This window comes from Synechococcus sp. FACHB-909 (assembly GCF_014698945.1).
GTDB lineage: Bacteria > Cyanobacteriota > Cyanobacteriia > PCC-6307 > Cyanobiaceae > Cyanobium.
The window spans coordinates 54,881-166,415 of record NZ_JACJTY010000004.1; the positions used below are offsets into that span (position 1 = coordinate 54,881).

Sequence of the window (111,535 nt, forward strand, 5' to 3'; positions counted from 1 at the left end):
GTCACGGCTGGCCGCGATCGCGGCTGGCTCAGAGGCGCCATCCACCTACTCCACCGAACCCCGCCCCTGCCCTGAGGGTGCCGGGATACCCAGGCTGGCGGATCTGTCACTGGAGGAGGCCATGTCGATCTTCGTTGACCCCTCCTGGCGAAGGTTCTGTGTGGTGCGCCATCCGGTTGACAGGCTGCTCAGGGGCTGGCGGGACATGACCACCGTCGAACGTCCGGCCACCGCCCCGGCCCCGGTGCCCCTCGCGGATTTCCTCCGCTGGCTGGAGCAGGACTGGCCGCGCCTGGGCCGCCAGGAGCTCTGGATGCCGCAGCTGGAGTTGAGCGGCCACGACTTCATCGGCTACGACCCTGTGCTTGAGGCTTCCGTGATCGAAAGGGATCCGGTGACCTCCCTGCTGCCCCTGTTGGTTCCCGATCCGGTCGATCCGATCGGACAGCGAATACGCCTGGAGCTGAGCCGTTACAGGCAGCACCTCCCGGCCGCACCGCAGGTCCAGCTCGGGGCGGAGGACCGGCGTGTTCTGGCCGCCTTCATTGCTGAGCATTATCAGCAGGATTTGGAGAGCTTCGGCTTCGACCTCGAGGCGGGACTCTCCCTTCTCGATGCTCCCTCTGCTGAAGCCGCATTCTCCAACCTCGGAGAGCAAGAATCACCCGAACCGCTGACGGCCGCGATCGGGCGTGGCAATGCGTTGCTGGAGGGCAACCGCTTCGCTGAGGCCCTGACGGTTTTCGAGGCGCTTCCCCTCAAGGAGGCCACCGTGCTGCAGAGGGTCTATGTCTTCACGCGCCAGCTCATCGCCCTGGTGATGATCGGTGCGTTGGCGGAGGCTCGAAGCAAGGTGGAGGCCATCCCTGATGAGCCCCTGCGGTTGTTCGCCGGGCTGCATCTGATCCCGCCGGTCCACGCTTCCGACACCGCCATGGAGTGCGAACGCCGCAGGGTCGTCGCCGATGTCCAGCGCCTGGCCCAGCTCACCGAGTCGTTGCTGCCCTCCGAGCCGGCCCTTGAGGAATTACTGGCGCATGCCTGGTGCTTCCCCGGCTTCCTGATGGCCTACCTCATGGATGATGTGAGGGAACTCCAGGAGGCCTACGGGCGGGTGCTCACCCACCTCTTCCGTGTCCGCCAGGGTGAGTTCATGGCGCCGATTCCCATACCAGGCTCGTCAGGTCCCCGACGGGTGGGCGTCGTCTCGGCCCATTTGTACCGCCATCACGGGGCCCTGTGGGTGCTGGGCTGGCTGGCGGATCTGGCCGACAGAGACGGCTACAAGATCTTCTGTTATCACACCGGATCCACCACGGACGAGGCAACCGAGGCCTTCCAACGGATCTCCACCTTTCGGCAACTGCCGGTTGGGCCAGGCAGCCTGTCGGATGCGGCCACGACCATCCGTGCTGACGGCATTGAGCTGCTGCTGTTCCCCGACATCGGGATGGAGCCAACAACCCGGATCCTCTCCCTGTTGCGCCTGGCGCAGGTGCAGGTGCAGGGCTGGGGCCACCCGGTCACCAGCGGCTCGCCCTGCATGGATGCCTTCCTCGTCGGAGAGGGGATGGAAACGCCGGAGGGGCAACGGAGCTACTGCGAGGAGTTGCACCTTCTGCCACGGACGGGACTGAACGAGACGCCCCCGGCCGAGGAAGCCATCAACGCCGATGTCGGTCGCACCCTGGGGCTGCCGGGAGATCGGCCGCTGCTGCTGTCACTGCAGAGTTCCTTCAAATACGCGCCGCGCAACGACGGTGTCCTGGTGGCGATCGCCCAGCGGTCGCGCGATGCGTTGATCCTGATGGTGGATCCACCCCTCGGGAGCACGGTGGGCAGGATGTTGCATCAGCGCCTGAGGGCCAGGTTTGCGGAGGCCGGGCTGGAGATTGACGATCACATTCGTCTGCTCCCTCGCCTGGAGTTCGGCGATGTCCTGGGCCTGTTCCGCATCGGCCATCATGCTCTCGATACGATTGACTGGAACGGGGGGAATACCTCTCTGCAGGCTCTTTCGCAGGGATGCCCGATCGTCACCCTGCCGACCACCCAGATGCGAGGAAGGCACACGATCGCCATGCTTGAGGTGCTCGACCTCCCCGAGCTGATTGCCAGGGACCAGGAGGACTACGTGGCCATCTCGCTCCGTCTGCTGCGGGACGATGCCTATCACGCCCAACTCAGAACAACGATCCTGGAGCGCCGGCACCTTCTTTTTAACGACCTGGAAGTGAGCCGTGCTTTTCGAAGCTTCGTCGACCGCTGCGTTCCCCGCAGCCCCCTTCCTCTGAGCGGTCCATGAGGGAATGGTCGCCGGAGTGCTCATCCCTGCAGGACGAAGTTCAAGGTCTGAAACTCCTGATACTCCTTCGCCTTTTCCACAGAAAATGCCTCGAGAAGAACCGGGAAGAGCTCCAGCAGTTCCAGGCAAGGTTGGCTGCGTTCATCGTAGAGCGCATTGAGCGCCATCAAGGCACCTGGAAACTCGTTCAGCCATTCTCGGATCAGAGCTTCGTTCGCATCTGCGGTTAGGCGAAACCTTTGTAGGCAGGGCTCCCACATGGCTTCGGCACAGCTCGATCTGAGGGACTTCTCTTCTACCGGCGAATACTTGCCAAGGAAGAAGCTGGCAGCTTCGACGGCAAAATGAAGATCGAAGAAAACCATGAATTGCTTCGGCAACCCAAGGCTCTGGTAAGCATTCATTCTGGCTTGTGCATTTCTTGCGCTGTCGTCCCAATGATCTGCTCTCCACAGGTAGGCGCCGCTGCCGTGACGCAGGAGAGTTCCTTGGGAAATCAGAGAAGAGGTGAACAAGAAATCAAAGAATGGGGTCACCATTGGATGCCCCTCAATGAAGTTGATCCAAGGCTGGATGAATGATCTTCTGTGCAGAGAGTAAAAGGGGAGATTCCAGCTGGAAGGCTGAAACCAGCTTCTCATTCTCGTCGTCGGGTCATCCTCCATGAAGGCCTGATTCTCGATCGAACAGTTGCCATCGAGGTGTAAGGCCAGAAGATGCCCGGCTACGGAGCTTGCGTCCGGTTGCTGCCGAATGATCGATAGGGAGGTTTCAAGGCAGTCCAGAGTCAATGTGTCGTCGTCGGCACAGAAATTAACAAACTCTGACGTCGCTGCTTGCTCCAGCAGAAAGAGGAAGTTGGCTGTGCTTCCTATATTGGAAGCATGTGGATGAGCGTCGACATTGTCATGCCTTCTGGCTAAGTCGTGCAGAAAGTCGTGTTTGGTCTGCAATTCACTGTTATCGGCAATAATGACCCGAATGTCGCTGCTCGCAAAGGAGGCCAGATGGGCCAGGGAAGCCCTCACCTGCCTGCCGTCGCGGTGGGTGGGGACTAGCAAGGAGCATTGGCTCATGAGGACCTACGGTGACGTTCTGCAAGCCCATTCCATAAGACCAGAGTCTTGTTGGAAGTTGGCTCCTTCTTGCTCTCCCAGTAAAGCAGGGACATGGTTGGAACGGCTGCACATCTCTGCTGTCCTGTTCTGTCGGTAAACAAGGCGGGGGATGGAAAGCGGTAACAGCCATGGCTAATCCTCCAGTGAGGCGTCCTCGGATGGCTTCGTAGGGATCTTCCGGAAGATGGCTCAGTCTTGCTTGCTGATCGAGGGCATCGGTGGCTTCGGGCTACGGCCGAAGAGCGACGCAAAAGCAACACCCTCCAGCTACGGACTGCCCGCAGTAGAGAGACGGGAGGACTGATGGCGGAGTCAGCAGGTGGGGAGACTCCCATCCCGGCGTCACCCCGCAGGCGTGCCCAATCGCCAGCTCCGAAGGCCTTTGGTAGCGTTCCAGTGAACGGCGGCTGCGGCGATGCCCTGGTGGTTGGATCTGGCCCTGCTGGCCCTGGCTGTTGCCCTCTGGCAGAAGGCTGGCAACACGCCCGACGACGTCTGGAGCGTCTTCCAGAAGTTCCTGGCCTTCGTGGCCGTGCTGGTGGTGCTGCTCGGCGGCCGCCAGCTGCTGCTCGAGATCCTGGCCCTGGGGCTCACCTTCTGGTTGCCGAGCGCCGCCCGCTTCGATGGCGGCCCCCTCAACAGCGAAGCCGCACGGTCCGTGGAAGCTCCTCGAGGATGGCGCCTTCCGGGCTGAGGGCCGGATAGGGGCGCCCCTCGCGGCGGCACCAGTCCGCCACCTGCGGGTAGGCCCACTCGAACAGCAGCCGGGTGTACTGCTCCGGCGCCAGCCCTTCGCCCCGGCTCGGCAGGCCGCCCTTCGCCTGCCGCTGCCGCAGCGCCTCGAACAGCAGGATCGCGGTCGCCACCGACACGTTGAGCGACTGCACCATGCCCACCATCGGAATCACGATCGCCTGGTCGATCGCCGCGGCCGTCTCCTCGCTCAGTCCCCACTTCTCCGCCCCCAGCACGAAGGCCGTGGGTCCGGTGAAGTCACAGTCGCGGTAGTCGACAGCCTGCGCCCCCAGGTGGGTGCCGTAGAGCCGGAAGCCGCCGGCCTTGAGCTGGGCGATGGCGTCGCTGCTGCTCCGGTGCCGGTGCAGCGCCACCCACTTCTGGCTGCCCAGGGCCGTGCTGTTGAAGGTGGGCGTGCGCCCCGGAAGGCTGACGGAATGGGCTTCGAGCACCCCCACCGCATCGCAGCTGCGCAGGATCGCCGAGAGGTTGTGGGGCTTGTCCACCTGCTCCAGCAGCAGCGTCAGATCCCCCATGCGGCGATCGAGCACCGCGCGCAGGCGCTCGAAGCGGCGGGGCAGCAGCGGCATCGGCGTGGCAAAACGCCATCATCGGCGTTGCCCTCCCTGTCCCCCGCGCCGCGTCCGCCATGGCCAGCCCGGTTGCCGCCGACTCCGGACGCCCCTTCGACCGTCGCGTCTATGCGATGGTGGCCCACATCCCCCCTGGCCAGCTGGCCACCTACGGCCAGGTCGCCGAGCTGATCGGGGCCTGGGGCTGCGCCCGCCAGGTGGGCTGGGCCCTGCGGCGCCTGCCCCTGCCCTCCGAGGTGCCCTGGCACCGGGTGGTGAATGCCCAGGGGCGCATCGCCATGAGTCCCGGCCGGGAGGGCAGCGACTGGATGCAGCGGGAGCTGCTGCTGGCCGAGGGGATCGCCGTGGCCCCCGACGGGCGCCTGCCCCTGGCCCGGCACCGCTGGCATCCGCCGGCCGCGCTCCTGCCGGAGGCCGGCGACGCCTGGACCCCTGAGCCCCCAGGCCCAGCCCAGCGGTCCTGTACAAAGGACTGATCCGTCCCGGGAGTCCGCCGATTCACGCCAGCGACGTCGTCCCCGGCCTGGCCTCCCGGCAGCTGGCCTGGCAGGTGCTGCAGGCGGTCGCGGCAGGGGCCTACGCCGATGCCGCCCTGGAGCGGGAGCTGGCCTCCCTGGCCCGCGCCGGCGGTGGCCTTTCGCCCGCCGACCGCGCCCTGGCCACCGAGATCGCCTACGGGGCCATCCGCCAGCGGCTGCTGCTCGACGCCTGGATCGACGCCCTCGGCAAGGTGAGCGCCCAGCGCCAGCCCCCGGCCCTGCGCTGGCTGCTGCACGTGGGGCTCTACCAGCTTCTGTTCAGCGACCGGGTGCCGGCGGCGGCGGCGGTGAGCACCACGGTGGCGCTGGCCAAGCGCGCCGGCCTGGCCAAGCTGGCGCCTGTGGTGAACGGCCTGCTGCGCTCCCTGCTGCGGCGGCGCGAGCGGCCGGCCGGCACCGGACCCCACCACGACCCCTGGGATGGGCTGGCGCTGCCGGCCGACCCTGCCGCCGCCCTGGCCGTGCGCCGCTCCCTGCCCCCCTGGCTCGCCGCCGGGCTGCTCGACTGGCTGCCGCCGGAGCGGGCCGAGGCCTTCGCCCTGGCTTGCAACGCGGTGCCGCCCCTCGACCTGCGGGTCAATGGCCTGCGCACCAGCCGGGATGCCCTGCTGCAGCGCTTCACGGACGCCGGTGTGGCCGCCCGCGCCCTGCCCGAGACCCACCACGGCCTCACCCTGCTGGAGCGGGTGGGCGATCCCCGTGAGCTGCCGGGCTACGCCGAAGGACTCTGGTGCGTGCAGGACCGCAGCGCCCAGGCCATCGCCCCCCTGCTCGACCCCCGACCCGGCCAGCGGATCCTCGATGCCTGCGCCGCCCCGGGGGGCAAGAGCACCCACCTGGCGGAGCTGATCGGCGACCGGGGTGAGGTGTGGGCGCTGGATCGCTCCGAAGCCCGGCTGCGGCGGCTGGATCGCAACGCCGAGCGGCTGGGGCTCACCACGATCCGCTCCCTGGCCGCCGACGCCACCGGCCTCGGGGAGCTGAAGCCCCACTGGCGGGGCCATTTCGAGCGGATTCTCCTGGATGCCCCCTGCTCGGGACTCGGCACCCTGGCCCGCCATCCCGACGCCCGCTGGCGGATCACCCCCGAGGCCATCGACGGCCTGGTGATCCTGCAGCGCCAGCTGCTGGAGGCGATGCTGCCGCTGCTGGCCCCCGGCGGCCGGCTCCTCTATGCCACCTGCACGGTGGAACCGCGGGAGAACGGCGCCCTGATCGCCGCACTGCTGGCGGCCCATCCGGACTGGAGCCTGCTGGAGGAGCGCCAGTGGTGGCCCACTCCCGCGGCGGCGGAGTGCGGCGGTGGCGATGGCTTCTACGCGGCGCTGCTGCGGGGGCCGGGCACCGCCTAGGGGGGTGGCGGTGGGGCGGCGACGGGGGGCGGCGGCGGCAGGGGGGCGGCGGGTTCCGGCGGTGGGGGCGGGGGTATGGCCGCGTCGCGGGAGCGGGGTGCGGCGACGGGATTGTTCGGCGGCACCGGCTGGGTCGGCTCGCTCTGGGTGGGCGGCTGTTCCGTGGAGGGCTCCCGGTCGGGGGGATCGGTGCGGCTGGGCTCCTGCACCGGCGGCTGCCAGCGGGGGCTCTCGCGGCTGCCGCTGTCCTCCGGTCGGGCGTCGCGCTCGGTGGTCTTCTTGCCCGGCACCGGCTTGAAGGTGCCGGTGAGCTTCGGCTTGGGCGGGAACTTCTGCACCGGCATCCCCTTGGTCACCGGCTCCATGAACGTCCGCCAGGCGTAGGTGGCCAGCACGCTGGTGGTGCCCGTCTCCCGGTTGTTGTCGTAGCCCAGCCAGACGCCGGTGGTGAGCTGGGGGATGGAGCCGATGAACCAGAGATCCCGCCCCCCTTCCGAGGTGCCCGTCTTGCCGGCCACCGCCCGGTCGGCCAGGGCGGCGCCGCCGCCGGTGCCGCCCTGCACCACCTGCTGCAGCATCCAGACCATCGCGTCGGCGACGTCGCTGCTCACCGCCCGGGTGCCGCGGGGGCCGTTGGCCCGCCGCGACCAGAGCAGCTCCCCTTCCGGCCCGTAGATCTCCTCGAAGGGCAGCGGCTGGATGTACACGCCGCGGTTCACCAGCGCCGCATAGGCCGCCGTCATGTCGAGCACCGTCTGCTCGTTGGCGCCGATCGCCATCGACAGGTACCGGCCCAGTTCCCGGTGGATGCCGAGGCTCTTGGCGGTGGCGATCACCGGGTCATAGCCCAGCTTCTGGAGCAGCCCCACCGCCACGATGTTGAGGGAGTTCTGCATGGCCGTGGCCAGGCTCACCCGGCCCATGTAGCGGTTGCCGAAGTTCTTGGGGCAGTAGCTGCCGAAGCACCGTGCCGAATCCAGCACCGTGTCCTCCGGCTTCATGCCCAGCTTGAGGGCTGTCAGGTAGACGAACAGCTTGAAGGTGGAGCCCGGGGAGCGCAGCGCCTGGGAGGCCCGGTTGAACTGGGTCTTCTCCCAGTCCTTGCCCCCCACCATCGCCCGCACCAGCCCCGTGCCGGGCTCCATGGCCACCAGGGCCCCCTCCATGCTGCCGGTGGCGTAGGAGTCGATCGTCTTCTGGGCCTGGGCCTGCCAGGCCGCATTCAGACCGCTGCGGATCGTGAGTCCGCCCACCTCCAGCTGCTCCTTGCTGAGCACTTTTGGCAGCTCCTGCTCCAGCCAGCTGGTGTACCAGGGGGCCGGGTTGTAGAAGAACTTCGGCTCCGCCGGTTTCAGCGCCAGGGGGGCGGCGTCGGCCCGCTGCAGCTGCTCATCGTCGATGAAGCCCGCCTCCCGCATGCGCTGCAGCACGATCGAGCGCCGCCGCAGCGCCACCTCCGGATTCACCAGGGGCGAATACACCGAAGGGGCCGGAGGCAGGCCGGCGATCAGCGCCGCCTCCGGCAGGGTGAGCTGGTCGGGACGTTTGGAGAAGTAGATCCAGGCCGCATCGGAGACGCCGTAGGCGCTGGAGCCCAGGTAGACGTAGTTGAGGTACTGCTCGAGGATCTGCGCCTTGCTCAGCTGGCGCTCGATCTTTCCGGCCAGGGCCGCTTCCTTGAGCTTCCGCATGATCGTGCGGTCCTGGCTCAGGAACACGGTGCGGGCCAGCTGCTGGGTGATCGTGCTGGCGCCCTCCTCCACGGCACCCTGCTGGACGTTGCGCATCACGGCCCGGCTGATGCCGAGCAGGTCGATGCCGTCGTGCTGGTAGAAGCGCCGGTCCTCGGCGGCCACGAAGGCGCGCTGGATCAGCAGCGGCATCTTGCCGGCGGGCAGTTTCTCGCGGGTGGCGGGCCCCTTCTTGAGCACCACCTGGCCGTCGGAGGAGAGGATCGTGATCGTCCCCGGCCGGTTGAAGCTGGTGATGCGGCCCGCATCGGGGAGCATCCCGTCGAGGGCGCGCACCAGGGTCGTCTGCCCCAGGGCCACCACTCCGCCGACGGCGGTCGCCGCCAGGGCCGGGGCGAGCAGGCGCCAGCCGGAGCGTCGCTTAGGCCGGCTGGGTGGCGGCTCACCGGGTTGCCGCGGGCCGCTGGTGGCCGTCGACAGGCCCACCCTGGTCATGGCAGCGGTGCCGTCAGCGCAGCGATGCGGGTCAGATCACTTTGGCCGATGGCCAGGGCGGTGACAAGCATCCCCAGCACCAGGAACGGCTGGGCGCTGGCCTGGTACTTCACATCGAAGGCGACGGGATCGCGCAGCAGCCAGATGTCCTGGAAGGTGATCTGGGGAATGATCAGCAGCACCAGAAGCACGGCGGCGAAGTGCTGGCCGATGGCGATCAGCACCACCACCATCGCCAGCTGGAAGATGTCGATCATGCCGGCACTGATCCAGCTGGCCCGCTGGATGCCGAACACCACCGGCAGCGATTGCAGGCCCAGGGCCCGGTCCCCTTCAACGCTCTTGAAATCGTTGACGACGGCGATGCCCAGCCCCGCCAGGCTGTACGCCAGGGTGAGCAGGGCCGTGCTCCAGGTGAGCTGGCCGAACAGGGCCTGGCCGGCCCACCAGGGCAGGGCGATGTAGCTGGCGCCCAGGGCGTAGTTGCCCAGCCAGCCGTTCTGCTTCAGCTTCAGCGGTGGCGCCGAATAGATGTAGCTCACGAACGAGCCGCCCAGGGCCAGCAGCAGCAGCACCGGCGTGCTGTGGCCGGCCCAGACATCCAGGCCCCAGGCCACGGCCAGCCCGGCCAGCAGCAGCACCACGATCTGCAGACGCACCTGGCCGAGGGGAATCGCCCCGGAGGGAATCGGCCGGTAGGGCTCGTTGATCGCGTCGATCTCGCGGTCGTAGTAGTCGTTGATCGTCTGGGTGTAGCCGGCCAGCAGCGGTCCGCTCATCAGCATGCAGGCCACGGAAGCCCCCACCTCCGGCAGGGTCCAGTGGAAGTTGCCGGAGGCCGCCGCCCCGCAGATCACCCCCCAGATCAGGGGGATCCAGGTGACGGGCTTCATCAGCTGCAGCCGGATCTTCCAGATGTTGGAGGTGCCGGTGGCGCCCTTCATCCCGAGCAGCTGCCGGGCGCCACCGGAGACGCCTTGGGAGCCGGCGCTGGGTTCGGGGCTCTGGCTCATGGGTTGGGCCGTCTCAGGCAGGGGTGATTTCGTCGTCGAAGAACCAGGTGGTGGTGCCGCCACTGAGCTCCACCACCACACCGATGCCGGTGCCGTCGGTGACACGGAAATCCTTCACCGTGCCGGTGGCATCGGCCTTGAGGGCGGCCACCAGGCCGGCCGGGATCCGATCGCGCACGCGGGTGACCCGCACCTTCGAACCGATGGTGATGCCAGCCTGGGCCATGTCCGGCGCGATTAGAAAGTCGCGCAACCCTAACAGCGAACCCGTGGTAGCCAAGCGGATCATCCCCTGTCTCGACGTGGCCGACGGCAGGGTGGTGAAGGGGGTCAATTTCGTCGGGCTGCGCGACGCCGGCGACCCGGTGGAACTGGCCTGCCGCTACAGCGCCTCCGGGGCCGACGAACTCGTCTTCCTCGACATCGCCGCCAGTCACCAGGGCCGCGCCACCCTCGTCGACATGGTGCGCCGCACCGCCGAGGCGGTGACGATCCCCTTCACGGTGGGCGGTGGCATCGTCAGCGTCGATGGCATCACCGAGCTGCTGCGGGCCGGCGCCGACAAGGTGAGCCTCAATTCCTCGGCGGTCCGCACCCCCGAGCTGGTGACGGCCGGCGCCGATCGCTTCGGCTGCCAGTGCATCGTGGTGGCCATCGACGCCCGCCGCCGCCCCAGCGGCGGCGAGGAGCCCCCGGGCTGGGACGTGTTCGTCAAGGGGGGGCGGGAGAACACCGGCCTCGATGCGGTGGCCTGGGCCCGCCGGGTGGTGGCGCTCGGGGCCGGGGAGATCCTGCTCACGTCCATGGACGGCGACGGCACCCAGGCGGGCTACGACCTCGCCCTGACCCGGGCCGTGGTGGAGGCCGTGGAGGTGCCGGTGATCGCCTCCGGAGGCGCCGGCTGCATCGACCACATCGCCGCCGCCCTCGAGGTCGCCGGTGCCTCGGCCGCCCTGCTGGCCTCCCTGCTGCATGACGGGGTCCTCACCGTCGAGGAGATCAAGACCGACCTGCTGCAGCGGGGCCTGCCGGTGCGGCCCCTGCTGACGGCCTTGGCGGCGGGATGAAGCGCTCGCCGCAGCGGCGATCGCACCGCCTCCCTCAGGCGCCGTAACATTGAGTAACGTCCGTGGCCTCCGGTGCATCGTTGAACGCCTTCCTGCTGCTGCCGACGCCCCTGTTCACGGTCATCGCGCTGGTGGTGGTGGTGGTGGTGATCGCGCTGGTGGCCTGGGCGCTCCAGCTGATGCAGGCCGCCACTGACCGCCGCGAGTTCTCCCTGATGCTCGCCGGCTGCATGGTCTGCTCGGCGGCGGTGGGCCTGGCCACGGTGATGGTGCTCACCTTCACCAGCCCGGTGCGGCTCGAGGCCCGTGGTCTGGCGGCCCCCGACCATGAGGTGACCGGCGTCAGCCTGGATGCGATCGTGCTGCCCTGGGACGACTCCCTGACCCTGCAGGGCAAGGGCTGAAGCCCGATCCCACCCCCGATCCACCCCGATTTGGCCACCGTTGATCCGCGGCAGATCAGCGATCTGTTCGACACCATCGCCCCCCGCTACGACCAGCTGAACGATCTGCTCAGCCTGGGGCTGCACCGGCTCTGGAAGCGGCAGGCCCTGCTCTGGTTGCGCCCCCGCCCCGGCCAGCGCCTGCTCGACCTCTGTTGCGGCACCGGCGACCTGGCCCTGGTGCTGGCCTCCCGCGTCCGGCCCGGCGGGCTGGTGCTGGGGCTGGATGCGGCCGCCGCCCCGCTGGCCATCGCCGAGGGCCGGGCGGCGCGCCAGCCCTGGCTGCCCCTGCAGTGGCAGCAGGGCGATGCCCTGGCCACCGGCCTGGCCGATGGCTGGGCGGATGGGGCGGTGATGGCCTACGGCCTGCGCAACCTGGCCGATCCCGCCGCCGGCCTGGTGGAGCTGCGGCGCCTGCTGCGGCCCGGCGGGCGGGCGGTGGTGCTGGATTTCAACCGGCCCGATCCGGCCTCGGCTCCGGCGGCCTTCCAGCGCTTCTACCTGCGCCGCCTGGTGGTGCCGGCCGCCCGTGCCGTGGGCCTGCCTGAGCAGTACGCCTGGCTGGAGGAGAGCCTGGCCCGCTTCCCCACCGGCCCGGCCCAGGAGGAGCTGGCCCGCTGCGCCGGCTTCACCACGGCCAGCCACCGCCCCCTGGCCGGTGGCCTGATGGGGTTGCTGGAGCTGCAGGCCTGAGGCGATCTGGCAGCATCAAGCCGACTTCCCTGCCGTCCTGGCCCGTACCCGACCGGCGCACCATGCTCTTCCAGGACATCATCGCCAGCCTCAACCGGTTCTGGGCCGACCAGGGTTGCCTGATCCTGCAGCCCTACGACACGGAGAAGGGCGCCGGCACCATGAGCCCCCACACCGTGCTGCGGGCGATCGGCCCGGAGCCCTGGGCGGTGGCCTACCCCGAGCCCTGCCGGCGCCCCACCGACGGCCGCTACGGCGATAACCCTAACCGGGCCCAGCACTACTTCCAGTACCAGGTGCTGATCAAGCCCTCTCCGGATGCCATCCAGGAGACCTACCTGGCCTCCCTCGAAACCCTCGGCATCCACGCCGCCGACCACGACATCCGCTTCGTGGAGGACAACTGGGAATCCCCCACCCTCGGCGCCTGGGGCGTGGGCTGGGAGGTGTGGCTCGACGGCATGGAGGTGACCCAGTTCACCTATTTCCAGCAGTGCGGCGGCCTCGACTGCCGGCCCGTGTCGATCGAGATCACCTACGGCCTGGAGCGGCTGGCGATGTACCTCCAGGACGTGGAGAGCATCTGGGACCTGCGCTGGAACGGCGAGCGCAGCTACGGCGACATCTGGCTGCCCTTCGAGAAGGGGCAGTGCACCTACAACTTCGAGGCCTCCAACCCCGAACGCCTGCTGCAGCTGTTCGCCCTGCATGAGGCCGAGGCCGCCGATCTGGTGGCGGCCGGGCTGCCGGCCCCGGCCCTCGACCACGTGCTCAAGTGCAGCCACACCTTCAACCTGCTGGAGGCCCGCGGCGTGATCTCGGTGACCGAGCGCACCGCCACCATCGGCCGCATCCGCCACCTGGCGCGCCAGGTGGCCGAGGCCTGGCTGGAGGAGCGCCGCGCCCTGGGCTTCCCCCTGCTGAACGAACCGCCGGCGTGAAGCGCACCCTGCTGGTGGCGGTGCTGGTGCTCGGCGCCTTCCAGGCCGGCCGCCTCACCGAACGGGCCATCTGGCCCTGCCGGCTGCGGCCCCTTGCCGCCCTGGTCGCGCCGCTGCTGGGTCAGGAGCTGCCCAGCCCCCAGCTGTGTGAGCTGATGCTCAAGCTGCCGAGTTTCTGAGGCTCAGGGCGTGCTGGCCACCGCCGTGCCCCTGGGAGCGCCGCCGAAGAAGAACTTCACGCCCACCTCGATGCCGTTCATGTTCACGGAAAAGCCGTTGGCCTGCTGGTCCCCGTTGTTCCATTTCAGGCCCATGTAGCGCCAGGAGACGTTCAGATCGGTGTTGTCGCCGATCGCATAGCCCAGGCCCACCTGGGCATTGCCGCTCAGGTCCTGCTGGCCGCCCAGGCCGAAGCCGCCGATGTCGCCGCGGGCGAAGGCCCGCAGGCGCGGCGAGAGGAAGACGGTGGCCTGGGTGCCCACCAGGGGCTGCACCCAGGTGCGCTGGAAGTTGCGGGTGGGCTCCAGCAGGGTGCGTCCGAAGGGGCCGTCGAGGGTGGCGGCCAGGTTGAGGCGGCCATCGATCAGCCGTATCCCGGCATAGGGGATCACCGAGTACGTGCCGGGCTTGCCCAGCGCCGATTCCCGCTCGCCGAACCGGTAACGCAGGGCGAAGTCGTAGATCCCCAGGGTCTGGCCCACATCGGCCGTCGTCGTGAACAGCTGCCGGGGGCCGACCAGGCGCGCCGCCGATTCGCCAAGGCTGGTGTACCAGAGGTCGGCCTGCAGGCCCACCCGGTCCTTTTCGATGCTGCCGCGGGCGGAGGCGGCGAACCGCAGGATGTCGAGGATCTCCCCCAGGTCCTGGTCCACCTCCGCCTCCTGGCCCCGGATCGTGGTGGTGCCAAGGGTGCGCAGTGGTGCGAAGCCGTACAGCTCGACGGTGCCGCTCCAGGGGGGGGCGGTCGGGGTGGCCGGGGCCGGCTCCCCGGAGGCCGGCTCCGCCTGAGCCCTCTCCTGCGCCGTCGCCTCCGCCGGGGCTGCGGGCGGCAGCCGCAGCTCCTGGCCGATCCAGGTGGCCTCCGTCGCGCGGCCCCGGGCCGGCTCGGCCAGGCCCGCCGCCGGCACCAGGGCCGGCAGCACCAGGGCCAGGCTGGCCAGGACAGGCAACGGGCGGGGCTTGCTCTCGTTCATGGGGAGGGGAGAGGAGGTCAGGACGTTCAGGCCCGGAGGCTGGTCCGGGGATGTTCGCCGAACAGGCTGTGGTAATCGCGGGCGAAGTGCCCCGCGTTCATGAATCCCCACTGAGCGGCCAGCTCGGAGATCCGCGTGGCCTGCGGATCGGCCGCCAGCAGGGCCTGTCGCATGCCGTGCAGGCGACGGATCTTGAGGTACGCCATCGGGCCCATCCCCAGGTGCTCCCGGAACCCCTGCAGCAGGCTGCGCCGACCGGCCGCGACCTGGCGGCAGAGCCCATCGAGGCTGATCGGTTCGTGGGGATGCTCCGCCATCCAGGCCTGGGCGGCCTTCACCAGCTCGATCCGGGCCGGCGGCCGCGCCAGCCGCTCCCCGTGGCCGCTGCGGTGCACCAGGGCCTCCACCAGCAGGGGCACCAGATCCCCCCCCAGCCGCCGGCGGATCGCCGGATCCTCCAACAGGGCCGGCGACCGCTCGGCCAGGCGGAAGATCCGGCGCAGGCAGGCCCTCACCCCCTGGAAGCGCAGCGGATCGATCGTCTCCCAGTTGACACCCTCCAGCTGCTCCTCCAGCCCCGGTCCGCCCAGATCCTGGGCCCATTGCAGGAAGGTGTCCCGATCCAGGCTCAGCAACGCCAGGCTGCAGCGCTCGGGGGTGGTGAGGTGGATCTCACCGCGTGCGGAGAGGCCGAAGAACGCCGTGGCCGGCAGCTCCAGGCCGTGGGAGCGCATCACGGGCCGGCCGGCGGTCTCCTCCAGGTCGAGGGCGATCAGCTGGCGGCCGCTGGGTTTGGCCCCACCCGCGTGCAGGGGGCGATCGAAGCGCAGCCGCAGCACCTGGAGCGCCCCCAGGTCGAGGGTCAGCAGCTCGCTGTGCAGGCGGCCGCCGGCGAGCTGGGTGAGCTGCACCGGCAGCAGGGGGCTGAGCACCGCCTCCAGGCGGGCGATGTCCTGGACGGACCGAGAGACGGGAACGGCGGAACCGCACTTTTTGAGTGTTCGGATCGCGCCGCTCTGTGCATCCTTTGGGGGCGTGTCCTCCGGATCCGTGGCGACCGTCACGTGACAACTGGGGGCCTTTGCCCTCTTCCTACCCCACTTCCTCACCCGCCGGGTGTTCCCCGCCATGCCCAACGGCCAGCCCAACATCCTCATCCTCTGGGGCGATGACATCGGCCAGAGCAACCTCAGCTGCTACAGCGACGGCCTGATGGGGTACCAGACCCCCAACATCGACCGGGTCGCCAGCGAGGGCGGCCGCTTCATCCACTACTACGCCGAGCAGAGCTGCACCGCCGGCCGGGCGGCCTTCATCTCCGGCCAGAGCGTGTTCCGCACCGGCCTGAGCAAGGTGGGGCTGCCGGGCGCCGAGCTGGGCTACCGCCCCGAGGATCCCACCATCGCCGAGCTGCTGCAGCCGCTGGGCTACCGCACCGGCCAGTTCGGCAAGAACCACTTCGGCGACCGCGACGAGCATCTGCCGACGATGCACGGCTTCGACGAGTTCTTCGGCAACCTCTACCACCTCAACGCCGAGGAGGAGCCCGAACTGCCCGACTATCCCAAACCGGAGGACTTCCCCGATTTCCAGAAGAACTTCGGCCCCCGGGGCGTGCTGCACTGCTGGGCCAACGGCGATGGCACCCAGCGCATCGAGAACACCGGCCCGCTCACCAAGAAGCGGATGGAGAACTGCGATGAGGAGTTCCTCGTCGAAGCCAAGCGCTTCATCCGCGATGCCGTGGCCTCCGGCGAGCCCTTCTTCGTGTGGTTCAACACCACCCACATGCACTTCCGCACCCATGCCCGTCCCCAGGACGTCGGCCAGGCGGGGCGGTGGCAGTCGGAGTACCACGACGTGATGATCTATCACGACAACTGCATCGGCGAGATGCTCGACCTGCTCGATGAGCTGGGCATCGCCGATGACACGATCGTGATGTACAGCACCGACAACGGGCCCCACATGAACAGCTGGCCCGATGCCGGCATGACCCCGTTCCGCAACGAGAAGAACTCCAACTGGGAAGGGGCCTACCGGGTGCCGGCCCTGGTGCGCTGGCCTGGGAAGATCGCCCCGGGCACCCTCTACACCGGCATCGTCAGCCATCTCGACTGGCTGCCCACCCTGCTGGCGGCGGCCGGCGAACCGCAGATCAAGGAGAAGCTCCTGGAGGGCCACACGGTGGGCTCCAAGACCTTCAAGATCCACCTGGATGGCTACAACATGCTCGACTACTGGACCGGCCAGAGCGACAAGAGCCCCCGGGTGGAATTCTTCTACTTCTCCGACGACGGCGATCTCACCGGCCTGCGCTACGACAACTGGAAGTTCGTGTTCATGGAGCAGCGCGCCACCGGCACGCTGCAGGTCTGGGCGGAGCCCTTCACGCCGCTGCGGGTGCCGAAGATCTTCAACCTGCTCACCGATCCCTATGAGCGGGCCGACATCACCTCCAACACCTACTGGGACTGGATGCTCGACCACGCCTTCGCCCTGGTGCCGGCCCAGGTGATCGCGAGTCGATTCCTGGCCACGTTCCAGGCCTATCCGCCCCGCCAGAAGGCGGCCAGCTTCTCCCTGGAGGATGTGATCGCCAAGATGACCGCCGCCGCCAGCGGCGGCCACTGAGGGGCTCGCCGCTACCGCCCCCGCCATGACCCCGGAGCGCTCCCCCTCCCCGACGCGATCCGCCCCGGCCCTCCGGCCGGGGCGCCCGCCGGCGCGGGACATGGTCTGGATTCCGGAAGGTTCCTTCCTGATGGGTTCCGACCACCACTACCCGGAGGAGGCCCCGGCCCACCGGGTGGCGGTGGGGGGCTTCTGGATCGACCGCACCCCGGTCACCAACGCCCAGTTCCAGAAGTTCGTGAAGGCCACCGGCTACGTCACCCTGGCGGAGCGGCCGGCCGATCCGGCCGACTATCCCGGAGCCCTGCCGGAGCTGCTGGCCCCGGCCTCGATCGTGTTCGTGCCGCCGCCCGGGCCCATCGGCACGGGTGATCCCTACCGCTGGTGGCAGTACCTGCCGGGGGCCTGCTGGCGCCATCCCGAGGGGCCCGGCAGCTCGATCCGGATGCGGGAGCACCATCCCGTGGTGCATGTGGCCCACGGGGATGCGGCGGCCTACGCCGCCTGGGCCGGCAAGCAGCTGCCCGGCGAGGCCGAGTGGGAGCGGGCCGCCCGCGGCGGCCTCGAGGCGGGTGAGTTCGCCTGGGGGGACGAACTGCACCCCCGCGGCCGGCCCATGGCCAACACCTTCCAGGGGGACTTCCCGCACCACAACAGCCTCCTCGACGGCTGGGAGCGCACCTCGCCGGTGGGGGCCTTCCCGGCGAACGGCTACGGCCTGCTCGACATGATCGGCAACGTCTGGGAGTGGACCGACGACTGGTACGGCGGCCACGCCGCCACGGGCGACAAACCTAAAGGGTGTTGCCGGCAGGCCAGCATCGATCCGGGCTCCCAGCACGGAAACCAGCCGCGCAAGGTGGTGAAGGGCGGGTCCTTTCTGTGCGCCCCCAGCTACTGCCGCCGCTACCGGCCCGCCGCCCGCATGGCCCAGGGGATCGACACCTCCACCTGCCACATGGGCTTCCGCTGCATCGTGAGGGGCTGATCCATGGCGGAGTTTCCCCTGGTGGAGTGGCTCGAGCGGTTCGCCGTCGGCCTGCGCTTCGTGCTCGAAGGCGTGTCGCTGGTGTGCGTGGCGCTGGGGTTCGCGGCCACCCTGCTCCAGGCCGTGCGCCAGCGGCTGGGCCCCGGCCGCCACCGCCGCGAACCCGTCAGCCGGCGCTTCAACAGCCTTCGCCTCACCTTCGGCAGCTGGCTGTCGATGGCCCTGGAGTTCCAGCTGGCCGCCGATATCGTCGCCACCACGACGGCCCCCTCCAACCAGAACCTGATCCAGCTGGGTGTCATCGCCGTGATCCGCACCTTCCTCAACGTCTTCCTCGGCCGGGAGGTGGAGCTGGAGATGAAGTTCGAGGAGGCCCAGCGCCAGCAGCGTCAGCAGAGTTCCACCCCCGAGCCCCTCTCCCCCTAGATGGCCAACCTCAACAACGAACTGGCGAAGGAGCGCAACCGGGCGGCGGCTGAGCGCACGCTGATGGCCTGGATCCGCACCTGCCTCTCGCTGATCAGCTTCGGCTTCGGCCTCGACAAGATCATCGGGGCGATCAACAGCAGCCGCTTCGATCGCAGTGCCCATGCCGGTCTGAGTGTGCGGCTGGTGTCCATGGGGTTCATTCTTGTCGGAATCCTGGCGATGGCGGCGGCCACCCGCCAGCACCTGCGCACGCTCAAGCTGATCCGGCGTGACGACTTTCTTTATACCGATCAGCGTTCGATCAGCACCCTGACGGCCATCGCACTCACAGTCATCGGTGTTGTGGCGTTTGCGCTGCTGGTGATGGGTTCCCCTCTCGGCTGATCACCATGCGCGAAGCCGCCGGCGTTCTGGTCTCGGCCACCATCGTCACCCTGATGTTCAGCCTGGGCCTGGGGCTGAAGCACTACCCGTTCCTCCTGCTAAGGGATCGCCCCGCCTTCCTCTGGCGCGTGCTGCTGGGCACCTGCGTGCTGGTGCCCCTCGCCGGGCTGGCCCTGGTGCTGATGCCCCTCCATGGCCTGTTGAGCCGGCCCGCCTGGGTGGCCATGGCCCTGATGCTGGCCTGTCCCAGCGCCCCCCTGATCCTGTTCCGGGTGCGCAGCAGCGGCGGCACGGCCGAGCTGGCCGCGCGGCTGCAGATCGGCGCGGCGCTGCTGGCGATCGTCACGGTTCCGCTGATGGAGGTGATCTTCCGCACCGGCGCCGGCCTGCGGGGCTGGGAGGTGGCCGACTGGGGGATCACCCCCGGCCAGGTGGCGGGCCAGGTGCTGAAGGTGCAGGTGCTGCCGGTGGTCGCCGGGGTGCTGCTGGGGCAGTGGCAGCCCGAGCTGGCGCGGCGCTGCAGCCGGGCCCTCGGGTCCCTGGCCACCGTGCTGCTGATGGTGATGATGGCGGCCCTGCTGCTGCTCGCCGGCCGGCAGCTGCTGCCCTTCCTGCAGCAGAACCTGGTGGCCCTGGCCGGGATGGCCGTGCTCAGCGTGCTCAGCCTGGCGATCGGTTACGGGCTGGCCGGTTCGGACCCGCTGGAACGCCGCACCGTGGCCCTGGTCTCGGGCATGCGCAACACCGGACTGGCCGCCCAGCTGGCCCTGACCTACGGCAAGGGGTTGCCGGGCCTGATCCCCGGCCTGCTCAGCTATGTGCTGATCACCGTGATCATCAGCACCCTGTTCCTGAGCTGGCAGAAGCGGCAGCTGCCGTCCGCCGGCTGAGGCATCCCACCTGATCAGCCCTGCTTCGGCACGGTGCTTCGGTTGCCGTTGCGGATGGCGTGATAGCCCGGCGAGAGGATCTCCACGTCGGCGGCGGCGAACTGATCCTGAAGAGCCGCCAGCACCTCCGAGAGGGTCTGGCGGTAGGTGTCCGGTGCGCGCACGAAGGCCGTGAGCTCGTAGCTGATGTGGAAGTCGTTGAGGGCGGTCTGGAGCACGAACGGATCGATCTCGTCGGTGATGCCAGGGACGCTTTGCGCTGCCGCCAGCATCAGCGCGTGCACCTGCCGCCAGGGAACGTCGTAGCCGATGGTGATCGTGGTGGCGATCGCCACGGGCTGGCTGATCTCCCTGCGGGAGAAGCTGTAGTTCACCACCGAGGCGCCGATCACGCTGGCATTGGGAATGCTCACCAGTTCGTTGCGCGGTGTCTGCAGGCGGGTCACCAGCAGGGCCCGGTCCTGCACCACCCCCAACACCCCGTTGATCTCCACCCGGTCGCCTTCGCGGAAGGCCCGGGTGTAGATGAGCATCAGTCCGCTGATGATGTTGCTGGCGATGGCGCTGGAGCCCAGCGCCGCCAGGGCGCCGATGAACAGACCGGCCCCCTGGAACACCTTGCTGCCGGAGCCGGGGATGTAGGGGAAGGCCGCCGCCAGACCGGCCATGCAGAGCAGGATCGCCACCAGCCGGGCCGTCGGCAGGGCCCACTCCTGGTAGAAGCCGGGAAGCCGGATCCGGCCATGGTCGACGGCGCGGAACCAGGACTGGCTGGCACGGATCGCCAGCACGGTGATGACCACGATCACCCCGATCGAGACGAGGTTGGGGATCGCCTGCACGATGCCGCCCAGGAACCCCAGCACCACCGTCTTGATCTGGCCCCGCAGACCTTCGGCGATGCCGGCGGTGGGTGGGAAGAAGCCCAGCAGCAGCGGAATCAGCAGATAGCTGATCACCAGCACCAGCGACCAGTGCACCACCTGGCGCAGCCACTGCATGATCTGTCGCACGTGGTCCGCCTCGACGAACCCGCCCAGCCCCAGACGACTCAGCTCCTGCATCATGAAACGGGGGCGTTCGGCGAAGTGTCGCTGGAGCCGCCTGTTGAGCCCCCCCTGCACCCGCAGCCACAGGATGTAGAACCCCAGCACCAAGGCCGCCAGGGCCGTTCCCCTCAACCAGGACCCAAGCGTGTGGCTGCCCCGGTAGCTGGTGATGGCCCGCCGCATGCCGTCCCGGTAGCGCAGCGCCAGTTGCTGCCGCGTCACCCCGAAGCAGGCCGCCGCGCGATCGCCCACGGCCAGTTCGGGGTTGAAGCGACCGTCCTCCTCCCTGATGCCCACCAGGGAGAAGGGGGGCTCGTCCTGCACCACGAGCTGGTGGGGCTGGACGGTGTGATCCTGCGCCACTTCCAGCAGGCGGGCATTGGCGCGGCGCACGTACTCGTCGAGCTTCTGGGCGGCCGGGGCCCGGCGGATCTCCAGGTAGCGGCGGCCATCGAGGCCGACGAACAGGGGCGTGGTCGCACAGCCCTGGGCGGCCGCCGCCGTGGTGCCGCCCTCGCCGGCCCATGCGGGCCTGGGCGGGTCAAGGCCCAGCCCCAGCCCCAGGCCAAGGCAGAGCAGCAGCGCCAGCAGGGCGATCTGCCGTCCGAGGGTCAACGGCCGCCACGTGAATCTCTGCCGCTGCATCACCGATCACCTGGATCCGCCGAGGGGATTGTCCCGTGGCGCTGCCAGGAGTGTCGATGGCGGCGGGGGCCCACGGCCGCCGGCGGGAACCCTGGAGCATGCTCCGCTCCCCCCTGCTGCCGCTGCTGCTGCTGCTCGTGGTGCTGGTCCAGGCCCAGCTGCGGCCGCTCCAGCCCGGACCGGCCGACCCGCTGCGGCTGCTCGCCGGTGGCGATGGGCCGCAGCCGGTGATCCTGCAGGGCCGTCTGCTGGGCGACCCGGTGGCCGCCGGGGCCCCCGTGGCCGGAGCGGCGGGGCAGGCGACGGGTCCGGGTCCCTGCCGGGTGCTGCTGCAGACGGCCGGGGGGCGCAGCGAGCTGGTCTTCCCCGCCTGTCCGGCGCTGCGCGAGGGCTGGGGCGTGCGGGTGAGCGGGCTGCTGCGGCGCCCCCGGCCGGCGCCCCACCCCCTGCTGGCGGGGCCGGCGGAGCGCCTGGCCCGTCAGGGCGCCTGGACCCGCCTGGCGGTGGAGCGGCTGGAGGTGCTCCGCCGGCCCGCCACCCCGATCGCCGATCTGCGCCGCGCCATCGCCGCGCGCTTCGTGGCCGCGGCGGGTCCGGAGCGGGGCGGCCTGCTGGCGGCCCTGGTGCTGGGCAGCGCCGTGGTGCCCCTGCCGGCCGAACTGCGCGCCGACTTCCGCGTCGCCGGCCTCTCCCACGCCCTGGCGGCCTCGGGGTTCCACCTCACGGTCCTGCTGGGGGCGGTGCTGGCCATCGGCCGGGGGCTCGGCCGCTGGGCGCGGCTGGGCCTGGGGGCCGGGGCCATCGTGCTGTTCCTGGTGCTGGCCGGGCCCCAGCCCTCGGTGGTGCGGGCGGTGCTGATGGGGGCCATCGCCCTGGTGCTGCTGGAGAGCGGCCGCCGTGGCCGGCCCCTGGGGATCCTGGGCCTCAGCCTGGCGGGGATGCTGCTGCTGCGGCCGGCCTGGCTGCACGACGTGGGCTTCCAGCTGAGCGCCGCCGCCACCGCCGGCCTGGTGCTGACGGCGCGGCCCCTGGAGCAGGCCCTGGCCCGGCGGCTGCCCGGTGGCCCCCCCGGGGCGGCGGGCTGGTGGCGGAGCTGGCTGGCCCCGGCCCTGGCGGTGCCGGTGGCGGCCAGCCTCTGGACCCTGCCCCTGCAGCTGCTCCACTTCGGCGTGGTGCCCCTCTACGCCGTGCCGGCCAACCTGCTGGCGGGCCCCCTGCTCACGCCGCTCACCCTCGGGGCGATGGCCCTGGCGGCCGTGGCCGTGCTGCTGCCGCCCCTGCTGGCGCCGCTGCTGGTGCCCCTGGGCTGGCTGGCCCAGCTGCTGCTGCAGCTTGCCCACGGGGTCGCCGGCCTTCCCATGGCCCAGTGGCAGAGCGGCCGGCCCCTGCCCCTGCTGGTGCTCCTGTTCAGCCTGGCCCTGCTGGCTCTGGTGCTGCCGGGGACCGGCCGGCGCCTTCGAGGCCTGGCGGCGGGCCTGGGCGTCGGGGTGCTGGCGGCCCATCTGGTGCTGCTGGGCGGCGACCAGCTGCTGCTGGTCCACCAGGGGGAGGGCGGTCCCCCCCGCGACCTGCTGCTGGCCCGGCACCAGGGCCGCGCCGCCCTGGTCAGCACCCGCGCCGACGGGTTCAGCTGCCGCCAGGCCGGCCAGCTGGCCCAGGCCCTGGGGGTGGTCCGTTTCGACTGGACCCTGTTGCTGGATCCGGTGGCCGGAGCCGATCCGGCCTGCTGGAGCCGGCAGGCCGGACGGGTGCTGGACTACGGGGGCGGGGCGGCCCCGTTGGCCGCGGGCCAACGGCTGGCGAGCCAGGGGCTCGGGGTGGAGGCCCTGGCCATGGACAGCCACGCCCTGCGCCTGCAGCTGGGCCACCACCGCTGGCTGCTGCTGCCCGACCGCCAGGCGCTGGCCACCTGGAGGCTGGACCGTCCGGCCGGCGGCGAGGGGGTGTGGCTGGGGGTCCGGCCCCGGCCTGCCGAGAAGCGGGCCCTGCTGGAGCGCGGACCGCCGCGGGTGTGGCTCAGTGGTGCCGCGCCGACGGGCGCCCCCCTGCCGCGGGGCTGGCGGGCCAGTGGGGCCAGCGGTGCGCTGACCGCTCCGTAAAGTGTGGCGATCCCCGACGCCATGGCGCCAGGGGTGTGGAGAGGTGGCTGAGTGGTCGAAAGCGAACGACTCGAAATCGTTTGAAGGGCAACCTTCCGTGGGTTCGAATCCCACCCTCTCCGTTTCTACAGGCCTGGCCTCCGCGCCGTCAGGCCTGGCCTGCGCGCGTCAGGAATGGAACAGCAGCACCAGGCCGGATTTCACCTGGTGAAATTCCCTCTCCTCCCGGCTGAGGTCGAGTCCCACCTGCAGCCCCTCCTTGAGCGCCACATCGAAGGGCGGCGCCGGCGGTGGCTTGCCATCACACCAGAGCGCCGCGATGCCCACGGAAGTGGCATGCCAGCGGAAGCAGGGGGTTGTCCCGATGGAAGGCTCCTGCAGGGCGTCTTCGAGAAGCTCGCGGATCGCCATCGTGTCCCGGCTCTCGCCATCCCAGTCGTCGCCTTAGCTTCGGCAGAGACCCCGGCCAGGGCAATCGGCTGAGAGTTTTCGTGATACTGGCGCCTACGGTGCCTGCCATGGAGGCCTTCCCCAGCCCTGTCGCCCTGGTGCACGAGTGGTTCACCCCCCGGTCGGTGGGTGGCGCCGAGCAGGTGGTCGAGGAGCTCGACCGGCTCCTGGCCGGCCGGGGCACACCCCCGGCCCTGTTCGCCCTGGTGGACGGGGAGAGTTCCCTGCCCGGCAGCTGGCTGGCCGGCCGCCGGGTCCAGACCAGTTTCATCCAGCGGCTCCCCTGGGGGGTGAGCCACGTGCAGCAGTACCTGCCGCTCCTGCCCCTGGCGATCGAGCAGCTCGACCTGTCCGGCCATCCCCTGGTGATCAGCAGCAGCCACCTGGTGGCGAAGGGGGTGATCACCGGTCCGGACCAGCTGCACGTCAGCTATGTGCACACCCCGGCCCGCTACGCCTGGGACCAGATGCACACCTACCTGGCCCGCTCGGCCCTGGCCCGCGGGCCCCTGGGCCCCCTGGTGCGGCTGCAGTTGCACCAGCTGCGCCAGTGGGACGTGGTCAGCAGCGCCCGGGTGGATGCCCTGGTGGCCAACTCCCGCTTCACCGCCCGCCGCATCCGCTGTTTCTGGCGTCGGCGCGCCCACGTGCTGCCGCCCCCCGTGGCGGTGGAGCGCTTCCGCTGGGATCAGCCCCGGGACGACGTCTACGTCAGCCTCTGCCGGTTGGTGCCCAACAAGCGGGTGGATGTGGTGGTGGAGGCCTTCAACCGCACCGGCCTGCCCCTGGTGGTGCTGGGCGACGGCCCCGAGCGGCGGCGGCTGGAGGCGATGGCGGGCCCGGCCATCCGCTTCCTCGGTCGCCTGCCGGACCGGGAGACCGCCGCCTGGCTGGAGCGGGCGCGGGCCTACGTGTACGCCGGCCTGGAGGATTTCGGGATCGCGCCGGTGGAGGCGATGGCCGCCGGCGCCCCGGTGATCGCCTTCGGACAGGGTGGGGTGCTCGACAGCGTCCGCTGCCTCAGGGACGGCGAAGCGGCCCCCACCGGTCTGCTGTTCCCGGAGCAGAACGCCGCCAGCCTGGCGGCGGCCCTGGAGCACTTCGAGGCGGGCCGGCTGTGGCGCTCCCTGCCGGCGGAGGGGCAGCGGCTCCGGGCGGAGAGCTTTGCCCCCCCCGTCTTCCGACGCCGCATGGAAACCCTGCTCGACCAGCTCTGGCAGCAGCACCGTCGCCGCCTCCGCCGTCCTGTGCCTCTGATCTGAGTGGCCCTGCGGGATGGAGTTCCGCACGGGCTGATCCTTAACTTCATCTAACGAACCCGTCCCCCATGCTCTCTTCCATCGGGACCCCCTACGCCTCTCACCAGCTTGTGACGGCTCCGGCGCAGGTGCTCACCGCGGAAGAGCTGATCGCCTTTCAGTCCAAGCGCGACCGCGTCGTCAAGCGCGCCGGTGACATCCTTTTTTCGCTCACCGTGCTCACCCTCGGGTCGCCGGTGCTGCTGACCCTGGCCCTGCTGGTGAAGGTCACCTCCCGCGGGCCGGTGTTCTACGTGCAGCAGCGGGTGGGCCGCGATTACCGCAGTTTCGGTTGCATCAAGTTCCGCACCATGCGGCGGGATGCCGATCGGCTTCTCTCCAAGCTGCTCGCCGAATCCCCGGATCTGGATGAGGAGTTCCGCAACGATTTCAAGCTCAAGAACGACCCCCGCATCACCCGCCTGGGCAAGTTCCTGCGCCGCTCCAGCCTCGATGAACTGCCCCAGTTCCTCAACGTGCTCCGCGGTGAGATGAGCGTGGTGGGCCCCCGTCCGATCGTGAAGAGCGAGCTGGAGCGCTACGGCAACCGCATGGACGAGGTGCTGGCGGTGCGGCCCGGCCTGACGGGCCTGTGGCAGGTGTCCGGCCGCAACAACCTCAGCTACCCCGAGCGGGTCCGGCTGGATGTCCGCTACGCCCGCCGCCGCACCCTGCTGATGGATCTGCGCATCATCCTGCGCACGATCGGCGTGATGCTCGACCCCCGCGACCGCGGCGCCTACTGAGGCCGGCCCCGTCGTCTCAGCCGGGCGCCCATCCGGCACCGAGGAAGGCCAGGGCCGGCACGGCCAGCACCAGCCACAGCAGTTCCAGCCGATCACCCAGGGCCAGGATCCGCTCCACCCCGGCCCGATCGGGTGGACGCCCCCCTGCCGCCAGGGTGGGCTTGATGCGCACCCCATCGGCGTAGGTGTTGGCCCCACCCAGGCGCACGCCGGCGGCGTGGGCGAAGGCCGCCTCCGAGACACCGGCATTGGGGGACGGGTCGGGGGCACCATCCCGCAGGGCCGCCCGCAGCCAGGGGAGCGTCTGCCCGGGCCGGCCCGCCGCCAGGGGCAGGCTCAGGGCCACCAGTCGGGTGGGGAGCCAGGTGAGCAGGTCGTCGAGGCGGGCGCCGGCGGTGCCCAGCCAGCGCATGCGCCCGTGGCGGTAGCCCAGCATCGAGTCCAGGGTGCTGGCGGCCTTGAAACCCCAGGCCAGGGCCAGGGGCCCCGGCAGTGGCAAGGAAGGCAGGGCCGGCCCCAGCTGCAGCAGGGCCGCCCCGGCCAGCATCCAGAACAGCGGGGCGAACAGCCCGTCGACGGCGTTTTCGGCGGCGGTCTCGGCGGCGGCCCGCAGGATCTCCGCTTCCGGCAGGTGGCTCACCTGGCGGCCCACGATCCTGGCGAGGCGGGCCCGGGCCAGGGGCAGGTCGGGCAGCGCCACCAGCACGGCCCGCACGGCCCGCCCCAGGCTGCCGCCCGCCAGGGCGCTGGCCAGGCCCAGCACCAGCAGGGGCACCCCCACCGGGGGGAAACGCCAGGCCAGGGCCTCGAGGCCCCAGCCCGCCAGGCCGCTGGCGCCGACCACCAGCAGGGTGAGCAGCAGCCCGCCCAGCCGCAAGCGCCGGGGGGCGTCGCCGGCCCAGGCCTCCACGGCCCGGCGCAGGCCGGTGATGGCCCAGCCCATCGCCTGGACGGGGTGTGGCGCCCAGAGGGGGTCCCCCAGCAGCCGGTCGAGCCCGCAGGCGAGCAGCACAAGCAGGGCCGGCAGGGCCGGGCTCAATGCCGGCGACGCTGCAGCAGCGGCAGCAGCACACCCGCCCCCAGGAAGGCCGCCAGCTGAATCGGCAGGCTGCCGCCCAGGCCGATCAGCTGGGCGACCAGCCCCATCCCGAGACTGCCGGCCAGGCCCCCCAGGGCTGAGGAGCGCTCCAGGAGGCTCCAGTTCTGCTGCAGGTCGCCGGCCGGATCGACGCCGTGGGCCAGGCGCGCATCGGCCACGGCGGCCAGCAGGCCGAAGGGCACGAACAGCAGCACGGACCCCCAGCTGCCCACGAATTGGGTCGCCACCAGCACGGCGGCCATCAGCAGGTAGGGCAGGCGCGGCGGCAGCCGCAGGCCCCAGGCTTCGGCGCCGGTCCGGCCCAGGCCGTAGGCCGTCAGCAGCAGGCCGAAATCGAAGCAGCTGCCAGCCGCCTGCTCGCGCACCCACAGGGGCAGCAGGGCGAACAGCCCGCCGAGCAGCAGCCCCTGCAGCACCCCGCCCGGCTCCAGGCGCCAGGGGGCCGGCTCCGCTGCAGCGGTGGTCGTTGCAGCGGTGGTCGCCGCTGCCGCCGTCAACGCTGCTGCCGCATCACCCTCGCGGTGCTCCACCGGGTGGTGGCCGCCGGCCCGCAGGGCCCCGACCAGTGGCGCCAGGGGCAGCAGCAGCACCAGGGCGCTGCCGAACTGGAGCAGGGCCTTGCCGACGGGAAACAGCAGGGCTGTGAGCAGGTTGCCCGCCAGGCGGCCCGCTTCGGCGCCGGCCCGCAGCTCGCCGATCGGCACCCCCCAGCGGCCATGGAGCTGGCGCTGCAGCGGGTCCTGGGCCAGGCGCAGACCCACCGCCAGCAGGGCGATGCCCAGCAGGGGGGCGAGCACGGAGCGGCCCAGCAGGCCCGCCGCCACCGCCAGCAGCAGCAGCAGGCTGAGCACCTGGAGCAGGGAGCCGAGCCGGATCCGCTGGGGCAGGGGCAGCAGCAGCGGCAGGGTGGCCAGGGCCGGCAGCACCCCGTTGACCAGCGGCGACGGGGTGAGGCCACTGAGTAGCCAGGCGGTGGCGCCGATGGCCAGGGTGCCGCTGGCCTGGCTGCTGCTCCAGGCGATCGTCAGCAGGCGCCGCTGCATGGGCTGGGGATCAGGCGGCCTTGAGCCAGCTGAACATGGAGCGCAGACCCTTGCCCACCTGCTCGATGGGATGGGCGGCATCGCGCTCGCGGGCCTTGGCCATCTCGGGCTTGCCCGCCTCGCACTCGGCCACGAAGTTGCGGGCGAAGGTGCCGTCCTGGATGTCGGCCAGGATGCGCCGCATCTCCGCCTTGGTGTCGGCGGTGATCAGCCGGGGTCCGCTGACGTAGTCGCCGTACTCGGCGGTGTTGGAGATCGAGTCGCGCATGGCGGTGAGGCCGCCCTTGACCATCAGGTCGACGATCAGCTTCACCTCGTGCAGGCACTCGAAGTAGGCCAGCTCGGGCTGGTAGCCCGCTTCCACCAGGGTCTCGAAACCGGCCTTCACCAGTTCACTCAGACCGCCGCAGAGGACGGCCTGCTCACCGAAGAGGTCGGTTTCGGTCTCCTCCTTGAAATTGGTTTCGAGGATGCCGGCGCGGGTGCCGCCGATGCCCTTGGCGTAGGCCATCGCCAGCTCGCGGGCATGGCCGGAGGCGTCCTGCTGGATGGCGAACAGGGCGGGCACGCCCTGGCCGTTCTGATACTCCCAGCGCACGGTGTGGCCGGGGCCCTTGGGCGCGATCATCACCACGTCCACATCGGCGGGGGGCTGGATCAGCCCGAAGCGGATGTTGAAGCCGTGGGCGAAGCTCAGCACCTTGCCGGCGCTGAGGTGGGGCGCGATCTCGGTGGCGTAGACGGCCTTCTGGGCCTCATCGGGCAGCAGCACCATGATCCAGTCGGCCTTGGCGCAGGCGTCAGCCACGCTCAGCACCTCGAGGCCGTCGGCGCGGGCCTTGGCGGCCGAGCGGCTGCCGTCGTAAAGGCCCACCACCACGTTGACACCGCTGTCCTTGAGGTTCAGGGCGTGGGCATGGCCCTGGGAGCCGTAGCCGATGATGGCCACCGTCTTGCCGTTCAGCAGGCTGAGGTCGGCGTCGGAGTCGTAGAAGAGCTGGGCCATTCCGGGCGGCGGGCAGGGCAAACGCAGACTTTAGGTGTGCGTCCGCACGGGCCTCAGCCGCCGGAGGCCTCCGAGGGGTGGGCGATCACCCGGTCGATCAGGCCGTACTCCTTGGCTTCGGCGGCGCTGAGGAAGTAGTCGCGGTCGGTGTCCTTGGTGACCTTCTCCAGGGACTGGCCGCACATCCCTGCCAGGGACTGGTTGAGCATGTCCTTGATGCGCAGGATCTCCCGGGCCTCGATCTCGATGTCGCTGGCCTGGCGCTGGCTGGTGCCGCCCAGGGGCTGGTGGATCATGATCCGGCTGTGGGGCAGGGCCAGCCGCTTGCCCTTGGTGCCGGCCGCCAGCAGGAAGGCGCCCATGGAGGCCGCCAGTCCGACGCAGATCGTCACCACGTCGGATTTGACGTACTGCATGGTGTCGTAGATCGCCAGGCCGGCGGTCACCGACCCGCCCGGCGAGTTGATGTACAGGTAGATCGGCTTGGAGCTGTCATCGGAGTCGAGGTACAGCATCTGGGCCACCAGGCTGTTGGCGATTCCGTCGGTGACCTCCTGGCCCAGGAACAGGATGCGCTCCACCCCGAGGCGGGTGTAGATGTCGACCCAGCGCTCGTACTGGCTGCCGGGGAGGCGGTAGGGAACGCTGGGGGTGCCGATGGGCATGGCTGGAAGGCTCCCGTTCGGAGCCGGAGAGAGGAGGTGGTGGACAGGGGCGGCCTGGGGCCGGGTGTTGGCGAGGGTCGGGGAGTGCCCTCCGGGGGATCAGCCCAGCTGGTGCGTCACGCCACTGGGGCGGCCGTCGGCAGGTCCTTGCGGCTGGTGAGCACCCGGTCGATCAGGCCGTAGGCCTTGGCCTCTTCCGCCGTGAGGTAGGTCATCCGGTCGGAGTCGCGGGAGAGCTCGTCGATGCTCTTGCCCGTGTTCTCGGAGAGGATCTCCAGCATGCTGTGCTTGTTGTGCAGCACTTCCTTCGCCCGGATCTGGATGTCGCTGGCCTGGCCGCGGGCGCCGGAGCGGGGCTGGTGCAGCACGATCGAGGCGTGGGGCAGGGCGGCCCGCTGGCCCTTGGTGCCGGCCGAGAGGATCATGGCGGCGGTGCCCATGGCCTGGCCGATGCAGATGGTGTGCACCGGCGGCTTGACGTAGCGAAGGGTGTCGCAGATGGCGAAGGCTTCTGTCTCGAAGCCGATCGCATCGCCCGAGTACCAGCTGGTGCCGGTGGAGTTGATGTAGAAGAAGATCGGCTTCTCCGGGTTGTCGAACTCCAGGTAGAGCAGCTGGGCGATGATCAGCTCGGTGACGTCGATGCCCATCTGACGCTTGGCGTCGTCGTCGGAGAAGAGGGGCAGCCCCAGATAGACGATCCGCTCCTTGAGCAGCAGGGACGGCAGATCCGGCGGCGGTGTGCGCATCACCGCGGAATCGCCGTAATAGGGGGCCGACACCGTCATCCGCGCTCACAAGCAGTCGTGAGGCAGGAGCCTAGCCGGGGCCAGGAGGCTGGTGCTCCTGCAGGGCGACGGGTTTTCCGCCCTGCTTGTCGAGACCCCGGCCGTTGCCCCGCTCGCCGGGCCGCTCGCCGCTGCGGTCGCAGCGGGCGAAGACCATGCGGCCGGTGGGGGTCTGCAGGGCGCCGGTGACGGTGACGGGCAGCCGTTCGCCGATGCGGCGCCGGGCATCCTCGACCACCACCATGGTGCCGTCCTCCAGGTAGCCGACGCCCTGGTCGGCCTCCTTGCCTTCGCGCACGATCTTGAGCTGCAGGCCATCCCCCGGCTGCACCTCGGGCCGCAGGGCGATGACCAGTTCGCTGAGGTTGAGCACCTTCAGCTCCTGGACCTGGGCCACCTGGGCCAGGTTGAAGTCGGCGGTGAGCAGGGTGCCGCCGGTGTCGGCGGTGAGCTTGAGCAGCTTGTCGTCGGCGCCGTTGCCGCTGTAGCGGGTGCTGTTGACCACCAGCCGGCGGCCGTAGTTCTCCCGCAGTTCGGTGAGCAGCTTCAGGCCCCGCCGTCCCTTGGCGCGCTTCTCGCCGTTGGAGGAGTCGGCCAGGGCCTGGAGTTCGTCGATCACGGCCTGGGCGACGATCACCTGGCCCTCCAGCAGCCCGGAGGCCAGCAGACCGCGGATGCGGCCGTCGATGATCACGCTGGTGTCGAGGATCTTGGCGGTCGCGGGCAGCAGCACGCCATCGGCCACCAGCAGGGCCTCGGTGCTGGCCGGGTTGAACAGACGCAGCAGGGTGCGTCCGTGCACTTCCGCCAGGTTGTAGCCCAGCACCCCGAAGAAGACGTTGCTGAGCACCGCCGCCAGCGGCTTCACCAGCACCACTTCCCAGGGCAGGGGCAGCAGCAGGATCGGCGCCAGCAGCAGGTTGGCCACCAGCAGGCCCAGGATCAGGCCCACCGCCCGGCTGATCAGCAGGTCGGTGGGCATGCTGCGCACCTGGGCCATCAGGCGCCGTCGCAGCTGCTGGAAGAAGATGCCGGCGATCAGCCCGAAGAAGGCGCCGAAGCCCCCCATCACGGTGCGCAGACCCTCCTGGTTGGTCACCTGCAGCAGCAGCTGTTCCGGCAGCAGGTCAACCCCGAGCCAGCCGGTGGCCGCCCCTGAGATCAGGAACAGCAGCAAGATGAGGGTGTCCACCATGCTTCGAAGTCCCGACGCCTCGGCCGCCCGGCAGGTTTGAAAGAAGCTTGGCCGATCTTCCGCCGTTTGGGTCCCAGGGATTACCGCCCGTGATGGATCCCCGATCCGCCTACGTCCACATTCCCTTCTGCCACCGGCGCTGTTTCTACTGCGATTTCCCGGTGGTGCCCCTGGGGGACCGGGCCGATGGGGCCTCCTCCGGCTCCATCGCCGCCTACCTCCCCCTGCTGCACCGGGAGATCGCCAGCTCCCCGGCCGGCCCGCCGCTGGCGACCGTCTACCTCGGCGGCGGCACCCCCTCGATGCTCACCGGCGCCCAGGTGGCCGGCATCCTGGAGGCCCTCGAGCGTCGCTACGGACTGGCCCCGGGGGCGGAGCTGAGCCTGGAGCTGGATCCGGCCAGCTTCGATGAGGCCCGCCTGGCGGACTACCTGGCCGCGGGCATCAACCGGGTCAGCCTGGGGGGCCAGAGCTTCGACGATCGGGTGCTGGCGGAGCTGGGCCGGCGCCACCGGGGGGAGGACCTGCGGCAGGCGGCCGCCTGGCTGCGCCGGGCCCGGCGCCGGGGGGAGCTGGCCAGCTGGAGCCTGGATCTGATCCAGGGGCTGCCCCGCCAGGGCCTGGCCCACTGGAACGGCCAGCTGGCCGAGGCCATCGCCCAGGAGCCCCCCCATCTGTCGGTGTACGACCTCAGCATCGAGCCCGGCACCGTCTTCGAGCGTCGCCTGGCCCTCGGGGAGCTCGCCCTGCCGCCGGAGGATCTGGCCGCCGACCTGATGGACCTGACCTGGGGCCGGCTCACCGCCGCCGGCTACGGCCACTACGAGGTGTCCAACTACGCCCTGCCCGGCCACGCGTCGCGCCACAACCGCGTCTACTGGAGCGGTGCCGGCTGGTGGGGGTTCGGCATGGGCGCCACCGGCGCCCCCCGCGGCCGCCGGCGGGCCCACCCCCGCACCCGTGCCGGCTACGCGGAGATGCTGGCGGCCCGGGTGGAGGCGCCGGCTGAGGACGGGGAGGGCATGCCCTTCGACGAGCGCCTGATGGTGGGCCTGCGCTGCCGGGAGGGGGTGAATCTGGAGCGCCTCGCCCGCCAGGAGCGCCTGGCCCCCGCGCTCCTTGACGGGCTGCGGCGGCGGCTCGGGGACTACGAGCTGCGCGGCCTGCTGCGCGTCGAGGGGCCCCGCTGGCGCCTGGCGGACCCGGAGGGGCTGGCCCTCAGCAATGGGGTGCTGCGGGAGATGCTGGCCTGGTGGCAGGAGCTGGAACGGCCCGCGCCCCAGGCGCACCCGGCCCCTGCTCCCTGACCCAGCGGCCCAGGACCTCCACCGCCAGCGCCCGGCCCTGCATCAGGGGCGGGCTGAAGGGGGGCTGGCGGGTCGTGAGCCCCAGCAGGTCGGCCGTCACCCGCACCTGGCCGTCGCAGCCGTCACCGGCGCCGATGCCGATCACCGGAATCGCCAGGGCGGCGCTCAGCTCCTCGGCCAGCTCCGCCGGCACATGCTCGAGCACCAGGGCGAAGCAGCCGGCCTCCTGCAGGGCCCCGGCCCGCCGCCGCAGCCGCTCCTGGCTGATCGGATCGCCGGCCTGGCGGCGGTAGCCCAGCTGATGCACCGACTGGGGAGTCAGCCCCAGGTGGCCCATCACCGGAATCCCGCTGCGCACCATCCGGTCGATCACGGCCAGGGTCTCGGGTTCGGCGCCCTCCAGCTTGACCGCCACGGCGGGGGTCTCCTTCAGCACCCGGCCCGCCGCCGCCACGGCCGCATCGGCGCCGCACTGGTAGCTGAGGAAGGGCAGGTCGCAGATCAGCAGCGGTGGATCCTGCGGGGCCGCCGCCGCCAGGCCCCGGCCGGCGGCGCGGCAGTGGTGGAGCATCTCCTCGAGGGTCACCGGCAGGGTGGTGGCGTGGCCGAGCACCACCATCGCCAGGGAGTCGCCCACCAGCACCGCGTCCACCCCGGCGCCGGCCACCACGGCGGCGGAGAGGGCGTCCCAGGCGGTGAGCACGGTGATCGGCAGGCCCGCCTGCTTGCGCCGTGTCAGATCAGCGGGTCGCAGGGGCACGGTACGGGGGGTCGCAGGGGGCATTGCTAGCATCGACCCGACTCGGACCCACGCGGCTCTGACGCCCAAATCTGGTCAGGACCGGAAGGGAGCAGCCACACGGGATGCTCAGGGCAGGCGTGGACTCCGGGTCACCCTCTTCCAATTGCCGTGAAGGGCTGTCGCTACGGGCCCAGATCACGGCCCGTAGCGACAGCCCACGGATCAACCTGCCGATGAGGCCCGGGCTCAGTCGACCCGGTTCTGGCGGTTGATCAGGAAGGGCGGGATCATGGCCCCCCGCTCCTCGGGCGTGTGGGTGAGGGTGTCGGCGAAGCTGGCGGCGGGGCGCTCCGGCCGGTAGTGGCCGCCGCTCTGGAAGCCAGTGGCGATCACCGTGACGTGGATCTCCCCCTCCAGGGATTCGTCCACCACCGCGCCCACGATGATGTTGGCGTCGGGATCGACCACGTCGTAGATCACTTCCGAGGCGGTGGTCATGTCCTCCAGGGTCATGTCCTTGCCGCCGCTGATGTTGATGACGCAGCCGTTGGCTCCGTCGATGCGGGCCGACTCCAGCAGCGGGCTGCTCATGGCGGCCTGGGCCGCCTCAATGGCCCGTGAGCGGCCGGAGCCCACGCCGATGCCCAGCAGGGCGGTGCCGGCGTCGGCCATCACCGAGCGGATGTCGGCGAAGTCGACGTTGACCAGGCCCGGCCTGGTGATGATGTCGGTGATGCCCTTGACGCCCATGCGCAACACATCGTCGGCGGCGCGGAAGGCCTCCTGGAGCGGCGCGCCGGCGATGGCGTCCCGCAGGCGGTCGTTGGGAATGATGATCAGGGTGTCGACATGCTCGGCCAGGCGGGCAATGCCCTCCTCCGCCTGGCGCAGCCGCTTGCGGCCCTCGAAGCCGAAGGGCTTGGTGACGATGCCCACGGTGAGGGCGCCGCACTCCTTGGCCACCTCGGCCACGATCGGCGCCGCGCCGGTGCCGGTGCCGCCGCCCATGCCGGCGGCGATGAAGACGAGGTCGGCGCCTTCCAGGGACTGCTGCAGGTCGGCCCGGGATTCCTCTGCCGCCTTCTGGCCGATCACCGGGTTGCCGCCGGCCCCCAGGCCCCGGGTGAGCTTCTGGCCCAGCTGGATGCGCTGGCCCGCGGCCGACTGCAGCAGGGCCTGGGCGTCGGTATTGAGCACCCGGTAGCCCACCCCGTTGAGGTCGGTGGCGATCATCCGGTTGACCGCGTTGCTGCCGCCTCCCCCCACGCCGATGACCTCGATCCGGGCCGACTGGCTCGGGACGATCCCGTTGCTGCTGGGCGAGATCTGGCTCATCGCGTGGGGCTCCTGCGGGGACGAAAGATCGACGTGGTATGGGCGGTCCTGATCGCGCGACATCGCGGGAGGGGGAGTGTGGCCGTTGATCTGCGGCTGCATTATGTCGGTGGCCAGCTCAGCTGAAGTTGCCGATAGATCACATTGGACCGAATCTCAGCAGGGCGCAACGGCCTGTGAGGATTGTCTGGCTGGTCGCCGGGCCCCCCCAGCGCACACAGCAGGGCTCAGCGCAGGCCTCACTGGGTGCCGGCGGGAGCGGCGGGACCGGGAGCCGCGGCGGCGGGCCCGGGGCGAGGCGGCGGCGAGGGGCTGGCCGGGGGACCGCTGCCCCCCCTGGTGCCCACGCTCAGCTCCGGCTGCTCCGGATCGGTCAGATCGATCAGCTGGGGCGGGGCCCCCTTCATCGTGGCCGGCAGGGTGCGGCTGAGGTGGGCGACCACCTCCAGCCGCCGGGGCAGCCGGGCGTCCGGGGGGCCGAGGCGCACCCGGCCGAGCTGGGTGGTGCTGAGCCAGAGGCTGCCGTCCGGCTCGAAGCGGATCTCCCGCAGGCCGGGGCCCAGCGCGTCCCGCTCCTTCAGCACCTGGGCCAGGGCCGTGCGGTGGCGGCCGTTCCAGCCGACGACCAGCAGGGACAGGTCCCCCTGGCTGCGGATGCCCATGTGCTGGCGGATGCTGATCCAGTTGCCGAGGCCGTCGACGAAGCCCATCTCCGGGCCGCGGTCGGTGCGCCGCTCCGCCCGGGCCACCGCCTCCCGGTCCTTCAGCTCCACCCGCAGCCGCGGCGGCAGCATCAGCCGGCTCACCTTCACCTGCTCCACCGGCAGGGCCCCCATCAGGTCGCTGGCCACCAGTCTGGGCTGCAGGGCCATCAGGGGCTGGGGGAAGCGCAGACCCGCCGCCGCGATCACCTGGTCGCGACTCACCACGGCGCTGCCGAGCACCTCCACCTGGTTCGGTTCCCGCAGGGTCCAGCCCTGCCGCAGCAGCAGGTAGCCCAGGCCGACGGACATGCCGCTGAAGACCAGGATCCGCCACAGCTGGCGCAGCCGCTCGCTGCGGCGTTGACGGCGCAGTTCCTTGCGGCGCAGGACACCTGGCGGCAACGGCGCTCCCGGCGACGGCGGCGCTCCCTGCGACGAGGGGACCCGCTTCACAGCTCGCAGCGGGAGCGGGCCATGAGTTCATCCATCCAGGTGCGGGCCCGGCGGGCATCGGCGAAGGGCAGCTCCGCCTGCTGGCCGCCTCCCACCAGCCGCAGACGGCAGGCCCCCTCGCTCTCCTCGGTCAGGGGGGCCTCCCCGGAGCTGAGGGAGAGCAGCTCGACCATTTCCAGCTGCTTGATGGTGAAGCCTCCCACCGGCTGGAAGCTGCCGGCCACGAACTTGCTCCAGGTCAGTTCCCCATTGACGAGCCGGGCGGCCCCGCAGCCGTCCAGCTTGGCCAGTTCGGCGCCGGTCGCCCAGTCGCGGAACTGCTGCTGGCGCCGCCGCTCGACCCAGCCGAGGGCCACCAGGAGCACGAAGGCCGCCAGCAGGGGCAGCCACAGCAGGCCATGGATCACGGCGCCGTTCCTTCCATGTTCATCGGGAGCACCGATCCTCCCGCGCCCAGCACCAATTGGTGCACCAGGTCGGGGAGCGGACATCCACTGGCCTCCCAGAGCATGGGGTACATGCTCTGGCTGGTGAAGCCCGGCAGGGTGTTGATCTCGTTCAGCCAGAGGTTGCCGGTGGCCTCGTCGTAGAAGAAGTCGACCCGGGCCAGCCCCCCGGCGTCCACCGCCCGGCAGGCGGCCAGCGCCATCGCCCGGGCCTGCTCGCTCACGGCCTCGCTCACAGGCGCGGGGATGACGGTGTGGCTGTGGCCTTCGCTGTACTTGGTCTCGTAGTCGTACCAGTCGGCGTCGAAGCGGATCTCCCCCAGCACCGAGGCGCTGAGGCCGTCGCCCGGGCCCCCGTGGCGCCGCAGCACGGCGCACTCGAGCTCCCGGGCCTTGACGCCCTGCTCCACCACCAGGCGTCGGTCCAGGCCCGCCGCCAGCTCCAGGCCCTGGAGCAGGCCGGCCCTGTCGCTGGCCTTGCTGATGCCCACCGAGGAGCCCATGTTGGCCGGCTTGACGAAGCAGGGATACCCGAGCTGGCTCTCCAGCCGCTCCAGCAGGGCCTCCTGCGCGCCGGCCAGCTCGTGGGCGGCGACGCAGGCGTAGGGCACCTGGGGCAGGCCGGCGGCGGCGAAGGCGGCCTTCATGGCCTGCTTGTCCATGCCCAGCGCCGATCCCAGCACCCCGGAGCCCACATAGGGCACCCCCATCAGGGTGAACAGTCCCTGGATCGTGCCGTCCTCACCGTTGGGGCCATGGAGCACCGGGAACCACACCTCCATCTCCAGGGCGCCGTCGGGAAAGCCCCGGAAGCCCTCCGGCTCCGCCGGTCCGGGCAGATCGCCGGGTTCGGCCGGCACGCCCCGCTCGAGCACCGCCGTGGCCATGGCGTCGGGCCACCAGCGGCCGCCGCGATCGATGTAGAAGCTGCTGACCCGGTAGCGCTCGGCATTGGCCCCGCTGCGCAGTCCCCGCAGCACGGTCTGGGCCGAGCGGATCGAGACGGCGTGTTCGCCGGAGGCTCCCCCGAACACCAGGCCGACGCGGGTGGGGGTGGGGGCCATCGGCGCAGGAAAGAGGGCCAAACGTATCAGCGAATGCCGCTCCGGCCCAGGGGCCGGCCGCTGAGGCTGAACGGCCGCACCGTCTCGATCTCCACGTCGACCAGGTCCCCGGGGGCGAAGGGGCGGCCATCGCCGGGGTCGGCGGCGAAGAAGGTCAGGCGGTTGGTGCGGGTGCGGCCCATCAGCTGAACCGGATCGCGGGGGTTGACCCCCTCGGCCAGCACCTGTTCCCGCCGCCCCAGGTAGCGGGCGCTGCGCTCCGCGGCCACCCTCTCCACCAGGGCGTTGAGCTCCTGGAGCCGTTCCACCTTCACCGCCTCCGGCAGCTGGTCGGGCCAGTCGGCCGCGGGGGTGCCGGGCCGCGGCGAGTAGGCGGCGGTGTTGACCTGGTCGAAGCCGATCGATTCGATCAGCGCCAGGGTGCGGCGGAACTGGGCGTCGGTTTCGCCGGGGAAGGCCACGATCACGTCGGCGCTGATGGCCGCGTCGGGGAGGCGCTGGCGGATGCGCTCGATGATCCGCCGGTAGCGCTCCACGGTGTAGCCCCGGGCCATGGCCCGCAGCACGTCGTCGTCACCGCTCTGGAAGGGGATGTGGAAGTGCTCGCACACCTTGGGCAGGTCGGCGCAGGCGTCGATCAGCCGGTCGGTGAAGTAGCGGGGGTGGCTGGTGGCGAAGCGGATGCGCTCGAGGCCCCGCACGTCGTGCACCGCCCGCAGCAGGTCGGTGAGGGTGTGGGCCCGCCGGCCTTCGGCGGTGATGCCGGGCAGGTCGCGGCCGTAGGCGTCGATGTTCTGGCCCAGCAGGGTGACCTCCCGGTAGCCCTGGGCCGCCAGTCCCTCCATCTCCAGGCGGATCGCCTCGGGCAGGCGTGACTGCTCCCGGCCGCGCACGGAGGGCACCACGCAGTAGGTGCAGTGCTCGTTGCAGCCGTAGATGACGTTCACCCAGGCGCAGACGGCGCTGTCCCGCCGCGCGGTGGTGATGTCCTCGAGGATATGGTGCTCGTCGGTGGCCACCACCTGCTGGCCGCTCTCCACCCGGGTGAGCAGGGCCTCGAGCCGGTTGGCGTGCTGGGGACCCATCACCAGGTCCAGCTCCGGCACCCGCCGCAGCAGGGACTCCCCCTCCTGCTGGGCCACGCAGCCGGCCACCACCAGGGTGAGGGCGGGGTTGGCCCGTTTGCGCTGGGCCTGCCGCCCCAGGTAGCTGTAGACCTTCTGCTCGGCGTTGTCCCGGATCGTGCAGGTGTTGTAGAGCACCAGATCGGCGCTGTGTTCGTCGCTGCCGGGGCTGTAGCCCATGGCTTCGAGGATGCCGGCCATGCGCTCGGAATCCGCCTTGTTCATCTGGCAGCCGAAGGTGGTGATCCAGTAGCTGCCGCGCCGTGCCGACGGCGCCTGCTCGGCCTGCGGGCCGGAAACGGTGGCTGTCATGGGATCCAGTTTCCGCTATCGCCCTGCCGGCGTCAGCGCGGCGGCTGTGGCAGCGTGAACACCCCGGCCCCTTTCTGGCATGCGCTGCCGCCTGAGCCGCTTTCCCCTCACCAAGGCGGTGCCCCTGGCCATCAGCCGCGGCACCACCGCCGCCGTCGAGCACCTGCTGCTGGAACTCGAGCACGACGGCATCACCGGCCGCGGCGAGACCGGCGGCTTCGACACCGGCCACAGGGCTTACCGCACCGACGACCTGGCCGCCGAGCTGGAGGCCGTCCTGCCGGCCCTCGAGAGCGTCGACCCGGAGCCGTTCCAGGCCCTCGACCCGCTGCTGGAGACGCTGTCGCCCCCGGCCCGCTGCGCCGTCGATCTGGCCCTGCACGACTGGTGGGGGCAGCGGCTGGGCCAGCCCCTGTGGCGGCTCTGGGGCCTCGATGACGGCGCCATCGTCCCCACCAGCGTGACCCTGGGGCTGGGCAGCGAGGCGGCGGTGCTGGAGCGGCTGGAGCGCTGGTGGCAGCAGCTGCCCGCCAGCCGCATCAAGCTCAAGCTCGGCAGTCCGGAGGGCCTCGACCACGACCGGGCCCTGGTGCAGGCGGTGGCCCAGGCGCTGGAGCGGCGCCAGCAGAGCCATGGGGTGGCCTGCGAGCTGCAGGTGGATGCCAACGGCGGCTGGAGCCTGGAGCAGGCCCGGCCGATGCTGGGCTGGCTCGATGCCCAGGGGGTGGTGCTGGTGGAACAGCCCCTGGCCCCCCTCGAGGATCCGGAGGCCGATTGCGCTGCCTTTGCCGCCCTGGAGCTCGACTGCCCCATCGCCCTGGTGGCCGACGAGAGCTGCTGGAACCTGGCCGACCTGGTGCGGCTCGCCCCCTACGTCGATGGGGTGAACATCAAGCTGCTCAAGAGCGGCGGGCTGGCGGAGGCCCTGCTGATGGCCAGGGCCGCGGGGCGCCTGGGCCTCGGGGTGATGCTCGGCTGCTACTCCGACAGCGCCCTGCTCAACGGGGCCGCCGCCCAGCTGCTGCCCCTGGTGCGCTGGCCGGACCTCGACAGCCACCTGAACCTGGTGGACGACCCCTTCAGCGGCCCCGCCCTGGAGGGGGACCGGCTGCGGCCGGGCACGGCCCCCGGCCTGGGGGTGCTCCATGCTCGGCTCTGACGTCCCGATCGTGCTGCTGCAGCACGGGGGCCTGGACAACCTCAGCGGCAAGACGGGCCTGGCGATGCTGCGCTACCGCCAGGGCCCGATCGTGGCGGTGGTGGATCCGGACCACCCCGGGGCCGACCTGCGGGCGGTCACCGGCATCGGCCGGGCCGTGCCGGTGGTGGGGTCCCTGGCGGAGGCCCTTCCCTTCGCTCCGGAGGTGGCGGTGGTGGGCCTGGCCCCCTCCGGCGGCCGGCTGCCGCCGGCCATGGGCCCCGACGTGGCGGCCGCCCTGGAGGCGGGCTTGTCGCTGGCCAGCGGTCTGCACAGCCGCCTGGCCGACGATCCGTCGCTGGCGGCCCTGGTGCGGCCGGGGCGCTGGATCTGGGATCTGCGCCGGGAGCCCCCCGGCCTGAGCGTCGGCTGCGGCCGTGCCGCGGCGCTGCCGGGCCGCCGGCTGCTGGCGGTGGGCACGGACATGTCGGTGGGCAAGATGAGCGCCTGCCTGGAGCTGCTGGCCGCCGCCCGGCGCCGCGGCCGCGATGCCCGCTTCGTCGGCACCGGCCAGGCCGGCATCCTGATCAGCGGCGGGGGGGTGCCCCTTGATGCCGTGCGCATCGATTACGCGGCCGGCGCCGTGGAGGCCGCGCTGCTGGCCGCCGCCGCGGACGCCGGCCCGGACACCCTGGTGCTGGTCGAGGGGCAGGGCTCCCTCTGCCACCCGGGCTCGAGCGCCACCCTGCCCCTGATCCGCGGCAGCCAGCCCACCGATCTGCTGCTGGTGCACCGCGCTGGTCAGCGCACGATCCAGCGGCTGGCGGACTGCCCCCTCCCCCCCCTGCCCCAGGTGATCGCCGCCGTCGAGGCGCTGGCGGCCCTGGGCCGGCCGGCGGGATCCGCTCCGCCCCCCAAGGTGGCGGCCATCGCCCTGAACACCGCCCACCTCGACGCGGCTTCGGCGGCGGCGGCGCTGGCGGCCACGGCCAGCGAGACGGGGCTGCCCTGTCTCGATCCGGTGCGGCAGGGCGGCGAGGCCCTGCTGGAGCTGCTGCTCAGCCAAGAAAGAAGCCCGACGCCGAAGCGCCGGGCCTGAAGGGCGAGCGAGGGGACTCGAACCCCCGAATGGTGGCGCCACAAGCCACTGCCTTAACCACTTGGCGACGCCCGCCGCGGTCTTTGCCAATGTATCAAGCGAGCCTGCCGGCCCCCACCTCTTGCCACCGCCGACCACCGCCACCCGCACCGTCTCCGGCCTCCTGGGCCTCACCGCCGCCGCGGGGGGGCTGATCGGCCTTGCCGTCACCAATCCCGGCCCGGCGGCCTTCGAGGAATTCGCCGCCGAGAAGCTCACCGAACTGGCCAGCGAGGAGCTGTGCCGCAACGATGGGCTGCCGCTGCTGGCCCGGTTGCTGATCCAGAACTGTCCGGAGCTGGTGCGATCCCAGCGCAAGGTGCTGGGTCGGCTGGCCCGGGAGAACTCACGCCGCTACAACTTCGGCCTGCTGAGCATCTACGGCACCCGCCTGGGCGGCGAGAAGGTCCTGCCCAACTGGAGCATTCCCCGTTACGACGCCGTCACCCTGGGGGTGGCCGGCCATTTCGTGCTGCTCAGCGCCGGCGAGAGCGCACCGGGGAGCCCGATGCCGTGAGCGGGGCGGCCCCTCCGCCCGGCCATCGGCCCCTTCCGCCCGGCCACTTGCCACCGATGCGGATCCCCAGGCTCCTGCTCGACCCCTTTGCCCCCCTGCCGGCCGCGGATGACCAGGGGCTGGTGACGGTGCGGCTGGAGCATGGCGACGGACGGATCCGGGCCATCCACGGGCTGCCTGGCTGCGGCGGCGATGGGGAGGGCGGCGCGCCGGCGCCCCTGGCGCTCACGCCGTTGGTGGAGCCCCACGCGCACCTCGACAAGGCTTTCAGCGGCGAGGCGTTCCCCAATCCCGAGGGCACCATGGCGGGCGCCATGGCGGCGAACGGCCGGGAGGCGGCCGACCGCCAGGCGGAGGCGGTGCGCCGGCGGGGGGAGCGGGCCCTGGAGCGTGCCTGGCGCTACGGCCTGCGGGCGATCCGCAGCCACATCGACAGCCTCGGCCCCTGGGCCACCCCCAGCTGGGAGGTGCTGCTGGAACTGCGCGACCACTGGCGCGGCCGGGTGGAGCTGCAACTGGTGGCCCTGGTGCCGGTGGGCCACTGGCGCACGGCCGAAGGGGAGGCGTTCGCCGCCTGGGTCGCCGCCCGCGGCGGCCTGCTGGGGGGGGTGCTCGGCGCCCCCTTCCGCTCCACCCCGGCCGACCGCGCCGGCCTGCTGGCCCTGCTGCGGCTGGCGGAGCGCCTCGGCTGCGGGGTGGATCTGCACGTCGACGAGAGCGCTGAGGAGCATGGCCGCGGCGTGGCCCTGGTGAGCGAGCTGCTGCTGCGGCACCGCATCAACGTGCCCCTCACCTGCAGCCACGCCAGCAGCATGGGCCTGCTGGCCGACCGCCCCTGCCGCCGCCTGGCGGAGGCGATGGCGGACGCGGCGGTGGGGGTGGTGGCCCTGCCCACCACCAATCTCTGGCTGCTGGGCAAGCACCACCGCCGCACCCCGTCCCTGCGGCCCCAGGCCCCGATCCGCCAGCTGCAGGAGGCCGGGGTGACCGTGGCCGTGGGGGCCGACAATGTCCAGGATCCCTGGTTCCCGGGGGGGGATTTCGATCCCATTGCCCTGCTGCGTTTCAGCCTGGCCTCCAGCCACCTGATGCCCTGGCGCCGCCTCGGGCTCAGCCCCTTCAGCACCGCTGCGGCCCACCTGCTGGGCCTGGAGTGGGACGGGGTTCTGCGGCAGGGCGCCCCGGCCGATCTCGTCGTGCTGGGGGCCACCTCCTGGACCGAGCTGCTGGCCCGCCCCCCCCGGCGGCGGGTGCTGCGGGCCGGCCGCTGGTTGGACCCGCCCCCCTGCGAGGAACCGTCCCCTCTCCTGGCCGCCTGTCATGCCTGACGCCCCTTTCCCGGGACCGCTCCCCGCCCTGGCCGATCCGGAACGGATCGGGGCGCTGGCGGCCGAGCTGGCTGCCAGCCCGCTGGGCCTGACGCCGATCCTCACCCCTGCGGAGCTGGGGCGGCTCTCGGCCGACTTCCACGACTATTCCCCCGTGCTGGAGCCGCTGCTGAAGGGCCTCCGTGCCCAGCTGGCGGTGAAGGTGGAGCGCGTGGAGCAGGTGATGGCGGTGGCCGGAGCCTGTGCCCGCCACCGGGTGCCGCTGACCGTGCGGGGCGCCGGCACCGGCAACTACGGCCAGTGCGTGCCCCTGGCCGGGGGCCTGGTGCTCGACATGGGGGGCCTCAACCGGCTGCGATCGGTGGACCCGGACAGCGGCGTGATCGAGGCGGAGTCCGGCTGCACCCTCGCCCATCTGGATGGCCAGCTGATGGCCCACGGCCGGGCCCTGCGGATGGCGCCCAGCACCTACCGCAGCGCCACCCTCGGGGGCTTCATCGCCGGGGGATCTGGCGGCCTGGGGTCCCTGCGCTGGGGCTTCCTGCGCGATCCGGGCCACCTGCTGGGGTTGGAGGTGGTGACGCTGGAGGCCGAGCCGCGGCTGCTGCGGCTCGACGCCGCCGCCAGTGGCCCCCTCAACCACGCCTACGGCACCAACGGGATCATCACCGCCCTGCGGATGGCCACCACCGAAGCGGTGGCCTGGGAGCAGGTGGTGGTGGGGTTCGACCGCTGGGAGGAGGCCCTGGAGGCTTCGCGGCTTCTACCCACCACCGCCCTGCTGCTCAACGCCCTCTGCCTGCTGGAGGCCCCGGTGGCGGCGGCCATGCCCTGGCCCGCCGGCTGCCCCGCCGCCGGTTCCGGCGAGCACCGGCTGCTGCTGCACGCCGCCCCCGACAGCCTGGAGCCCCTGCCCGGCTGGCTGGCGGCCCGGGGTGGCCGGATCCTCTGGCAGGGCCGCCGGCCCGAGCCGGGGCGGGGGCGGGGCCTGCCCCTGGGGGAACTCACCTGGAACCACACCACCCTGCACTGGCGGGCCCAGGCGCCGGGCTGGACCTACCTGCAGCTGCTGCTGCCCCGGCCGGAGGCGCCCCTGCTGGAGGCCGTGCGCGAGCGCTGGGGCACCGACGTGCTCTGGCACCTGGAGGGCGTGCGCCACATGGGGGCGCCCCGGCTGACGGCCCTGCCCCTGGTGCGCTGGCAGGGGCCCGAGGCCCTGGCCGAGCTCGTCGCCCAGTGCCGCGCGCTGGGGGCCGTGCCCTTCGATCCCCACGTGATCACCGTCGAGGATGGCGGGCTGGGGGTGGTGGATGCCGATCAGGTGGCGGCCAAGGCCGCCCACGACCCCGCCGGACTGATGAACCCCGGCAAGCTGCGCGGCTGGACGGTCTAGGGGCGCCCCGGCGGCGGCCTCAGGTGCAGTCCAGGCTCAGGCGGGTGTCGGCGCCGGTCACCGGGTTGGTGCCCCGGGCCTCCCGGCAGAGGTTGCGCTGGTCCACCCGATCGAGCAGGGCATCGGTGAAGTCCGCATCGGTGACCGTGGCGCCGGTGAAGTTGCTGCCGGAGGCGATGGCTCCGCGCAGCACCGCGCCGGTGAGGTCGGTGCCGCTCATGTCCACCTTGTCCATCAGGGCGTCGCTGAGGTCGGCGCCGTGGAAATCGGCCTCAGGAAAGGCGGCCTGGGTGAGGATCGCCCCATGCAGATCCGCGTCCCTGAAGCGGGCCTGGCGGGCCGTGGCCCCGGCGAAGGAGCTGCCGGCCAGCTGCTGGCCGCTGAAGTCCTTGCCGCTCTGGTTGGTGAGGGTGTAGTCGACCCGGTCCTGGAAGTCGGCCAGGGCGCCGGAGGGGGCCAGCAGCAGCAGACCCAGCAGCAGGACCAGCAGCGGGCCGGCCAGCCGCAGGCGCCGCCGACGGGGGCTGCCCGCGGGCCGGGGGGCATCGGATCCGATGGCCGTCGTCATGGACCGTGGCTGCCGGGGACCCCTCCAGGCTGGCCCGCCCCGGGGACTTCGTCAGCCTCGGGGGCATCGAACAGGGGCAGCACGGCCCCCAGCAGGAACAGGGAACCGGCCACCACCGGCAGCGGCCCGCCTGGCAGCAGGCTGTCCAGTCCGGCGGCCAGGCTGCCGGCCGGCTCGAGCTGATCGGCCTTCCCCGGACAGGCGGCGGCCAGCTCCTCCAGGGTCCAGCTGGCGTGCTCCGGCACCGCCACCACCGCCGCCCGATCGCCGGGCCGCAGCAGCTGCTCCAGCATCACCGCCCCCTCCTTGTGGCGCTGGATGCCCAGCAGCCAGCGGCGTGGCCGGCGCCCCTCGACATCTCCGTTTTCGCCCCCGTCGAGCCGGTCGAGCTCGCGGCGCAGGGTCGCCGCCGCCGGGGGATTGTGGGCCCCGTCGATCAGCAGCTCGCGGCCCCGCCAGCGGTGCCGCTCCAGCCGCCCGGGCCAGCGGGCCGCTTCCAGGCCGGCGCGGATCGTCGCCATGTCCAGGGGCGTCCTGGCCAGGGGACCGCCAGGGGCGGTCAGGGCCCGGGCCATGGCCACCGCCACGGCGCCGTTGTGGCGCTGCAGGTCCCCCGCCAGGCCCAGGCGGGGCCCGCCGTCGGCCACGGCCGGCAGGGGGTCGAGCCACTGCAGGCTGGCGCCGCAACGCAGCGCTTCAGCCTCCAGTACCCGGCGGGCCTCGGGCTCCTGGGCGCAGCTGAAGGCCCGGCAGCCCGCGCCCATCACGGCGGCCTTCTCGGCGGCGATGGCGGCCAGGGTGTCGCCCAGGTGCTCGCGGTGGTCGAGGCCGATGGCCCCGAAGCCGATCACCGGCCGGTGGGGGTGGACGGTGGTGGCATCCAGCCGTCCCCCCAGGCCCACCTCCAGCACCGCCAGATCCACCCGCTCGCGGGCGAAGTGCTCGAAGGCCGCGGCCGTGATCAGCTCGAAGGGGGTGAGTCGGTGCTGGCGGGCCAGGGGCTGCCAGCGGGCCAGGTCGTCCCGCAGGGTGGTGGGCGTGATCCAGGCGTCATCCACCTGGATGCGCTCGCACCAGCTCACCAGGTGGGGGGAGCGGTAGGTGCCGACGTGCACGCCGGCGGCCCGCAGGATCGCGTGCAGGAAGGTGCAGATCGAGCCCTTGCCGTTGGTGCCGGCCACCTGGGCGGCGGCGAAGCGCCGCTCCGGGTGGCCCCCGCCGGCCAGGGCGCCGGCCAGTCGCTCCAGGCCCAGGTCGACGCCCCGGCGGACAAAGGGTTCAAGCAGGTCGCCCAGGTCGACCGGGGGGGGCAGCGGGGACGGCACGGACAGGAACGGATCAGGCCAGGCTGTGGAGAGCCTTCTCCAGGCGCTTCACCGCCTTGCGCAGCTGGCGGGGCTTGACCACCAGCGGCGGCACGAACCGGACCACCCCGGGCCCGGCCGGCACCAGCAGCAGACCCTCCGCCATGGCCGCCTTGACGATCTCCGCAGCCGTGGGCCCGCCCTCGCGCAGCACCAGGCCCCGCAGCAGACCCCAGCCGCGCTCGCCGGCCAGCCGCTCGGGGTGGCGGGCCACCAGCTCCTGGAGCAGGGACTGGAGCAGGGTTCCGTTGGCGCTCACCTTCTCCAGCAGGCCCCGGCGTTCGATCTCCTCGATCACCGTGAGGCCGGCGCGGCAGGCGAAGGGGTTGCCACCGAAGGTGCTGGCGTGGTCGCCGGGGCGGAAGTGGTCGGCCGCGGCCTTCACCGCCAGGGCGCCGATGGGGATGCCGCCACCGAGGCCCTTGGCCATGGTCAGGGCATCGGGCTCGACCCCGAGCTGTTCGTAGCCCCACCAGCGGCCGCTGCGGCCGACACCGATCTGCACCTCGTCGAAGATGAGCAGGATGCGGTGGGCATCGCAGAGCTCCCGCACCCGCCGGAAGAAGGCCGGATCGCCGGGGTTGACGCCGCCCTCGCCCTGGATCGGTTCGAGCAGCACGGCCGCCACCCGGGGCCCCTCGGCTTCACAGGAGGCGAGCAGCGCTTCGAAGGCGGCCGTGTCGTTGTAAGGGAAGTAGCGGAAGCCCGACACCATGGGCTCGAAGCCCTGGTGGTACTTGGGCTGGCCCGTGGCGGTCACCGCCGCCAGGGTGCGGCCGTGGAAGCTGGCCTCGGCGGTAAGGATCAGCGGATCGGCGATGCCGCGCACCTGGTGGCCGTGCTTGCGGGCCAGCTTGATGGCGGCCTCGTTGGCCTCGGCGCCGGAATTGCAGAAGAAGACCCGGTCGGCGCAGCTGCGGGCGGTGATGGCCGCGGCCAGGGCCTCCTGCTCCGGAATCCGGTAGAGGTTGGAGACGTGCTGGAGACGGCCCAGCTGCCGGCAGAGCCGCCGCTGCAGCACCGGATCGCTGTGGCCCAGGGTGCAGACGGCGATGCCGGCCACCATGTCGAGATAGCGCCGTCCCTGGTCATCCCAGAGCCAGACGCCACGGCCCCGCGTCAGAGACAGGGGATAGCGCCCGTAGGTGTCCATCACCGGCTGGATGGGAGCGGTGGGACTCGAACCCACATGCCCGAAGGCGCTCGATTTTGAGTCGAGTCCGTCTACCAATTCCGGCACGCTCCCGAGGGGAGGACTCTAGGCGGCGGTGGTGGGCAGCCTGCGGATCGAGGCGCCGGCGGCGTTGAGCTTGCCCTCCAGATCGGCGTAGCCCCGGTCGAGGTACTCCAGGCCCCGCACGGTGGTGATGCCATCGGCGGCGAGGCCGGCGAGCACCATGGCGGCGGAGGCGCGCAGGTCGGTGCCGTGGACCGGGGCGCCGCTGAGCCGGGCCACCCCTTCGACGCAGGCGGTGTTGCCCTGCATGCGGATCGAGGCGCCCATGCGCTGCAGCTCGGCCACGTGCTGGAGACGGTTCTCGAAGATGTTCTCGACCACCATGCTGGTGCCTTCGGCGGTAGCCAGCAGGGCCATGAACGGGGCCTGCAGGTCGGTGGGGAAGCCGGGGAAGGGCTGGGTGCGCAGATCCACGGCCCGCACCTTGCTGGCCGTGAGGATCAGGCCCTGGCCGTCGGCCTCGATGCGGCAGCCAGCCTCCTCGAGCTTGGTGATCACGGCACCGAGGTGCTCAGGCAGGGCGGGGAACACCCGCAGCCGGGAGCGGGTGATGGCGCCCGCCAGCAGGAAGGTGCCCGCCTCGATGCGGTCGGGGATGACGGCGTAGTCGGCGCCGTGCAGACGGTCCACCCCGACGATGGTGATGGTGGGGGTGCCGGCGCCGCGCACCTTGGCCCCCATGGCCAGCAGCAGCCGGGCCAGGTCGATCACCTCCGGCTCCTGGGCGGCGTTGTCGATGACCGTTTCGCCGTCGGCGAGGGCGGCCGCCATCATCAGGGTCTCGGTGGCGCCGACGCTGGGGCAGTCGAGGTGGATATGGCCGCCGGTGAGGCGGCGCTGGCGGCCCGGCACCACGGCGGTGACCACACCGTGCTCGATGGTGACCTGGGCGCCGAGGGCCTTGAGCCCCTTGACGTGCTCCACCACGGGCCGGGTGCCGATCTGGCAGCCGCCGGGCAGGGGCACCTGGGCCATCCCCATGCGGGCCAGGAGGGGGCCGATGCAGAAGAAGCTGGCCCGCAGGCTGTTGACCAGCTCATAGGGCGGGGCGGCGGTGGTGATGTGGTCGCCGTGGAGGACGATCGCGTCGCCACCGCGCTGCACCCGCACCCCGAGTGCGGAGAGGATCTCCCCCATGGCCGTGATGTCGGTCAGGGGAGGCACGTTGCTGAGCCGCAGCGCGTCCTCGGTGAGCAGGCAGGCGGCCATCAGCACCAGGGCTGAATTCTTGGCGCCGCTGACCCTGATTTCCCCTTCCAGACGCCGTCCACCACTGATCTCCAGCCTGGTGCCGGCGATGGCCTTGACAGGCATGGGGGATACGGTCATGGACAGGAGTCCTGGTATCAATTTCGGGGGCATCTTGACAACGAATGATCCCGTCGTCTAGGGGGTCGCCGCTCAAACTGTCTTGCCACCCGCTTGCCGCCAGGGTCCGGAGGGGTGGGTCGCCGGTGATGATTTATGCTCCGTTCAGCGCCGCGGCTTCCGTGGCGGCTAAACGCCCGCGGATGTGGCGGAATTGGTAGACGCGCTAGTTTCAGGTACTAGTGGCAGCAATGTCGTGGGAGTTCAAGTCTCCCCATCCGCATCATTATTTTATGATTGTCCTCAAGATCACCAACGCCTCCGACGTCGTCGCCGCGAACATCGGCCGGTTTCTGGAGCGTCTGACTCCGGACGAGTACGACCAGAACAAGGTGGAGGACATCGTGATCGATCGCCTCGTGGCGAACCTCAAGGCGGAGGGCATCCGTGGTGAGGTGGCGGCCTTCAAGGGGCTCGATCTCAGCGACGACGACCTGGTCATCCACGATCACCTCAAGCTCCGGCGCCGCAAGACGATCTGACATCCCCGGGTTCCTCCCCTGATCAGCGCGGGCTGCCGCCGGGCAGCGAGCCGATCCGCAGCGTCCGCAATCCCCTCGTCCAGGCCCTGCGGCGCCTGCACCGGCCCAGCGGCCGCAAGGAGCAGGGGCTGATCCTGCTGGAGGGGACCCACCTGCTGCAGGAGGCCCTGGGGCTGGGTCTGCGGCCTCGGCAGCTGCTGGCCACCGTCGACTGGCTGGAGCGCCATGACTCGCTGCTGGAGCGGTTGCCGGATCCGGGCCGGCTGCGGATCGCCAGCCCCGAGGTTCTGGCCGCCGCCGCCACCACCGGCCACCCCGACGGGGTGCTGCTGACTCTGGAGGCCGACGACCTGCCCGCCCCGGCGGCAACGCCGCCCGATTTCCTCCTGGTCCTCGACCGGCTCCAGGATCCGGGCAACCTGGGCACCCTGCTGCGCACGGCGCTGGCGGCGGGGGTGGAGCAGGTGTGGCTGGCGGAGGGGGCCGACCCGCTGCAGCCCAAGGTGCTGCGCGCCTCCAGCGGCGCGGCCCTGGCCCTGCCGATCGAGCGGATGGCGGCCAGCGACCTGCCCGGCCGCCTGGCCGCGGCCCGGGAGCGGGGCATGCAGCTGGTGGCGGCGGTGGTGCCCGAGGCGGCCGATGCCGCCCAGCCCTACTGGGAGCTGGACTGGTGCCGCCCCACGGCCCTGCTGCTGGGCAACGAGGGGGCGGGGCTGGCCCCGGAGCTGGCCGAGCTGGCCGACCGGCGGGTGACGATCCCCCACAGCCCGGCGGTGGAGTCGCTGAATGTGGCGGCCGCGGCCGCTTTGCTGCTGCTGGAGCGCCCCCGCCAGGCCCACGGCCGGCCCGGGGCCTGACAGGGGAGAATGCCGCTACCCATGCAGCCCCGTCCGGTGATCGCAGCACCCGCCTCCCCTCCCTCCGGGTTCGATTTCGACGTGATCGTGATCGGTGCCGGTTATGGCGGTTTCGATGCGGCTAAGCACGGCGCCGACCACGGCCTGAAGGTGGCGATCGTGGAATCCCGTGACATGGGCGGCACCTGCGTCAACCGGGGCTGCGTTCCCTCCAAGGCCCTGCTGGCGGCCAGCGGCCGGGTGCGGGAGCTCGGCGACGCCGAGCACCTCAAGGGGTTCGGCATCCATGCGGCGCCGGTGCGCTTCGAGCGCCAGAAGATCGCCGACCATGCCGCCCAGCTGGTGGCCACGATCCGCACCAACCTCACCAAGACCCTGGAGCGGGCCGGCGCCACGATCCTGCGGGGCAAGGGACGCCTCGACGGGCCCCAGCGGGTGGCGGTGCGCGAGGCCAGCGGCGTGGAGCGGGTGTATGCGGCCCGGGAGGTGATCATCGCCACCGGCTCCGATCCCTTCGTGCCGCCCGGCATCGAGACCGACGGCCGCACCGTGTTCACCAGCGATGAGGCCATCAACCTGGAGTGGCTGCCCCGCTGGATCACGATCATCGGCAGCGGCTACATCGGCCTGGAGTTCGCCGACGTCTACACCGCCCTGGGCTGTGAGGTCACGATGATCGAGGCCCTCGACCGGGTGATGCCCACCTTTGATCCGGACATCGCCAAGATCGCCGCCCGCCATCTGATCGACGGCCGCGACATCGACGCCCGCTCCGGCGTGCTGGCCAGCAAGATCACCCCCGGCTGCCCCGTGAAGATCGAACTGGTGGACATGGCCACCCGCGAACCGGTGGAGACCCTGGAGGTGGATGCGGTGCTGGTGGCCACCGGCCGGGTGCCGGTGAGCAAGGACCTCAACCTGGCCAGCATGGGGGTAGAGACCAACCGGGGCTTCATCCCCGTCGACGATGGCCTGCGGGTGCTCGCGAATGGCGCGCCGGTGCCCCACCTGTGGGCCGTCGGTGATGTGACCGGAAAAATGATGCTGGCCCACACCGCCGCCGCCCAGGGCACGGTGGCGATCGAGAACATCCTCGGCCACGCCCGCCGCATCGATTACCGGTCGATCCCCGCCGCCACCTTCACCCACCCGGAGATCAGCTCGGTGGGGCTCTCGGAAGCCGACGCCAAGGAGCTGGCCGCCGCCGAGGGCTTTGAGCTGGGAGCTGTGCGCAGCTATTTCAAGGCCAACTCCAAGGCCCTGGCCGAACTGGAGAGCGACGGCCTGCTCAAGCTGCTGTTCCGCAAGGACACAGGCGAGGTGCTGGGCGCCCACATCTACGGCCTCCATGCCGCCGACCTGATCCAGGAGATCGCCAACGCGGTGGCCCGGCGCCAGGGGGTGCGGCAGCTGGCCAGCGAGGTACACACCCACCCCACGCTGAGCGAGGTGGTGGAAGTGGCCTACAAGCAGGCCGCCGCCAGCCTGGCCACGGCGGTGGGTGCCTGAGATGGAGATCCGTCGCCGGCCCCCCAACCCCTCGGTGCGGGTGGCCCACCTGGAATTCGGCACCCCCCATCCCGAGGAGAGCCCCCGCCACATCCTCGAGGAGATCGTCTGGGAAAAGGACAGGGAAGTGACGGCCGCCCGGGACCGGGTGAGCCTGGAGTCCCTCAAGCAGCAGGTGGCCGACCTGCCCCCCACCAGGGATTTTCTGGCGGCCCTGCGGGCCAGCTGCCGCAAACCGGCGGTGATTGCCGAGATCAAGAAGGCCAGCCCCAGCAAGGGGGTGATCCGGGAGGACTTCGACCCCGTCGCCATCGCCCGGGGCTACCGGGACGGCGGGGCCAGCTGCCTCTCAGTGCTCACCGACAAGCGCTTCTTCCAGGGGGGCTTCGAGGTGCTGGTGGCGGTGCGGGAGGCGGTGGAGCTTCCCCTGCTCTGCAAGGACTTCATCCTCACGCCCTACCAGCTGTTCCAGGCCAGGGCCGCCGGGGCCGATGCGGCCCTGCTGATCGCGGCGATCCTCACCGACCAGGATGTGGCCTACCTGCTCAAGGTGGCCCGGGGCCTGGGGCTGGCGGTGCTGGTGGAGGTGCACGACGCGGCCGAGATGGAGCGGGTGCTGCAGCTGGAGGGTGTGAACCTGATCGGCATCAACAACCGCGATCTGGCCAGCTTCACCGTGGATCTGGCCACCACCGAACAACTGATGGAACGCTTCGGCGAGCAGGTGCGTGCCCGCGGTGCCCTGCTGGTGAGTGAATCGGGCCTGTTCAACCGGGAGGACCTGGATCGGGCCGTCGGCGCCGGCGCCGATGCGGTGCTGGTGGGGGAAGCGCTGATGCGCCAGGACGACGTGACGGCAGCCCTGGAGACCCTGATCGGGGGCTGAGGTCCCCGGGGCCGCGGGTGACGGGGGGCGCTCACTCCTTCTCCAGGATGGCCCGGGCCGCATCCAGCTGGGCGCGGGCTTCCGGGCTCACCTCGGGATAACGCAGGTGCAGGGAATCGAGGGTTTCGATGATCGCGGCGGCCACGGCGATGCGGGTGAACCACTTGTTGTCGGCGGGCACCACATACCAGGGGGCGTGACGGCTGGCGGTGTGCCGGATGGTTTCGTTGTAGGCGTCCATGTAGTCATCCCAGAAGGCCCGTTCCTTGATGTCGTTGGCGGAGAACTTCCAGTTCTTCTCGGGGCGGTCGAGGCGCGCGAGGAAGCGCTTGCGCTGCTCCTTCCTGGAGACGTTCAGGAAGAACTTCCGGACGATGATGCCATTGTTGTTCAGGTAGGTCTCGTAGTTTCTGATGTCCTGAAAACGCTCGTCCCAGATGCTCCTGGTGATGCGCTCCGCCGGAAGCGTCTGCCGGGCCAGCATCTCCGGATGCACCCGGACCACCAGCGTTTCTTCGTAATAGCTGCGGTTGAAGATGCCGATCCGGCCCCGTTCAGGCAGGGCATTGTTGGATCGCCACAGGAAATCATGGTCCAGATCCACCGATGAAGGCGCCTTGAAGGAGGTCACCTGGCATCCCTGGGGATTGACCCCGCTCATCACATGCTTGATGGTGCCGTCCTTGCCCGCCGCATCCATCGCCTGGAAGATCAGCAGCAGGGCGTAGCGATCCTGGGCATAGAGAAGATCCTGAAAGTGTGCCAGCATCTGCACGCCCATGGAGAGTGCCTCCTGGGCGCGCGGTTTGTCTTCCTGATCCAGGTGCAACGTATCGCCGGGATCAAAGTTCTTGAGATGGAAATCCTTCCCATCCTCAATCCGGAAGGGCCTGGCGAATGTTCTGGCGCGCTCGAGGAAGTCCTGTTTCTCCATTCCCTTCTCTCCTTGCCTCGTTTCCAGTGCTAAGTCGTCTGCATGCGGTCCCGGATCCGGTCGCCATCATTCGTAAACCATTTGCGGACCATTCACATTCCAGCCGCCAACAGACAGCGATCTGCCAGGCCCGATCCTTCACCCTAGCCACGGTGTGTGGGGCCGTCAGCCGTGAAGAACAAACCTTATCCCGATGGTTTTTCAGGGTCGCTGATTACACTGAAGGCGGAGAACAGACCGGCGTTCTGACGGCCCTTCCCCTGATACTACGGTCGACCGCCCATGCCCGCTTCGCTGGTCAGTTATTCGAAGATTCTGGAGATCGTCGGCGATATTCTCCGGGTCGAGGTGCCGGCCGACGCCACCCACCGCGAAGGGGCGCCCCGGTTCAACGATCTGGCCGTGGTGCAGAACCGCAATGGCACTTCCTCCCTGGCCCAGGTGATCGCCCTGAAGCAGGATTCCGTGTCGCTGCAGGTGTTCCGCGGCACCAAGGGGGTGGCCACCGACTCGGCAGTGCATTTCCTCGGCCATCCGATGCAGGCCACCTACTCCGGCAACATCCTCGGGCGGGTGTTTCGGGGCACCGGTGAGCCGATCGATGGGGGGCCTGGCCTTGAGGAGGATCCCAAGGTCCCGATCGGAGGTCCATCCGTCAACCCGATGTGCCGGATTCTGGCCTCCAAGATGATCCGCACCAACGTGCCGATGATCGACGTGTTCAACTGTCTGGTGGAGAGCCAGAAGATTCCGATCTTTTCGGTGTCGGGGGAGCCCTTCAACGCCTTTCTGGCCCGCATCGGGATCCAGGCCGATGCCGATGTGGTCGTGTTCGGTGGCCTCGGGCTGATCTTCGACGATTACTACGCCTTCCGGAAGACCTTCGAGGATGCCGGCGTCTTCGCCCGCACGGTGATGTTCGTCAATCTGGCCTCCGATCCGATTGTTGAGCGCCTGCTGATTCCGGACATGGCCCTGGCGGTGGCCGAACGGTTCGCCGTGGAAGAGGGCAAGCGGGTGCTGGTGCTGCTCACCGACATGACCTCCTTCGCCGATGCCCTCAAGGAGATCAGCATCGCCATGGATCAGGTCCCGGCCAACCGGGGCTATCCGGGTGATCTCTATTCTCAGCTGGCCCGCCGTTACGAGAAAGCGGCCGACTATGCCAAGGGCGGATCGGTGACCCTGCTCACGGTCACCACCATGCCAGGGGACGACATCACCCACCCCGTGCCGGACAACACGGGTTACATCACCGAAGGCCAGTTCTATCTGCATGACGGCGTCCTCGATCCTTTCGGCTCCCTGTCCCGCCTCAAGCAGAACGTGATCGGCAAGGTCACCCGCGAGGACCACAACCAGATCATGAACACCTGCATCCGCCTCTACTCCGGGGCACGGGATGCGGAGCAGAAGCAGGCCATGGCGTTCGAGCTGTCCGAGTACGACCAGCGGCTGATCCGATTCGGAGGACTGTTCAAGGCCAGGTTCATGGACATCAACGTGGATATCCCCCTGGAGGAGGCCCTGGACCTGGCCTGGACCACCCTGGCCGAGTGCTTCCAGCCCAGTGAACTGTTGATGAAGCAGGACCTGCTGGACAAGTACTTCCCAGGCAACAGGCCGACGCCCCCTCCCACCGCGTAAGTCCCATGGCCAGGCTCTCGCTCACCAAGGCTTCGCTGACCAAGGAGAAGTCCCTGCTGCGGACCTTTCAGGACGTCCTGCCGTCCCTGGACATGAAGCGCCGCCAGATCGGCGCGGAACGGGAGAAGGCCCGCCGCCTGCTGGCCGAGGCCCTGGCGAAGGCGGCGGCGCTCGAGCCGGACGTGGCAGCCCGGCTGCCGATGGTCGCCAACACGGCGATCGATCTCTCCAATCTGGTGACCATCGCCGCGCTGGAGATCGGCGAAGAGAACCTGATGGGTACCCGGCTGCCGGTCCTCCAGAGCCTTTCGTTCAAGGTCAGCCCCTATGGCCTGCTCACCAAGCCGTTCTGGGTCGACGCGCTGGTGGTTGTTCTCCAGCAGGCCATGGAGCAGACGATTCGCATCCAGGTGGCCCATCGCCGCGTCGAACGTCTTGAGCGGGCCGAGCGGATCGTGACACAGCGCTATAACTTGTTTGACAAGGTGCTGATTCCAAGGGCCAAAAAGACGATTCGCAACATCTCAATTTATCTGGCGGATGCGGAACGGGCGGGTGTGGTCAATTCCAAGATTGCCAAACGCAAGAAGGAGCGTCAGACACCATGACGATCGTTGCCCTGGCCAAGGTTTCTGTCTTCGGTCTTGCGGCCCAGAAGCAGGTGGTGCTGGAAGGATTGCAGGCCCTTGGATGTCTGCATCTGATTGATCTGGGACCAACGGCGGCCCCGGCTGATTTCACCTCGTCCCAACCGGCCGTTGAGGCCCGCGAAGCCCTGCGCTACCTGATGGATGTGCGCCAGCGCCGCTACCCGTTGAAGGTGGATTCCACGTTCCGGCTCGATGCCGTGGTGGCGAAGGCACTGGAGAACCGCTCCCGCAAGCGGGCTGCCGAGGACAGAATTCTTGTCCTGCGCCACCATCTCGCCGAACTGGCCCCGTGGGGGAACTTCCGGCTGCCCGAACTGGCGGACCTCGGCGGCCAGCGGCTGTGGTTCTATCGGGTCCCCCATGGCAAGCTCGCGGCCTTCCAGCAGGCGCTCGATGGGCTGGCACTGCCGTGGCAGCGGGTCCACGCCAGCCCCCGGCACGGTTATGTCGTGCTCATCGCCGAACAGGAGCCCGACCAGAACCTCCTGCCGGTGGGGCGGGCCCATGTGGGTTCCGAGTCTCCCGAGGCGTTGAGGGCCGAACTGGACCAGGCCCATGTCGCTCTCGATGACATTGAAGCGGAGCATGTGGCCCTCAGCCGCTGGATCTTCCTGCTCTCCAGGCACCTGGTCCGGGCCGATGAACAGGTGGCCCTGGGTCAGGCCGGCCAGAAGACCGCTGATCTGGGCCATGTCTTTCAGGTGCAGGGCTGGATACCGCGCCAGGACCTTCCCCGGCTCACCTGCTTCGCCGAGGGGATGGGGCTGGCCACCTGGGCGGAAAGTCCGACCTCAGACGACTCCCCTCCCACCTTGATGACGAATCCGGATGTGCTGGCGGGCGGCGAAGATCTCGTCACGTTCTACGAAACACCGGGGTATCGCGACTGGGATCCGTCGGTGGTGGTGTTCTTCTCCTTCGCCATCTTCTTCGCCATGATCCTGGCGGATGCGGGCTATGCCCTGGTGCTGGGTGTGCTGCTTGCCGTCTTCTGGAAAGGCATGGGGTCCAGGCCATCCTCGCGTCGCTTCCGTGTTCTGGCGGCGGTCGGTCTGCTGTTCTCGTTGCTCTACGGAATGCTGGCCGGGAGTTATTTCGGAGCGGCTCCCCCGCCCGACTCTCTTCTGGCCCACCTCCATGTGCTGAACCTGGACGACTTCGACACGATGATGAAGGTCTCGCTCGTGGTGGGCGCTTTGCATCTGATCCTGGCCAATGGAATCGTGGCGGTCCGTGGTGCTTCCATCGCTGAGCGGGCCAAGCCCATCGGCTGGATCGCGATCATTCTTGCGGGCCTCAGTCTCTACCTGGGGGCGGGCACGCCTGTGGGCCGGGATCTGGGCCTGGGCCTCGGCAGCGGCGGGCTGCTCACCATTCTGTTGCTGAGCAGCGAGCGACCACTGGATTCCTTCGGTTCTCTGCTGCTGCGATTGTTTGATGGGCTGTCCTCACTGGCGGAACTCTCCAAACTTTTCGGCGACGTGATGAGTTACCTGCGGTTGTTTGCCCTAGGCTTGGCCAGTGCCTCTCTGGCCCTGACGTTCAATCAGCTGGCGGCTGAAGTTTATCGCTCCGATGTGCCCCTTGGGGTCGTCATTGCGCTGCTGATCCTGCTTCTGGGTCATGGCATCAATCTGTTGCTTGCCATCATCAGCGGCTTCGTCCACGGTCTGCGGCTCAACTTCATCGAGTTCTTCAACTGGAGCCTTGACGAGGAAGGCTACCCATTCGCACCCTTCAGTAAAAAGGAGACGGCCTTATGAACAACGACACATCCATTCTGGTCCTTGGCTGGATCGGTATCTATGCGCCGGTTGCGTTGGCGGCGATCGGTGCCTCCATCGGTTGCACCACGGCAGGGCAGGCGGCGATCGGCGCCATGATGGAGGTCAGCAGCGGCTACGGACGTTTCGTCGGTCTGTCGGCGCTGCCTTCATCGATGTCGATCTACGGCATCGTCGTGATGTTCATCCTCAACCGACCGGTGACTCCGGCCAATTCCGGTGGCCTTTTCGGCATCGGCCTGCTGTCGGGTCTGGCGTTCCTGATGGCGGCGATCTACCAGGGACTGTGCTGCGCCTCCGCCATTTCCGGGTCCAAGGCCAAGCCCGAGATCTTCGGCCTGTCCCTGGCGCCGGCCGCCATCGTGGAGGGCTTCGCCGTCTTTGCCTTCGTCTTCGCCCTGGTGGCGGCCGGGGGCATTCCCAAATAGGGCCTCTGCGGCGCCTCTCTGGCGCTGGCGGCTGGGTTCCTTTCCTTTCTCCGCTCTCCTTTCCCTTCTCCGTTCTTCCTCCCCAGCCGGGCAGTTCCCATGGCCAACCCGAAGAAGCTCCGGCACGACACACCCCTGGCGGTGGCCTCCGGCGTGGAAGACCTGATCACGCGCCTGCGGGACCAGGGCGTCGAGCAGGGCCGCACGGAGGCCGACGCCCTGTTGAAGGAGGCCCAGGCCAAGGCCGCAGCCCTGCTGGCCCAGGCGGAGGAGCAGGCCCGGCAGATCGTCGATCGGGCCAGGACCGAGGCCGCCTCCCTCCAGACCGCGGGGCAGCAGGCCCTGGAACTGGCTTTCCGCGACGCCAACCTGGCCCTCAAGGCCCAGCTCAGTGACCGTTTCACCGGTGAGGTGCGCCAGCTCGTCGGGGAGGAGCAGGAGAAGCAGGAGATCCTGGAGCGGATGATCCTGGAGATCGTCGGCACGCTCCGCCCGGAAGCCGACCAATCCCAGCAGGTGGAGGTGCTGCTGCCTCGGCGGATCGCCGGCCTGGCCGAACTCAGCCAGCATCCCGAGGAGCTGGAGCAGGGCATCCTCAGCCGCTTCGTGCGCCTTACCGCCCGGGGCCTGCTGCGGGAGGGGGTCAGCTTCGGCGTTTCGAAGGGCCCCCAGGCCGGACTGAAGCTGAAGCTGGTCGACCGGGATGTGGTGCTGGATCTGACCGATGCGGCGATCGCCCAGACCCTGCTGGCCCACCTGCAGCCCCGGTTCCGGGCCCTGCTGGAGGGGGTGGTGAAGTGAGCGCCCGATGAAGTACGTCGTCCTGATGGCCAGCCTGCCGCCCCTGGGGTCGCTGTTTGAGGCCGCGACGCCACCGATTTCCAGGCTCAAGCTGGAACACCGCCTGGGACTGCTGGAGGCCCCTGATCGCCACACCCTCGAGCAGATCGCCAATCTGATCGCCTGGTCGTCCCAGCCCCTGGAGCGCAGTGATGCGGCGTTCATCCAGGAGGCCCATGGCTTCCTGACCTCCAACCGCAACCCCACCCTGCGGAGCCTGGTGACGCAGCGCCTGGACATGCGCACGATCGTGGCGGCCCTGCGCCGCCGTCGCCACGGCGAAGCCCAGCCGCCCAGCGGTGAGATCTGGGGGTTCGGTGAATGGGTGGGAATGATCGAGCGCAACTGGAGTGCCCCGACATTCCAAATGGAGGCGATCTTTCCCTGGCTCAGGCAGGCTCACGACCTGTTGGAGAAGGACGACCTGATCGGCTTTGAGAAGTTGCAGTTCTCCGTCGTCTGGGCGATGTTGAATCGCCTTTCCGCGGGCCATGAGTTTGATTTTGAAGCCTTGATCATCTATCTGGCGCGCTGGAGTCTGGTCAGCCGTTGGTCATGCTACAAAGGAGAAGCGGCCGTCGCCCGTTTTCGTGAGCTGGTGGATGCGGGGCTCGGAAATCACAAAGAACTCTTTTCAGGTGCATCTCAATGAACAGCAGCCCTGAGAGCAACATTGAGTCTCTCCCTGACTACAACCCTGCCAGCGTTGTGGCCGTTCAGGATGATCTCGTCACGATCCAGATGGCCGAGGCCAAGCCACGGCCCCTGCTCAAGAATGAGGTGATCTATATCTGCCTGCAGAACCGTGGTGGCGAACGCCAGGAAAAGCTGAAGGCTGAGGTGCTGCGGGTGCGGGGCCGCCTAGCCGATGCCCAGGTGTTCGAGAGCACCAAGGGGGTCGGCATCGGCGATCCGGTCGAGCAGACGGGCGAGCAGCTCTCCGTCACCCTTGGCCCCGGTCTGCTGGGCCAGGTCTATGACGGGCTGCAGAATCCGCTGGCCCAGCTCGCCGCCGGCTACGGCACGTTTCTGCCCCGGGGGGCTGAGGTGTCGCCGCTCGACACCGAGAGGAAGTGGTCGTTCCAGCCGGCGGCCCGGATCGGGGACACCCTCCACGCCGGGGATGGGATCGGCACCGTCCAGGAGGGCCGGTTCACCCACAAGATCATGGTTCCCTTCGACCAGCAGGGGACCGTCACCCTCGACTGGATCCAACAGGGAAGTTTCACGATCGACACCGCCGTGGCCCGGATCACCGAGGCCTCCGGGGCGACGCGGTCGCTGACGTTGACGCAGCCGTGGCCGGTGCGCCGCCCCCTGCCCCAGGCGCTGCTGGAGGCCCACCGCTGCGAGCGGCTCTACCCCCAGGAGCCGATGATCACCACCCAGCGCATCATCGACACGTTTCTGCCCATCGCCCGGGGCGGCACCGGCTGCATTCCGGGGCCCTTCGGCGCCGGCAAGACCGTGCTCCAGAACCTGATTTCGCGCCACTCCGATGTGGACATCGTGCTGGTGGTGGCCTGCGGGGAGCGGGCCGGGGAGGTGGTGGAAACGATCACCGAATTCCCCAAGCTGTCCGACCCCAGAACCGGCGGTTCGCTGATGGATCGCACCATCATCATCTGCAACACCTCGTCGATGCCGGTGGCGGCCCGGGAGGCTTCCATCTACACCGGCCTCACCCTGGGCGAGTACTACCGCCAGATGGGCTACAACGTGCTGCTGATCGCCGACTCCACTTCCCGCTGGGCCCAGGCGATGCGCGAAACCTCCGGGCGGCTGGAGGAGATTCCCGGCGAAGAGGCCTTCCCCGCCTATCTCGATTCCTCGATCAAAAGTGTCTATGAGCGGGCCGGCATCATCCGCACCAACGACGGCTCCGTCGGCAGCCTCACCATGATCGGAACGGTGTCGCCGGCGGGGGGGAACTTCGAGGAGCCGGTCACCCAGTGCACCCTGGGGACGGTGAAGGCCTTCCTGGGGTTGAGCGCGGAGCGGGCCTACAAGCGCTTCTATCCGGCCGTCGACATCCTGCTCTCCTGGTCGCGCTATTTCCAGCAGCTCGAAGGCTGGTTCTCCCAGCATCTCTCGCCGGACTGGGTGGGGCGCGTCGCCGCGATGAACGCCCTGCTCAAGGAGGGCGACCGGGTCAGCCAGATGATCCAGGTGACGGGGGAAGAGGGGGTGAGTCTGGAGGATTTCGTCGTCTTCCAGAAGGCCCAGTTCCTCGACATGGTCTACCTGCAGCAGGATGCCTTCGATGCCGTCGACTCCACCACGCCCCTGGAGCGCCAGAAGACCTCTTTCGACCTGGTCTTCGACCTGGTCTTCGACCTGCTGCACCGTGACCGCGCCTTCACCGACAAGAAGGCTGCCCGGGATTACTACACCCAACTCACGGGTCTGTACCGCAACCTGAATTACGCCGCCACCGGATCCCCCACCTACGCCGGCTATCTCCAGCAGATCCAGGCCCTCGCCGATCACCCCGGGGAGACTGCCGCTTTGGCCCCGCCGGCCTGAGCCCTTCACCGGCGTGAAGCCTTGAGGGTCAGGGGCCAGTGGATGCGCCGCCCCAGCGCCGTCTCCCCCCAGGCGGCCGCCAGGGCCGGAGCCAGTCGCTCCAGGGGATCGTGGCCCAGGGCGGCCCGATAGCGGGCGCTGGCCGACCAGCTGGAGCAGTAGCCGAGCAACTGCTCCAGGGTCCAGGTGGCTTCCATGGCGAAGGGCGGGGTCTCCAGGCTCTCGAAGGGCAGCACCAGGTCGCGGTAGCCGCTCTCCACCAGCGCCTTCTCGGGGGGCCAGTAGGGACCGACGATGTCGGCGTAGAAGTGCTGCAGGAGCGCATCGGGCCCTTCCCCCTCCAGCTCGGGGATGCCGTAGCTCCAGACGGCCAGCACGCCGCCGGGGCGCAGCACCCGCTCCACCTCACTGAAGAACCGGGGCCGATCGAACCAGTGCGCCGCCTGGGCCACGGTGACCAGATCGAGGCTGTCCGCCTCCAGGCCGGAGTTCTCCGCCTCCGCCAGCCGGTAGTGCACACCGGGATGGGGACGGGCGGCGGCCAGCTGGGAGGCGCTGGCATCGGTGGCCACCACCTCGGTGAAGTGGGCGGCCAGGCCGATGGCGGCCTGGCCCGTTCCGGTGGCGCAGTCCCAGGCCCGCTGGCGGGCGGGGGTCATCCCGGCCAGCCAGGCGAACAGGGGCGCCGGATAGGTGGGCCGGTAGTGGGCGTAGGCCCCGGCCACCGAGCCGAAGTGATCGGTGAAGCCCCCGCTCATGCCACCCCCCGGCGATGCCGCCTCGCCAGCAGCAGGCAGCCCACCAGGGCGGTGACGGTGCTGGCCGCCAGCAGGACCAGCACCCGTCCGGATCCGACCGGCCCGGCCGCGCCGAATCCCAGCCGCACGAGGCTGCCGGCGAGTCCGGTTCCCCCCAGCGCCAGCCCTGCCCCCAGCCCGCTCCGTCCCATCGGCAGGACCGTCAGGGAGGTGGCCGTCAGGCTGGTGACCACGAGGCTGTGGAGCACCCCGAGCAGGGCGAGCTGCGGCAGGCCGGGCCCCCGGGGCAGCAGGAGGCCCACCACCAGGACCCCGGCCAGCAGCAGGATCCCCCCCGCCAGGGAGGGCAGCCGCCCCCATCGGCCCACGGCCCGGGCGGTGAGCGGCGCGCCGATTGCCGAGCACAGCAGCAGCACCGATCCCGGGCCCCAGGTTTCCGGTCCGGGCGCAGCCGATCGGGCCAGGCGGGGGAGCAGGTCGAGCAGGATCTGGCCCAGGCCACCCACCGCCAGGGCGAGGCCCAGCAGCAGGGCGGCCTGGACCAGGTCGGCGGGGCCGAGGGGGGTGGCGAGCCGTTGGCGGCCGCCGGGGCCCTGGCCGTTGCGGAAGCTCAGGGAGGCAGATGACCGGCCCGACCGCAGCACCGTCAGGCCCAGGGCCAGCACCAGAGCGCCCAACAGGAAGGTGGCAGCGGGGCCCAGCCGCAGGGCCAGGCGGGCCAGGTCGCCGGAGAAGGCACCGATCAGCCCCTGGCTCACGGTCAGAACCGCCACGGCCAGCGGCAGGGAGCGCAGCGGAACCGCTTCGTTCAGCTGGGCCAGATTGGGACTGGAGGCCCACTGCACGGCCACCACCCAGAGCACCATCAGCCACGGCAGGCCTGGGCTGAACCAGGGGGATCCCTGCTGGAGCAGGCCCGCCGTGGTGAGGAAGATCAGGCCGGCCAAGGTCACCGCCACGGTGATCGGCAGCAGCCGGCCGCGGGCCTGGTCGCCGTGGCGATCGGAGAGGGCCCCGCTGAGCGGTTCGACCACCAGGCCGAGGAAGCCGCCCAGCAGGGCGAAGACCGCCAGCAGGTCGGTGAAGCCGAAGCGCTGCAGCAGCACGGGCTGGTAGGTGCTGTAGACGATCCACCCCAGCTGCAGGCAGGCCTGCAGGGCCACCACACCCCCGACGAGGCCCCAGGGGATCGGGGGAGCCTCAGGCCGGGCCGAAGCCCCGGGCTTGAATGGCTGCACAGGTGTCAACAGCAAGGCCGTCTGCGCCCATACCTAGCGGCAGTGGAGGCAGACGGCCGCGGGCGTCAACGCCTGCCTGATGCGACGCCCTGCTTGAGGCGACGGGCGACGGACTTCAGATCCTGCATCAGGCAGGAGATTCTGGTCTTCGTTGTCAAGGCGATGGGGTCGTCATAGCCCAGGGCCTCGCGCAATCTGTGCAGCGACTGTGACTGCGTGGCTTCACGAAAGATCGCTGTGGTGAAAGGGTGGCGCTTCATGATCCTTGGCCGTTCGGCTTTGCGGCCACTGGCCCCGGAGCCCATCTCGGCGCGTGAAATCTGGATCGGATGTTCCGCCGCTTCCAGGCGGGATGCGGCGGCGTCGCCAAGTACAGAGGAACGGATCCGATCCCTTTCGCGCTGCTCATGCAGGGCGAGGGTCTCGATGTGCAGGTTGATGAGGGGGTGGCTGTGGTTGCTCCACGCCAGCCAGCTGTTGAAGTAAAAGTCTGCGTAGTCATCGAGGCGCTCAAAGGCGTTCGCCATCGAAGAGAAGGAGCGGCGCATGGCGAGCCATGTGTCGAAAGGGTCGCGATGGGTGAAAAAGCAGGTATGGGGAATCTGGCGGTCGTCAAGCATCTCCACCAGGCTTGGTGCGGCTGAGCCATCAGGGAAATGCCGGAATCTCCAGCCCTCGCCAAAGGTGTGGTCGCGGATCATCAGGACGGAAGCCTCCTGATGGGCGAGGAAGCTGTCGACGAGCAGATCAAGCCGTCGTTTGTACTCCTGGAGGGCCTCTTCCCTGGTGAACAGCTCCAGGGCGCGAACCCGATGCAAGGGATCTTCTGGGAAATAGGTTGTCGGTGAGTTGTAGGAGTAAGGGTTGGTTTCGCCGGTGAGCCAGGCGTTCTCATCCAGGGCTTTGGCGATGTAGTGAAAGAGGTAGGTGCCTGCGGAACAGGGAAGATTGGCGACCAGGACAATCCGTTTGTCCATGCTCTCTTTCTGATGGCTCGCGATCATAGGCCGCAAAAAGCCCCCGCTGGTGGGCGGGGGCTGGGAAGGGTTCGCATGGGGAAGCGGCTCAGACCTTGCGGCTGTAGAACTCCACCACCAGCAGTTCGTTGATCTCGAGGGCGACCCATTCGCGCTCGATGCGGCCGCCCACCTTGGCGGTCATCTTGGCCTTGTCGAACTCGAGGTGGGGCGGGATGTTGGCCAGGCCGGGGAAGGCCAGATTGGCTTCGGCCAGGGCCTTGCTGCACTTGCGCTCGCGGATGGCGACCACGTCGCCGGCCCTGCACTGGTAGCTGGGGATGTCCACCACACGGCCGTTCACGGTGACGTGGCCATGGTTCACCAGCTGGCGGGCACCGGGAACGGTGGGGCCGAGGCCGAGGCGGAAACAGATGTTGTCGAGTCGGTTCTCGAGCAGCTTGAGCAGGTTGGTTCCGGTGGAACCCTCTTGGGCACGGGCTTTCTTCACGTAGCGCACCAGCTGACGTTCGGAAATGCCGTAGTTGAAACGCAGTTTCTGCTTTTCTTCGAGACGGATCGCGTATTCGGAGCGCTTGCGACGGGCTTGGCCGTGCTGACCGGGGGGATAAGACCGTTTGGCGGCCTTACGGGTGAGACCGGGAAGGTCCCCCAAGCGCCGCGTGATCCTCAGGCGAGGGCCGCGGTAGCGAGACATAAGGGAAGGTGACGGAGGTGGATGGTGCGACCCGGAGGCCGGACGGCGTGGTTCACGCTTGCGGCATGCTGGGGAAACCCGGATGCCCGCGCGTGCTGCGCCAACCACCCACCCTAGGCGGCGACGGTCCCGGCCTCCTCCAGGGCGCCCTACCGGCCCCTCCGGCCGCCCCCCTCTCCGCCGCAGTGGCCGCCGTGCTTCTGGCCCTGATCGGCGCCTACCGGCGCTGGATCTCCCCCCTGCTCGGCCCCCGCTGCCGCTTCATCCCCAGCTGCAGCGCCTACGGGCTGGAGGCGATCGGCCGCCACGGGCCCTGGCGCGGCGGCTGGCTGACCGTGAAGCGCGTCTGCCGCTGCCATCCCTTCACCCCCTGCGGCTGCGACCCGGTTCCGGACTGATGCAGGAGCTGCTGTTGTTCACGCGCCAGGGTTGCTGCCTGTGCGAAGGCCTCGAGGAGAAGCTGGGGGCCCTGGATCCCCCCCAGCCCCTGCAATTGATCGACGTGGACACCGATCCGGCCCTGCAGGGGCGCTATGGGCTGGCCGTGCCGGTGCTGGCGGTGGCGGCCGCTGACGACGGCCCCCTGCGGGAGCTTCCCCGGGTGTCCCCCCGGCTGGCGGGAGCCCAGCTGCAGGCCTGGCTGATCAAGCAGGGGGTCCGCTGAGGGCCACGCTATGACAGGCGCCAGCTTCGTCCCGCCGGACGCCGCCGGCGCCGCCATGTCCCCGCTGCTTCAGCCGCTCCTGCACCAGGTGGGCCTGCCGCCGCTGCCCGACCCCACCGGCGCCCTGGCCCAGGCGGTGGTCAGCGGTGTCAGCTGCGATTCCCGCCGCGTCGGCCCCGGCACCCTGTTCGTGGGCCTGCCCGGCACATCGGTGGATGGCGGCAGCTTCTGGCCCGAGGTGCTGGCCGCCGGTGCGGTGGCGGCGGTGATCGGGCCGGCGGCGGCCAATGTCCGGCCCCCGGCCCCCGGCGATCCGGTGCTGGTGGTGGAGCCGCCCCTGGCCCTCTGGGCCGGCCGGCTGGCGGCGGAATTCTGGGGCCAGCCCAGCCGGCGTCTGGCCCTGATCGGTGTCACCGGCACGAACGGCAAGACCACCACCACCTACCTGATCGAGCATCTGGCGGCGGCGTCGGGCCACCCGTCGGCCCTGTTCGGCACCCTGCAGAACCGCTGGCCGGGGTACAGCGCCACAGCCACCCACACCACCGCCTTCGCCGATCTGCTGCAGGCCGATCTGGCCCAGGCCGCGGCGGCCGGCAGCAGCATCGCCGCCATGGAGGTGAGCTCCCACGCCCTCGATCAGCGGCGGGTGGCCGGTTGCCGCTTCGCCGGGGCGGTCTTCACCAACCTCACCCAGGACCACCTCGACTATCACCCGTCGATGGAGGCCTACTTCGAGGCCAAGGCGCAGCTGTTCGCCTCGGATCTGCTCGACGGGGGCGCCGTGGTCAACGTCGATGACCCCTGGGGGGCCCGCCTGGCCGAGCGGCTGGCAACGGCCGACCGGGGACCCGGCGCCGGCCCCTGCTGGCGCAGTTCCCTGGAGGATCCGGCGGTGGAACTGCACATCAGTGATCTGGTGATGGGCGCCGACGGGGTGAGCGGCCGCCTGCACAGCCCGCTGGGGGAGGGGACCTTCCGCTCGCCCCTGGTGGGACGCTTCAACCTGATGAACCTGCTGGAGGCGGTGGGGGCCCTGCTGCAGCAGGGTCTGGCCCTGCCGCCGCTGCTCGACGGCCTGGCCAGCTTCCGGGGTGTGCCGGGACGCATGGAGCGGGTCGGCGGGCCGGCGGGGGTGCCCCTGCCATCGGTGCTGGTGGATTACGCCCACACCCCCGACGGCCTCGCCAATGCCCTGGCGGCCTGCCGGCCCTTCAGCCAGGGGCGACTGATCTGCGTGTTCGGCTGCGGCGGTGACCGGGACCGCACCAAGCGGCCCCTGATGGCGGCGATCGCCGCCCGCCTGGCCGACGCGGTGGTGGTGACCTCGGACAACCCCCGCACCGAGGACCCCCAGCGGATTCTCGATGACGTGGTGGCGGGGATCCCAGCCGGCACCGAGCTGGTGGTGGAAGGGGACCGGGCCGCGGCGATCGCCGCCGCCATCGCCGCGGCGGCGCCGGAGGACCTGGTGCTGATCGCCGGCAAGGGGCACGAGGACTATCAGATCCTCGGCACCACCAAGGTGCATTTCGATGATCGGGAGGAGGCCGCCAGGGCGCTGCAGGAGCGGACGGGCGGCTGAGGCCGCTGTGCCAGGTGATGAACATATCCACCGGCAATGGGGCGCCTCGGGTGTAGTTTCCCGATCCACCCCATCCGTATTCATGTCTGCTTCCATTCCCATGCCGAAGAAGTTCCTGGCGGAGCTGATCGGCACCTTCTGGCTGGTGCTCGGGGGCTGCGGCAGCGCCGTCCTGGCGGCCGTTTTCCCCTACGACAACGCCGCCGCCAACCCGCTGGGTCTGGGTTTCCTGGGCGTGTCGCTGGCCTTCGGCCTCACCCTGCTCACGGCGGTCTACGCCATCGGCCACGTCTCCGGCTGCCACATCAACCCGGCGGTCAGCTTCGGCCTCTGGGCCGGCGGTAAGTTCCCCGGTTCCGGTCTGCTGCCCTACATCGTCGCCCAGGTGCTGGGGGCCGTGATCGCCGGCGGCGTGATCAAGCTGGTGGCCAGCGGCCGACCCGGCTTTGAACTCACCGGCTCCAACCCCCTGGCCACCAATGGCTTCGGCGCCCACTCCCCCGGCGGCTACGGCCTGCTTGCGGCCCTGGTGATCGAGGTGATCCTCACCTTCATCTTCCTTCTGGTGATCCTGGGAGCCACCCACAAACAGGAACTCGGCGCCATCGCCGGCGTGCCCATCGGCCTCTCCCTCACCCTGATTCACCTGATCAGCATCCCCGTCACCAACACCTCGGTGAACCCCGCCCGCAGCACCGGCGTGGCCCTCTGGGTGGGTGGTGAGGCCATCGGCCAGCTGTGGCTGTTCTGGCTGGCGCCCATCGTCGGTGCCCTGTTGGCCGGCTGGTTCTACAAGGCCGCCTTTCAGCCCACCGAAAGCTGAGTCAGCTGGGCCAGCAGCCGCTCCACCTCGTCAGCGGTGCTGACCAGGTGGGTGCAGGCCCGCACGCAGCGGGGGGATTCCAGGGTTCGCAGCCAGGTACCCCGATCCCCCAGCCGCTTCACGACGGCGGCCGGATCCAGGGGTTCTCCCCCGGGTTCGGCCATCGTGAAGCTCACCAGCCCCGCCGGCGGGGGCACCGTCAGCAGGGTCTGGACCCCGCCAATCCGCTGCAGGCCTTCCCACAGCTGGCGGCTGCGCTCCCGGATTGCACCCAGTCGCACGTCGGCATCGCCTTCGGCCTCAAGCAGCTTCAACGAGCTGTCCAGCCCGGCGAACAGGGGGGTGCAGGAGGTGGCCACCTCGAAGCGGCGGGCGTCCCGGTGGTAGCCGCCGGCGCCGGGGCCGTCATGCTCCAGGGTGCGCCAGCCGATGAGGGTGGGGCTGCTCGCCTCCAGCAGCCGCTCGGAGACCGCCACCGCACCCAGCCCTTCCGGGCCGCAGCACCACTTGTGGCCGGTGCAGGCATAAATGTCGGCGGCGGCCGCCGCCTCGGCCACCGGCAGGCTGCCCAGGGACTGGGCCGCATCCACCAGCAGCCAGGGATGGCGGGGATGGCCGGCCAGCTGGGACGCCACCGCTGCGATCGGCATCGTCTGGCCGGTGTTCCAGAGCAGGTGGGAGAGCACCACCAGCCGCGTGCGGGGGGTGAGGGCCGCCTCCAGCCGCTCGCCCACCGCCGCGGCTGTGGCGGCGGCGTCACCGGTGAGATCGGCCACCGCCAGGGAGGTGATCCGCAGCTGGTGGCGCCGGGCCAGCTCCTCGAGGGCGGCCACCACGCCGTAGTGCTCGGCATCGCTGACGAGCAGCTCATCCCCCGGCTCCCAGGGCAGGCCCCAGAGGGGCAGCACGCAACCCGACGTGACGTTCTCGGTGAAGGCCACCCGCTCCGGCACCACGCCGAACCAGGACGCCAGCCGCTGCCGCAGCCCTGAGACCGTGCGGTTCACGTAGGGCCAGACGTTGTCGCTGAAGGGGCCCAGCTCCTGGATGGTGGCGAAGGCTTCGCTGATCGCCGCCAGCGACGGGGTGGGCAGGGGCCCCTGGCCGCCGTAGTTGAAGTAGGTCTTGTTGGCCAGTGCGGGCATCAGGGCCCGCAGGGGCATGGCGGTCTCGGCGGGCAAGGGCAGGGGTGGAGGCGCCGGTGAAGCATGGCAGTGGACGCTTCACGCTGGAAGCTCCAGCGAACCCACCGGAGGCTCACCCTTGGGCTGCTTGTCGGCCTTCCAACGCCCGGCGATCGACTTCTCAACGTTGAAAAATTCAACGCTGAATTGATATACGCAGAAAGGTTAAACGCTGACAGCTCCAGAGGAAACAATCAGCGGAACGATTCAGCCCGGAGAGACTTCCGTTCTTCGTCTCAGTTGCTGGAGATCACCTGGCCCACCACCACGGCCGCCACGGCCGAGAACAGGGTGATGCCAAGGGCCGTCAGGGGGCTCTGGCCCTGGGCCACCGCCAGGGTGGTGATCACGCCGGCCCCGAGGCTGGCCACGGCGAGTTGGGAGGTGAGTTCGCTGCCGGAGCGGGGGCTGGGGCTCGGGGTCACGGCGGCTTCGTCACGATTGATGGCCTGACGCTACGGGCGATGAATCGTTCGTCACCGTCGACGCCGCCAAGCTGTTACGAGGCGTGGTTGTTCTTCATGAAGCCGTTACATCGGGCCGCTTCGATGCAGGGATCGATGCATTGAATGTCTTCCACTTTCGTGCCGATTCGCCTCAGGAAGCCCTCCCGGCTCCCGAGGCCGGCCGGGCCCGGCCGCTGCTGGCCCAGCTGCGCAGGGCCTCCAGCTGCTCCCGGGCCGTCCGCGAAAGAGGCACCACCTGGCTGGCCGCCGCGATCAGGTCGGCCTCGCCGAGCTCGCGGCCCTCGCCGAAGGCCAGGTGCATGGCCTCGATCACGGTCTGCTCCAGTTCGGCACCGGAGAAATCGGCGGTGCGGTCCACCAGCACTTCCAGGGGGATGGCATGGCGGGGCCGTCGCCGCCGCAGCTGCAGATCCAGGATCGCCCGGCGTTCCTCCGCATCGGGCAGCTCCAGCAGGAAGATCTCGTCGAAGCGGCCCTTGCGCAGCAGCTCCGCCGGCAGCCGCTCCACGGCGTTGGCGGTGGCCACCACGAACACGGCGCTGCTCTTCTCCGCCATCCAGGTGAGCAGGCTGGCCAGCACCCGCTGGCTGGTGCCGCCGTCGCTGCGGCCGTCGCCACCGCCGAAGCCCTTGTCGATCTCGTCGATCCAGAGCACGCAGGGGGCCATGGCTTCGGCCCGCTGGATCATCTCCCGCGTGCGCGCCTCGCTGGCCCCCACCAGGCCCGCGAACAGGCGCCCCACATCGAGGCGCAGCAAGGGCATGGCCCAGCTGTGGGCGATCGCCTTGGCAGTGAGGGACTTGCCGGTGCCCTGGGGGCCGATCAGCAGCACGCCCCGGGGCAGGGGCAGGCCGTAGCGCTGGGCCTCCTCGCTGAAGGCCCGGTGGCGCTGCTCCAGCCAGTGCTTCAGGGTTTCCAGTCCGCCGATGTCGGCCGGGGTGGCTTCGGTGGGGCAGTACTCCAGCAGTTCGCTGCGGGCGATGGCCTGGCGCTTCTCCTCCAGCACCTCCGCCAGGTCCTCGATGCCCAGCTGCCCCCGCCGGGCCAGGGCCCGGGCCGCCAGCTGGCGCACCCGCTGCTCGCTCAGCCCGTGGCAGGCGGCGGTGAGCTGCTCGAGCACCCCAGGCTCCAGGGGCTGACCGCTGGCCTCGGCGATGGCCCGCAGCAGGCGGCCGATCTCCCCGGCCTCGGGCAGGGGCAGCTCCAGCAGGGTGACGCTGTCCTCCAGCTCCCGCGGCAGCTGCCACTCCGGGGCGCTGATCACCAGGGTGTGGGGCACCTGGCGCAGGCCCGCGGCCAGGTTGCGCAGGCGCCGGCAGACGCCGGGGTCGTCGGCGTAGCGGTGGAAGTCCTTCAGCAGCAGGATCGCCCCCTGCTCGGCCGGCAGCCCGTCGAGGGCGCCGAGGGCCGCCATCGGCTGACGCACTGCCTGCCCCTCCAGGCCCGGGGAACCGCTCAGCCCGCCGATGAAGTCCCAGCGCAGCAGGGTGCGGCCCCCCAGGCGCTGGGCGGCCCGCTCCAGCAGGCCCTCCACCCGCTCCTCCTCCAGGCTGCGGATCCAGAGGATCGGCGTGCGGGAGCGGATCAGAAGATCCAGCTGATCGCCCAGGTCGTGGACCATGGCTCAGCGCAGGGAGCGGAGTGCCGCCCAGCGGGGGTCACCGTCCCCATCGCCGCTGGCGTCGTCGGTGGGCAGCGGCGGGCCGGGGCAGTCGGGGCCGCAGCGGTTCACCAGGGGCAGCTGCAGGCTGAGCTGCTCGAACAGCCAGCGCTCCGGATCGAAGCTGCCCCCTGGATCGAGGCACTCCACCGGATCCTCGGCCGCGAACACCACCTCCTCCTCTTCGGGGCCGGCCACGGCGATCTCCAGCAGCTCCCGGGCCGTGGCGGCCAGGGCGTGGTTGTAGGTCTGCAGGCAGCGGTCGCAGCAGAGGGTGATGATCGTCTCGGCCGTGCCCTCCACCTCCAGCACCGTGCCGTGGTGAAGGGCCCGCACCCGGCCGCGCACCGGGGTGAGGCTGGCCAGGCCGGCGATGGACTGGTCGACCGGCCAGGTGCGGCCCTCGCCCAGCAGCCGCAACTCCTGCAGGGGCAGCGGCTGCAGCCGGGTCATTTCTTGGTCTTGGGTTCGAAGGGAAGGCGGCCGCCAGCGCTGCCGCCGCCGGCCGTGGCGGTGGCGGGCTGCTGGGCGAGCTGCTTGTCGAGGATCGCCTGCAGGTTGTCGGGCAGGGCCTCGCGGGTGAGCAGGAAGGTCTGGACCCCCTGGAACACGTTGGCGACCACCATGTAGAGCAGCACCCCGGCAGGCAGCGGGAAGAACAGGAACATGGCCGTGATCATCACCGGCGTGATCTTGTTGGCCGTCGCCTGCTGGGGGTTGGCGGGCATGCCCATGCCCGAGAGCAGCTGGGAGGCGAACAGGGTGGCGCCGAAGGCCCCCACCAGGATGGCGATGTCCCAGTTGACGGCGCCATCGGTGTAGAAGCCCACCTGGCCCAGGGCCTTGATGAACAGGAAGCCGCTGCGGGCCGCCAGGCCGGGGATGCGGGCCTCGACGGTGGCGTCGCCGGGGGCAAGGGCCGTGATCCTGCCCTGGTCGTCCACCGTCACCACGCTCTCGCCCTTGGTCACCACCCAGCTGGGGGTGAAGCTGTCGCCGTGCTCCACGGTGCCGAGGAGGGAGGCGAAGCTGGTGCCGTCCTTGCCGTGCAGCTCCACCTGGGTGCTGTCACCGACACCGAGCTTGGTGCCGCCCTCGAGGCTGGCGATCACCGGCACGTGCTCGGTTTCGCTGATGAAGATCGAGTGGCTGGCGCTGTTGAAGGGCTTGGCCTCCACCGCGGCGATCTCCTCGGAAGGGAGCACCTTGAGGTTGATCGCGTAGGGGACGTCGGCGAAGGGGGACCCCCGCAGGGTGGCGAACAGGGCGAAGAGGATCGGCATCTGCACCAGCAGGGGCAGACAGCCCGAGAGGGGACTGCCGAACTCCTTCATCAGACCGCCCAGCTCCTCCTGCTGCTTCTGGGGGTTGTTGGCGTACTTGGCCTTGATCTCCGCCTGGCGCTGCTGCATCACGGGCTGGGCGATGCGCATGCGCCGGGCGCTGCGGATCGAGCCGGCGCTCAACGGGAACAGGGCGAGGCGGATGACCACGGTGAGGGCCACGATCGCGAGCCCATAGCTCGGAACCAATCCGTAGAAGAAATCGAGGATCGGGAGCAGCAGGTTGTCGGAGATGTAGCCGATCACGGCAGGGGTGCGCTGGGGTGGTGGATCTCGGCTGCCAGTGTGCCCGACCGGGGCGACCGGATGGGGGTCCGGTGGTCAGGCGCTTTCACGGGCCGGGGGGGCGAAGCCGGCGGCACCGGTGGCTCCGGAGGCGCGGGAGCCGGCCTTGCCGCGGCTCTCGCGCTGCTCCTCGATGAAGGCCTCGAGCTCCCGGAAGCGCGGCACCGCCCGCATTTCGAGCTTGGCGCCGTCGTTGAGCACCACCACCATGTCGCCCCAGGCGCCGAAGCCCCGTGGCACCGAGCGCACCTCGCGGATCTGGCTGTAGACCACCTGGGTGCGGTCACGGCCGAGCCAGCCGCCGCTGACGCTGATGCGCCGGCTGGTGATGCGGAAGCGCAGCCACAGGGCCCGGACGATGGCTCCCACAGCAAAGGGGATGCCGATCAGGGTGAGGCCGAACAGCAGGTTGACGATCAGGTCGCCCCTGGCGGGGCCGCCTTCGTAGAAGACCGTCTCATTGATCTCGAGTTTGTTCTCCACCCTGTCCTCCGGGGTCATCGAGCAATCCTGCCTGGCGCAGCAGCTGGGCGCATTCTCCCAGCAGCTGGTCCTCGCTGCGCTCGAGGCAGCCGGGCTTGAGGGTGATCAGCAGCCACAGGGGCTGGCTCGGGGCCGGCGGGTGACGCCGCAGATGGTCGTGGAAGAGGCGCCGCAGGCGGTTGCGACGCACCGCCAGCTTGCTCACCTTGCTGCTGACCACGATCCCGCAGCGCCAGGGGCTGGCGGTGGGGGGCGTGCTGGAGGTCCCGGAGAGGGGCGTACCGGGGGGCAACAGGGACGGCTCCGCCGCCAGGACCCGGAGCAGCAGCCCCGGTCCCTGGTAGCGACGTCCCTGGCGGTACAGACGATCGAAGACCCGTCGGCCCTTCAGCCGGTGCTGCTGCGGCAGGGCCACGGACCTTCCCGGCCGGCCTCAGACCGCCAGGCGGGCCCGGCCGCGGCGACGGCGGGTGCGGATCACGCGACGGCCCGTGTGGGTGCGCATCCGCACCCGGAAGCCGGACACGCGCTTGCGCTTGCGGCTCGTTCCTTCAAGGGTGCGCTTCGTCATGCTGCTGCTTGCTCAGTGGGTCACCCTATCAGTTGGTGTTGTTGGGCACGATCTGGATCAGCCAGCTGCCCAGGTAGCCCGAGACCGGGATGTCGCCGGGGGCTTGGGCCAGGGCGTTGAACTGATACATGCCGGCGTTGAACGGGTTGAACACGTTCATGTAGACACCGATCGTGTCCTTGTCGGACACGGGGGTTTCCGGAAAGATCTCGATGGATCGCCCGTTCTCCGACACCTCGATCGTGGCGGGGATCGTTTCCAGGCAGCGGGTTCTCTTCAGCATCCCGCCCTCACTCATCCGGCACAGCTTCACCTGCTTGGGATCGATCTTGGTGTCGAAGTGGCTGGGAACACTGATGCTCAGCTTGAGGATGGCCGTCTTGCGATCCTTCGGCCGCAGCATCAGGTAGTACTCCGCCCGCTGCATGCGGACGGTGTCGGTGGTGAAGAAGTAGAGCTTGCGGTAGTCCTTGTTGTTCTCCCAGCGGAACTCCATCAGGCCGGGCGTGCCCTGGGCGATGGACGGGGTAGTGGCGACAGGGGAGAGGACGGTGGCGGTGGCGACGGCCAGCGCTCCGAGGCCGGCGGTGCCCAGACGGCCGATCAGGGCCAGGGGCTGGGACCGCTCGCGCGGGAAGGACGACATGGCTGGGAGGAACTTCATGCTGAAAGTCTCAACACGCCCGTGCGTCTGCCGCGCCTTCAGTGGTCGGCGGGGGAGCTGGCTGGGGCCGAAGGCTGGCCCGCATCAGCCCGGTCGGGCCTCAGCCGCGCCGCCTCCCGCAGATAGGGGTGGACCTCCTCCCGGCCGGCATCCAGCCAGGCGTGGGCCAGGAGCCGGATACAGCGGGGCAGGTCTCCGGCCACCGCCATCTGCTGGCAATCCAGCAGGGCGACCCGGCCCCAGTCGGCCCGGCGCCGGGCGATGGCGGCCGGGAAGCAGGCGTCCAGATCGGCGGTGACGGAGAAGGTCACCGACAGCACCCGGTCCCCCGCCAGGTCGTTGCGCTGCAGCAACTCCTCGATCAGCTCCGCCACGGCCTCCGCGATCGCTTCGCCGGTGTTGGCGCTGGCGGTGGTGGCTCCCCGCAGGGCCCTCAGCTCGAGACCAGGCTTCATGACGTCAGGGGCGATGGAGCCAGAGGGGCTGGCCGCTCCAGGCCAGTTCCAGGCTCAGGGACTGGGAGAGCTGCTGCATCAGTGTGCTGCCCGGCAGCAGCCCGAGCAGCTTCCTGGGCGGTTTGCCGAAGCTGACCGTCCGGGCCTTCTCCGGATCCAGCCCCGCCAGCTCTGCCGCCAGGCGGCGGGCGCTCTCCTCGTCCCCCAGGACATCCACCAGGCCGAGCTCCAGGGCCTGGGCGCCGCTGAACACCCGCCCGTCGGCGAAGCCGCGCACCACGTCCGGCTCCAGGCCCCGGCCTGCGGCCACCGCGGCCACGAACTGGCCGTAGCTGGCGTCGATCAGCTCCTGCAGCAGCTGCCGTTCCGCCTCGGAGAGGGCGCGGTCGGGAGAAAGGATGTCCTTGTAGAGGCCGCTCTTGACGGTTTCGAAGCGGATGCCGATCCGCTTCAGCAGCCGCGACAGATCATTGCCCCGCAGGATCACGCCGATCGAGCCGGTGATGGTGCCGGGATTGGCGACGATCTTCTCCGCCGCCACACCCACATAGACGCCGCCGGAGGCGGAGATGTTGCCGAAGCTGGCCACCACCCGGCAGCCCTTCTCCCGCAGCCGCATCAGGGCCGCATGGATCTCCTGGCTGTCGCCGACGGTGCCGCCGGGAGTGTCGATGCGCAGCAGCAGGGCGGGGCACTCCCGCTGCTGCACCTGCTCAATGGCCTTCAGCACCCGGACACGGGTGCCCCCGGCGATCGGCCCCTCGATGGCGATGCGCGCCAGGGTTCGTCGGGACTTGCGGCACCAGGGCCAGGGCATTGTGGAGATGCGCGGTGGCTGGATCCTAAAAAGAAGGCCCGGACGGGCCTGTTCGCCGCCCTCCGCCCCTCCACCGCCGCCCCAGGACTCACGCCCCATGCCCCGGACCCTGCGCTGGGTGTTGATGCTCCTGCCCTTCGCCCTCTGGGGCACCGCGATGGCGGCGATGAAGCCGCTGCTGGGTGGGGCATCGCCGGCGATGCTGGCCAGTCTGCGGCTGCTGCCGGCCGGGGTGGTGCTGCTGCTGGCGGCCCGCCTGCTGGGGCGTTCCTGGCGGGTCGATCCCGTGGATTGGCCCTGGCTGCTGCTGTTCGCCGCCGTCGACGGCAGCCTGTTCCAGGGGCTCCTGGCCCGGGGGCTGGGCGAGACCGGGGCGGGCCTGGGTTCGGTGCTGATCGACTCCCAGCCCCTGCTGGTGGCCCTGCTGGCCCGCACCCTGTTCGGCGAGGCGATCAACCCGGTGGGCTGGCTGGGCCTGCTGATCGGCCTGCTGGGGATCCTCTGCCTGGGACTGCCGGGGGAGGTGCTGCGCCACTGGTGGCTGCAGGGGCCCCCGGCCCTGCATGGGCAGGCCTGGAGCCACGGCGAGGCCTGGATGCTGGGGGCGGCGGCGGCGATGGCGCTGGGCACCGTGCTCTGCCGCTTTGCCACCCGCCGCAGCGATCCGGTCGCCGTCACCGGCTGGCACATGCTCCTGGGCGGTGTGCCCCTGCTGCTGGTGGCCGGCGGGGAGGCGCTGCTCCGCCCGGAGACGGTGAGCTTCTGGCCCCACTGGAGCCCGCTGGAGTGGGGCCTGATGGCCTACGCGGCCCTGCTCGGCAGTGCCCTGGCCTATGGCCTCTTCTTCTGGTTCGCCAGCAGCGGCGACCTCACCGGCTTCACCGCCCTCACCTTCCTGACGCCCGTGTTCGCGGTGCTGTGCGGGGTGCTGCTGCTGGACGAGCGGCTGGGGCCGCTGCAGTGGCTGGGGGCGGGGCTGGCCCTGCTCTCGGTGCTGCTGATCAACCAGCGCGGCCGGCTCTGGCAGCTGGGCGGGCGGACGGAGCCGGTGCCGCCATGACCCGCACGGTTCTCTTCGTTCACCAGAACTTCCCCGGCCAGTACCGGCACCTGGCGCCGGCCCTGCAGGCCCGCGGCGACCGGGTGGTGGCGATCGGTGGCCCCAGCAGCCAGCCCCTGCCCGCCATCCCCCTGCACCGCTACGACCCCCTGCCCGCCGGGGGGGTGCCGCCCTGCCATCCCTGGGCGGCCGATTTCCAGACCAAGATCCTGCGGGCCGAGGCGGTGGCCCGTTGCCTGGAGGCGCTGCTGAAGGACGGTCTGCGGCCCGATCTGGTGGTGGGCCATCCGGGCTGGGGGGAGCTGCTGGTGGTGAAGGACCTGCTGCCGGCCGTGCCGGTCCTGCACCAGGTGGAGTTCATCTATCAGCTGGCGGGCGGCGATGTGGGATTCGACCCGGAGTTCGCCGACGCCGACTGGCGCCCCCGGGCCCGCCTGCGCCTGCGGCGGGCCACCCAGCTCCTGGCCCTCCAGGACCTGGACTGGGGTCTGGCCCCCACCCCCTGGCAGGCCAGCACCGTGCCGGCCCCGTACCGCCAGCGGCTGAGCGTGATCCATGAGGGCATCGACACCGCCGCGATCGCCCCCCAGGGCCCCGCCCGCCTGCAGCTGCAGCGCGCCGGCCTGAGCTTCGGGCCCGGCGATGAGGTGGTGAGCTTCGTGGCCCGCAATCTGGAGCCCTACCGGGGCTTCCACACCTTCATGCGCATGCTGCCCCGGCTCCAGCAACTCAGGCCCGGGGCCCATGTGGTGATCGTGGGCGGCGATGGGGTGAGCTACGGCGCCGCGCCCCCCGGCGGCGGCAGCTGGAAGGAGGCGATGCTGCGGGAGCTGGGCGATGCCCTCGACCGGCGCCGGGTCCATTTCGTCGGCCGCGTGCCCCACCCGGTGCTGCACGAGCTGTTCCGGGTCACAGCCTGCCACGTCTATCTCACCGTTCCCTTCGTGCTCAGCTGGAGCCTGCTGGAAGCGATGAGCTGTGGTGCCCTGGTGATCGGCTCGGCCACCGCCCCGGTGCAGGACGTGATCGAGGACGGCCGCAACGGTCTGCTGGTGGATTTCTTCGATCACCGGGCCCTGGCCGAGCGGCTGGCGGGGGTGCTGGCCGACCCCGCCGGCCACGCCGGGCTGCGCAGGGAGGCCCGGCGGACGGTGGTGGAAGGGTTCGATCTGCACCGGGTCTGTCTGCCCCGGCAGCTGGAGCTCGTGGATCGGCTGATGGCCGGATCGGCGACACAGGACGGAACGGCTGGGGAGCGATAGGTTCCCTCCGATTCGCCCAGCCTGTTTGCCCGCCCTGCCCCGCCGCCAGCGCCGCCGGTTGCTGCTGATCACCCTGGTCCTTGGCCTGGCGCTGTTCGCCTGGCAGCTGGGGACGACGGGGCTGGTGGATGAGACGCCGCCCCTGTTCGCGGCCTCGGCGCGGGCGATGGCGGAGACGGGCGACTGGCTGATTCCCCGCGTCAACGGCCTGCCCCGCTACGACAAGCCGCCGCTGGTGTACTGGCTGATGGGGCTCGTCTATGCCCTGCCCGGCCAGGAGCAGTGGAACCCCCTCGGGACCTGGGCCGCCCGTTTCCCCTCCGCCCTGGCCGCCATCGGCGTGATGCTGGCCCTGGCGGACACCCTGCTGCGCTGGCCCCAGCCTCCGTTCCAGGCCGCCTCCACTGCCGCCCCGGCCGCCGCCCCTGCCGACGCCTCCCCTCCGGCGACGGAGCGTCCGGGCCTGACGGCCCTCACCGCCGCCCTGGCCTTCGGCCTCTCGCCCCTGGCACTCGCCTGGGGGCGCACGGCGGTGAGCGATTCCCTGTTCAGCGGCCTGGTGGCCCTGGCCCTGCTGCTCTGCTGGCAGGCCTACGCCGACCCCGGACGGCCCTGGTGGCTGCCGTGGCCCGTGCTCGGGCTGGCCGTGCTGGCCAAGGGGCCGGTGGCGGTGGTGCTCCTCGGCCTCACCCTGCTGCTGTTCGGCTGGCTTCAGGCCGACATCGCCGGGCTGTGGCGGCGGCTGCGGCCGCTGCGGGGCCTGGCGCTCACGGCCCTGGTGGCGGCCCCCTGGTACCTGCTGGCGCTGTACAGCGAAGGGCAGCCCTTCTGGGACAGCTTCTTCGGTTACCACAACCTGCAGCGCTTCACCGAGGTGGTGAACCGCCACCTGCAGCCCTGGTGGTTCTTCGTGCCGGTGATGCTGGTGGCCAGCCTGCCCGTCTCGCCGCTGCTGCTCGTCGGCCTGGCCCGGGCCATCGGACCGCTGCGCCGCTCCTGGTGCCCCACCTGGCCCCAGCCCCCGGCGGCCTCCCTGGCCCGCTTCGCCGCCTGCTGGCTTCTGGCGGTGCTGCTGTTCTTCACCGCCGCCGCCACCAAGCTGCCCAGCTACTGGCTGCCGGCGACGCCCGCCGCTGCCCTGCTGATCGCCCTGGCGGCCCAGACGGGCTGGTCCGTCGATGGCGGAGAGGCTGGCGGCCGGCCCTGGGAGCGCTGGGCCTGGGGCCTCAGCCTGCTGCTGGTGAGCGGGTTGGGGCTGGCGTTCCTGGCGGCTCCCCTCTGGCTGCCGCTGATCCAGGATCCGGAGATGCCGACGCTGGCGACGGAGCTCCGGGGCAGTCCCCTGGTGCCCGTGGTGGCCGCCTGCTGGCTGCTGGCCGCCCTGCTGGGCTGGATCACCCGGCGCCTCCGCCCACCCCTGCGCCTGCTGGCCCTGCAGCTGCCCCTGGTGCTGTTCGTGCCCGCGGCCCTGCTGCCGCTGTGGAGCGTGGGCGATCGCCTGCGGGGTGAGCCCGTGCGCCGCATGGCAGCGGCCCTGCAGCGCGAGGGCCGTCCGGGGGAACCCGTGGCGATGGTGGGCGTGCTCAAGCCCTCCCTGCATTACTACAGCCGGCGGGTGGTGATCTACGAGGGCATCGGCGTGGAGGGTCCCCTCAACCTGGCGGACCGGCTGCGCCGCGAGCGCCGGGTGGGCCAGCGGCCCAGCACGCCGGAGGACCAGCCCACCGTGCTGGTGGTGATCGATCAGACCACCGCCCGTGCCCCCTTCTGGCGCCATCTCGGCGCCAGCGAACTCGACAGCGCCGGCGTCTACCGGCTGTGGCGCCTGGATCGACGCCGCCTGGAGGACTCCGTCGCCATGCTGCGCCTGAAGGGGTTCGCCCCCGACTGGCAGGACCCCCGGCCGGAGCGTTACTGAGCCGCCGGCAGGTGGATGTGGAAACGGCTCCCCACCGCGATCTCGCTGTCGACGTCGATGGAGCCCCCCATCGCCTCCACCAGCAGCTTCACCACCGACAGCCCAAGGCCCGAGCCCCGTTCATGCTCGATGGCGTTGCGGCCGCGGTGGAAGCGATCGAACACCTTGGGGATGTCCTCCGGGGGGATGCCGATGCCCTGGTCCCGGACGCTGATGCACAGTTCCGCGTCGTTCCTCGTGAGCTCCAGGCAGATCGGTCGACCCGGCGGGGAGTACTTGTCGGCGTTCTCGATCAGGTTGAGCAGCACCTGCTGGAGGCGATCGGTCTCGGCCACCGCCCGGATCGGCCCCTCGGCGGCCTCCTCGGGAAGGCTGAGCAGCAGCGGGCGTGACAGCTGGCTGCGGGCGAGGTCGCAGGCGGTGGTGAGCACCTCATCCACCGCCACCGGGGTCAGCACCATCTGGAGCTGGCCGGACTCGCTGCGGGAGAGATCCAGCAGGTCGTTGAGCATGCGGGTGATGCGATGGGTCTCGGCCTCGGTGGTGGCGAGGGCGCGCATCTGCTCCGGATCCAGGTTCTGGCCGCGGCGCTGCAGCCGGCGCAGGTAGCCGCCGATGATCATCAGGGGGTTGCGCAGCTCATGGGAGACGAGTCCCACGAAGTGCCGCTGCTGGCTCCAGGCCAGGGCCAGCCGGTCGAGCAGCCCATTGAAGGACTGGGCCAGCTCCTCCACCTCCAGGGGAGCCTTCTCGAGCTTGAGATGGCTGCTGGCCAGGCTTTCGGTGGTGACACCGGCCGCCATGCGGTTGAGATCCCGCAGCGGCTGGAGCAGCCGGCGGGTGAGCACGGAGATCGCCACCAGGGTCAGCACCAGGCACAGGATCCACACCACGGCCAGCCCCAGCAGCATGTTGCGCAGGCTGGACACGTTGTCGCTGATGTCCTCGGCGACCCAGAGCTGGCTGCCGCCGGGGGACTGGTGCAGGGTGTAAGTGAGAAAACTGTTGCCCTCCGGATCCTTCACCAGGCGGCGATCCGTGCCGACCAGCAGGGGCGTGAACGATCGGACCGACCAGGTGCCGCCCTGCGCCGCCATCGCCTGCCCGACCAGGCCGGGCAGGGCCACCAGTTCACCGGCGAGCGGCCTGGGCAGCAGCAGGGAGCCATCCCCGTGCCGCACCCAGAAGAAACGCTCCCGCGAACTGCGGCGCTCCAGCTCCCCGCCCAGGAGGGCGGCGTGGCTGGCGGACGGATCGGCGACGAGCCGGTCGAGCGCGTCGGCCAGGGAACCCGCCTCCTGCCGTTGGTCATGGTGCTGGTGATGCAGCAGACAGTCCCGGTTGATCAGGAGGGTGAAGGCGGAGGCGGCGCTGAAGCCCAGGAAGACGGACGTGAAGGCCGCCAGCCGGAGCTGGCCCAGAAGGCTTCCGAACATCCGGTGACGCCAGCCACGGGGAGGGGCCCCTGTCGGGGGGGCCATCGGTGGGTTGCTCGTCACAGGTGGCGGTTCTCGCTCCTCCTGGGCAGGAGCCGTTCCAGCAGGGCGGGCAGCCTGTCGAGAAGTTCGTGCTTGAGCACGTAGTCGTCGGCTCCGGCCTCCTGGGCCTGGCGGCGCCGTTCCGGGTCATTCAGGGAGGTGAAGATGACCACCGGCACGGTGCAGCCCCGGCTGCGCAGGTCCCCCAGGCATTCGATGCCGTCGCAGTCGTGCATCTGCACGTCGAGGAAGACGAGATCGATCCCCCCCTCGGCCAGCCTCGTCTCAAGGTCATGGCCGTTGGTCAGTGCCACCACCTCGCAGCCGGAGTCCGCCAGCTCCTCGGCCACCATGGCCCGGATGTTGGGGTCATCGTCGACGATCGAGACGGTGGGCCGAGCGGCGACTGCCTCGTCGGAGGCTGTCCCGACCTGGGTGGCGATCGGGACGATCGCCTGCTGTACCGAACGTCCCTGGAGGGGGAGGGGGGAGTTCATCGCACCTGGAACCTCGCCTCATCTTGCCGCGATCCGGGCCGATCGGCAGCGCCGGGACCGGGCCGGAGCCTGCGGTCAGACCGCCACCGGCTGGGGACAGAGTTCGCCGTAGAGCCGCTCCAGCGCGTCGATGTTGCCGGTGAGGGTGTAGCGCTCCAGGGCCCTCTGGCGGGCCCGGCGCCCCAGCTCCGCCGTGAGCACGGGTTGGTCGCGCAGCACCGGCAGCAGGGTGCGCAGCTGGGTGGTGACGCCCTGGGTGCTGATCACGATGCCGGCCCCCCCCTCCAGCACCTCTCCGTCGGCTCCGGCATCGGTGGCCACGCAGGCGGTGCCGCAGGCCATGGCCTCCAGCAGGGCCAGGGAGAGCCCCTCCACCAGGGAGGGCAGCAGGAACACCTCGGCGAGCTGCAGGAGCGCCACCCGGCGGGCCCGGCTGGCCTCGTAGCCCCACCAGATCACATCAGGCTCCGTGCCGCTCTGCAGCGAGGAGCGCAGCGGCCCGTCCCCCACGATCACCAGCACGCATCCCTGGGGGCGCACCAGCCGCCAGGCCTTCAGCAGCGCCTCGACGTTCTTCTCGGTGGCCACCCGCCCCATGTAGAGGAAGACGCGGCGGCCGCCCACCCTGAGCCGCAGCTGGGCCAGATCGGATTCGCCGCCTGGGGCGGCCGGCGCCCAGGTGTCGGTGTCGACCCCGTTGGGGATCACCGCCAGCCGCTCGCGCCGCACCCCCAGGCGCACCAGCACCTCGGCCTGCAGCTCGGAGAACACGATCACCCGGTCGAACTTCGCCAGGGAGGGGGCGTAGAGCTGGTAGGTGAGCTGCTGGGTGCCGGCGGTGAGGTTGCGCAGACCGGCGTCGAAGGGGGGATGGAAGGTGGCGACAAGGGGCAGACCCAGCTGCTGGCAGAGGTCGGGCAGGCGGAAGTCGAGGGGGGAGAGGGTGAGGCTGGCGTGCACCAGATCGGGTCGCAGCCGCTCCAGGGACTCCCGCAACTCCCGCTGGGCCCCCGGGGAGGGGATGGTGTACATCTGCGACTTCACCAGGTAGGGCAGGGCCACCTCGGGGTTGGCCTCCGGCCCGTCCGGCGGATCGAGCTCGCCTGCCCCCGCTTCCGGCCGTCCCAGGGAGGGGGTGGGGGTGTCGAAGTGAATGAAGCTCACCGCGTGGCCGCGCTGCCGCAGGGCTTCGGTGGTGCTGAGGCCGTAGGTGACGTTGCCGCAGAACGGAGACTTCTTGCCCAGCCAGGCAATGTGCATCACCTGTATGGCCCCACGCAACAGCGGAATTTAGCAGCGCTGCGAAGGCCCTCAGCTGCTGCGACAGGGGCGGGCCGCTCAGCTGCTGCGCCAGGGGCGTTCGCTCAGGGCGGCGACGGCGGCGATGGCGGCCAGCCCCCAGAGCACAGGCAGCAGCCCGTAGCGGCTCACCACGGTGCCCGCCAGCACCAGGGGCAGGCTGAGGGCGATGTTGATCAGGTTGTTCTGCAGGCCGAACACCCGGCCGCGCTGGTTTTCCGGGGTGTCCTCCTGGATCGTGGTCTGGGCGGGGATCGCCAGCAGGGCCGCACCCACCCCCAGCAGGCCGCAGAGCAGCAGGGTGAAGACGAGGTTGCCCCGCAGCTGGCCCAGCAGCACCAGGCACCAGGCGATGGTCCCGAGCCCCGCACTGGCCAGCCCCCGGCGGCTGAAGCGTTCCCCCAGCTGGGCCATGGCCAGGGCCCCCAGGGCCAGTCCCACCCCGCTCATCGCCAGCAGCACGCCGAAGCGGGTGGGACCGAGCCCGCCGATCGCCGCCGCCAGGCTGATCGCCAGCACGTAGAGGGCCGCCAGCAGGCTGTAGAGCAGCACCAGCTGGATCATGGCGCTGCGCACCTTGGGTCGCTCCCGCAGCACCTGCACCCCTTCGCCGATCTCCTCCCAGACGGAGATGGAGCGAGGCTCCCGCGGCGGTTCCTGGATCTCGATCCCGGCGATGGCCAAGGCCGCGGCGCCGTAGCAGAGCGGCAGCAAGACGAATTCTCCGCCCGGGATGCCCACCTGGGCCAGCAGGGTGCGCAGCAGCCGCAGGATCGGATCGCCGAGGGCGAAACCCACGATCGTGGCGGCCATGCTGGTGGCCTGGTAGACCGAATTGGCGGCGAGCAGCTGGGGATAGCTCACCAGCAGGGGAATGGCCGCCTGCTCGGCCGGCGCGAAGAACTGGGTGAGCACCGACTCGAAGAAGGTCATGGCCACCAGGGCCCAGTAGCCCCAGCTCAGCCCCAGCCACATCGGCCCCGGCAGCAGGCACAGGGGGGCCAGCATCACCAGGCCGGCCCGCAGGCCGTTGGAGGCCACCATCACGGTGCGCTTCGGCCAGCGGTCGGCCCAGACGCCCGCCACCGTCCCCAGCAGCATCGCCGGCACGGTGTTGGCCACGTAGATGCCGGTGGCCAGCAGGGTGATCATCTGGGCCCGGGTCTCGAAGCTCATCCGGAAGGCGGCGGCCGCCTCGGCGAGGGCCGCGTTGTTCTGCGGCGTGTCCGTCACCCAGTACTGGGCGATCAGGAACACCATCAGCACGATGTAGAACTTGTCCGCCAGCTGGGAGAACACCTGGCCGATCCAGAGGCGCCGGAATCCCGGCAGGGCCAGGACGGCGGCCAGTCCCCTCTCGGTCTTGCCGCTCGGGCTCATGCTGGCTCGGACGGATGGGAGGGCATGGGGTCGCAGGCGGTCCGCAGCAGTCTGAAGGCTCGCGGTCGCTGACCGAGATGCTCGCCGCACCAGGCCTCCACCAGATCCAGCAGGTGCAGCCACACCGCTTCCGGTCCCATCAGCTGGCCGTCACGGCGGCGCGGTGGGGCGGGGCGTGTCAGCCGCTGCAGCAGGGCCAGTTCGGAAGGGTTGAGCATCACCCTGGCCCCCGGGATCGCTCCGATCGCCAGCCCCTCGCTGGGCAGCAGGCTGCAGCGCCAGGACCAGTCCCCGATCGGCGGCACCAGCGCGGCGCCGCTGCGGACGCAGTGCTGCAGGGGCAGGGCGAAGCCCCCCAGGGCCAGCAGGTGGATGCTGCCCTGCACGGCCACCGCCAGGGCCTCCACCCGCTCGGACCGTTCCGTCACCACCGCCTCCAGGCGCCCCAGCTGGAGCAGCAGGTCGGCGAGCACCCCCGGGGCGGGCGTCTCGGCGGGCACGAGCTTGAGGCAGAGCTCGGCCAGGGCCTGGGCCGCGGCCAGGGTCTCCAGGCGCTGGGCCAGGCCGCTGTAGTTGCGAAGCACCCGCAGCTGCCGGACCCGCCGCAGGCCGCCGCGGCCCCCCACCTGCAGGACCAGATGGGCCAGGGGCACCGCCGCCGCCAGGCTGCTCTTCGGCCGTCGCGCCCCCGGCACCGCCAGCCGGGTGAGCCCTTCGGCCTCGCTCAGCAGGGTGAGCAGCCGGTCGTGCTCCCCCAGGGGACGGCAGGTGAGGGCCAGGCCCTCCAGGTGCTGTTCAGGCACCGGCGCGCAGCGCCTGCATCAGGGCCACGCCCCGGCTCGTGCCCAGCCGGCCGGCACCGGCCGCCACCAGGGCCAGTGCCTGGTCGAGATCGGCGATGCCACCGGCGGCCTTCACCGCCGCCCGGCCCCTGGCCAGGGCCACCAGCCGGGCCACCTGCTCCGGGGTCACCGCTGGGCCGAAGCCGCTGCCGGTCTTGAGATGGCGCACCCCGGCATCGATGCTGATCTCCACCAGCAGCTCCAGGGCCTCGGGGTCGAGGCGGCCCATCTCCAGGATCACCTTGACCGGCAGGCCGAGGTCGGTGATGGCCGCCAGATCGTCGAGCACGGCGGTGCCGTCGCCATCGGCCAGGGCCCCGAAATCGGGCACCACGTCCAGCTCGTCGGCACCGGCGGCGGCGGCCCACTCCGCCTCGGCCCGCTTGATCGCCGCCGGGATGGCCCCGAAGGGGAAACCCACCACGGCGACCAGCTTCACCGCCCCGTCGACCGGCAGCCGCTCACGGGCCACCGGCAGCCAGCGGGAGGCCAGGCACACCCCGGCGAAGCCGAAGTGGCGGGCCTCATCGCAGTAGCGGAGGATGGCCTCCCGGCCCTGGTGGGGGTCCAGGAGGGCGTGGTCGATCAGGGGGGCGAGGTCGGGCCGTTCGGGCTCCCGCTCAGGTGTCACGGGCCTGGATGACGCCGAATCCGCCATGGTTGCGGCGGTAGACCACCTGGATCTGGCCCGTGGCCGCGTCCCGGAACACGTAGAAATCGTGATCGATCACATCCAGCTGATGCAGGGCCTCCTCCAGGTCCATCGCCGGCATGGCGAAGTACTTGCGGCGCACGCCGCGGTGGGGCACGGCGGGCTCGAGGCCATCGGTGAGGGAGCCCCCGGGGTCGGGCAGCGTGGCAGCCCCGGCTTCCTCGGCCGCGGCGGAGCGGTGCACCGGGCCCTGGGTGCGCTCCTGGAGACGGTCCTTGTAGCGGGTCAGCTGGCGGCTCAGCTTGGTGGCCACCAGATCGATGCTGGCGTAGAGGTTCTCGCTGCGTTCCTGGGCCCGGATCACCACCCCGTTGGCGAAGACCGTGACTTCCGCCGTCTGCTGCGGCACACGGGGATTGCGGGCCACCGACAGATGCACGTCGGCTTCCTTGACGATGCCATCGAAGTGGCTGATGGCGCGATTGAGCTTGGCTTCGGTGTACTCCCTGATCGCCGGTGTGACGTCGAGATTGCGGCCGTGGATCAGCAGTTTCATTCGGGTGCCTGCCTCCAGAGGAATTCTGGCTCTGGGACAACCTCAAGCTAGGAACGCTGTTGCATGGCCCCCAACACTCCCGCAATTCTTTTTGAAGCCCCGGCTCCGGTGCCCTTCCCGCTGGCCTGGGAGTGGCAGCGCCAACTGCAGCGGCGCCGGCTCGACGATCCCGCCGTGCCCGACGCCCTGCTGCTGCTCCAGCACACCCCCTGCTACACCCTGGGCCGGGGGGCCAGCCTGGAGCACCTCGGCTTCGATCCGGCCGATCCGCCCCTGCCGCTGCACCGCATCGACCGCGGCGGCGAGGTGACCCACCACCTGCCCGGCCAGCTGGTGCTCTACCCGGTGCTCGATCTCCAGCGCCACGGCGGCGACCTGCACCTCTATCTGCGGGCCCTCGAGGACGTGGTGCTGGCGGTGCTGCAGGAGCTGGGGTTGGAGGGGGAGCGCATCGAGGGGCTCACCGGGGTCTGGCTGGAGGGCCGCAAGCTGGCGGCGATCGGGGTCGGCGCCCGGCGCTGGATCAGCCAGCACGGCCTGGCGCTGAATGTCGACTGCTCCCTGGAGGGCTTCGGCGCGATCGTTCCGTGCGGGCTCAGCGACCGGCCGGTGGGACGGCTGGTGGACTGGCAGCCCTGCCTCACCCCCGAGCAGGTGGCGCCGCTGCTGCTGGCGGCCTTCGCCCGCCGCTTCGGACTGACCCTGCGGCCGCCGGGGCCACAGGAGGGACTGGCTGGCCTGGGGGAGGGGGGAGACCGGTCGGGACTGGGAGAATCCTGATTTCCCGTTGCTCCACACCGGCCGCCCATGAACGCCAGAGCCGAGATCCACTGGGGCGGCAGCCCACGGGACCGCCGTGCCCTTGAAGGTCGCGCTGACTGGAGCTGGCTCGAGGGGCTTGAGGGCCTCTGGCCGGAACTGGAGCGGCTGCATGGCCCCCGGGTGGCCCTGGAAGCCCCCCACGGCCGCCATCCGGAGACGCTCCGCTACGACGAGCTGCGCCAGGCGATCGACCGGGCGGCGACGGCCTTCGCCGATCTGGGGGTAGGGCCCGGCGATGTGGTGGCCCTGTTCGCGGAGAACGGTCCCCGCTGGCTGGTGGCCGACCAGGGGCTGATGCGGGCGGGGGCGGCCGACGCGGTGCGCGGCAGCGCGGCGCCGGCCGAGGAGCTGCGCTACATCCTCGAGGACGCCGGCGCGGTGGGGGCGGTGCTGGAGTCGGCCGCCCTGCTGGAGCGGCTGGCCCTCGACGGGCCGGCCCTGCAGCGGCTGCGCTTCATCGTGCTGCTGGAGGGGGAGGCCCCGGCCGTTCCCCTGCCGCTGCCCTGCCTCACCTGGGACGACCTGCTGAAGCGCGGCGCCGCCAGCCCCCTGCCGCCCGTCCCCACGGGAGGGCCCGGGCGGCTGGCCACGCTTCTGTACACCTCCGGCACCACCGGCCAGCCCAAGGGGGTGCCCCTCAGCCACGCCAACGTCCTGCACCAGCTGGGCGCCCTGGGGGTGGCGGTGTCGCCGAGCCCCGGCGATCACGTGCTGTCGGTGCTGCCGATCTGGCATGCCTACGAGCGCACCGCCGAGTACTTCCTGCTCAGCTGCGGCTGCCGCCAGACCTACACCACCCTCAAGCAGCTGCGTTCCGACCTGCAGAAGGTCCGGCCCCAGTACCTGATCAGCGTGCCGCGGCTGTGGGAGGCCCTGCTCTCGGGCTTCGAGGATGCCCTGGCCGCCATGCCCGCCTCCCGCCAGCGCCTGCTGCGCCGGGCCCTCGCCGTCAGCCGGGCCTTCCACCGGCGGCGGCGGGTGGCCCTCGATCTCACCCTGAAGCAGGAAACAGCGGCCGACCGGCTTCTGGCCGCCGGCGGCGCCCTGCTGCTCTGGCCGCTGCATGGGGCGGCCGGCGCCCTGCTGTGGCCGAAGGTGCGCGGCCAGCTGGTGGGCGGTCGGCTGCGCACCGCCATCAGCGGCGGCGGGGCCCTGGCCATCCACGTGGACGGCTTCTTTGAGGCCGTCGGCATCGAGCTGCTGGTGGGGTACGGCCTCACCGAGACCAGCCCGGTGCTCGCCTGCCGCCGGCCCTGGAGCAACCGCCGCGGCAGCGCCGGCCAGCCCCTGCCGGACACCGCCCTGAAGGTGGTGGATCCCGTCACCAGGGCCTCGCTCCCGGTGGGCGAGCGGGGGCTGGTGCTGGCCAGGGGGCCCCAGGTGATGGGGGGCTACCACAACAAGCCCGAAGCCACGGCGAAGGTGCTGGATGGCGAGGGCTGGTTCGACACCGGCGATCTGGGCCTGCTGCTGGCCGATGGAACCCTGGTGCTGACCGGCCGCGCCAAGGACACGATCGTGCTCAGCAGTGGCGAGAACATCGAGCCCGGCCCCCTGGAGGAGGCCCTGGTGGCCTCGCCGCTGGTGGAGCAGGTGATGCTGGTGGGCCAGGACCGCAAGCAGCTCGGGGCCCTGGTGGTGCCGAAGGCGGAGGTGCTGCAGGCGTTCGCCGCCGAGGCCAATCTCCCCTGCCCTGAGCCCGGGGAGCCCGGTGCCGGCGCCGATCCCGCCCTGCTGCGGGCCCTCTGCCGCGAGTGCAACCGCCTGCTGGCGGCCCGGCCGGGCTCCCGGGCCGACGAGCGCCTCGGCGGCGTGGCCCTGGTGGAGCCCTTCAGCATCGACAACGGCCTGCTCACCCAGACCCTCAAGCAACGCCGCGATCGGATCGCCGAGCGGGACCGCGGCGCCATCGCCGCGCTCTACGGCGAGAGCTGACCCCATGGTTGACCGGATCCCCCGTCGCCTGACAGCCTGTGCCCTGCACCTGAAGTCCCATGGCCGACGGCAACAGCCTCAACATCAAGCGATCGATCACGGTGCGTGCCGTGGTGACGCCGCGCTGGAAGGAGGATGCCGAGCGGGAGCTCAGCAATGCGCTCACCAATTTCGACCAGCAGCTGGCCCAGCTGGAGCAAGAGGGGCAGCGGCTGGTCGATGAGATCCGTCGTCAAAGCGCCAATCCCCTCGATCCCCGCGTGCAGGAACAGGTGGGTTCGGTGCAGCAGCAGGTGGTGGCCAAGCGCGCCGAGTTCGAGGAGCAGAAGCGCCAGGTGCTCGACCAGCAGCGCCAGGTGCGGGAGCTGGAGATGGAGCAGGTGGTGGAGCAGGGCCAGATCGAGAGCTTCTGCGACGTCCAGGTGGGCGACAACCTGGTGCAGAAGCTGCAGGTGGCGGTGCTGGTGCGGGATGGGGTGATTGAGGCGATCGAGGGGGGCTGATCCTTCCGCCACCTAAAATCCCCCCCATCACAGAGGCAGTCCCCCGTTGGCCACCCACGAAATCTTCATGCCGGCCCTCAGCTCCACCATGACGGAGGGCAAGATCGTGGAGTGGCTCAAGAAACCCGGTGAGCGGGTCGAGCGGGGCGAGTCGGTGCTCGTGGTCGAGTCCGACAAGGCGGACATGGATGTGGAGGCCTTCCAGGAGGGGTTCCTGGCGGCCGTGCTGATGGAGGCGGGCAGCACCGCCCCGGTGGGTGAAACGATCGGCCTGATCGTGGAAACCGAAGCGGAGATCGCGGCGGCCAAGGCAGCAGCCCCGGCCCCTGCCGCGGCTGCACCCACCCCTGCAGCGGCCGCACCAGCACCCGCTCCAGCTGCTGCGGCCCCCACCCCAGCCGCGCCCGCCCCGGCGCCGGTGGCGGTTCCTGCCGCCGCCAGCGACGGCCGGGTGGTGGCCACCCCCCGGGCCCGCAAGCTGGCGGCCCAGCTCGGTGTGGCCCTGGCCTCCGTTCGGGGCAGCGGCCCCAACGGCCGGATCCAGGCCGAGGACGTGGAGCAGGCCACCGGCCAGCCCGTCAGCGTGCCGCGGGTGGCCGAAGGCACCGCTCCGGCCATGGCCGCCCCGGCCGGCAATGGAGCAGCGGCCGCCCCTGCAGCCCCCGCCGGTCAGTCCTTCGGCCGTGCCGGGGAGACGGTGGCCTTCAACACCCTGCAGCAGGCGGTCGTCCGCAACATGAACGCCAGCCTGGCGGTCCCCTGCTTCCACGTCGGCTACACGATCACCACCGACCGGCTCGACGCCTTCTACAAGCAGGTGAAGGCCAAGGGCGTCACCATGACGGCCCTGCTGGCCAAGGCCGTGGGCGTCACCCTGGCCCGCCATCCCCAGGTGAATGCCTCCGCCAGCGACGCCGGCATGGCCTACCCCGCCTCCGTCAACGTGGCCGTGGCCGTGGCCATGGATGACGGCGGCCTGATCACGCCGGTGCTGGCTGCCGCCGACCGCACCGACCTCTATTCCCTCTCGCGCAACTGGGCCGATCTGGTCGCCCGCTCCCGCTCCAAGCAGCTCAAGCCGGAGGAGTACACCACCGGCACCTTCACCCTCTCCAACCTGGGCATGTTCGGGGTCGATCGCTTCGACGCGATCCTGCCCCCGGGCACCGGCGCCATCCTGGCGGTTGCCGCTTCCCGGCCCGTCGTCGCGGCCCTCAAGGACGGTTCGATCGCGGTGCGGCGCCAGATGCAGGTGAACCTCACCGCCGATCACCGCGTCATCTACGGCACCCATGCCGCCGCCTTCCTCAAGGATCTCGCCGACCTGATCGAGAACCGGCCCGAAAGCCTGGCCCTCTAGGACATCTCCCTTCCGCGTGGTCACCCCCGCCGTGCCGGATCCCGCCGACCTGCGCCTGTCGAGCTACGACTTCGCCCTGCCGCAGGAGCGGATCGCCCAGCGGCCGGTGGAGCCCCGGCACGCCGCCCGGCTGCTGGTGGTGGACCCGGCGGGGGCCGGGCCTGCCCCCCAGGCCCGCCACCTCAGCGCCTGGGATCTGCAGCACGAGCTCAGGCCCGGCGACCTGCTGGTGGTGAACGACACCCGGGTGCTGCGGGCCCGGCTGGAGGCACGGCGGCCCGGCGGCGGTGCGGTGGAGCTGCTGGTGCTCGAGCCCTGGCCGGGCGGGGCGGGGCAGTGGCTGTGCCTGGCGCGGCCCGCCAAGAAGCTGCGGCCCGGTGACCGCCTGGAGGTGGTAGCCGAGGGCCAGCCGCCCCTGATGGTTGCGGTGGTGGGCAGCGATCCCTCCACCGGCGGCCGCATCGTGCAGTTCCCGCCGGACTGCGCCGATGCGGCCGCCCTCGAGCCCCTGCTGGTGCAGTACGGCGCCATCCCCCTGCCGCCCTACATCCACGAACACGACGCCAGCGACAACGAGCGCTACCAGACCCGCTATGCCGCCCGTCCCGGCGCCGTGGCCGCCCCCACCGCCGGCCTGCACCTCAGCGACGAGCTGCTCTCTGCGATCAGGGGGCGTGGTGTCGGGGTGGCCACCACCACCCTGCACGTGGGCCTGGGCACGTTCCGGCCGATCGAAACGGAAGACCTCAGCGCTCTGGAGCTCCACAGCGAATGGGTGGACGTGAGCCCGGCGCTGGTGGAGGCGGTGGCGGCCTGCCGGGCAGCCGGAGGCCGGGTGATCGCCATCGGCACCACCTCGGTGCGCAGCCTGGAGGCCGTGGCCCAGCTGCACGGCGGCGAGCTCCGCCCCCACACCGGCCCGGTGAACCTGGTGATCCAGCCCGGCTACCGCTTCGCCGTGGTGCAGGGCCTGCTCACCAACTTCCACCTGCCGAAGAGCTCGCTGCTGCTGCTGGTGAGTGCCCTGATCGGCCGCGAGCGCCTGCTGGCTCTCTACGCCGAGGCGATCGAGCGCCAGTACCGCTTCTTCTCCTACGGCGATGCCATGTGGATCGCGCCGGAGGCGGTGCTGCCAGGGGCCAGGCCAGCCTGAAAAAAAAGCCCCCGGGGATCCCCGGGGGCTGGTGGTTGGCGCCGAAGCCTGATCAGGCGGCGGCCAGGTTCGCGGCCACGAAGTCCCAGTTGACCAGCTTGTCGAGGTAGGTGGTCATGTAGTCGGGACGGCGGTTCTGGTAGTCGAGGTAGTAGGCGTGCTCCCAGACATCCATGGTGAGCAGGGCCTTCTGCCCATGGGCCAGGGGCAGATCGGCGTTGGCGGTCTTGGTGATCTTCAGGGTGCCGCCATCGAGCACCAGCCAGGCCCAGCCGCTACCGAACTGGGTGGCACCGGCCGCCTTGAACTGCTCCACGAAGGCGTCGAAGCTGCCGAAGTCGGCGGCGATCTTCTCGGCCAGGGCGCCGGTGGGGGCGCCGCCGCCACCGGGCTTGATGCACTGCCAGTAGAAGCTGTGGTTCCAGACCTGGGCGGCGTTGTTGAACACGCCCGCCTTGGAGGCATCACCGGCGACGGCCAGGATCACCTCTTCGAGGCTCTTGCCCTCGAGCTCGCCACCCTCGATCAGCTTGTTGAGGTTGGTGACGTAGGCGGCGTGGTGCTTGCCGTGGTGGAACTCGAGGGTCTGCCGGGAAATGTGGGGCTCGAGTGCGTCGAGGCCGTAGGGCAGTTCGGGCAGCTGGTGAGCCATGGGAGAGGGTTGGGGTTACGCGGCATTGTAACGATCGTCACCCGAATCCAGGCTGCCCGGGGCAGGGGGTCAGCCCTTGATCTCCAGCAGTTCCACCTCGAACACCAGGGTGGCGTTGGGGGGAATCACGCCACCGGCGCCACGCTCGCCGTAGGCCAGATCGGGGGGGATGACCAGCTTGCGCTTGCCGCCCACCTTCATGCCGGCGACGCCCTCGTCCCAGCCCCGGATCACCCGGCCGGCGCCGAGGGGGAAGGAGAAGGGGCCGCGGCCGTAGCTGCTGTCGAACTCCTTGCCGTTGGTGAGGGTGCCGCGGTAGTTGACCACCACGGTCTGGCCGCTTTTGGCCTCGGCGCCTTCGCCCAGGGCCAGGTCGGTGATGCGCAGGCCGCTGGGGGTGGTGCGTTCGGTGGGGGAGACGAGCTCGCCTCCCAGGGCCGCGGCCCCACTGGAGGCCAGATCGGCGCTGGAGGAATCGGGAGCCATGGTGAACAGGGTGGGGTTGGGGACGTCGGGGTCGAGTTCAAGCGGGGCCGCCACGGCCTGCTTCGCCGCCGGTGCGGGGTTGGCCTGCGGCGCGGTGGCGGGGCCGGAACGGGCCAGGGCCTGCTGGACGCCGGTCTCGGCGGGGGCCGGTGCGGCGGCCTCCACCTGGGAGGGCGACACCAGCTGGCTGACGAAGGCCAGCATCAGACAGGCCACGCAGACGAACGAACTGATCAGGATGTCGCGCATGCGGAAGGACCCGGATGGGGGGATTCTGCCAGCGGCCCTGCCGGCCTCAGAGCAGCGGCGGCAGGTTGGGGGGCACGTAGGTGGTGTACCCCCAGCCCCCGCTGCTGTTGTTGAAGGTCTGGTTGTTGAACAGGTCGGAGTAGATGGCGTTCCAGTTGGAAATGCCGCCATCCCCCATGCCGACGGCGAACACTTCCACATTGCCAGGATTGGACTGGGCGGCGGTCGCATTGAGCGCCGCATTGAGCTGCAGCTGGTTCGCCCCCCAGATATCGACACCGGCCGCATCGGGCACCTTGATCGGTGTGCCGGCGCTCGTGTAGCGCAGGCCGGAGCTGGTGATCGGATCACCGGCCAGATCAGCGTCCGTCGGCAGAGCCACGTTGACCCCACTCCAGCCCTGGCCGAACTCCGGTCGGTTGTCCCACCAGGGACGGCGTTCCGGCCGGCCATCGGTGATCAGGCCCACATAGGTGAGCGTGTCGGGAGTCAGGCTGGCCTGCTCCACGGCGATCAGTTGCCGCAGGGCGGTGAGGGCCCCCAGCATCTCCGTGCCGCTGTAGCGGTTTCCGGGTGTGCCGGGGGCGGTGTAGGCATCGAGGCTGCTGGGGGCCGGCAGGCCGCGGTTGATCCAGTCGGCGCTGGTGGAGGCGCCGTACTGAACGTTGGGAGTCGTGGTGGCCAGGACATCGCTGGCCAGGGTGACACCGGCTGATGGGTCCGAACTGGTGAAAGTGGTTTTGGAGTGGGTGACGAGGTAACTGAAATCGACCGTGTGGATCGTGATCCTCTGGGCGGTGAAGTTGTCGAACGGGTTGTCGATCAGCGACCAGGTCTTGATTTCTTCAGACAGTGATTGGCTGTCGGTGAGCTGGATGTTGCCGTTGAAGCCGTACTGGCCGTTCTTGGTGAAGATGTAGCCGGCGTTGTTGAAGGCCGGCTTGAGGCCGTAATAGAAGGCCAGGCGGTTCTGGGCCTCCAGACGGCTCACCCCCGATGGATCGCTGCCCTGCATCGAGGTGGAGTTGTCGAGCAGGAGATAGAGGTTGACCGGCTGCGGATCGGTGATGGAGATCGGTGGCTTCGGGCCGATCGGTGGGCTGTCGTAGTTGATATCGACGCGGGCCGGATTGCTGGTGGCTCCCTGTTCGTCCTGGATGGTGTAGAAGATCGCCGTGGGGTTCGTGACGAAGCCCGCCTGGGGCGAGAAGGTGATGTCGCCGTTGAAGGGGTCCACGCTCCAGGTGCCTTGCCCGGGAACGACCAGCGGATCGCCGGGGTTGGTGGTTCCCACGATCTTGATCGTGGCAGGCACGAGATTGGAATCGATGTCGGAGTCGTTGGCGACCACGCGCACGGTGCCGCTCTGGCCGGAGGTCACCCGGCCGATGTAATCGTCAGCGGCCACAGGGTTGTCGTTGGTGCCTTCGATCGTGATCGTGGCCACCGCCGTATCGGTGAGACCTCCGGGCCGATCGAGCACGGTGTAGTTGAAGGATTCGGTGAGTTGATCCCCCACGTTCAACCGCTCCACCGTGAGATTGCTGTTGTCCACCGTGTAGGTGTAGGTGCCATTGGCGTTGAGGGTGAAGCGGCCGTACAGGCCCTGCAGCGCGGCGCCCACGGTGCCGGCGGTGCCCGAGCCCTCGAACGCGCCGGTGCGGATGCCGGTGACCGAGCCCCTGCTGATCACCGGGGTGTCGTTGCTGTCCACGTCGGTGTCGTTGGCCAGCACATTTCCCGTGGCATCGAATCCACCGCTGCTGTTGGCGACGCCTCCCGCCTCCTTGGCGAGGCCGGTGTCGTTGTTGGCCACCGGGGCATCGTTGGCCCCCTGGATGGTGATCGTGAGCACGGCGTCATCGGTGAGACCGTCGGTTTGATCCAGCAGGGTGTAGTTGAACTGCTCGATCAGGGTGTCGCCGGCATTCAACGCGTCGACGCTGCTGTTGGCGTTGTCGACCACATAGCGGTAACGACCATTGCTGTCGATCGTCAGGGAGCCGTAGAGCCCCCGGAAGGCGGTTCCGATCGGACCGGAGCTGCCCGTGCCTTCGGCGTTCCCCAGGCGGATCGAGACGATGGAGCCATTGAGGAACGGCGTGTTGTTGGCATCGACGTCGCTGTCGTTGAGCAGGACGTTGCCGGTGGCATCGGCGCCGGGCGTGCCGTTGAAGCGGCCACCGGCTTCGATGGCGGTGCCGGTGTCGTTGTTGGCCACCGGGGCATCGTTGGCCCCCTGGATGTCGATGGTGAGAACGGCCACATCCTCGAGGCCGCCGCTGTCTCGCACCGTGTAGTTGAACTGTTCGCTGAGCATGTCGCCCCGGTTCAGCGCTTCCACGATCGGGTTGGCATTGGCCACCACATAGGTGTAGGAACCGTCGGCGTTGATGGTCAGCGCTCCGAAGAGGCCCTGCAATGGGACTCCCGCGGCGACGGCGAGGCCGGCCCCTTCCCTTCCGCCCAGCCGGATGGCCGTGACCGTTCCCCGGGTGACCAGCGGGGTGTCAGCGCTGTCCACATCGGTGTCATTGAGCAGGACGTTGCCAACGGCGCTGGAGCCGGTTGTGGCGTTGAAGCGGCCGCCGGCTTCGATGGCGGTGCCGTCGTCATCACGGGCCACGGGTGCATCGTTGGCCCCTTGGATGGTGAGGCGCAGGACGCCGATGTCCGTGAGACCGAGGCGGTCTCTGACCGTGTAGTTGAAGGTCTCGATCAGGCTGCCGCCCGGACTGAGGGCATCGACCGATGGGTTGGCGTTGTCGACCACATAGGTGTACGTCCCATTGGCGTTGATGGTGAGGCGGCCGTAGGTGCCGTTGAGCACGAAGCCGCCCGCCCCGTCAGCGGTTCCAGCCGTGCCCGCTCCCTCGGTGGCACCGGTGCGGATCGCCGTGATCAGGCCGTTGACAGCCGGGGTGTCGTCACGATCCACGTCGGTGTCGTTGGTCAGGACGTTGCCGGTGGCATCGGCGCCAGCCGTGCCGTTGGCCACGCCCCCCGCCTCCACGGCCGTGCCGCTGTCGTCGTTGGCGAGCGGGGCGTCGTTGGCTCCGAGGATGCTGATGTTGAGAACCGCCGTGTCACTCAGACCACCGGGGTGATCAAGCATGGTGTAGTTGAACGACTCGATGATGAAGTCGCCGGGATCCAGGCCATCGACGAAGCGGTTGGTGTCGTCGACCACGTAGGCGTAATCGCCATTGGCCTGGATCGTGAGGGTGCCATACAATCCAACCAGCACGAATCCGCCGCCGGCGATGGATGTGCCGGCCAGGCCTGCGCCCTCCTTGGCGCCCCGACGGATCGCCGTGACCGTGCCCAGGGGTGGAGCCACGAGATTGTCACCGTCGTTGCTGTCGACATCGCGGTCGTTGGCGATCACGTTGTCGGTGGCAGCCCGGCCGGGTGTGCCGTTGAGCGTGCCCCCCGCCTCCACGGCCGTGCCGGTGTCATTCACCGCCATGGGGCCGTCATTGACCGCGACGGGGGCGTCATTGGCGCCCTGGATGTTGACGGTCAGCGTGAAATCAACGGTTGTGCCCGACGCGATGATTCTTTGGGTGAAGATGAAGTTTTCGCTGAGGGCGTCGCCCTCGTTCATCCTGTCGACAGTGGCGGTTGCGTTGTCGACTACGTAGATGTACTCGCCTGTTGCCTGGAGGGTGAGTTTGCCGTACAGGCCCTGCAGGGGAGTGCCGACAGTGCCTACGACTCCGCCGGCAGTTCTGATTCCCGAGATCTCGAATAAAGAGGTGTTGGTGCCACTGATCAGATCGCCTCGTCCAGCCTGGCCGCCGGAGCTGTTGTTGACTCCACCGGCTTCCTTGGCAAACGCGATGGTGGGATCAACATTGACGTTCGGTCCATTGATCGTGATCGTCAGAACGGCGGTGTCGATGAGCCCGCCGGTGAGACGGTCGAGGACCGTGTAGTTGAAGGAGTCGAAGAGGGGTGGGCTGCTGGGCGTTAAGAGAGAAACGTCTTGATTGTTGTTGTCGACAACATAGGTGTAAGCGCCATTGCTTGCGATCGTCAGCGTGCCGTAACTGCCGTTGATGACGAAGGTGGCTCCGTTGTCATTGGTGATGCCTGCTGGGCCAGAGCCTTCGCTGCTGCCTGCCTGGATCTTGGTGACCGTGCCATTGATCGGCGGCGTGTCGTTGGAATCGACATCGGTGTCATTGGTGAGGACATTGCCTGTGGCGTCGTAGCCACCGATGTCATTGAATTGGCCGCCGGCGGCCCCGGCCGTGCCGCTGTCATCAATGGCCACCGGCGCGTCGTTGGCCCCCTGGATGGTGATCGTCAGAACGGCCGTGTCGGTCAGGCCGCTGGGACGGTCGAGCAGGGTGTAGTTGAAGGACTCGATCAGGACATCGCCGGGGTTGAGGGCATCGACCGTGGGGTTGTTGTCGTCGATGACATAGACGTAGGAACCATCGGCGTTGAGCGTCAGGTTGCCGTAAAGCGTCTGGAAGGATGTACCCACGCTGCCGGCAGAGCCGGCGCCCTCCCTGTCACCCAGGCGCAGCGCGGTGATGCGGCCCTGCGGGGGAGCGGCCGTGTTGTTGCCATCCGCCGCATCCACATCCCGGTCGTTGGCGATCACATTGCCGATGGCGTTGCTGCCCGCAGTGCCGTTGAAGGTGCCGCCGGCCTCCAGGGCCGTACCGGTGTCGTCGCTGGCCACGGGGGCATCGTTGGCCCCGGTGATCGTGATCCTCAGAACGCCGATATCGGTGAGGGCCCCATCAGAAACCGTGTAGTTGAAGGATTCGCTCAGCAGGGCGCCGGGATCCAGGGAATCGACCGCCGGATTGGCATTGTCGAGCGCATAGGTGTAGGTCCCATTGGCGTTGATGCGCATGGTGCCGTAACTGCCCACCAGCACGAACCCGCCGCCGCCATCCGGCGTCCCCGCCGTGCCGGCCCCTTCCGTGGCCCCCAGCCGGAGACCTACCACCTGTCCGTTGAGGGCGGGCGTGTCGTCGGAATCGACGTCAATGTCGTTGAGCAGCACGTTGCCGCTGGCGTTCGCGCCCGGCGTGCCGTTGAAGCGGCCACCGGCCTCCAGCGCCGAACCGACGTCATCGACCGCCACCGGTGCGTCGTTGACCCCCCGGATCGTCAGGGTCAGGACGGCGGTGTCGGTCAGGCCGCCGGGGTGATCAAGCAGGGTGTAGTTGAACGACTCGGTGATGGTGTCGCCCGGATTGAGGGCCTCCACCACGGGGTTGGCGTTGTCGACCACGTAGGTGTAGGTCCCATCGGCCCGAAGGGTCAGGGAGCCGTAGAGCCCCGTCAGAGCCGAACCGACCGTGCCGGCGGTGCCGGCGCCTTCCCTGGCCCCGGTGCGGAACGACACCACGGCGCCCAGGGGGGGAGCCACCAGATTGTTGCCGTCCCGGTTGTCGACATCGCGATCGTTGCTGATCACGTTGCCGCTGGCATTGGTCCCGGGGGTGCCGTTCAGGGTTCCACCGGCCTCGATGGCCAGGGCGGTGTCGTCGGCGGAGACCGGGGCATCATTGGCCCCCTGGATCGTGATTCTCAGGACCCCGCTGTCGCTCAGGGCCCCATCGGAGACGGTGTAGTTGAAGAATTCCGTGAGGCTGGCGCCGGGATCGAGGGCATCGACCGTGGGGTTGGCGTTGTTCAGCTCATAGGTGTAGGAGCCATCGGCGTTGATGGTGAGCTGGCCGAAGCTGCCCCTCAGGGGCGATCCCACGCTGCCGGCCGTGCCCGCTCCCTCGCTGGCTCCGGTGCGGAAGGCCGTGACCCGTCCCCGCACGGTGAGTGGGTTGTCGGCGGGATCGGGATCGGTGTCGTTGGCCAGCACGTTGCCGTTGGCGTTGCTGCCGGGGGTGGTGTTGAAGCTGCCGCCCGCCTCCACGGCTGTTCCCGCGTCGTCCACCGCCACGGGAGGCCGGTTGGCCACCAGGATCACGGTCTTGGTGCTGAGGTAGTCGTTGAGCCCGCCGGCTCCATCGCTGCCGTTGCGCTCGCCATTGGCGGCTCCGGAGAGGCCGGGGGTGGTGCTGCCGGTGCCGTTGCCGCCGCTGCCGTTCGGTGTACCGGTGCCGGGCAGGCTGGTGTAAGTGACGTCGGCGGTGTTGGTCAGGGCCGTACCGGGCGCCAGGGCGGCCGAAAGCACGCCCCTGTAGGTGATGGTGACGCTCTCGCCGATCCCCAGTTCCGGCACCGTCACCAGGATCCGGTCCGCCAGGCCGTTGCTGCCGCTGACGATCGAGCTGTCGGTGGCGGGCGGCGCACCCGGCTCGCTCAGGACAATGGTGGGTGGACCCGTCAGGGTGAAGTTGGGACCGAGGGCATCGAGGCTGTCGGCGATGACGAGGTCGAAGGCCTTGGAGATGGTCGCGTTGCCGGAGACCGGCGAGTCGCTCGTGTTGCGGATGGTGACGGTGTAGACGAGGGTGTCGCCGGGGGTGGCATTGGGATTGCCCGGGTTGCCGGTCTTTTCGATCGCGACCGTTTTGTCGATCAGCAGGTTGGGCTCCAGCACCGACAGGGGCGTGGCGGTGGTGGTGCGCTGCACGGTGCTGCCGAGGAGCCCCGCGCTGGTGGTCATCCGGTTGGTGAGGGTGACCCCGGCCTGATTGCTGGCCACGTTGGTGACGATGGCGTTGAACTCGATCACCACCGACTCGATCTGGTTGGCGTCGTTGTTGGTGTTGATGAAGTCCCCGAAGTTCCAGGTCAGCACCTGACCGGCGATCGTCGTGGGGGCAAAGCTGGCGGTGGGGATCACCGTTGTGTTGTTGCCGGCGCTGGGCAGGAAATAGGGGTTGATCGAACCCTGGCTCCAGTTCAGATCGCTGGCGCTCGCAGCGACGAAAGCCAGGGTGGCGGTGTTGTCGTTGAGGAAGCTCAGACCCGTCGGCAGGTTGTCGAAGATGAAGGAATTGCTCAGGGTCCCCTGGGGAATGTTCTCCTGCAGCCGGAAGCGCACGATCTCACCGATGGTCACCCCGTTGCCGCTGGTGCTGGCTTCGGAACTGAGTCGGGTGGACTTGAAGGTGCCTTGGGCCAGACTCACCACCGACCGGCTGGCGCTCTTGCTGTAGTTGTTGACGCCCCCGTCGCCATTCCTCTCCCCGTTGATGGCGCCGGAGCTGCCAGGGGTGGTGCTGCCCGTGGTATTGCCGCCGCTGCCATTGGGTGTGCCGACCCCCGGCAGACCCGTGTAGGCGATGGTGGCGGTGTTGGTGAGCGTGGTGCCCGGCTGGATCCCGATCAGCACCACGCCGGTGTAAGTGAAGCTGAAGCTCTGACCGCTGTTGAGCCGATCGATCTGGAGCTGGATCCGGTCGCCGTCGGCGGCGCTGGCGCCGCTGGTGACGGAGTTGTTGATGATGGATCCTGTCCCAGGCGGCAGGCTCCCCGGCAGGCTGACGCTCCGCAGGTCGAAGTTGCTGCCCAGGTTGCCGAGGGCATCGTTGAGCACCAGGTCAAAGGCATCGGCGCGGCCCGCCGCATTGCGCACCGTGACCGTGTAGGTGAGCGTGTCGCCGGCCTGGACGTTGTTGCTGGGGTTGGCGGACTTGGTGATCGTGATGCTGGGCTCGGTGATCTGCACCGCCGTGCTGCCGCTGGCGGAGCCGCCCGTGTAGCTCACCGTGGCGGTGTTGGTGCGGGTGACACCGTTGCTGTTGCCGCTGGTGTTGGTGACCAGGGCGTTGAATTCCACCGCAACCGTGTCGTCAACGGCGTTGTTGCGGTCGCTGTTGGTGAGGTTGCCGAAATCCCAGGTGAGGGTGGAGCCGGAGACCGTCGGGGTGGCGGGCAACTGAGATCCGCCCACACCGGAAGAGAAGATCGGGGCGGAGGCGCTGCCGTCGGCCAGGAAGGAGAGTCCGGTGGGCAGGACGTCCACCAGCCTGAAATTGGCCAGGTTCCCCTCCGGCACCGTCACCTGCACCCGGTAGCGGACGATCTCACCGATGGCGAGCTTGTTGCCGAGGGTGGAACTCTCCGACGTGGAGACGATCGACTTGCTCACCGTCGCGTTGCGCAACGTCACGGTGGCGTTGTCGATCAGCCGGGCCGCACCGGGCAGGTAGCCCGTGCCGCCGCTGGGCAGGTTGGTGTAGTCCTCCAGCACCCCCAGGTTGGTGAGGAGGCCGCCCACCAGCTGGCCATAGGCACCGGCGTCGACGCTGGTGTCGAAGGTCACCACGGCGATGTTGCGGCCGCTGCTGGCGTTGTACCCATCGATGGCGCCGCCGCCGGCCCCGGTCAGGGGATCGCTGGGGGTGGGGCCCGGATCGCTCAGCCGGATGCCGTTGGCGCTGAAGATGTCCGCCTGGCTGGCGGCCGTGCCGTCGGGCCGCGTGTAGTTGATCGTCGCGCCGCTGCCGTCGACGATCCGCAGGCTGCCGGGGGTGAAGCTGAGCCCGGCGGGCAGTTCATCCCGCAGCTGGACATTGAAGGCGCCGCGGTAGCTGGTGCCGATGTTCTCGATCACCACCACGAAGCGGATCGTGTCCCCCGCATCCAGCCCCGTGACGTTGGAGTCGAGGGCGCCGTTGCTGACAGCGCCGGTGGAGCCGTTGCCGCCGGCCACACTGATGCCGTTGCTGTTGACGGTGCCGCTGAAGGGCACGCCGCCGATGGCGGCCGGGAAGCTGGCCCCTGCCGTGTTGAGGGCCGGGGTGTAGGTGGCGCCCTGGGCGCCGGTGAGGCTGTCGCGGCTGGTGACGACGATGCCCTTGCGGATCTTGAGGTTGGGGGCCAGCACCTCGCCGGTGACCGGTGAGATCTGGGTGGGGCGGCTGACGCCGTTGGAGTCCACCGTGCTGGCGGTGGCGATGTTGGTGATCGGCAGCCGGTCGTTGATCGCGGCGCCCGTCACCGTGACCGTGTAGTAGATGTCGACCGTTGTGGGGGTGTTGCCCGGGTCGCTGCTGTTGGCGATCGTTGCCACCAGATCGTTGACCGCCGGCCCGGTCTTGAGCTGGTTGTCCACCAGCGCTGGAGCGTTGTGCAGGCTCCCGTAGCTGAACTGGCCGGATGGGGGCAGGCTGCCGGCAGCCCCACCGCTGAAGTCGAAGGCGGCGGGGCTGCCGGCGCCGCTGGCCTCCCGCTCAACGTCGTAAATGGGGGTGGGCAGGAAGTCGCTCAGGCTGAAGCCCTGGATGTCGCCGGTGGGGAAGGTCACCGTGAGGCGGTAGGTGACCGTGTCTCCGGGCGTGAGCACCAGGGGGCCGGCCCCCTGGGCCTGGCCGTTGCGGGCCACCACCGACTTGGAGGAGGTGATGTCGGCCACGTTCAGGTCGACCGAACTGCTGTCGGTGACCTGGCGGTTGGTGTTGAAGAAGAGACCGCCTGGCAGCTGCCTCTGGATGTCCCCCTGCAGGGTGACGTCGTTGACCAGCGTGTCACCGGCCTTGATGTTCTGACCGGCCGTCCTGGGCGCCACGAAACTGTCGTCGACGCTGGCGGTGAAGGTGATGGAGCCGCCAGTGGCACCGGCGGTTGTGCTGAAGACCCGTCCGCCCTGAAGGATGCCGTCGTTGCCGATCGACCTCAGCCAGCCGCTGAGATCGAAGCTGAGGCGGTCTTTGCCGTCGGCGCCTGGACCGGCGAAGTCCGGAAGGTAGCTGATGTATGCAGGATTGAAGCCAATCGCCCCATTGCCAGTGAGCGAGACGCCCTGCTCATTGAGGTTGATCCTGGCGCTGCCGGGGGTGAAGGTGAGGCCATCGCCAAGCAGATCGCTGACGATCAGATCGCCGAAGGCGAAGTAATCGGAGATCTGGAAAAAGAGCGTGAACGTCACGCTGTCGCCGGGCACCACCTGGTCGGTGCTCGCGGCCTTCTGGATCGCCAGCGCCCTGGCGGTGATCGTATCGCTGGCCGGCGTGTCGAGCGTGACGCTGCCGTTGGGGGAATTGCTCCAGCTGCTGGTGGCTTCGGCGGTGTTGGTGTAGGTGACCGCCCCGCCTGTGGTGGGGTCGAGGGTGTCGGCAATGTAGAAATTGATCTGGGCGGCCGCCTCCTCAGGGCTGGTGGTTCCGGTGATGGGACCGCCGTAATCGATGACGACACTGTCGTTCCCTGGGGCCGTGGGATTCCCCACCGGCGCCTGGATCACAGTCCCGGTAATCACCAGGTTGGGGTTGATCCCCAGCACGTTGAGATCGCTGGGCAGGCTGTCACTGAACAGCAGATTGTTCAGCTGGGCTCCATCAGCGATGTTGGCGGAGAGCCGCCAGAAGCCGCCGAAGTTGGGTCCGGTGACCGTTTCCGACTCCGCCAGGTTGTTGCTCTTGCTGAAGGTGAGCGGTGTCGGGATGACCTGGCCGGTCACGTTTGGGGCGCTGATCGGCGGATCCGTCAGCGGGTTGTCGAGCGGATCGCTTCCGAGGGCATAGCCGCCGCCGGCCCGGACCGGCACCGGTCCCAGGAGCGGCGCGGTGGCGACCACCGTGACCGGCACATCCACCACCAGTTCGGGGGCCGATGCCGTGTAGCTGCCGATGGGCAGCCGCCAGATCAGCAGGGTGTCGGGGGTGGCGCTGGTGAGGGTGACCCCGGTGAGGGGGTGCACCAGCGTGAAGGGGCCGCTGCTGCCGCTGCGGGTGAAGGTGTAGGTCTGGGTGGTGAGGGCCAGCCCGGCCCAGCGGGCGGTCCCGAAGCTGAGGTTGTCGCTCGGGGCCGTGACCTGGAGCTCCACCCAGGGCTCGTACCCCGTGGCGACCGATTCATTGAAGATGATCTGGAGATTCCCTGCGTCCCCGTACAGCACGTTCAACGTGGAGGGGGAGAGTCCGATGACGGGGGAGGGAATCGCCAAAGGACGACGCAGAAAAAGAACCGTCCTTCAACCTATCAATTGATGTGACGTTGCTGCGTTTGGGCTGAAAGCGGCCTTAAGGCGTGCTGTCGCCGTTCGCCTGCCGCTGCCGCAGGGTCTGCTCCAGCCGGTCGATGCGACCGCGCAGTTCGTCGAGTTCACGCTGCCGGGCCAGGCCCAGATCCTGCAGCAGCTGATCACGGTTGCGCTCCAGCTGGCGCTCGGCCTGCTGTTCCACCTCCGGCGTCTCGCCCCGCAGGGCGCGCATGACGTCCTCCACCAGGGCGGAGGCGTGGCTGGGGTCGAGGCGGCCGCTGCTCACCCATTCCTGGCTGACGTACTTGAGTCGGTCGGCCACCAGCGAGGTGGTGCCGAGGCCGCGCAGCAGCAGCATCTGCAGCAGATTGCCCTGGTCCATGAAAGAGGTTTCCTTGGGGAAACGGCGTGACTCTTCCCTGACCTTGGCGCCTTCTGCGCCCGGCGACCATGGGCAATGACCGGCGTGCCGGCTGGGTCGCCGCCGCAGCCGGTGGGCTGCTGGCGGGGGCGGCCCTGCCGCCGGTGGGCTGGCCCTGGCTGCTCTGGCCCGCCGTGGTGCTGCTCTGGTCCCTGACGGAGAGTCGCACCGGCAGCGTCTCGGCGCCGCGGCGGTTCCGGCGCGGCGGGCTGTGGGGGCTGGCGGCGGTGCTGGTGAGCCATCGCTGGCTGCTCTGGCTCCACCCCCTCGACTGGATCGGGGTGCCGGGCCCCCTGAGCCTGCCCATCTGCCTGGCGCTGTGGCTGGCCATCGGCCTGGCCGGTGCCCTGCTGGTGGGGGCCTGGACGGCCCTGGTGGGTCGGCTTGATCCCGCACGACCCAGCACGGCCCTGCTGGCGGCGGCCCTCTGGGGCCTGGCGGAGGTGCTTCTGGCCAAGGGTCCCCTGTTCTGGCTGGGGCTGGGGGCGGCGGCCCTGCCGGGGGACCGGGCCCTGGCCGGCCTGGCGGCCGTCGGGGGAGCCGGGTTCCTGGCGGCGCTGCAGCTGCTGATCGGCTGGGGCCTCTGGAGGGCGCTGCGGGGCCTGCCCGCCCAGCGTGCCCGCTGGCTGCTGGTCACGCTGGCCCTGGTGGCCACCTGCCACCTGGCCGGTCTGGCCCTGCTGGCCCAGGCCGGGGCCGAGGGCGGCGATGGTGATGGCCGTGGCGATGGTGGCAGGACTGAGCGCTGGCTGGTGCTGCAGCCCGCCATCCCCACCCGGGAGAAGTTCGAGGCCGACCAGCAGCGCCGGCTGCTGCAGCGGCTGGCCTTCGCCCAGCGCCAGGCGGCCGCGGCCGAACCACCGGTGCAGGGGGTGCTGCTGCCCGAAGGATCCCTGGCCCTCGGCCAGCTCCTGCCGGAGGCGGCGCCGGTGGAGGTGCTCAGCGGCGGCTTCCGCCGCGAGGGCCTGGAGCTGCGCAGCAGCCTGCTGCGCTTCGAGCCCGACCAGCGCCAGGCCGGCGGCTGGGTGGACAAGCACCGGGTCGTGCCCCTGGGCGAATGGGTGCCCCTGGCGAGCCTGTGGCGCTGGAGCGGTCTTTCGGCGGTGGGGGGGATTGAACCGGGGACAGCCTCCCGGCTGCTGTCGCGGCCGGGGGGGGATGTGGGCGTGGCCATCTGCTACGAGCTCTCCGACGGGGCGGCCCTGGGCGCCGCCACCCGCCAGGGGGCCCGCTGGCTGCTGGCCAGCGCCAACCTCGATCCCTACCCCCTGCAGTTGCAGGGGCAGTTCGCCGCCCTGGCCCAGCTGCGCGCCATCGAGACCGGCCGCTGGCTGGTGAGTTCCGCCAACACCGGCCCGAGCCTGCTGGTGGATGCCGGCGGACAGGTGCTGGAGAAGCTGCCCCCGGGCCGCCCCGCCACCGGCCTGCTCACCGTGCAGCAGCGCTCAACGCTCACCCCCTACGACCGCTGGGGTGAGACGCCCCTGATCGGCCTCGCCCTGCTGGCGGGGGCCTGGCGCTGGCTCAGCCGGGCGCCGGGCTGATCCGGGCCGTCGCCGGTTCCGGGGCCGCGGCGGCGAATTCGATGCCCTGCGACTGGAAGGCCTGCAGGATCCCGAGGTTGATGGCCTGCTGCAGGTCGAGATAGACGACGACGCTGCTGTCGGGGACGAAGAACACGTACTGGAACTCCAGGGCGCCGTCGGCGAAGCGCAGGAAGTGGCAGCGATCGAAGGTCGCCGGCGGATGGGCGCGGATCACCTCCTCCACCAGCCCCGCGATGGAGGCGGCTTTCTCGGCCGCCATCCGATCCGACAGGCGCAGGGTCTGGGCGACCCGGCGCCGGGGCAGATCGCCGAAGTTGCGGATCGTCTTCTGGAGGAGTTCCTCGTTGCCGATCACGATCCGCTCGCCGCTGAGGCTGCGGATCGAGGAGGAGCGGATCCCCACCCGCTCCACCGGTCCGAGCACATCACCGAAGCCGATCAGATCGCCGATCTGGAAGGGCTTGTCGATGACGATGGTGAGGTAGTTGATGAAGTGGCTCAACGGCCCCCGCAGGGCCAGGCCGACGCCGATGCCGGCCCCCGCCAGGGAGGCGTAGACGGCCCCGAGCGGCACCCCCTGCTGCTGCAGGAACACCAGGGTGCCCAGCCCCCAGAACAGGGCCCGGATCATCGGGGCCAGGGCCCGGAGGGTGCTGGTCTGCTCCTCCCGCCCCAGGCGCTGCAGGGACCGTTCCAGCAGCAGCAGCAGGCTGCGGTTGAGCAGGCGCACCACCAGCACCGTCGCCACCAGCAGGGCCGCCCCCTCCACCAGCCGATCCGGTCCCGGGTCGAAGCGCAGCAGCGCCCAGTCCCTCACCAGGGACCGCCAGCCCCAGACCACCATGGCCAGGTAGCCGAGCGAGGCCAGGCTGTGCAGCAGCAGGGGCGTGATCGCGCCATCGGCTCCGGGGCCAGCGGCGGCCTCGGGCGGGCGTTCCAGGCGCAGCAGCCGGCGCCGCAGCAGCCGCACCACCAGCCAGACGGCCGCCGAGCCCAGCAGCACGCGGGCGAGTGCCATGGCCAGGGCGAATCCCGGGGGGCTCATCGCTTGAACGGAAAGGGCATCACCCTTGCATGGGCCCTCGGCGGCATGGGCCCCACGGGGCGGGCTTCAGGTGAGGACCGGCTGGGGGGGCTGGCCGGCGGGCCGGGACACCAGGATCTTGCGCAGGGCCAGGCGAGCCGGCCCATCCGGCTCGGCGCCGGATTCAGGGGCGACCAGCTCCGCTGCTGGCTCCGATCCGTCCAGCTCGCCATCCTGGGGGTCGAGCAGCTCGATCACGGCCTGGCGCACCCCCGACAGGCGCCGCTCCAGCCTGAGGCGCGCCCGCTGCTCCTGCTCCAGGTCCTGAAGGAGTGCCCGGCGCTCGTGCTCCGCGGCCTCCTGGAGCTCGGCTTCCCGGGCAGCAGCGGCCTCGGCGGCCTCCTGGAGACGCTGCTCCACGGCCTCCTCGCGTCGACGGTCCCGCTCCCGTTCGGCCTCCTCCAGGGCCGCCTGCTCCGCTTCGGCGATGGCCAGCTGCTGCCGGATGGCCTCGTGGAAGCGCTCCACCTCCGCTTCGGCCTGGCGCCGGCCCTCGAGGGCCTCGGCCAGCTCGGCGGCGAGCCGCTCCCGTTCCAGCCGGGCGTCCTCCAGCTGGGCCGCCACCTCGTGGGCGCGGGTGGCGGCGGCGGTCTCCAGGTGGCGCCGGAAGCGGCGCTCCTGCTCCAGTTCCTCGCGCAGGGCATCGACTTCGCCGGTGGTGGCGGCGATCAGGCTCTGGGCCTGGGCGGTGAGGGCCTCGACCGCCTGGATGAAGGAGCTGGACATCGGCGTGCGGGGGGAAGGACGCTGGCCTTGCTCTAAGTCTGCGGGGGGCGGCCTGTCGGTAGCGAAGCGCTCCACCATGGGTGGGGGCCGCTGGCCTCAGTCGGCGCCGGTCCGTGATCGGCGCAGCAGCACCGAGGGGGCGATGCCATAGCGGCGTTGGAAGCCGGCGGCGAAGGATGACAGCTGCAGGAAGCCATGGCGGCGGGCGATGACGGCCACGGTCTCCCCGGGCTGGGCCCGCTGCAGATCACGGTGCACGGCCTCCAGTCTCTGCCGCTTCACCCATTGCATGGGGCTGCAGCCGAAGCGCCGTTGAAACAGATACTGCAGGTTGCGCCGGGAGTAGGCACTGCGCCGACTGAGCTCGGTGGCGGTGATCGGGGTGTGCAGGTGGGCCTGGATCCACTGCAGGAGTTCGTCGAAGGGGCGATCCCGATGCGGGTCGGCGAGAGAGCCATCGATCCCCCGGACCACTTCCGGGCACACCAGGGCGGCCACCAGGCGATAAAGCAGATCCTCGAGCTGGGGGGCGGCGAGTCCGCCCACCGGCCCCAGCAGTGGCGCGTCCAGCATCCGCAGCGCCAGGTGGAGGTGGCGCAGGAGTTCGGCCTGCTGGCCCGGTTGGCTGCCATCCACCACCAGGGGGCTTTCGAAGCGCGGCCGATGGCGGCCGGGATCCCTGCCGCTGCCAGCGAGGGTGGAGGCCGTTGCGGCGAGCCTGCGGCGATCGAGGCAGATCATCACTTCCTCGAAGGTTCCGGTGCTGGCCGTGAAGGCGGCACCGGGGAGGTAGGCGGCCATCGGACCCCCCTGCAGCCGCAGCGTCTGTCCATCCGTTCCCACCTGGCCCTCCCCCGCCAGCGGCAGGGTCAGGGTGGCGAGGTCGCCGTCGTCGAAGCTGATCTCCAGGGGGGAGTGGCGGCTGCAGGACACCGCCACGTCGCCGACGTGGATCACGCCGCTGCGATGGAAGAAGCCCCGCTCCTGCGGCCCCTCGAGGAAGGCGCTCAGGGGGAAGGTCTGGGCCACCCGCGCCAGCAGGGCGTCGGAATCGGTCACCTCCACCGCCCGGGACTCCATCAGCGTCAGCGGCACCGTGCCGGTGGGTTCTGCGGGCGGCATCAGGGCTGCGCGGGGGCCAGCGAGCTGAAGCTACCGCCGGCCGTCATTCGTTGACGATCGAGGCCGTGACTTCGACCGAGGCATCGCCGCACTGCACGATCCGGCCGGTGGGATTGGCCACCAGGCTGCCGAGCACGAGCTGGGGGTCCGCCGGGCGGATCTGGCCGGGCTGGATGTTCATGCAGATGATCGTGGTGATCCTGGGGTTCTGGGTGGGGGTGAGGAAGGCGGCTCCCACATAGGCATTGAGCTGGCCCACCTTGGCGGTCTGGGCCGGAATCACATAGCTGTAGGCCGCTTCGGTGGTGGTGCGGACGGCGTAGTCGAAGGACGCCGGCAGGGTGATGCCGAAATCCTGCTGAATGTTCGAAACCGTGGCCCGGAAGGCGCCGTTCTTCTGGTAGTAGGTGCGCTGCGCCTCCATCATCCGGGCCACGGCATTGAGCGCCGCCGTCTGATCAGGGCTCGCCTGCGGCTGCGCCCCGGCGCCGGGGCAGGCCATGGCGATGCCGAGGCCCAGGGTGGCGAGCAGCGCCGAGCTGGCGTGGCGGAACAGGGGGGAGGTCATGGGCGGGGTTCCGATCTTCTGGCTCGCCACCGTGCCACGTGGCCCGCCTTTCCTGACAGGATCCATGCCGCACTGTTGCGCCGCTGCGACAGTCTTGCCGACCTGCGTTCATTGGCGGCCGGGCCGCCGATGGGGATGGGGTGCGCTGTGCCAATCCGCTGTGCCAACGAGTGTGTCGAAGGTGATCGATGCGACCCTGAATCGCTCATTGACGCCTCCAAAATGCGGGCCGTGAGCCATCCGCAGGGCCCAGCGAATCCGTGCTTGTTCGAATCCTTGCTCGTGCATCGTCCTGAGGCCTGGAGCTTTCCGGTGCTGGCCGCCCTGCTGATCCTGGCTCTTGGGGTGGTGCTGCTGTGGCCCGCTCCCGCCCCGGCGGCGGACCCATGCCCGCCGTCGATGGCTCCCATCCCCGGCGGTCGCTACCGCATCGGCGCGGCGGGCCGCCTGCCGGAGGAGGCGCCGTCGGAGGCGCAGGTGCGGCTGCAGCCCTTCTGCATCGCCCGCACGGAGGTGACCAACCGCGAGTTCGCCGTCTTCGTGGCCGCCACCGGCTACCGCACCCAGGCGGAGCAGCCCCTGCCCCAGGAGCAATTCCCGGAGCTGTCCGCCGCCGAGCGCCGCCCCGGCTCGGTGGTGTTCCGGCCACCCTCCGGCGGCGAGCCCCTGGCGGAGCTCAGCTGGTGGCAGTGGGTGCCGGGGGCCGACTGGCGCCACCCCGAGGGCCCCGGCAGTTCCATCGACGACCGTCTCGACCATCCGGTGGT

Annotated in this window: 105 protein-coding genes, 4 tRNA genes and 1 other RNA gene (2 of these 110 cut by a window edge); 51 read left to right on the top strand and 59 right to left on the bottom strand. The window is 70.2% G+C overall.

What is annotated here, in order from left to right; all coding sequences use genetic code 11:
- Positions 1-2,305 carry the 3' portion of an O-linked N-acetylglucosamine transferase family protein gene (locus H6G99_RS07970; RefSeq protein WP_353617200.1) on the top strand. 110 nt of this gene lie to the left of the window's left edge, so 2,305 of the gene's 2,415 nt are visible here — the last part of the coding sequence; the start codon falls outside the window, past its left edge; the stop codon is at positions 2,303-2,305.
- 20 nt (positions 2,306-2,325) lie between these two features.
- Here H6G99_RS07970 and H6G99_RS07975 read toward each other — a convergent pair whose 3' ends face one another.
- Entirely contained in the window at positions 2,326-3,366 is a 1,041-nt protein-coding gene (locus tag H6G99_RS07975) for a glycosyltransferase family protein (RefSeq protein WP_190610931.1), read from the bottom strand.
- 472 nt (positions 3,367-3,838) lie between these two features.
- On the opposite strand from H6G99_RS07975, the gene H6G99_RS07980 reads away from it, so the two are divergent.
- On the top strand, positions 3,839-4,117 hold the full coding sequence (locus H6G99_RS07980) for a hypothetical protein (RefSeq protein WP_190610933.1): 279 nt from the start codon (positions 3,839-3,841) through the stop codon (positions 4,115-4,117).
- On the opposite strand, the gene trmH is transcribed toward H6G99_RS07980, so the two are convergent.
- Positions 4,059-4,748 carry a tRNA (guanosine(18)-2'-O)-methyltransferase TrmH gene (gene trmH, locus H6G99_RS07985; protein WP_190610934.1) on the bottom strand — a complete coding sequence of 230 codons (690 nt, stop codon included), beginning with the start codon at positions 4,746-4,748 and terminating at the stop codon, positions 4,059-4,061. The two genes, H6G99_RS07980 and trmH, sit on opposite strands and share 59 nt — an antisense overlap.
- 59 nt (positions 4,749-4,807) lie before the next feature.
- Here trmH and H6G99_RS07990 point away from each other — a divergent pair, with 59 nt between their 5' ends.
- Together H6G99_RS07990 and H6G99_RS07995 are read left to right on the top strand one after the other, a co-directional pair.
- On the top strand, positions 4,808-5,227 hold the full coding sequence (locus H6G99_RS07990) for an MGMT family protein (RefSeq protein WP_094586119.1): 420 nt from the start codon (positions 4,808-4,810) through the stop codon (positions 5,225-5,227).
- On the top strand, positions 5,224-6,642 hold the full coding sequence (locus H6G99_RS07995) for a 16S rRNA (cytosine(967)-C(5))-methyltransferase (protein ID WP_190611127.1): 1,419 nt from the start codon (positions 5,224-5,226) through the stop codon (positions 6,640-6,642). The genes H6G99_RS07990 and H6G99_RS07995 overlap by 4 nt, the downstream gene beginning before the upstream one ends.
- On the opposite strand, the gene H6G99_RS08000 is transcribed toward H6G99_RS07995, so the two are convergent.
- From H6G99_RS08000 to petP, 3 genes are read right to left on the bottom strand one after another with little or no spacing between them, the layout of a single operon-like run.
- The gene (locus H6G99_RS08000) at positions 6,639-8,828 is read right to left on the bottom strand and encodes a transglycosylase domain-containing protein (protein WP_190610936.1); all 2,190 of its coding nucleotides are present in this window, start codon (positions 8,826-8,828) and stop codon (positions 6,639-6,641) included. The two genes, H6G99_RS07995 and H6G99_RS08000, sit on opposite strands and share 4 nt — an antisense overlap.
- Positions 8,825-9,841, bottom strand: coding sequence for a chlorophyll synthase ChlG (gene chlG / locus H6G99_RS08005; protein WP_190610937.1), 1,017 nt, complete (start codon positions 9,839-9,841; stop codon positions 8,825-8,827). The genes H6G99_RS08000 and chlG overlap by 4 nt, the downstream gene beginning before the upstream one ends.
- A 13-nt stretch (positions 9,842-9,854) precedes the next feature.
- Entirely contained in the window at positions 9,855-10,067 is a 213-nt protein-coding gene (petP, locus tag H6G99_RS08010; protein ID WP_094586115.1) for a cytochrome b6f subunit PetP, read from the bottom strand.
- 43 nt (positions 10,068-10,110) lie between these two features.
- On the opposite strand from petP, the gene hisF reads away from it, so the two are divergent.
- From hisF to H6G99_RS08035, 5 genes are all read left to right on the top strand, one after another.
- Positions 10,111-10,908 (top strand): imidazole glycerol phosphate synthase subunit HisF, encoded by a 798-nt coding sequence (gene hisF, locus H6G99_RS08015; protein WP_190610939.1) that lies wholly within the window; start codon positions 10,111-10,113, stop codon positions 10,906-10,908.
- An 80-nt stretch (positions 10,909-10,988) separates the two neighbouring features.
- Complete coding sequence (locus tag H6G99_RS08020) at positions 10,989-11,312, top strand: hypothetical protein (RefSeq protein ID WP_094586113.1); 324 nt, start codon at positions 10,989-10,991, stop codon at positions 11,310-11,312.
- Between the two features lie 30 nt (positions 11,313-11,342).
- The gene (ubiE, locus tag H6G99_RS08025; RefSeq protein WP_190610940.1) at positions 11,343-12,044 is read left to right on the top strand and encodes a bifunctional demethylmenaquinone methyltransferase/2-methoxy-6-polyprenyl-1,4-benzoquinol methylase UbiE; all 702 of its coding nucleotides are present in this window, start codon (positions 11,343-11,345) and stop codon (positions 12,042-12,044) included.
- A 62-nt stretch (positions 12,045-12,106) separates the two neighbouring features.
- A complete protein-coding gene (gene glyQ / locus H6G99_RS08030) occupies positions 12,107-12,985 on the top strand; it encodes a glycine--tRNA ligase subunit alpha (RefSeq protein ID WP_190610942.1) in 879 nt (292 codons plus the stop codon).
- Positions 12,982-13,164, top strand: coding sequence for a hypothetical protein (locus H6G99_RS08035; protein ID WP_159815919.1), 183 nt, complete (start codon positions 12,982-12,984; stop codon positions 13,162-13,164). The genes glyQ and H6G99_RS08035 overlap by 4 nt, the downstream gene beginning before the upstream one ends.
- A 3-nt stretch (positions 13,165-13,167) precedes the next feature.
- Here H6G99_RS08035 and H6G99_RS08040 read toward each other — a convergent pair whose 3' ends face one another.
- Entirely contained in the window at positions 13,168-14,178 is a 1,011-nt protein-coding gene (locus H6G99_RS08040) for a putative outer membrane beta-barrel protein (RefSeq protein WP_190610945.1), read from the bottom strand.
- A gap of 26 nt (positions 14,179-14,204) precedes the next feature.
- A complete protein-coding gene (locus H6G99_RS08045; RefSeq protein ID WP_353617201.1) occupies positions 14,205-15,110 on the bottom strand; it encodes a helix-turn-helix domain-containing protein in 906 nt (301 codons plus the stop codon).
- A gap of 196 nt (positions 15,111-15,306) precedes the next feature.
- Between H6G99_RS08045 and H6G99_RS08050 the strand changes: the two genes are divergently transcribed.
- From H6G99_RS08050 to H6G99_RS08070, 5 genes are read left to right on the top strand one after another with little or no spacing between them, the layout of a single operon-like run.
- Complete coding sequence (locus H6G99_RS08050; RefSeq protein WP_190610947.1) at positions 15,307-16,812, top strand: arylsulfatase; 1,506 nt, start codon at positions 15,307-15,309, stop codon at positions 16,810-16,812.
- Between the two features lie 25 nt (positions 16,813-16,837).
- Positions 16,838-17,800 (top strand): formylglycine-generating enzyme family protein, encoded by a 963-nt coding sequence (locus tag H6G99_RS08055; RefSeq protein WP_190610949.1) that lies wholly within the window; start codon positions 16,838-16,840, stop codon positions 17,798-17,800.
- A gap of 3 nt (positions 17,801-17,803) precedes the next feature.
- Entirely contained in the window at positions 17,804-18,226 is a 423-nt protein-coding gene (locus H6G99_RS08060) for a DUF1622 domain-containing protein (protein WP_190610951.1), read from the top strand.
- Positions 18,227-18,613 (top strand): YidH family protein, encoded by a 387-nt coding sequence (locus H6G99_RS08065; protein ID WP_190610953.1) that lies wholly within the window; start codon positions 18,227-18,229, stop codon positions 18,611-18,613.
- A 5-nt stretch (positions 18,614-18,618) separates the two neighbouring features.
- Positions 18,619-19,503 (top strand): bile acid:sodium symporter family protein, encoded by an 885-nt coding sequence (locus H6G99_RS08070; protein ID WP_190610954.1) that lies wholly within the window; start codon positions 18,619-18,621, stop codon positions 19,501-19,503.
- A gap of 14 nt (positions 19,504-19,517) precedes the next feature.
- Here the strand turns inward: H6G99_RS08070 and H6G99_RS08075 are convergent, their stop codons facing one another.
- On the bottom strand, positions 19,518-21,167 hold the full coding sequence (locus tag H6G99_RS08075) for a mechanosensitive ion channel family protein (protein ID WP_286191065.1): 1,650 nt from the start codon (positions 21,165-21,167) through the stop codon (positions 19,518-19,520).
- A 65-nt stretch (positions 21,168-21,232) separates the two neighbouring features.
- On the opposite strand from H6G99_RS08075, the gene H6G99_RS08080 reads away from it, so the two are divergent.
- Positions 21,233-23,296 (top strand): ComEC/Rec2 family competence protein, encoded by a 2,064-nt coding sequence (locus tag H6G99_RS08080; RefSeq protein ID WP_353617202.1) that lies wholly within the window; start codon positions 21,233-21,235, stop codon positions 23,294-23,296.
- Between the two features lie 37 nt (positions 23,297-23,333).
- Positions 23,334-23,418 (top strand) — tRNA-Ser (locus tag H6G99_RS08085).
- Positions 23,419-23,464: 46 nt separating this feature from the next.
- Here the strand turns inward: H6G99_RS08085 and H6G99_RS08090 are convergent.
- Positions 23,465-23,707, bottom strand: coding sequence for a DUF8674 family protein (locus tag H6G99_RS08090; RefSeq protein ID WP_015108989.1), 243 nt, complete (start codon positions 23,705-23,707; stop codon positions 23,465-23,467).
- 107 nt (positions 23,708-23,814) lie between these two features.
- Between H6G99_RS08090 and H6G99_RS08095 the strand changes: the two genes are divergently transcribed.
- Together H6G99_RS08095 and H6G99_RS08100 are read left to right on the top strand one after the other, a co-directional pair.
- On the top strand, positions 23,815-25,008 hold the full coding sequence (locus tag H6G99_RS08095; RefSeq protein ID WP_094587347.1) for a glycosyltransferase: 1,194 nt from the start codon (positions 23,815-23,817) through the stop codon (positions 25,006-25,008).
- Between the two features lie 65 nt (positions 25,009-25,073).
- Positions 25,074-25,790, top strand: a complete 717-nt coding sequence (locus tag H6G99_RS08100) for an undecaprenyl-phosphate galactose phosphotransferase family protein (RefSeq protein WP_094587346.1) — start codon at positions 25,074-25,076, stop codon at positions 25,788-25,790.
- Positions 25,791-25,806: 16 nt separating this feature from the next.
- Here the strand turns inward: H6G99_RS08100 and cbiB are convergent, their stop codons facing one another.
- The 6 genes from cbiB to H6G99_RS08130 all read right to left on the bottom strand — a co-directional run bounded on the left by cbiB (position 25,807) and on the right by H6G99_RS08130 (position 31,586).
- Positions 25,807-26,829, bottom strand: a complete 1,023-nt coding sequence (gene cbiB / locus H6G99_RS08105) for an adenosylcobinamide-phosphate synthase CbiB (RefSeq protein ID WP_286191066.1) — start codon at positions 26,827-26,829, stop codon at positions 25,807-25,809.
- Positions 26,826-27,932: a hypothetical protein gene (locus tag H6G99_RS08110; RefSeq protein ID WP_190610958.1), complete on the bottom strand. Its 1,107-nt coding sequence runs from the start codon at positions 27,930-27,932 to the stop codon at positions 26,826-26,828. Before H6G99_RS08110 ends, cbiB begins: the two co-directional genes overlap by 4 nt.
- A 10-nt stretch (positions 27,933-27,942) precedes the next feature.
- Positions 27,943-28,938 carry a ketol-acid reductoisomerase gene (ilvC, locus tag H6G99_RS08115; protein ID WP_094587344.1) on the bottom strand — a complete coding sequence of 332 codons (996 nt, stop codon included), beginning with the start codon at positions 28,936-28,938 and terminating at the stop codon, positions 27,943-27,945.
- A gap of 53 nt (positions 28,939-28,991) precedes the next feature.
- Positions 28,992-29,603 carry an ATP-dependent Clp protease proteolytic subunit gene (locus H6G99_RS08120; protein ID WP_094587343.1) on the bottom strand — a complete coding sequence of 204 codons (612 nt, stop codon included), beginning with the start codon at positions 29,601-29,603 and terminating at the stop codon, positions 28,992-28,994.
- Positions 29,604-29,719: 116 nt separating this feature from the next.
- Entirely contained in the window at positions 29,720-30,391 is a 672-nt protein-coding gene (locus tag H6G99_RS08125) for an ATP-dependent Clp protease proteolytic subunit (protein ID WP_094587342.1), read from the bottom strand.
- 31 nt (positions 30,392-30,422) lie between these two features.
- The gene (locus H6G99_RS08130) at positions 30,423-31,586 is read right to left on the bottom strand and encodes a PIN/TRAM domain-containing protein (protein WP_190610959.1); all 1,164 of its coding nucleotides are present in this window, start codon (positions 31,584-31,586) and stop codon (positions 30,423-30,425) included.
- 92 nt (positions 31,587-31,678) lie between these two features.
- Between H6G99_RS08130 and hemW the strand changes: the two genes are divergently transcribed.
- Positions 31,679-32,893 (top strand): radical SAM family heme chaperone HemW, encoded by a 1,215-nt coding sequence (gene hemW, locus H6G99_RS08135; protein WP_190610961.1) that lies wholly within the window; start codon positions 31,679-31,681, stop codon positions 32,891-32,893.
- Here hemW and panB read toward each other — a convergent pair.
- On the bottom strand, positions 32,805-33,647 hold the full coding sequence (gene panB, locus H6G99_RS08140; RefSeq protein ID WP_094587349.1) for a 3-methyl-2-oxobutanoate hydroxymethyltransferase: 843 nt from the start codon (positions 33,645-33,647) through the stop codon (positions 32,805-32,807). The genes hemW and panB overlap by 89 nt on opposite strands.
- Before the next feature lie 45 nt (positions 33,648-33,692).
- Here panB and ffs point away from each other — a divergent pair.
- Positions 33,693-33,789: signal recognition particle sRNA small type (gene ffs / locus H6G99_RS08145), an RNA gene on the top strand.
- A 92-nt stretch (positions 33,790-33,881) separates the two neighbouring features.
- Here ffs and ftsZ read toward each other — a convergent pair.
- From ftsZ to miaB, 5 genes are all read right to left on the bottom strand, one after another.
- On the bottom strand, positions 33,882-34,970 hold the full coding sequence (gene ftsZ, locus H6G99_RS08150; protein ID WP_015108978.1) for a cell division protein FtsZ: 1,089 nt from the start codon (positions 34,968-34,970) through the stop codon (positions 33,882-33,884).
- 239 nt (positions 34,971-35,209) lie between these two features.
- A complete protein-coding gene (locus H6G99_RS08155; protein WP_286191067.1) occupies positions 35,210-36,076 on the bottom strand; it encodes a cell division protein FtsQ/DivIB in 867 nt (288 codons plus the stop codon).
- A 47-nt stretch (positions 36,077-36,123) separates the two neighbouring features.
- Positions 36,124-36,534 carry a hypothetical protein gene (locus H6G99_RS08160; protein ID WP_094587338.1) on the bottom strand — a complete coding sequence of 137 codons (411 nt, stop codon included), beginning with the start codon at positions 36,532-36,534 and terminating at the stop codon, positions 36,124-36,126.
- The gene (locus H6G99_RS08165; RefSeq protein ID WP_190610963.1) at positions 36,531-37,637 is read right to left on the bottom strand and encodes a D-alanine--D-alanine ligase family protein; all 1,107 of its coding nucleotides are present in this window, start codon (positions 37,635-37,637) and stop codon (positions 36,531-36,533) included. Before H6G99_RS08165 ends, H6G99_RS08160 begins: the two co-directional genes overlap by 4 nt.
- Before the next feature lie 26 nt (positions 37,638-37,663).
- Positions 37,664-39,073, bottom strand: coding sequence for a tRNA (N6-isopentenyl adenosine(37)-C2)-methylthiotransferase MiaB (gene miaB, locus H6G99_RS08170; protein WP_190610965.1), 1,410 nt, complete (start codon positions 39,071-39,073; stop codon positions 37,664-37,666).
- A 79-nt stretch (positions 39,074-39,152) separates the two neighbouring features.
- Here miaB and H6G99_RS08175 point away from each other — a divergent pair, with 79 nt between their 5' ends.
- Entirely contained in the window at positions 39,153-40,232 is a 1,080-nt protein-coding gene (locus H6G99_RS08175; RefSeq protein ID WP_190610966.1) for a dipeptide epimerase, read from the top strand.
- Entirely contained in the window at positions 40,219-41,310 is a 1,092-nt protein-coding gene (locus tag H6G99_RS08180; protein WP_190610968.1) for a DUF1611 domain-containing protein, read from the top strand. Before H6G99_RS08175 ends, H6G99_RS08180 begins: the two co-directional genes overlap by 14 nt.
- 2 nt (positions 41,311-41,312) lie before the next feature.
- Here the strand turns inward: H6G99_RS08180 and H6G99_RS08185 are convergent.
- Positions 41,313-41,385 (bottom strand) — tRNA-His (locus H6G99_RS08185).
- Here H6G99_RS08185 and H6G99_RS08190 point away from each other — a divergent pair.
- Genes H6G99_RS08190 through H6G99_RS08200 form a run of 3 tightly spaced genes read left to right on the top strand, consistent with a single transcriptional unit; the run spans position 41,372 to position 44,587 of the window.
- The gene (locus tag H6G99_RS08190; RefSeq protein ID WP_286191068.1) at positions 41,372-41,866 is read left to right on the top strand and encodes a DUF4359 domain-containing protein; all 495 of its coding nucleotides are present in this window, start codon (positions 41,372-41,374) and stop codon (positions 41,864-41,866) included. The genes H6G99_RS08185 and H6G99_RS08190 overlap by 14 nt on opposite strands.
- A 56-nt stretch (positions 41,867-41,922) precedes the next feature.
- Positions 41,923-43,194 (top strand): amidohydrolase family protein, encoded by a 1,272-nt coding sequence (locus H6G99_RS08195; protein WP_190610969.1) that lies wholly within the window; start codon positions 41,923-41,925, stop codon positions 43,192-43,194.
- On the top strand, positions 43,187-44,587 hold the full coding sequence (locus H6G99_RS08200) for an FAD-binding oxidoreductase (RefSeq protein ID WP_190610971.1): 1,401 nt from the start codon (positions 43,187-43,189) through the stop codon (positions 44,585-44,587). The genes H6G99_RS08195 and H6G99_RS08200 overlap by 8 nt, the downstream gene beginning before the upstream one ends.
- Positions 44,588-44,606: 19 nt before the next feature.
- On the opposite strand, the gene H6G99_RS08205 is transcribed toward H6G99_RS08200, so the two are convergent.
- The 5 genes from H6G99_RS08205 to murA all read right to left on the bottom strand — a co-directional run bounded on the left by H6G99_RS08205 (position 44,607) and on the right by murA (position 49,085).
- Positions 44,607-45,155 carry a pentapeptide repeat-containing protein gene (locus tag H6G99_RS08205; RefSeq protein WP_190610972.1) on the bottom strand — a complete coding sequence of 183 codons (549 nt, stop codon included), beginning with the start codon at positions 45,153-45,155 and terminating at the stop codon, positions 44,607-44,609.
- Complete coding sequence (locus H6G99_RS08210; protein WP_190610974.1) at positions 45,152-46,480, bottom strand: bifunctional folylpolyglutamate synthase/dihydrofolate synthase; 1,329 nt, start codon at positions 46,478-46,480, stop codon at positions 45,152-45,154. The genes H6G99_RS08205 and H6G99_RS08210 overlap by 4 nt, the downstream gene beginning before the upstream one ends.
- A gap of 13 nt (positions 46,481-46,493) precedes the next feature.
- On the bottom strand, positions 46,494-47,708 hold the full coding sequence (locus H6G99_RS08215) for an aspartate aminotransferase family protein (RefSeq protein WP_502707676.1): 1,215 nt from the start codon (positions 47,706-47,708) through the stop codon (positions 46,494-46,496).
- Positions 47,684-47,765: transfer RNA gene (locus tag H6G99_RS08220), tRNA-Leu, on the bottom strand. Before H6G99_RS08220 ends, H6G99_RS08215 begins: the two co-directional genes overlap by 25 nt.
- Before the next feature lie 12 nt (positions 47,766-47,777).
- The gene (gene murA / locus H6G99_RS08225; protein ID WP_190610975.1) at positions 47,778-49,085 is read right to left on the bottom strand and encodes a UDP-N-acetylglucosamine 1-carboxyvinyltransferase; all 1,308 of its coding nucleotides are present in this window, start codon (positions 49,083-49,085) and stop codon (positions 47,778-47,780) included.
- A gap of 178 nt (positions 49,086-49,263) precedes the next feature.
- Here murA and H6G99_RS08230 point away from each other — a divergent pair.
- The 5 genes from H6G99_RS08230 to trpC all read left to right on the top strand — a co-directional run bounded on the left by H6G99_RS08230 (position 49,264) and on the right by trpC (position 52,858).
- Positions 49,264-49,347: transfer RNA gene (locus tag H6G99_RS08230), tRNA-Leu, on the top strand.
- A complete protein-coding gene (locus tag H6G99_RS08235; RefSeq protein WP_502690426.1) occupies positions 49,316-49,606 on the top strand; it encodes a DUF8653 family protein in 291 nt (96 codons plus the stop codon). The genes H6G99_RS08230 and H6G99_RS08235 overlap by 32 nt, the downstream gene beginning before the upstream one ends.
- Positions 49,607-49,638: 32 nt before the next feature.
- Positions 49,639-50,463 (top strand): TrmH family RNA methyltransferase, encoded by an 825-nt coding sequence (locus tag H6G99_RS08240; RefSeq protein WP_190611140.1) that lies wholly within the window; start codon positions 49,639-49,641, stop codon positions 50,461-50,463.
- Positions 50,464-50,484: 21 nt separating this feature from the next.
- Positions 50,485-51,972: a dihydrolipoyl dehydrogenase gene (locus H6G99_RS08245; protein WP_190610977.1), complete on the top strand. Its 1,488-nt coding sequence runs from the start codon at positions 50,485-50,487 to the stop codon at positions 51,970-51,972.
- Position 51,973: 1 nt separating this feature from the next.
- A complete protein-coding gene (gene trpC / locus H6G99_RS08250; RefSeq protein WP_190610979.1) occupies positions 51,974-52,858 on the top strand; it encodes an indole-3-glycerol phosphate synthase TrpC in 885 nt (294 codons plus the stop codon).
- Positions 52,859-52,889: 31 nt separating this feature from the next.
- Here the strand turns inward: trpC and H6G99_RS08255 are convergent, their stop codons facing one another.
- Positions 52,890-53,792 (bottom strand): polyphosphate kinase 2 family protein, encoded by a 903-nt coding sequence (locus H6G99_RS08255; RefSeq protein ID WP_190610981.1) that lies wholly within the window; start codon positions 53,790-53,792, stop codon positions 52,890-52,892.
- 282 nt (positions 53,793-54,074) lie between these two features.
- Here H6G99_RS08255 and H6G99_RS08260 point away from each other — a divergent pair, with 282 nt between their 5' ends.
- Both H6G99_RS08260 and H6G99_RS08265 read left to right on the top strand, forming a co-directional pair.
- On the top strand, positions 54,075-55,439 hold the full coding sequence (locus tag H6G99_RS08260; protein ID WP_190610983.1) for a V-type ATP synthase subunit B: 1,365 nt from the start codon (positions 54,075-54,077) through the stop codon (positions 55,437-55,439).
- A 5-nt stretch (positions 55,440-55,444) separates the two neighbouring features.
- Complete coding sequence (locus H6G99_RS08265) at positions 55,445-56,047, top strand: V-type ATP synthase subunit D (RefSeq protein WP_094585392.1); 603 nt, start codon at positions 55,445-55,447, stop codon at positions 56,045-56,047.
- On the opposite strand, the gene H6G99_RS16345 is transcribed toward H6G99_RS08265, so the two are convergent.
- Positions 56,035-56,676, bottom strand: a complete 642-nt coding sequence (locus H6G99_RS16345; RefSeq protein WP_286191069.1) for a hypothetical protein — start codon at positions 56,674-56,676, stop codon at positions 56,035-56,037. The genes H6G99_RS08265 and H6G99_RS16345 overlap by 13 nt on opposite strands.
- On the opposite strand from H6G99_RS16345, the gene H6G99_RS16565 reads away from it, so the two are divergent.
- The 5 genes from H6G99_RS16565 (at position 56,677) to H6G99_RS08290 (ending at position 61,667) form a co-directional block, all read left to right on the top strand.
- Complete coding sequence (locus H6G99_RS16565; protein ID WP_353617203.1) at positions 56,677-57,852, top strand: V-type ATPase 116kDa subunit family protein; 1,176 nt, start codon at positions 56,677-56,679, stop codon at positions 57,850-57,852.
- Positions 57,849-58,301, top strand: coding sequence for an ATP synthase subunit C (locus H6G99_RS08275; protein WP_094585394.1), 453 nt, complete (start codon positions 57,849-57,851; stop codon positions 58,299-58,301). Before H6G99_RS16565 ends, H6G99_RS08275 begins: the two co-directional genes overlap by 4 nt.
- Positions 58,302-58,400: 99 nt before the next feature.
- A complete protein-coding gene (locus tag H6G99_RS08280; RefSeq protein WP_190610985.1) occupies positions 58,401-59,102 on the top strand; it encodes a hypothetical protein in 702 nt (233 codons plus the stop codon).
- Positions 59,103-59,109: 7 nt separating this feature from the next.
- Positions 59,110-59,793, top strand: coding sequence for a DUF2764 family protein (locus H6G99_RS08285; RefSeq protein WP_190610987.1), 684 nt, complete (start codon positions 59,110-59,112; stop codon positions 59,791-59,793).
- Positions 59,790-61,667, top strand: coding sequence for a V-type ATP synthase subunit A (locus H6G99_RS08290; RefSeq protein WP_190610989.1), 1,878 nt, complete (start codon positions 59,790-59,792; stop codon positions 61,665-61,667). The genes H6G99_RS08285 and H6G99_RS08290 overlap by 4 nt, the downstream gene beginning before the upstream one ends.
- A 5-nt stretch (positions 61,668-61,672) precedes the next feature.
- Here the strand turns inward: H6G99_RS08290 and H6G99_RS08295 are convergent, their stop codons facing one another.
- The 4 genes from H6G99_RS08295 to rpsD all read right to left on the bottom strand — a co-directional run bounded on the left by H6G99_RS08295 (position 61,673) and on the right by rpsD (position 65,337).
- Positions 61,673-62,425 carry a class I SAM-dependent methyltransferase gene (locus H6G99_RS08295; protein ID WP_190610990.1) on the bottom strand — a complete coding sequence of 251 codons (753 nt, stop codon included), beginning with the start codon at positions 62,423-62,425 and terminating at the stop codon, positions 61,673-61,675.
- Entirely contained in the window at positions 62,422-63,663 is a 1,242-nt protein-coding gene (locus H6G99_RS08300; protein ID WP_143594096.1) for a hypothetical protein, read from the bottom strand. The genes H6G99_RS08295 and H6G99_RS08300 overlap by 4 nt, the downstream gene beginning before the upstream one ends.
- Before the next feature lie 65 nt (positions 63,664-63,728).
- Complete coding sequence (locus H6G99_RS08305; RefSeq protein ID WP_190610991.1) at positions 63,729-64,640, bottom strand: hypothetical protein; 912 nt, start codon at positions 64,638-64,640, stop codon at positions 63,729-63,731.
- A gap of 88 nt (positions 64,641-64,728) precedes the next feature.
- The gene (rpsD, locus tag H6G99_RS08310) at positions 64,729-65,337 is read right to left on the bottom strand and encodes a 30S ribosomal protein S4 (RefSeq protein WP_094585400.1); all 609 of its coding nucleotides are present in this window, start codon (positions 65,335-65,337) and stop codon (positions 64,729-64,731) included.
- Positions 65,338-65,402: 65 nt separating this feature from the next.
- Here rpsD and yidD point away from each other — a divergent pair, with 65 nt between their 5' ends.
- From yidD to aqpZ, 4 genes are all read left to right on the top strand, one after another.
- Positions 65,403-65,735, top strand: a complete 333-nt coding sequence (gene yidD, locus H6G99_RS16205; protein ID WP_199297070.1) for a membrane protein insertion efficiency factor YidD — start codon at positions 65,403-65,405, stop codon at positions 65,733-65,735.
- On the top strand, positions 65,735-66,001 hold the full coding sequence (locus H6G99_RS08320) for a glutaredoxin family protein (RefSeq protein ID WP_190610992.1): 267 nt from the start codon (positions 65,735-65,737) through the stop codon (positions 65,999-66,001). Before yidD ends, H6G99_RS08320 begins: the two co-directional genes overlap by 1 nt.
- Positions 66,002-66,056: 55 nt before the next feature.
- Positions 66,057-67,586, top strand: coding sequence for a UDP-N-acetylmuramoyl-L-alanyl-D-glutamate--2,6-diaminopimelate ligase (locus tag H6G99_RS08325; protein ID WP_190610994.1), 1,530 nt, complete (start codon positions 66,057-66,059; stop codon positions 67,584-67,586).
- A 100-nt stretch (positions 67,587-67,686) separates the two neighbouring features.
- Positions 67,687-68,409, top strand: a complete 723-nt coding sequence (aqpZ, locus tag H6G99_RS08330) for an aquaporin Z (RefSeq protein ID WP_190611141.1) — start codon at positions 67,687-67,689, stop codon at positions 68,407-68,409.
- Here the strand turns inward: aqpZ and H6G99_RS08335 are convergent.
- From H6G99_RS08335 to sppA, 11 genes are all read right to left on the bottom strand, one after another.
- Entirely contained in the window at positions 68,391-69,554 is a 1,164-nt protein-coding gene (locus H6G99_RS08335; protein ID WP_190611143.1) for an aminotransferase class V-fold PLP-dependent enzyme, read from the bottom strand. The genes aqpZ and H6G99_RS08335 overlap by 19 nt on opposite strands.
- Before the next feature lie 275 nt (positions 69,555-69,829).
- On the bottom strand, positions 69,830-70,018 hold the full coding sequence (locus tag H6G99_RS08340) for a hypothetical protein (protein ID WP_094585404.1): 189 nt from the start codon (positions 70,016-70,018) through the stop codon (positions 69,830-69,832).
- A 172-nt stretch (positions 70,019-70,190) separates the two neighbouring features.
- The gene (locus H6G99_RS08345; RefSeq protein WP_094585405.1) at positions 70,191-71,681 is read right to left on the bottom strand and encodes a Ycf46 family AAA ATPase; all 1,491 of its coding nucleotides are present in this window, start codon (positions 71,679-71,681) and stop codon (positions 70,191-70,193) included.
- Positions 71,682-71,684: 3 nt separating this feature from the next.
- Positions 71,685-72,173, bottom strand: coding sequence for a YceD family protein (locus H6G99_RS08350; RefSeq protein WP_190610995.1), 489 nt, complete (start codon positions 72,171-72,173; stop codon positions 71,685-71,687).
- Positions 72,170-73,309: a membrane protein insertase YidC gene (yidC, locus tag H6G99_RS08355; RefSeq protein WP_190610997.1), complete on the bottom strand. Its 1,140-nt coding sequence runs from the start codon at positions 73,307-73,309 to the stop codon at positions 72,170-72,172. Before yidC ends, H6G99_RS08350 begins: the two co-directional genes overlap by 4 nt.
- A 75-nt stretch (positions 73,310-73,384) precedes the next feature.
- Positions 73,385-73,849 carry a PH domain-containing protein gene (locus H6G99_RS08360; RefSeq protein ID WP_190610998.1) on the bottom strand — a complete coding sequence of 155 codons (465 nt, stop codon included), beginning with the start codon at positions 73,847-73,849 and terminating at the stop codon, positions 73,385-73,387.
- Complete coding sequence (rnpA, locus tag H6G99_RS08365) at positions 73,806-74,246, bottom strand: ribonuclease P protein component (protein WP_094585409.1); 441 nt, start codon at positions 74,244-74,246, stop codon at positions 73,806-73,808. Before rnpA ends, H6G99_RS08360 begins: the two co-directional genes overlap by 44 nt.
- Before the next feature lie 18 nt (positions 74,247-74,264).
- Entirely contained in the window at positions 74,265-74,402 is a 138-nt protein-coding gene (rpmH, locus tag H6G99_RS08370; RefSeq protein ID WP_015108935.1) for a 50S ribosomal protein L34, read from the bottom strand.
- A 28-nt stretch (positions 74,403-74,430) separates the two neighbouring features.
- Positions 74,431-75,048 (bottom strand): DUF2808 domain-containing protein, encoded by a 618-nt coding sequence (locus tag H6G99_RS08375; RefSeq protein ID WP_190611000.1) that lies wholly within the window; start codon positions 75,046-75,048, stop codon positions 74,431-74,433.
- 56 nt (positions 75,049-75,104) lie between these two features.
- The gene (gene aroH / locus H6G99_RS08380) at positions 75,105-75,521 is read right to left on the bottom strand and encodes a chorismate mutase (protein ID WP_094585411.1); all 417 of its coding nucleotides are present in this window, start codon (positions 75,519-75,521) and stop codon (positions 75,105-75,107) included.
- A gap of 4 nt (positions 75,522-75,525) precedes the next feature.
- Positions 75,526-76,338 (bottom strand): signal peptide peptidase SppA, encoded by an 813-nt coding sequence (gene sppA, locus H6G99_RS08385; protein WP_094585412.1) that lies wholly within the window; start codon positions 76,336-76,338, stop codon positions 75,526-75,528.
- Between the two features lie 97 nt (positions 76,339-76,435).
- Between sppA and H6G99_RS08390 the strand changes: the two genes are divergently transcribed.
- Genes H6G99_RS08390 through H6G99_RS08400 form a run of 3 tightly spaced genes read left to right on the top strand, consistent with a single transcriptional unit; the run spans position 76,436 to position 80,578 of the window.
- A complete protein-coding gene (locus H6G99_RS08390) occupies positions 76,436-77,398 on the top strand; it encodes a DMT family transporter (protein ID WP_190611001.1) in 963 nt (320 codons plus the stop codon).
- On the top strand, positions 77,395-78,660 hold the full coding sequence (locus tag H6G99_RS08395; protein WP_190611003.1) for a glycosyltransferase: 1,266 nt from the start codon (positions 77,395-77,397) through the stop codon (positions 78,658-78,660). Before H6G99_RS08390 ends, H6G99_RS08395 begins: the two co-directional genes overlap by 4 nt.
- A gap of 25 nt (positions 78,661-78,685) precedes the next feature.
- Entirely contained in the window at positions 78,686-80,578 is a 1,893-nt protein-coding gene (locus tag H6G99_RS08400) for an ArnT family glycosyltransferase (RefSeq protein WP_190611004.1), read from the top strand.
- On the opposite strand, the gene H6G99_RS08405 is transcribed toward H6G99_RS08400, so the two are convergent.
- The 7 genes from H6G99_RS08405 to hpf all read right to left on the bottom strand — a co-directional run bounded on the left by H6G99_RS08405 (position 80,572) and on the right by hpf (position 87,282).
- The gene (locus H6G99_RS08405; protein WP_190611006.1) at positions 80,572-82,014 is read right to left on the bottom strand and encodes a sensor histidine kinase; all 1,443 of its coding nucleotides are present in this window, start codon (positions 82,012-82,014) and stop codon (positions 80,572-80,574) included. The two genes, H6G99_RS08400 and H6G99_RS08405, sit on opposite strands and share 7 nt — an antisense overlap.
- Before the next feature lie 59 nt (positions 82,015-82,073).
- A complete protein-coding gene (locus H6G99_RS08410) occupies positions 82,074-82,553 on the bottom strand; it encodes a response regulator transcription factor (protein WP_190611008.1) in 480 nt (159 codons plus the stop codon).
- Positions 82,554-82,628: 75 nt separating this feature from the next.
- On the bottom strand, positions 82,629-83,816 hold the full coding sequence (locus tag H6G99_RS08415; RefSeq protein ID WP_094585418.1) for a glycosyltransferase family 4 protein: 1,188 nt from the start codon (positions 83,814-83,816) through the stop codon (positions 82,629-82,631).
- Between the two features lie 75 nt (positions 83,817-83,891).
- The gene (locus H6G99_RS08420; protein WP_094585419.1) at positions 83,892-85,232 is read right to left on the bottom strand and encodes an MFS transporter; all 1,341 of its coding nucleotides are present in this window, start codon (positions 85,230-85,232) and stop codon (positions 83,892-83,894) included.
- Positions 85,229-86,035, bottom strand: a complete 807-nt coding sequence (gene recO / locus H6G99_RS08425) for a DNA repair protein RecO (protein ID WP_190611009.1) — start codon at positions 86,033-86,035, stop codon at positions 85,229-85,231. Before recO ends, H6G99_RS08420 begins: the two co-directional genes overlap by 4 nt.
- The gene (gene deoC / locus H6G99_RS08430; protein WP_190611011.1) at positions 86,028-86,732 is read right to left on the bottom strand and encodes a deoxyribose-phosphate aldolase; all 705 of its coding nucleotides are present in this window, start codon (positions 86,730-86,732) and stop codon (positions 86,028-86,030) included. Before deoC ends, recO begins: the two co-directional genes overlap by 8 nt.
- Entirely contained in the window at positions 86,695-87,282 is a 588-nt protein-coding gene (hpf, locus tag H6G99_RS08435; RefSeq protein WP_094585422.1) for a ribosome hibernation-promoting factor, HPF/YfiA family, read from the bottom strand. The genes deoC and hpf overlap by 38 nt, the downstream gene beginning before the upstream one ends.
- Before the next feature lie 63 nt (positions 87,283-87,345).
- Between hpf and lipB the strand changes: the two genes are divergently transcribed.
- Genes lipB through queA form a run of 5 tightly spaced genes read left to right on the top strand, consistent with a single transcriptional unit; the run spans position 87,346 to position 93,055 of the window.
- Positions 87,346-88,062: a lipoyl(octanoyl) transferase LipB gene (gene lipB, locus H6G99_RS08440; protein WP_190611012.1), complete on the top strand. Its 717-nt coding sequence runs from the start codon at positions 87,346-87,348 to the stop codon at positions 88,060-88,062.
- Positions 88,063-88,089: 27 nt separating this feature from the next.
- Positions 88,090-90,039 carry an AMP-binding protein gene (locus H6G99_RS08445; RefSeq protein WP_190611013.1) on the top strand — a complete coding sequence of 650 codons (1,950 nt, stop codon included), beginning with the start codon at positions 88,090-88,092 and terminating at the stop codon, positions 90,037-90,039.
- A gap of 59 nt (positions 90,040-90,098) precedes the next feature.
- On the top strand, positions 90,099-90,542 hold the full coding sequence (locus H6G99_RS08450) for a YlqD family protein (RefSeq protein ID WP_190611014.1): 444 nt from the start codon (positions 90,099-90,101) through the stop codon (positions 90,540-90,542).
- A gap of 46 nt (positions 90,543-90,588) precedes the next feature.
- Positions 90,589-91,902 (top strand): dihydrolipoamide acetyltransferase family protein, encoded by a 1,314-nt coding sequence (locus tag H6G99_RS08455; RefSeq protein ID WP_190611016.1) that lies wholly within the window; start codon positions 90,589-90,591, stop codon positions 91,900-91,902.
- Positions 91,903-91,933: 31 nt separating this feature from the next.
- Positions 91,934-93,055: a tRNA preQ1(34) S-adenosylmethionine ribosyltransferase-isomerase QueA gene (gene queA, locus H6G99_RS08460; protein ID WP_190611145.1), complete on the top strand. Its 1,122-nt coding sequence runs from the start codon at positions 91,934-91,936 to the stop codon at positions 93,053-93,055.
- A 52-nt stretch (positions 93,056-93,107) separates the two neighbouring features.
- Here queA and H6G99_RS08465 read toward each other — a convergent pair whose 3' ends face one another.
- The 4 genes from H6G99_RS08465 to H6G99_RS08480 form a co-directional block, all read right to left on the bottom strand.
- Positions 93,108-93,707 (bottom strand): superoxide dismutase, encoded by a 600-nt coding sequence (locus H6G99_RS08465; protein WP_094585426.1) that lies wholly within the window; start codon positions 93,705-93,707, stop codon positions 93,108-93,110.
- 69 nt (positions 93,708-93,776) lie between these two features.
- The gene (locus tag H6G99_RS08470; RefSeq protein ID WP_190611017.1) at positions 93,777-94,442 is read right to left on the bottom strand and encodes an FKBP-type peptidyl-prolyl cis-trans isomerase; all 666 of its coding nucleotides are present in this window, start codon (positions 94,440-94,442) and stop codon (positions 93,777-93,779) included.
- Between the two features lie 46 nt (positions 94,443-94,488).
- Positions 94,489-105,264: a beta strand repeat-containing protein gene (locus H6G99_RS08475; protein WP_190611019.1), complete on the bottom strand. Its 10,776-nt coding sequence runs from the start codon at positions 105,262-105,264 to the stop codon at positions 94,489-94,491.
- A 76-nt stretch (positions 105,265-105,340) separates the two neighbouring features.
- A complete protein-coding gene (locus H6G99_RS08480; protein WP_190611020.1) occupies positions 105,341-105,682 on the bottom strand; it encodes a phasin family protein in 342 nt (113 codons plus the stop codon).
- Positions 105,683-105,750: 68 nt separating this feature from the next.
- Between H6G99_RS08480 and H6G99_RS08485 the strand changes: the two genes are divergently transcribed.
- Positions 105,751-107,265 carry an apolipoprotein N-acyltransferase gene (locus H6G99_RS08485; RefSeq protein WP_190611022.1) on the top strand — a complete coding sequence of 505 codons (1,515 nt, stop codon included), beginning with the start codon at positions 105,751-105,753 and terminating at the stop codon, positions 107,263-107,265.
- Here the strand turns inward: H6G99_RS08485 and H6G99_RS08490 are convergent.
- The 4 genes from H6G99_RS08490 to H6G99_RS08505 all read right to left on the bottom strand — a co-directional run bounded on the left by H6G99_RS08490 (position 107,246) and on the right by H6G99_RS08505 (position 110,768).
- A complete protein-coding gene (locus tag H6G99_RS08490; protein WP_190611023.1) occupies positions 107,246-108,313 on the bottom strand; it encodes a mechanosensitive ion channel family protein in 1,068 nt (355 codons plus the stop codon). The genes H6G99_RS08485 and H6G99_RS08490 overlap by 20 nt on opposite strands.
- Positions 108,314-108,379: 66 nt before the next feature.
- Positions 108,380-109,078, bottom strand: coding sequence for a hypothetical protein (locus H6G99_RS08495; RefSeq protein ID WP_190611024.1), 699 nt, complete (start codon positions 109,076-109,078; stop codon positions 108,380-108,382).
- Positions 109,079-109,174: 96 nt separating this feature from the next.
- Complete coding sequence (locus tag H6G99_RS08500) at positions 109,175-110,200, bottom strand: helix-turn-helix domain-containing protein (protein ID WP_190611026.1); 1,026 nt, start codon at positions 110,198-110,200, stop codon at positions 109,175-109,177.
- Positions 110,201-110,243: 43 nt separating this feature from the next.
- Positions 110,244-110,768, bottom strand: coding sequence for a type IV pilin-like G/H family protein (locus H6G99_RS08505; RefSeq protein WP_190611027.1), 525 nt, complete (start codon positions 110,766-110,768; stop codon positions 110,244-110,246).
- A 282-nt stretch (positions 110,769-111,050) separates the two neighbouring features.
- Between H6G99_RS08505 and H6G99_RS08510 the strand changes: the two genes are divergently transcribed.
- Positions 111,051-111,535 carry the 5' portion of a formylglycine-generating enzyme family protein gene (locus tag H6G99_RS08510; protein ID WP_502707677.1) on the top strand. The gene runs 529 nt beyond the window's last position, so 485 of the gene's 1,014 nt are visible here — the first part of the coding sequence; it begins with the start codon at positions 111,051-111,053; the stop codon falls past the right edge of the window.

Excerpts from the sequence above, each read along its gene's own strand:
- H6G99_RS08125 (WP_094587342.1), bottom strand. The coding sequence starts at position 30,391 with ATGACGGTGTCGGCCCCCTATTACGGCGATTCCGCGGTGATGCGCACA.
- glyQ (WP_190610942.1), top strand. The coding sequence starts at position 12,107 with ATGCTCTTCCAGGACATCATCGCCAGCCTCAACCGGTTCTGGGCCGAC.
- H6G99_RS08205 (WP_190610972.1), bottom strand. The coding sequence starts at position 45,155 with ATGACGACGGCCATCGGATCCGATGCCCCCCGGCCCGCGGGCAGCCCC.
- deoC (WP_190611011.1), bottom strand. The coding sequence starts at position 86,732 with ATGGCGGATTCGGCGTCATCCAGGCCCGTGACACCTGAGCGGGAGCCC.
- H6G99_RS08260 (WP_190610983.1), top strand. The coding sequence starts at position 54,075 with ATGCCCGCTTCGCTGGTCAGTTATTCGAAGATTCTGGAGATCGTCGGC.
- H6G99_RS08245 (WP_190610977.1), top strand. The coding sequence starts at position 50,485 with ATGCAGCCCCGTCCGGTGATCGCAGCACCCGCCTCCCCTCCCTCCGGG.
- H6G99_RS08275 (WP_094585394.1), top strand. The coding sequence starts at position 57,849 with ATGAACAACGACACATCCATTCTGGTCCTTGGCTGGATCGGTATCTAT.
- H6G99_RS08320 (WP_190610992.1), top strand. The coding sequence starts at position 65,735 with ATGCAGGAGCTGCTGTTGTTCACGCGCCAGGGTTGCTGCCTGTGCGAA.
- H6G99_RS08100 (WP_094587346.1), top strand. The coding sequence starts at position 25,074 with ATGCTCTCTTCCATCGGGACCCCCTACGCCTCTCACCAGCTTGTGACG.
- petP (WP_094586115.1), bottom strand. The coding sequence starts at position 10,067 with ATGGCCCAGGCTGGCATCACCATCGGTTCGAAGGTGCGGGTCACCCGC.
- H6G99_RS08265 (WP_094585392.1), top strand. The coding sequence starts at position 55,445 with ATGGCCAGGCTCTCGCTCACCAAGGCTTCGCTGACCAAGGAGAAGTCC.
- H6G99_RS08445 (WP_190611013.1), top strand. The coding sequence starts at position 88,090 with ATGAACGCCAGAGCCGAGATCCACTGGGGCGGCAGCCCACGGGACCGC.
- H6G99_RS08200 (WP_190610971.1), top strand. The coding sequence starts at position 43,187 with ATGCCTGACGCCCCTTTCCCGGGACCGCTCCCCGCCCTGGCCGATCCG.
- H6G99_RS08255 (WP_190610981.1), bottom strand. The coding sequence starts at position 53,792 with ATGGAGAAACAGGACTTCCTCGAGCGCGCCAGAACATTCGCCAGGCCC.
- H6G99_RS08110 (WP_190610958.1), bottom strand. The coding sequence starts at position 27,932 with ATGCAGCGGCGCCTGCTGACGATCGCCTGGAGCAGCAGCCAGGCCAGC.
- rpsD (WP_094585400.1), bottom strand. The coding sequence starts at position 65,337 with ATGTCTCGCTACCGCGGCCCTCGCCTGAGGATCACGCGGCGCTTGGGG.
- miaB (WP_190610965.1), bottom strand. The coding sequence starts at position 39,073 with ATGACAGCCACCGTTTCCGGCCCGCAGGCCGAGCAGGCGCCGTCGGCA.
- H6G99_RS08120 (WP_094587343.1), bottom strand. The coding sequence starts at position 29,603 with ATGCCCATCGGCACCCCCAGCGTTCCCTACCGCCTCCCCGGCAGCCAG.
- H6G99_RS08295 (WP_190610990.1), bottom strand. The coding sequence starts at position 62,425 with ATGAGCGGGGGCTTCACCGATCACTTCGGCTCGGTGGCCGGGGCCTAC.
- H6G99_RS08055 (WP_190610949.1), top strand. The coding sequence starts at position 16,838 with ATGACCCCGGAGCGCTCCCCCTCCCCGACGCGATCCGCCCCGGCCCTC.
- H6G99_RS08350 (WP_190610995.1), bottom strand. The coding sequence starts at position 72,173 with ATGACCCGGCTGCAGCCGCTGCCCCTGCAGGAGTTGCGGCTGCTGGGC.
- lipB (WP_190611012.1), top strand. The coding sequence starts at position 87,346 with ATGGCCCCCAACACTCCCGCAATTCTTTTTGAAGCCCCGGCTCCGGTG.
- H6G99_RS08290 (WP_190610989.1), top strand. The coding sequence starts at position 59,790 with ATGAACAGCAGCCCTGAGAGCAACATTGAGTCTCTCCCTGACTACAAC.
- H6G99_RS08325 (WP_190610994.1), top strand. The coding sequence starts at position 66,057 with ATGTCCCCGCTGCTTCAGCCGCTCCTGCACCAGGTGGGCCTGCCGCCG.
- trmH (WP_190610934.1), bottom strand. The coding sequence starts at position 4,748 with ATGCCGCTGCTGCCCCGCCGCTTCGAGCGCCTGCGCGCGGTGCTCGAT.
- H6G99_RS08000 (WP_190610936.1), bottom strand. The coding sequence starts at position 8,828 with ATGACCAGGGTGGGCCTGTCGACGGCCACCAGCGGCCCGCGGCAACCC.
- H6G99_RS08375 (WP_190611000.1), bottom strand. The coding sequence starts at position 75,048 with ATGTCGTCCTTCCCGCGCGAGCGGTCCCAGCCCCTGGCCCTGATCGGC.
- hpf (WP_094585422.1), bottom strand. The coding sequence starts at position 87,282 with ATGAAACTGCTGATCCACGGCCGCAATCTCGACGTCACACCGGCGATC.
- H6G99_RS08335 (WP_190611143.1), bottom strand. The coding sequence starts at position 69,554 with ATGCCCGCACTGGCCAACAAGACCTACTTCAACTACGGCGGCCAGGGG.
- H6G99_RS08505 (WP_190611027.1), bottom strand. The coding sequence starts at position 110,768 with ATGACCTCCCCCCTGTTCCGCCACGCCAGCTCGGCGCTGCTCGCCACC.
- sppA (WP_094585412.1), bottom strand. The coding sequence starts at position 76,338 with ATGCCCTGGCCCTGGTGCCGCAAGTCCCGACGAACCCTGGCGCGCATC.
- H6G99_RS08420 (WP_094585419.1), bottom strand. The coding sequence starts at position 85,232 with ATGAGCCCGAGCGGCAAGACCGAGAGGGGACTGGCCGCCGTCCTGGCC.
- ilvC (WP_094587344.1), bottom strand. The coding sequence starts at position 28,938 with ATGGCCCAGCTCTTCTACGACTCCGACGCCGACCTCAGCCTGCTGAAC.
- H6G99_RS08090 (WP_015108989.1), bottom strand. The coding sequence starts at position 23,707 with ATGGCGATCCGCGAGCTTCTCGAAGACGCCCTGCAGGAGCCTTCCATC.
- H6G99_RS08390 (WP_190611001.1), top strand. The coding sequence starts at position 76,436 with ATGCCCCGGACCCTGCGCTGGGTGTTGATGCTCCTGCCCTTCGCCCTC.
- H6G99_RS08450 (WP_190611014.1), top strand. The coding sequence starts at position 90,099 with ATGGCCGACGGCAACAGCCTCAACATCAAGCGATCGATCACGGTGCGT.
- H6G99_RS07980 (WP_190610933.1), top strand. The coding sequence starts at position 3,839 with ATGCCCTGGTGGTTGGATCTGGCCCTGCTGGCCCTGGCTGTTGCCCTC.
- aqpZ (WP_190611141.1), top strand. The coding sequence starts at position 67,687 with ATGCCGAAGAAGTTCCTGGCGGAGCTGATCGGCACCTTCTGGCTGGTG.
- H6G99_RS08070 (WP_190610954.1), top strand. The coding sequence starts at position 18,619 with ATGCGCGAAGCCGCCGGCGTTCTGGTCTCGGCCACCATCGTCACCCTG.
- H6G99_RS08175 (WP_190610966.1), top strand. The coding sequence starts at position 39,153 with ATGCGCTGCCGCCTGAGCCGCTTTCCCCTCACCAAGGCGGTGCCCCTG.
- H6G99_RS08180 (WP_190610968.1), top strand. The coding sequence starts at position 40,219 with ATGCTCGGCTCTGACGTCCCGATCGTGCTGCTGCAGCACGGGGGCCTG.
- H6G99_RS08485 (WP_190611022.1), top strand. The coding sequence starts at position 105,751 with ATGGGCAATGACCGGCGTGCCGGCTGGGTCGCCGCCGCAGCCGGTGGG.
- H6G99_RS08500 (WP_190611026.1), bottom strand. The coding sequence starts at position 110,200 with ATGCCGCCCGCAGAACCCACCGGCACGGTGCCGCTGACGCTGATGGAG.
- H6G99_RS08235 (WP_502690426.1), top strand. The coding sequence starts at position 49,316 with ATGTCGTGGGAGTTCAAGTCTCCCCATCCGCATCATTATTTTATGATT.
- H6G99_RS08360 (WP_190610998.1), bottom strand. The coding sequence starts at position 73,849 with ATGACCCCGGAGGACAGGGTGGAGAACAAACTCGAGATCAATGAGACG.
- H6G99_RS08050 (WP_190610947.1), top strand. The coding sequence starts at position 15,307 with ATGCCCAACGGCCAGCCCAACATCCTCATCCTCTGGGGCGATGACATC.
- H6G99_RS08495 (WP_190611024.1), bottom strand. The coding sequence starts at position 109,078 with ATGTCCAGCTCCTTCATCCAGGCGGTCGAGGCCCTCACCGCCCAGGCC.
- H6G99_RS08060 (WP_190610951.1), top strand. The coding sequence starts at position 17,804 with ATGGCGGAGTTTCCCCTGGTGGAGTGGCTCGAGCGGTTCGCCGTCGGC.
- H6G99_RS08465 (WP_094585426.1), bottom strand. The coding sequence starts at position 93,707 with ATGGCTCACCAGCTGCCCGAACTGCCCTACGGCCTCGACGCACTCGAG.
- H6G99_RS08280 (WP_190610985.1), top strand. The coding sequence starts at position 58,401 with ATGGCCAACCCGAAGAAGCTCCGGCACGACACACCCCTGGCGGTGGCC.
- H6G99_RS08285 (WP_190610987.1), top strand. The coding sequence starts at position 59,110 with ATGAAGTACGTCGTCCTGATGGCCAGCCTGCCGCCCCTGGGGTCGCTG.
- trpC (WP_190610979.1), top strand. The coding sequence starts at position 51,974 with ATGGAGATCCGTCGCCGGCCCCCCAACCCCTCGGTGCGGGTGGCCCAC.
- H6G99_RS08470 (WP_190611017.1), bottom strand. The coding sequence starts at position 94,442 with ATGCGCGACATCCTGATCAGTTCGTTCGTCTGCGTGGCCTGTCTGATG.
- H6G99_RS08165 (WP_190610963.1), bottom strand. The coding sequence starts at position 37,637 with ATGGCCCCCACCCCCACCCGCGTCGGCCTGGTGTTCGGGGGAGCCTCC.
- aroH (WP_094585411.1), bottom strand. The coding sequence starts at position 75,521 with ATGAAGCCTGGTCTCGAGCTGAGGGCCCTGCGGGGAGCCACCACCGCC.
- H6G99_RS07990 (WP_094586119.1), top strand. The coding sequence starts at position 4,808 with ATGGCCAGCCCGGTTGCCGCCGACTCCGGACGCCCCTTCGACCGTCGC.
- H6G99_RS08040 (WP_190610945.1), bottom strand. The coding sequence starts at position 14,178 with ATGAACGAGAGCAAGCCCCGCCCGTTGCCTGTCCTGGCCAGCCTGGCC.
- H6G99_RS08395 (WP_190611003.1), top strand. The coding sequence starts at position 77,395 with ATGACCCGCACGGTTCTCTTCGTTCACCAGAACTTCCCCGGCCAGTAC.
- H6G99_RS08405 (WP_190611006.1), bottom strand. The coding sequence starts at position 82,014 with ATGTTCGGAAGCCTTCTGGGCCAGCTCCGGCTGGCGGCCTTCACGTCC.
- H6G99_RS08410 (WP_190611008.1), bottom strand. The coding sequence starts at position 82,553 with ATGAACTCCCCCCTCCCCCTCCAGGGACGTTCGGTACAGCAGGCGATC.
- H6G99_RS08095 (WP_094587347.1), top strand. The coding sequence starts at position 23,815 with ATGGAGGCCTTCCCCAGCCCTGTCGCCCTGGTGCACGAGTGGTTCACC.
- H6G99_RS08305 (WP_190610991.1), bottom strand. The coding sequence starts at position 64,640 with ATGGACAAACGGATTGTCCTGGTCGCCAATCTTCCCTGTTCCGCAGGC.
- H6G99_RS08195 (WP_190610969.1), top strand. The coding sequence starts at position 41,923 with ATGCGGATCCCCAGGCTCCTGCTCGACCCCTTTGCCCCCCTGCCGGCC.
- ftsZ (WP_015108978.1), bottom strand. The coding sequence starts at position 34,970 with ATGAGCCAGATCTCGCCCAGCAGCAACGGGATCGTCCCGAGCCAGTCG.
- H6G99_RS08480 (WP_190611020.1), bottom strand. The coding sequence starts at position 105,682 with ATGGACCAGGGCAATCTGCTGCAGATGCTGCTGCTGCGCGGCCTCGGC.
- yidD (WP_199297070.1), top strand. The coding sequence starts at position 65,403 with ATGCTGGGGAAACCCGGATGCCCGCGCGTGCTGCGCCAACCACCCACC.
- H6G99_RS16345 (WP_286191069.1), bottom strand. The coding sequence starts at position 56,676 with ATGCTCCGCTTCAATGTCATCGAGAGCGACATGGGCCTGGTCCAGTTC.
- H6G99_RS08065 (WP_190610953.1), top strand. The coding sequence starts at position 18,227 with ATGGCCAACCTCAACAACGAACTGGCGAAGGAGCGCAACCGGGCGGCG.
- H6G99_RS08490 (WP_190611023.1), bottom strand. The coding sequence starts at position 108,313 with ATGAGCCCCCCGGGATTCGCCCTGGCCATGGCACTCGCCCGCGTGCTG.
- hemW (WP_190610961.1), top strand. The coding sequence starts at position 31,679 with ATGGATCCCCGATCCGCCTACGTCCACATTCCCTTCTGCCACCGGCGC.
- H6G99_RS08130 (WP_190610959.1), bottom strand. The coding sequence starts at position 31,586 with ATGGTGGACACCCTCATCTTGCTGCTGTTCCTGATCTCAGGGGCGGCC.
- chlG (WP_190610937.1), bottom strand. The coding sequence starts at position 9,841 with ATGAGCCAGAGCCCCGAACCCAGCGCCGGCTCCCAAGGCGTCTCCGGT.
- murA (WP_190610975.1), bottom strand. The coding sequence starts at position 49,085 with ATGACCGTATCCCCCATGCCTGTCAAGGCCATCGCCGGCACCAGGCTG.
- rpmH (WP_015108935.1), bottom strand. The coding sequence starts at position 74,402 with ATGACGAAGCGCACCCTTGAAGGAACGAGCCGCAAGCGCAAGCGCGTG.
- H6G99_RS08345 (WP_094585405.1), bottom strand. The coding sequence starts at position 71,681 with ATGGTCCACGACCTGGGCGATCAGCTGGATCTTCTGATCCGCTCCCGC.